Genomic DNA, 98554 nt, shown 5'->3' with positions numbered 1-98554 from the left:
ACATCCAGGCCTCAACATGGGGAAACATTTCGTTTGACTGTAAAACTGGTTTTTTCATATCATGATTTTTAATCAAAATTAACAGTCAAAACAAGTTAAGTCAAGATGGGTTGGTCGTAGGCTTACGGTTGCAAAGAGTTGTAAAGTTGCAGCGTAGAAAAGTTATAATGTGTTGCCATAAGTGATATCTTTTATGTGTTGTTATAAAAGTTAATAATCACTAGGGTCAATCACCTCTATATCCCAATTGATATCATCATCGATGGTTTGATCATCAAGGGAGTTGATAAAGCTATCAACGATTGCAGTGTGTTCGCCAGATTTTGCGATGCGGTTTAGTTCTTCTAAACTAATCTTGTTTAATTTGTTATTCGATATATTCATCTTTCTTGGTGTGTGAATTGTTCCACAACACTTCGAAGGTCTGAATACTAAATTGCACAGTGGGCAACAGAAAAATGCTAAAAAAAGAATTAAATATAGCCTTGATTATGAGGTGTATAGCTTAGCATGTTTTGAGAACATGGAATGCATATAGTCCTTTGGTTCAGATGTTATTTTATCCTTGTCAATGTATCCAATCATTTCTAAAATACAAAAGAAGAGGTTAGCTTCCTGGTCTGTAAGGAGAGTTCCTTCCTGAGCGGTAAGATGAGTTTGGTCGATAATGTATGGCTGAAGATAGCAGCATAGTTCAACGTAGAGCTTCCTTAATCTCACAGTGGGAACCTTGGGTGATTTGTTAGCTATTAACTTAAGCCTACCGATATCAATTGTCTTACTTGACTCTGGGTTGTTTCCGAAAAGATCAAACAGAAGCTTCTCTCCAAATAGACCTAAAGGAAAGTCTTTACGCTCAATCCTATCGTAAAGCACTTCACACATCCATTTGGCTATCGCAGTATCTTTTATTGCACTGGCTGATGATAATGTAGGTCTAGCTACAAGCTGAAAATGTTCAGTTGGTCTTGTTTCTTTAAAAGTTAACAAGAACTTTGCTACCTCCTTAGATGTTAGATCATCATTATAGTTCTCCCAGTATGCGTCGTAGCGACCCCTGATCTGTTCGTTCTTCAATAAGATTAAATATAAGAGTTCGTTATGATGCTCAGTGAGTTTATATTCTTCAAGCTTTTGCAGCAACTCGATATTAATTCGTTTGAAGTTCTCTTCGCCAATATATTCAAGAGAAATCGAAGTTGGTTGCACTGTTGAGGTTTCATCTAAGATTGGGAAGTATGATCTTAATCTACTTAAATCTAGAAGAAGGGTTATAGTGTACATCGAAGTAGTTTATAATGCAAATCAAAGATATGTATCTTCAGACAATAAAATAAAAACCTGCGTCAGTTAATGCGTCACTTAAGTAACAAATACCATGGTGATTGCTTGCAACGGTAGGGTAGAATGATTATATTAGTTCAATCAAATGCATGTAGCCATTACTGCCTTAACACCTACGCCAGCACCTCTTCAAACAAAAAAAGCCCATCTTTCGATGAGCTTTTAATCAAGTAGCGGGGAGCAGGATCGAACTGCCGACCTCAGGGTTATGAATCCTGCGCTCTAACCATCTGAGCTACCCCGCCGGGTAAAAATATTTGCTTATATTATCAAATATTTAGGTGGTTATTTTTTGGAGTTGCAAATATAGAATAAATTACCTTTCTTTAAAAAAATAAAATTAAAAAAATAGTCCGCGGTAGTATTCGGGCAATGAATTAACATGGCAGAAAAGAAAAAATTTACGCTTGAGTACGAGGTTAAATCGTCGCCACGAATTTTGTATAGCTTTATTAGTGAGCCAAATGGCTTATCACAATGGTTTGCAGATGATGTTAATTTTCGCGATCAGGTTTACACATTTACCTGGGATGATGAACAATTAAAAGCAAAGCTAATTTCGGTAAAAGAGAACAAATTAGTGAAGTTTAAGTGGCTTGATGATGAACCGCAATGCTATTTTGAAATGGAAATTGTGCAAGACGAACTAACCAACGATGTAGCACTAGCCATTACCGATTTTACAACAGACGATCTTCTTGCTGAAAAGAAATTGATTTGGGATAACCAGATTGATTACCTTATAAGTGTTTTGGGTGCATAAAATAAATATGCATTGTTTACCTTTGTAAGGTGAAAAAGATACATCTTCTAATTATAAAATCATTCATCAGGCCATTCTTTGCAACATTTTTCGTTGTGATGTTTATCTTGCTGATGTTTTTTCTGTTCAAATATGTAGATGATCTGATTGGCAAGGGTTTCGAATGGTACACCATTATCGAACTGATGTACTATCAATCGATGGTGCAAATCTCCATGGCCTTGCCGCTATCCGTGTTGCTCTCCTCTATCATGACTTTTGGTACTCTTGGCGAAAATTATGAGCTTGTAGCCATAAAATCAGCAGGTATTTCTTTACAAAAAGCCATGCAGCCATTGTTGGTGCTTATATTAATGTTAACAGCTGGGTCGTTTTTATTTTCCAACTACATTTTACCAAAAGCCAACCTCAAATTTTATTCTTTAATGTTCGATGTTAGGAATAAAAAACTGGCCTTCCTTATTAAACCTGGCGTTTTCAATAATAGTATTCCCGATTACTCCATTCGTGTAGATAGTAAAGATGAAGACGGGAAAATGTATGGCATTATGATTTACGATCATAAGGGTACCAATGGAATCCCAAAAGTTATTTTGGCTAAAGAAGGTGAGCTTAATAAATCTCCGGATGGTAAATACCTGATTTTTAATTTAAAAAACGGCGTAACCTACGAGGAGCAAGCAAGTTCAGGTGGTGTGTATAACCCGAGACAAATTATGTACAGAAGCCGTTTTAAGCAGACAGAACCAAAGTTTGATATGGCCTCTTTTGATATGCAGAAAACAGATCAAGGTAGTTTTGGCAACAATACGGTTATGTTAAATCTTGATGGCATTGATAGAAAAAGGGATTCATTAGTTAAAAAGATGGATACCATAAACTTGAATAGGGCTCGTAATTTAGGCAACAATTTTAAACAAAGTAATGTTGCTTTGGGTTACAGCAAAATAAAAATAGCACCCAAAAAAATTGATAAGGATATTCTTAAAAATATTCCAAATGGATTTAGGTTACAGAGCGTTCAAAATGCAGCAACTGTAGCATCGAATATGAAACAGGGGTTAGATTATGGTGCACCCGTTCAGGAAGATTTAAAAGGCGAAATTATTTTTACAAGTGTAGAATATCAACGGAAATTTACGCTTGCCGCATCCTGTATTTTGCTGTTTTTTATTGGTGCGCCACTTGGGGCAATTATCAGAAAAGGAGGAATGGGCTTACCAGTTGTAATTGCTGTTGTGTTTTTCTTGATATACCACATCATCACTACCGTTGCTGAGAAATCTGCCCGTGAGGGAAATATAAATCCAATATTTGGGATGTGGATTGCCTTCATTATTTTAACACCATTAGCCGTGTTTTTAACCTACAAAGCAACTGTAGATTCGGCTTTATTCGATGTAAATTATTATAAACAATTTTTTATCAAACTATTGAGGATAAAGCAAAAGTAGGTACATATCATTTACTTACAAATGATATATTCTGCATTATATTGCTCAATAAGGTTGTACCTTTGTATCAATCCAATCGAAGATGTAATTATCGGATGAAAGGCAATTTGTACTTTATATAAAATGCAAGCAAAATTAAATACTATACAAGAGGCTATTGAAGACATCAAAGCCGGTAAAGTAATCATCGTTGTAGATGATGAAGATAGAGAAAACGAAGGCGACTTCTTAACTGCTGCAGAAAATGCAACACCAGAGGTAATTAATTTTATGGCTACCTACGGTCGTGGCTTAATCTGTGCGCCTTTAACAGAGGAGCGTTGCGATGAGCTGAATCTTAATTTAATGGTGGGCAAAAATACTGCAGCCTATGAAACAAATTTTACGGTCTCCGTTGATTTAGTTGGTCATGGTTGCACAACGGGTATTTCAGCGAGCGACCGTTCTAAAACTATGCTTGCACTTGCAAATCCAAATACCAACCCGGATGAGCTTGGCCGACCAGGACATATTTTCCCGTTAAGAGCAAAAGAGGGCGGCGTTATCAGACGGGCAGGACATACAGAAGCTGCAGTTGATTTAGCCAGACTTGCTGGTTTTAAACCTGCAGGAGTTTTGGTAGAGATATTAAAAGAAGATGGAGAAATGGCTCGCTTGCCCGATTTATTTAAAATCGCTGAGCAGCACCAATTAAAAATTATTTCTATTGAAGATTTAATTGCTTACCGGTTAACGATTGATAGCCTGGTAAAACAAGAGGTTAGCATTGATTTGCCAACTGCATGGGGTGATTTTAAAATGACGGCCTACACTCAATTGGATAATAATGCAACACATTTGGCCATTTCAAAAGGAGAGTGGAACGAAGGAGAGCCAATTTTAGCTCGTGTACATAGTTCTTGCGTAACCGGCGATATTTTTGGTTCATGCCGTTGCGATTGCGGTCCGCAGTTACACAAGGCTTTAGAGATGATTGAGAAAGAAGGAAAAGGTGTGGTGGTATACATGAATCAGGAAGGTCGTGGTATCGGACTTATTAATAAACTACGTTCTTATAATTTGCAGGATGCTGGCTTTGATACCGTTGAAGCCAATATTAAATTAGGCTTTAAAGGCGATGAACGCGATTATGGCGTTGGTGCACAAATTTTAAGACTACATGGCGTAACTAAAATGCGATTAATGAGCAATAACCCAACAAAGCGTGCCGGCTTAATTGGCTATGGCTTAGAGGTTGTAGAAAATATTCCAATCGAAATTGAAAGTAATGTACACAACGAGCGCTACCTGAAAACCAAAAGAGATAAAATGGGTCATTCCATTATGAAAGGATAAGTTTTATTATCAGTTACAGTTTGCCGGTCTGGCTTCAATAATTATTATCTGTTAGGGAGTTGTAGGTTGTGTAGTCTTTATTCAACCGACAACTTTCTATTACGCACCCAAACAAACGGGCAACTCATAATAGGCAACCGGTAACAAACCTTACCTTCTTGGATTATTTTTATTCTGATTTATAATCGCTTCTTTATTTATACTGCGATTAGTTTTAACAGGCTGTTCAGCTGATTTTCTTTTCAAATTTCTTCTGTAAGCACCAGATAATTTCTGTAAAAATTCTTTAAATGTATCGAATTGTTGGGTATAAACGATTCCAACTGAAGTTACATTTGCAGTAGAACTGATACCGCTATTAAGGAATATACTTTGTTGCGTTGGTGGTTTATTCGCCAGTTTACCAATTAAACTTCCATCTTTTCTTATCAGGAATAAAGCCTCTACTTCGCTACCAACATTCTTAGAAAAATCGATTACCGTAAAATCATTTAAGCTATTTCTGTCAACAATACCAGCATTAATTACAAGCCTGTCGTTAAAGAATTTAAATGATGCGTTGGCTTCACTTAACGATTTAACGTTTAAATCGACAAAATTTAAGTTTAACGATGAAAGCACATTGTTAAACTGGTTAAAAACAAGTTCAGTTGCAGTACTAGATACACTCGAACCCAATTGTTTTCCAATTGATTCTCCACCATTTCCTGGCGCAAAACTCCTTCTTATAATTAAACTGAAAGCCTGTAAGTTTAAATTATTTTGGTCGCTAAAATAAGTTTGAAGCTCTTCTTTAATTGCCGGTTGGGCAGGGAAGTTAATGTCGAGCTTAATATCTGGTTGCAATAACAAACCAGTTAAACCCATTTCTACTTCAGTATTTACCCTTTGATTGGCATTGCTACTCGCATCGCGGTTAGCAGCCTTGTAAAGCTCATTCAGGTTCGCACGAAGTGCATAAACCGCCTTTAAATTAATTTGTGCCGCGGTCGGGTTACCTGTCCACCTAATCGTTCCACCTTGTCTGATTTCGAATTTCTTATTGATAACCTCTTGAGCTGTAAAGTCAAAACTTCCGGTTTCAATAATGTAATCACCCGACATTTCAAAATCGCCCAGGCTATTAATGTTTAGGTTTAATTCTGCGTTACCTTTACCGCTCAGATTACCAAGCGTTGTAAAAATGTTAGCCGTAGTGTTTGGGTCGATGGTTAATTTAAATGTTAAGGTTAAGCCATCAAATGTGGTAACCTTTTTAACAACTTTTGCTGAGTCTCGGCTAATGAAGTTGATAAAATCTTTATCAGATACGGTTTCTGAGCTATTAAGCGGAAGATTGAAAACAGTTCCCTTTTCTGTTTTCGCCTTAATATCGATTTTCATTTTACTCGTAGGGCCAGTAAATTTAAAAACGCCCGTTCCGTATGCTTTACCGAAGTAAACCGAATTATCTTTTGAGGTTGTATTTAACGCCATAAAACTTTGAGCGTCAACTTTAACATTAAGGGTTGGGTCGTCTATATTATTTAAATCTACGCTTCCATTGGCAACTGCTTCATGGCCTTCTAAATCCTGCAATCTAAAATTGTCAAGTGTTATAATGCTGTTTTCTACATTAACCTTATCGGTAATTACATAGGTAGTTTTTAAGTAATTTACCATTAATTGCCCTTTATCTAAAGAGAGCGTTCCATTAATTTTAGGGTCGTCAAGTTTACCTTTAATGGTCAAATCAGAAGAAACGTTGCCTTTTAAGTTCGATACAAGCTGTTTAACAAAGGGCTCAAAAATGGTAAGCTTACTTTCGTCCATCTTAACATTTAAATCCAATTCTTTTTGTTTCAAATCTATGCCGCCGGTTACTTTAAATGTTTCAGAATCATCTGCTATAATTCTGGTATAAACATTTATTTTATTACCCTCGTTAAATGAAGAAGTATCAGTAAGCGTTCCAATGTAAATATCATTAAAGTTTAAAGAGTCAATTTTAATATCATCATTAACTCTCGGAGATTTTAAAATTCCGTATAAATTGGTTTTACCATTTACATTTCCAGCGAGTTTAACCCCAAATCCCTTAGTAAAGAAATTAATAGTTTTTAGGTTGAAATCTTTAAAACCAACGGCTAATAAATCTTTCGGGTCTTCAGATATTAAACCATCAACCGTAATTTGTTGCTTATCATTAGTTAAGTCGAAGTTTTTAATTTCTGTTTTACCATTATTCAAAACAATACGAACCTTTTCCTGAATTCTCCATTCTTCACGGTTTATTTGTAGGATAGAGGGTAAAATGCTTAGCCGTGCTGTGGTATCTTGGTTTTTGGTAAACTCAACAAGTCCGTTTAAATCTAGTTTGTTGGCTTCATCAGCACTTGATGTTTTAATGTTAAAAGCCAAACTATCATTTCTCAGAATATTTGAAACGTTAAAGTCCTTAACAAATAAGCTATCATTAAGTTGAACCCTATCTGATGTTACATTGAGCTGAAGCTGTTCTGGTGTTGTGTTCTCATCAATAATAATATTGTTTACAACAACACCTTGATACTTCAAATTTTTGATAAAACCATTTAATGTTGCGGTATTATTGCGTGAATCGAAATTGCCAATAAAGTTTGCGCCTTCAGATAATTCTAAGCCGGGGGAAACGAGTTGTGCAAGTGGCTCAAAACGTTTAATCTTTAAATTAAACTGAAAAATTTGTTCCTTAAACTTTATAATTTGTGTTTGGAAGGATGGAACATAAGTTTTAGCAATCGCTTTGTAATAAGAACCGATAGAGTTTAAATCATATTTTCCATCAATACTTGCATCTAAAATATCCGATTTAATGGTTAAGTGGCGGTCTACACCACTGCCGTTTGCGGTAAGCTCAACTGAATCTATGCTGTAGGTTCCTTTAGGATTCTTCAGAACTATTTCCTGTATCCTTAATCGGCCTTCAATATTATTTAAATCTGTTCCCGAAAAATTGGTGTTGAATTTGGCATCTACCCGAAGAGAATCTTTTAATAAATGCAAAGCTTTTAACCTGGCACCAGTTATTGTGGCATTAAAATTAAATACAGGTAATTTTGGGTTTAAGTTAACTCCGCCATCAAAATCTAGTTTAATATTTTTATCGTTGATGGTTAGTTTCCCGTCGAAATATTTTTTATCAAAAGTGCCATTGATTTTTACGTTTCTGTATCTGTAATTATTAAAATCTATGTAGTCAATTTTACCATCAATTTTCTCAGTAAGTTCTTTAAGTTCCGTACCACGGCCTTTTACATATAATGATGATGAAATACGACCTAAACTTTTTTCATCCAGGAGGTTGCCTATATTAAAATCGTAGGTTTTAACATTACCGGTGTATGAAGGAACATCATTCTTGTCTATCTTCATATTAACATCCGAAACAATTCTACCCAATTTGGTTTTAAACTCACCATAAGCTATAAAATCGTTTTGAAAACCGGTAAAACTGCCGTTAAAGTTTATGTTGCCAAATTTGCTAACAATGCTTGGAACAAGTTTCTTTTTCTTACCGGTAATTCCTGCCAAAACTTCATCCAGGTCTGTCTTATTCGTTCCGGCCATCTCAATTTTCAAATCCATAAAGGTTTCTTCCCACTTCGGTAAACCTTTAATTACAAAATCGCCTTTTATGTACGTTGCCTTTCCCGATTTAATAGATAGCTTTCTTGCTTTCAGATTGTTTACCAAACCAGTAATCTGGCCATCAACATCCAATTCCATTTTCATCGTGTTTAGCTCGGGTGCAAAGTAGGCTACGTCTTTCGATGAAATGTGACTATCTTTAAAAATAGCCTTCATTCTAACATTATCAATGTAATGGTTAAAGTCTTTAAAACTTTTAAATTGCATTCTGAAGTAATCCGTAAGTCTACTTTGATTGGTTATTAACGATAAATTTTTTAGCTCAATCGCATTACTATCAACAGTTGTTTCTGCAGTTAAATTTTTCAAATAAAAACCACTACGCTCTCTTAATGTAAGGTTTTTAATATTTGTTTTTAGAAGATGATTTTTAGTGTCCAAGCCTTCTAAAATAACGCTCATGTTTTTCACATCAACGTTATCAAAGTTTACGCTACTTCCTTGAACGGTATCTTTAGCTTTGTAGTTTTTGTATTTAAAAGCTAAGTTGTTAACGATTATTCTGCCAAAGTCAATTTCGTAAGGCTTTTTCTTTTTCTTTACAGTAACCTTACCATCATCAAAATAATTAATAATGAAATCGAGGTTAGAAGAATTATCTTTGAAATCTTTTAAATAGAATTGCCCGTTATTGAGTTGTATGGTGTTAATATCAATTATTCTTTTCTCAAGTGATAATTGATTGATATCTACCATCAATGTTGGTGTACTTAATAGAGTGTCTTTTTGAAGGTCGAGTAGTAAAAAATCTTCAAGTACAATTGATTTAAATGGCTTGATATACAGGCTTTTAATAGAAACAGTTGTATTTAATTCTTTGGATAAGTAAGCTGCTGCTTTTTTTGCAAAAAACGTTTGAACAGGTTTAAACTGTAGCGAAAAAACAAGAAGCGCAAGCAGCAAAAGTATTGATGCGATTACCCAAAGGAGTATTTTAAATAGTTTTTTAATAATTTTGCAGCTTAAATAAAAATAATTTGTCTATTATACTTGCTATAGAGTCCTCTTGCGATGATACTTCGGTTGCTATTTGTAACAACGGCAAAATTACGGCCAATGTTATTGCAAACCAAACAATTCATGAAAATTATGGTGGCGTAATCCCTGAATTAGCTTCAAGGGTACATCAACAAAATATAGTGCCTGCTGTACAACAGGCATTATTGAATGCTAAGGTTACAAAACAGGACATAAGCGCCGTTGCTTTTACTCAAGGACCGGGCTTATTAGGCTCACTCCTTGTAGGTGTATCCTTTGCAAAATCATTTGCATTAGCGTTAAATATACCGCTAATTTCTGTCAATCACATGCATGCGCACATATTAGCGCATTTTATTGATGAGCCAAAACCAAATTTTCCGTTTTTGTGCTTAACTGTTTCCGGTGGTCATACACAAATCGTTTTAATAAGAGATTATTTCGATATGGAAATTGTTGGCGAAACTTTAGATGATGCAGCCGGTGAAGCATTCGATAAAACAGCTAAAATATTGCAGCTTCCTTATCCGGGTGGGCCGTTAATTGATAAACATGCCAAATTAGGGAATCCACAAGCCTATAAATTTGCCGAGCCGCAGATTGCAGATTTAAACTTTAGCTTTAGTGGTTTTAAAACATCCATATTGTATTTTATACGTAAGCAGGAAAAGGAAAACCCTAATTTTATTGCAGAAAATTTAAACGATATTTGTGCTTCAGTTCAACATAGTATTATTCAGATTTTGATGAATAAGCTAAAAAAAGCAGCAAAGCAATACAATATCAAAGAAGTGGCCATAGCTGGTGGAGTTTCGGCAAACTCTGGTTTAAGAAATACGTTGGAGCAAACAGCTGTTGATTTAGGCTGTAATGTTTACATACCTGCTTTCCAATATTGTACCGATAATGCAGGTATGATTGCAATTGCAGGCTACCATAAATTTTTAAAACAAGATTTCGTTGGCCAGGATGTTTCGCCTTTAGCAAGAATGGAGTTTTGATGGTTGGTTAATTGCTTAACTATGGAATTGATTAATTGTTACTTAAAAATTGAACTTTGGTTATTGTTATTTAACCAATAAAATCTCCCGATTTCAGGTTTTCTGACTTCGGACTAATAAAATTATATGACTGGAGCATCATTAGTATTTTGGATAGTTTGTGCAATTCCTTTGATGGGAATTTTATATTATCTAATTAGAAAAGACAAAAATAAGTTGAAGGGAAGTTGGGGCGTAATTATTTTAGGCGCTCTATTAATTGCAGCTATACTGGTTATTGTATATGTAACCAAAGATTTTAATGCCATTTTTAGTCAGAACTAAATTTTAAAAGAGGCTTTAACAAAAACAGTCCCGGTTAAATTAATAATCGGGACTGTTTTTTTGTTTAATTGATTTAACTATTTTTCTTCTAATTTATCCAAGCTCTTCGAGATGTTCTGAAAGGCATCTCGAAGCGTAAATAAATAGGATTTGAAATCCTCTATTTGCTCCCAATTCAGAATACGTTTATCCAAGCTCTTCGAGATGTTCTGAAAGGCATCTCGAAGCGTAAATAAATAGGATTTGAAATCCTCTGTTTGCTCCCAATTCAGAATACGTTTAGCCAAGCTCTTCGAGATGTTCTGAAAGGCATCTCGAAGCGTAAATAAAATAGGATTTGAAATCCTCTGTTTGCTCCCAATTCAGAATACGCTTAGTCAATATCATGAATAGTGAAATAACGAATTTAAAAAAAAGCCATAACAAAAACAGTCCCGGTTAAATTAATAATCGGGACTGTTTTTTTGTTTAATTGATTTAACTATTTTTCTTCTAATTTATCGCCGGTTACCTCGGCTTTAATTTTAGCTTCTAATTCATCAGCTAATTCTGGGTTATCACTTAAAAGCTGTTTAACGGCATCTCTACCCTGGCCAAGTTTTGTATCTCCGTAAGAAAACCAAGAGCCTGCTTTTTTAATGATTCCAAAATCTACACCTAAATCGATAATTTCCCCATTTTTAGAAATTCCTTCACCAAACATTACGTCAAATTCAGCAATACGGAAAGGTGGAGCAACTTTGTTTTTAACAATTTTAACTTTCACGCGGTTACCAGAAACCTCATCAGTATCTTTAATTTGCGAAATTCTACGAATATCTAAACGTACTGAAGCATAAAACTTTAAAGCGTTACCACCAGTTGTTGTTTCAGGATTACCAAACATTACACCAATTTTATCACGTAACTGGTTAATGAAAATACAGCAACATCCAGTTTTCGAAATTGTACCGGTTAATTTACGTAATGCCTGACTCATTAAACGGGCATGTAAACCCATTTTACTATCACCCATTTCACCTTCAATCTCGCTTTTTGGTACTAAGGCAGCAACCGAGTCAATTACAATCACATCAATCGCACCAGAGCGAATCAAGTTATCAGCAATTTCCAATGCCTGCTCACCATTATCTGGTTGAGAGATTAATAGATTATCTGTATCTACACCAAGCTTTTTAGCATAAAATTGGTCAAAGGCATGCTCCGCATCAATAAATGCAGCAATACCACCTTTTTTCTGCGCTTCGGCAATAATGTGAGTTGCTAAAGTTGTTTTGCCAGAAGATTCAGGTCCATAAATTTCTATAATACGGCCTTTTGGAATACCACCAATGCCTAAAGCAATATCTAAACTGATTGATCCAGTTGAAATATACTCAAGTGGCTCAATAGCAGTATCTCCAAGTTTCATTATCGTACCTTTACCGTACGATTTCTCTAGTTTATCTAAAGTAAGCTGTAACGCTTTTAATTTATCTGTGTTGGCAGTTGCACTCATTTTTTCTTTCATGTAAGGCGTAAATATAAAACTAATCTATCGGCTAAAAATCAAATGTTAAAAACTATTTTACTAAAATATTTAGCTAAGTTAATTGTTTTTTAGCTAATGTCAATAGTAAATTTATTTTTTTTTCTGTTCCCCGTCATCTATTATATATTGCATGTTTTGGCTTACATGATATTCAAACTTTAAAACCTTCATTATTTCCATATAAACTTACAATGTAAAACTTACAACATAAAACTTAAAAACCGTCAAAATTTCTGTTCTTTAGCCATTGTTTCAAAATATTTGCACATATAAGTTATTTCGCAAACTTCGCATTTGGGGCTTCGGGCAACGCATACATAACGGCCATGCAAAATTAACCAGTGGTGCGCAATATGAATATCGTGTTTAGGCAAATTTTTAACCAAATCTTTTTCTACAGCCAAAGGCGTTTTGCCTTTTGTTAATCCTAATCGGTTTGCTACACGAAATACGTGCGTATCAACCGCCATAGCAGGTGCATTATAAATAACTGAAGCAATAACATTTGCTGTTTTACGGCCAACTCCAGGCATTTTTTGTAAATCATCTATGCCCGAAGGTACAATATCGTTAAATTCATTTATTAAAATATTTGCCATCCCAACCAAATGTTTAGCCTTATTATTTGGGTAGCTAATACTGCGTATATAATCAAAAACAATATCGGGTGTTACTTCGGCAAGTGCTTTGGCGTTTGGGAAACGCTGAAAAAGAGCAGGAGTAACCATGTTAACCCGTTTATCGGTACACTGCGCTGATAAAATTACGGCAACTAAAAGCTGGTAGGGATTATTATAATGTAATTCTGTTTCGGCATCTGGCTGCTTAGCCGAAAAATGTTCTACAAAAAGTTTATATCGTTCTTTTTTAAGCATTGGCAAATATAGTTACCAATTTTTATAAGCATTTATAATATTAGAAAATTGAAGTTACGGTTTAATGGCAACTACAGCCCCGCTTTACACTACAATCTTTTTAATTAACTTCTGTAGTTCTGAGGCACGAAGAATTTTTTTCATCGGTTACAGATGCTTCGTGCCTCAGCATAGCAACTTATTTTAGTTTTCTACAATTAAAAAGTATTTACGTTTCAATCGGAGTTTATTGAACGTAGTTTGTGCACAGCAATTCGTTTTACTTACTACAAGCTACCCGGGTTCTGTGCAAAAGCCGTTCAAAATAAACCGGATAGCAACGAGCACGGAGTGTAACGGAGTAAAGTGTATAGCCGGACTAATAATTTTTAGTATTGCTACCGTTGCTTTTCTAATTAATGGAAAGATGTAGCAATGGCTTTTGCATCAATTTCTACTTCGTGGTTTTGCGTACTTCTGATAAGCCAAAATGCAAAAAAAGCACCTACCAAAGCCATTGCCGCACCCACATAAGCAGGGGCTGTGTAATCGAAGCCATAAACTAATGGTAAGCCGCCAAAAAATGCACCAAGTGCGTTGCCTATGTTAAAACTTGCCTGGCTAGCAGAGGCTGCAAGCATTTCAGAACCTTTTGCTGATTGTATCATAAGCATTTGGATTGGTGCCGCAAGGGAGAATGATACCGCTCCAGTAACGAATGTCATAACCAAAGCCAAAACCTGGTTGCCCGAAACGAAGTGGACAATGGTTAAAGTTATTACCATGGCAATTAACAAAAATGCAGAAGCTTTTGCTGGCGAATATTTGTCGGCCAGTATGCCGCCCAGGTAATTTCCCGTCATCATACCCAAACCTGCAAGCATTAATATATAGGTTACTGCATTTGGAGAAAAACCTGCAACATCTGTCATTAAAGGCGCTATGTAGCTATACCAGGTAAATAAACCACCGGTTCCTATTGATATCATTGCAATGATAATCCACGCTTCTCTCTTTTTAAAAAAGCTAAGTTCTGCCTTTAAATTACGATTCTTTGCAGCCTCTAGTGCTGGCAACCAAAGTTTTAAACTTAATAAAGTAACCAGGCCAACTATTACAACCACTGCAAATGATATGCGCCATGAAAAGTTATGCCCTATAAATGTACCTAAGGGAACGCCAACTATATTTGCAATTGTTAAACCCATAAACATTAAGGAAACGGCTTGTGCAGCTTTGCCTTCTTTTGCTATTCTGCTGGCTACTACCGAGCCAACACCAAAAAAAGCACCATGAGGTAAGCCTGATAATAATCTGGCAATAAATAAGGTATTAAAAGTTGGAGCAAATGCAGAAAATGCATTGAAGGTTGTAAACATAACCATTAATGCGATTAATATCTTTTTAGGTGGATATTTACCGGCAATCATTATTAAAAGCGGAGCCCCAATTACTACACCAAGTGCATAAGCAGAAATTAAATGACCAGCCTGTGGGATGGAAACTTTTAAGTCTTTAGCAATATCCGGTAAAAGACCCATCATTACAAATTCTGTAATGCCGATGCCTAAACCGCCAAGCGTTAATGGGATTAAGTTCTTATTCATAGCGATACTTAGTGTGAAAATTACACTAAGCAAATGTAGGGGTTTTATTGCACTATGAAAAACATAAAGTGTAAATATGTAACATAAATGACTGAATATGTGCTATGTGGAAATAGGGGAGAGATGCGAAGACACAAAATATCAATTTTATCATCGCATAAAAAAAGCTCCCTTAATTTTAAGGAAGCTTTTTGCTGGTAAATTACTTTGTTTTGCTGTAGTTCAAAATTCTGTTGATGCTATCATCAGAAGGGTTTTGAAGCAGTCCGTCTAACTTACTTTTAATTTGATCGTAAAATAAGTTAATCTCCGCATCAGATTCACTATCGTTATTGTAATGAAACATGTTTTGGGTTGGTAAGTTTACACTTTTTTTTGATGTAGAGGTTTTTGTCATAAGCAACTAAATGTTTTTGTTTTTATAAACTAAACGTTAGTTGAGATGCTTTATTTCAATCCCTAAAACATTTCGTGTAACTTTTTTATTACCCTTTGTAAGTCATTTCTTTACTCTTAAGCATCTTGCGCAAATTGCTTAAAGCATAACGCATTCTACCTAAAGCCGTGTTAATGCTTACGTCTGTTAAGTCGGCAATTTCTTTAAAACTTAAATCGGCGTAGTGGCGCATTAAAAGCACTTCTTTTTGCTCATCGGGCAATAAATGAATCATTGCTTTCAGGTCTTTGTGCGTTTGGTCGCGGAGCATTTTTTCTTCTGCACTTTCATCATAAAAATGCAGCATGTTAAACACATCCATTCCATCCGAACTGGTAATAATTGGCGTTCGTTTTTCTTTTCTGAAATAATCGATAACTAAGTTATGCGCAATACGCATTACCCAAGGTAAGAACTTGCCTTCCTCGTTATATCTGCCAGATCGCAAAGTGTTAATTACCTTAATAAAAGCATCCTGAAATATATCTTCTGCTAAATATTGGTCTTTTACCAATAAATAAATAGAAGTATAGATTTTGCTTTTATGTCTGCGTAAAAGTTCCTGCAATCCATTCTCGTTCCCGGCAACGTATAACTTTACCAGGTCCTGATCATTGTATGATTGTAAATTCATAGGTTTACCTACACTAAATCCCTTACTATTTGCTAAAAATTAATTTGTAGAAGTTTAATTTCTATAGCCTGTCTCCTATGTTTTTTGAATGTGTTAGTTTGGTTCTGAGTTCGTTAATACTCAAAGGACGGTAATTTTTTATCAATAAACAAAAAAATAAATGTTAAAAAATAAATTAACGGTCTCAGTACCCTATTTTTGTATCTTCTTAAAACCCAAATTACTTAATAGGGGTTTCATTATATATTCTTGATAAATACATGAGCAAAAAAGAAGCCGAAAAAGATCCGCATAAAAATATTATCATTAAAGGTGCACGAGTGCACAACCTTAAAAACATAGATGTTGCCATACCAAAAAATAAATTAGTAGTGGTAACCGGTATGTCTGGTTCGGGGAAATCTTCGCTTGCTTTTGACACACTTTATGCCGAAGGACAGCGTAGGTATGTAGAAAGTTTATCCTCTTACGCCCGCCAGTTTATGGGGCGTATGAATAAGCCCGATGTAGATTATATTAAAGGAATTGCGCCTGCAATAGCGATAGAACAAAAGGTTATCACCTCAAATCCACGTTCTACTGTAGGCACATCGACAGAAATTTACGATTATTTAAAATTACTCTTCTCCCGGATTGGAAAAACAATTTCGCCTATATCTGGCAAAGTTGTTCGAAAAGATTCTGTAAGCACCGTGGTAGATTATGTAAGTGCTCTGCCAGATGATACAACGGTTACCATTTTTTGTCCGCTTTACCCGCACAACAACAGAACAATTAAAGAGGAATTAGCCATTTTACTGCAGAAAGGTTTTCTTAGGGTTCTAATTAACAATAAAATTGAGAAAATTGAATCTGTTTTGGATGATGCTGATTTTAAGGATATTGAGCTAACTGATGATAAAACCGTACAGATTTTAATAGATAGAATTGTAACCAATCAGGAAGAAGAAACTTTAAGTCGTTTAGCCGACTCTGTGCAAACTGCTTTTTTTGAAGGCAAAGGCGATGCCTATGTTGAAGTGCAGGGTAAAACGAAGCATTTTACCGATAGGTTTGAATTAGATGGTATGCGCTTTGAAGAGCCAACACCGAATTTTTTCTCATTCAATAATCCTTACGGTGCTTGCAAACGTTGTGAAGGTTATGGAAATGTAATTGGTATTGATGAAGATTTAGTTATTCCGGATAAAAGCAAAAGTGTTTACGATAATGCAATTGCGCCTTGGAGAGGGGAGAAAATGGGCGTTTGGTTGCAGAATTTCATCAAAGCCTCTGCTAAATTCGATTTTCCAATTCATCGTGCTTTTAACCAGCTTACAGAAAAAGAGCAGGCTTTATTGTGGACAGGCAATAAATATTTCGAAGGCTTAAATGCTTTTTTTAAAGAGCTTGAGGAGCAAACCTATAAAATCCAATATCGTGTAATGTTATCCCGCTACCGCGGAAAAACAATTTGCCCGGATTGCAAAGGCTCACGTTTACGCAAGGATGCATCATACGTCAAAATCGCTGATAAATCAATAATCGATGTGGTTTTAATGCCATTGGCTAAAGCACTTACATTTTTTGATGATTTAAAACTTAGCGTTAACGATGCTAAAATCGCCAAACGTTTATTGGCCGAAATTAATAATCGTTTTCTTTACCTTAATAATGTTGGTTTAGGTTATTTAACTTTAAATAGATTATCAAATACGCTTTCTGGTGGCGAATCGCAGCGTATTAATTTAGCAACTTCGTTAGGTAGTAGTTTGGTTGGATCTATTTATGTTTTAGATGAGCCAAGTATTGGTTTACATCCACGCGATACAAACAAATTAATTGAGGTACTTATCTCTTTAAGAAATGTTGGCAATACCGTTTTGGTTGTAGAGCATGAAGAAGAAATGATGCGTGCTGCCGATTATATTATTGATATCGGTCCGGAGGCAGGTACACATGGCGGTAATTTAGTTTTTAGTGGCGATTATGAAGCCATTTTAAAAGATAAAAACAGCTTAACTGGAAGGTATTTATCAGGTATTGAAAAAATTGCTATCCCAGAGAAACGCCGAAAATGGAAAGACCATGTTTTAATTAAAGGTGCCAGAGAAAACAACCTTCAGAATATAGATGTAAAATTTCCATTGGGAGTATTTACTGCTGTGAGCGGTGTTTCTGGTTCAGGTAAAACGAGTTTAGTAAAAAAAATTCTTTATCCGGCGCTCCAAAAAGCTATTGGTAATTATGCTGGTGAACAAACCGGTTCTTACGATGGTATTTTTGGTAATTATGATTTAGTGAGTGGCGTGGAAATGGTCGATCAAAATCCAATTGGACGTTCCAGCCGCTCAAATCCGGTTACCTATGTAAAAGCCTGGGATGATATAAGAGCTTTATTTTCATCACAAGCAGCAGCCAAAGCTTCTGGCTTAAAACCAGCGGCCTTTTCATTTAATGTTGAAGGCGGACGATGTGATGTTTGCCAGGGTGAGGGTGAAGTGAAAATTGAAATGCAGTTTATGGCTGATATTTATCTGCCTTGCGAAACTTGCGGAGGTAAGCGATTTAAACAACAGGTTCTAGACATCACTTACAAGGAGAAAAACGTATCCGATATTTTGGATATGACCATTGATGAGGCCGTCGATTTCTTTAAGGATGAGCAAAAAATTCTAAATAAATTAAACCCTTTGGTTGATGTTGGTTTGGGCTACGTTCATTTAGGTCAATCATCCAATACTTTATCTGGTGGTGAGGCACAACGTATTAAACTTGCTTCGTTTTTGATAAAAGGAAACAATGCGAATAAAACCTTATTTATTTTTGATGAGCCTACCACGGGTTTACACTTCCACGATATTAAAAAGCTGTTAAAAGCTTTAAATACATTGATTGAGCAGGGAAATACGATTCTGGTAATCGAGCATAATATGGATATGATAAAATGTGCCGATTGGGTAATTGATATCGGCCCGGAAGGTGGCGACGGCGGCGGAAAATTGGTTTTTGAAGGTATTCCGGAAGATTTGGTAAAAGTGAAAAACTCTTACACTGGTAAATATTTAGCTGAGCATTTAAAATAAATTTATACTTTCGATAATGCTTTTTCTAACCTTTATCATAGGCATTCTTCTTAATGCTATGGGCTACATCCCGCCAGGTAATATTAACCTAACCGTTGCGCAATTAGCCATAAATAAAGGTATGCGTCAGGTTTGGTATTTCATTTTATCGTTCTCTGTTGTAGAAGTGTTTTTTACTTTCGGAATGATGCGTTTTGCCCGTTGGGCGATGAGCGATATCAATCCAAATGCAGCCGTTAGCGAAGTAAAGTTAGGTACTTTGGTAGATTGCTTCATGATTCTGATGTTTATTACCATGGGCACAATAACCTGGATAAACCGTAAGAAAGCACCTAAAACAAGCAGTAAAAAAGAAGATAAGCGTAGCGGGAGCGTGTTGTATGGTTTAATTTTAGGCGTCCTAAATCCCGTTCAAATTCCATTTTGGTTATTTTTTGGTAACTATGTTATCTTACACGAATGGATTAAAACCGATTATCTATCACTTATTACATTTAGTTTGGGTTCAGGTTTCGGCTCTGCCGGCGCACTGTACTTGTATGCGCATTTTGCTACATTTATTCAAGAAAAATTTGCGCTAAGCAGTTTAATCATCAATAAATCGATAGCTATATTTCTATATGTTTTAGCTGCGTATTTAATTGTAAAGCAGCTGATTATTATATTTTAGAATTTGTCTCGATCGGTCATCATTCACAACTTGTTTCAGAATCTTATTTGACTATAAGTTGTTTATTTGGAAATGAAAGCTCAGTTTTAATGGCGGCTTTCAGTCCCGCCAAACCTGCCTGCGGTAGGCAGGCACTTCATTCCGCTGCGCTCCATGCTCGTTTGTGTCGGGTTTAGGTACAAAGGTTGTGCATTTAAACCTTTAATTTTGGAACTGTTTTAAGTTTAATAGCCCCGACATAACGGAAATCCTTTTGGTTGCGGAAATGTTTAAATTGCACAAACTATAACCAAAAGATTGCAGTATTGGCGGGCTGTTTTAGCCTATGAAATACAGCCATTGCGCTCCAAATCATTTATAGATTTTCCCGTCATTGCGAGGCACGAAGCAATCTTAAAGCGTTTAATAAACCCAACGTTGTAAGATTGCTTCCAGAATAGTCGGTATAAACTGTGCCTCGCAATGACGTGGTGCAATGAGCAGTCGTTATTACAAACCTGTTTTTGAATCCTTAGTCAACTGCTACTTTAAAAATTCTACATTCCAGATTTTTTCGGCTTTTCTGCCTATCAGCCAAAAAGAAGCAGCCAAAACCGAAAAGAAAAGCGCTTTGTGCCAGCTATCCCAAAAATATTCGAAATAGCGGGTGTAAAGGTTTATGAACAGGAAAGTGATACCGAACTCACGGGCAATATGTTCTCTATATTTAAGGCCATAAAATGTACTTGCCAAACAAACGGCAGCAGAAATTAAAGCCCAATAAAACAAACTCAACTGGCGGACTTTATACCATTCTTCCAGGCTTGCGAAGTTCCCGAAAACAGATAATGCCCAAAGCGAAACAAAGAGATAAACCATGCCGGCGATGTATGTAACCTGAAAAAAGTGCTGGGTTTTAGCATTCGCTTTCATTATAAAAGAAGCAGCAGTTAAAACCGCACCGAAAACTACAAAGCGTAGTGGATAATTCATCCCGAAGAAATAATAATTCCAGCGGCTCAAATAACCTGTTTCTGTGCCAAACCATGCGCCGAGCGATATAAGTGCAAAAACCCAGATTAATCTTGATTTAAAAATATAACCCAAAGCACCATAAATAAATACAGAAATTAGAATTAAGACGGTAAAATTGCCAGAACCATTATCTAAAGCTTTGCCGAAATAAGCTATCGCATTTGCTGTAAACAATATGGCTGAAAATACGATTGCCTCATTGCTAAATTTTAAATTAGGTAAGTTCTTTTTTCTTCTAAAACCTAAAATATATAACCAAGCCGCTATGCCGCCTGAAATAATTGCAATAACAATATTTGGCGTATCATAAACCCTTTTAAGGTAATCAAGAATAGAATTATCGATAAGTAAAGAGCCAAGGGCAATAAAGCCGCAGGCTAGCGCTATCCAGAATGCATATTGAGCCAAACGTAACCAATCGAAATTTTTAGCTTCGTAACTTTTTCTAAGCTTTTTGCCAGTTTCCTCATTTATTAAACCATCAGTTTCCCATTGGTCTATCATATCATCCAGAAATTCACTTTTCTCTTTGTCTACTTTCATAAGTTAGGTTGTAAACGAAGATATAAAATTAGTACGAAGTCTAAAGTTTAAAGTCCAAAGTCCAAAGTCTAAAGTTCAAAGTTTGATGACTGATGTTTGAAGACTAGGTACCAATAAATGTGAACTTTCAACTTCCAACCTCTTAATCCTGATTAAAAACGCACTACATTCTTAAATCACTTCCTTTATCTTCTTATTATTACCTACAATCCAGATTACGTCGCCGGTATCAAAAACGAAATCAGAAGAAGGATTAAGGATTCTTTCTGCTCCACGCTCAATACCAACAATAAGTGCCTGCGCTTTTTCTCTTATGCCCGCATTGCGGATACTTAAACCATAAACCGGAGATTCGCTATTTACCACAACTTTTTGCAGCGTCATTTCCTTATCGGGGAAGCTATTTTCAGCTTCAATTTCTGGTGTATTTACTTCTAAAATAGCTTTTACCATGGCCAATTGGTCATCGGCACCAATAAGTAAAAGTTTATCATTTGGATAAAGTCGCTCATCACGCCCAGGCGTAGGAATTGTGTTTCTTCCACGCTCTATCATGGCAATGTTTACTCCAAACTTTTCTCTTATCATTAATTCGGTTAGGGTTTTGCCAACCACTTCCGATTCTGGCGAAACCTTTAATTCGGTTAAATGGGTATCCCAAGGTAATATATCTGGTTTTTGATTTTCTCTTGCGTTTAAATTTTTCATGAAACGACGCTCCAATTTATCGTAAAACGATTGTAGCCTTCTGGAAAAAATAACCATCCCCAAAACTATCAAAGCCAAAGCAATTAGCGCTGCAACCCAGGTATCAAAAAACTCGTACATTAAAAAGCCAACAAAGAATATCCCTAATGCAATTCTGAAAAATTCAATCGCGATTAATGGTCCTCGGGTATATTTTTTGTTCAACCAAAGGTGAGAATAAGCCGTTTTTTGAATCCTACGGATGGATAATGCCCATAAAAACGGCGACATTAATATGAAAGATAATACAACACTAATTACTATAGAGGTTAGCCCATTAGTTATGTTTTTAACCATAAAAGGCTGCAAATACCTAGCAGTAAGAAAAATAACCGCGATTATTATTACAGAGTGAATTATGGTATTGAAAATGTAAGAACGTAACAGGATTTTCCAATCGCTTAAGGCCGTAATTCCGGCGGTACTTGAACTGTACCTTTCAATTCCATCCAACCATTTTTTAGGTAGAACCCGATTTAAAAAGTTATAAAAACTTTCTGATGATTTTATCAAATATGGAGTTGTAAATGTTGTAATTGCCGATGCCGCTACAGCGATTGGGTAAAGAAATTCGCTCGTAACTTTTAGTGTTAAGCCTAATGTTGCGATGATAAAAGAAAACTCACCAATTTGAGCCAAACTCATTCCTGCCTGCACCGATGTTTTTAAAGGCTGGCCAGATAATAATGCACCCAAAGATGAACTGATTAATTTGCCTAATACTGTAGCCAATGTTACCACAATAATTGGTATGGCATAATCGACTAATACTTTCGGGTCAATTAACATCCCAACGGAAACAAAAAATATTGCTGCAAATAAATCTTTAACCGATTTTGTTAAATGCTCTATTTTTTCGGCTTGTGTAGTTTCTGCTAAAATTGAACCCATTATAAACGCCCCAAGTGCCGGTGAAAAACCAACCTTTACGGCAAGTAAAACCATTACTAAACATAATGCCAGAGAAACGATGAGCATGGTTTCATCATTCATCAATTTTCGGGTTGCCTTTAAAAATGTAGGGATAAGAAAAATGCCACCTAAAAACCATAGAATCAGGAAAAATGCAAGTTTTAATATAGAAATTAACATTTCTGTACCTGCAAATTGCTGGCTTACAGCCAATGTTGAAAGGAGTACCAATAATAAAATGGCTACTAAATCTTCTACGATAAGTACGCCAAAAACCAGGCCGGCAAACTTTTTATGTTTAACGCCAAGCTCTTCAAAAGCCCTGATGATGATTGTGGTAGAAGATACAGATAAAATACCTCCTAGAAATATGCTGTCCATTGTGCTCCAACCCATTAGCGAGCCTGCAGCATAGCCTATTAGGAGCATGAATATGACTTCGACTATTGCTGTAATAGACGAAGAACCACCAACTTTAACTAATTTTTTGAAACTGAATTCTAAACCTAAACTGAAAAGGAGAAATATTACACCAATCTCTGCCCAAATGGTAATGCTTTTTTGGTCGGTTACGGTTGGTAAGAAACTAAAATGTGGACCAACCAATAAGCCGGCTAATATGTAACCGAGAACGAGTGGTTGTTTTATTTTTTTAAATAACAAAGTTGTTATTCCTGCTGCAGCAAGTATTAATCCTAAATCGGCAATTAAATCTGGTAAATGAATCATTTTATTCTAAAATGTTTAAAAATTAAAAATTTTAAATTCGGCTGTAGGTTTTGCGATATGCAATTCTATTTGCCATTAAACGGAGCATGATAATTAATTTACCAGAAAACGTGTTTTGGATACAATATTTTAAATAAACATCGAAAATGTAGCTCTAATTTATTAAAGAATATTTTAATAATTTTTATTTTAAAAGTGAGCTGAAGAAATGCAATTAATAGTAATAAAGCCGATAATGGATTACTAACTTTATATGCTTGTGATGTAGTAATAAAGTCTTTTTGGAGTGTGCCGGTATCACTACTTTGATTATTTACAGTAGTGATTTTTTTAACTGTAAAAGAAGACGACTTAAACTTACGCTCAGTTTTTTTTTGCGATGCAAAACCTGCAATAGCACCAAAAATTAAAACGAATAAAAGGAAAGTAAAAAGCCTCATTGCCGCTAATATAACGAAAATGAGGCTTTTTTTGAAAGAAAAATGCTGTAACTAGCTAATTTGAGATTGATTTGAAAAAGGCTAAGGTAGCTTCTTTATCTTTTTGTAGCTGTATTGTTAGTGCTTCTAAACCGGTAAATTTTACATCGTGGCGTAAGAATTTTAAGAAATTCATTTTAATATCCTGACCATATATTTCGCGGTTAAAATCGAAGATGTTTACCTCAATATTTCTTGTCATGCCGTTTATGGTTGGGCGTTGCCCGATGTAAGCCATACCTTTAAAAGTTGAAGGTTGAGGGTTTAAAGTTGAAGGTGTTGGGTGCTCCTTTGAAGTTTGCTCTTTGAACTCTCTACTCTCCACTTTCAACTTTTCACTTTTATCTTTGAACTCTCTACTTTCCACTTTGAACTCATCACTTTCCACTTTTGACTTTTCACTTTCTGGATTCATTTCGACAGTTACAGCGTAAATACCATCGCCGGGAATAAGTTTGTAGGTTTCTTCTACGAAAATGTTAGCCGTTGGAAAACCTATTGTTCTGCCAATTTTATCGCCTTTAATTACACGTCCGAAAATAGAAAATGCATAACCTAAATAATCTTTAGCTAAACTTACATCGCCTGCTAAAAGTGCCTGACGAATTTTAGTAGAACTTACTGCAACATCATGTATATCTTGCTCTGCAATTTCTTCAACCGTAAAGCCAAAATGCAATCCTGCTGCCTTTAAATCGGTTAAATTTCCGTTTCTATCTTTTCCAAAACGATGATCGTAACCAATAATAATGTGCTTTGTGCCGATGTTATTAACCAAAGTATTTTGGATATAATCTTCTGGCGTTTGATTAGAAAAATCGCGGGTAAATGGCGTAATAATTAAATGATCGACGCCTAAACTTTTCAAAATCTCTGCCTTTTCATTTATGGTGTTAATCATCTTCAAATCCTGGTTTTCAGGATCGATAATCATTCTTGGATGAGGGAAAAAAGTAAGAATTACGCTCTCCCCGCCATCTGCTTTGGCTTTTGCCACCAGTTGTTTAATGATTTTTTGATGCCCGAAATGAACACCATCAAATGTACCAATGGTAACAATGGCGTTAGCTAGTTTAGTGAATTCTGAAAGGTTATTATATATTTTCAATGATGATTTTTTTATGGTTTGGGTTTTTGCATGAGGGATGGAAGCGGTATACTTTTTTGTTTCTCCTTCGATAAACTAAGGATGGCAGAAACAAAAAAGATTTAGCGTACAGCCCGACCCCTTGCGAAGCTTGGGGGCATGCCCAAAATTTTTAATTAATGTAAAGCATGGCGTTTAACTACACCGCCTTTAATATCTGCAATTTGGTGCTGAATTACAAATGCATCGGGGTCGATTTGCCTAACGGCTGTTTGTAATTTGCTCATTTCTAATTTTGTAACAACAGTAAAAATGATATCGATGTTATTGTTTTCGGCATAACCACCAGAGCCTTTATAAATGGTTACACCACGTTTCATATCGGCAATTATGTAAGCTTTAATGGCATCTTGCTTATCTGAAATGATGGTTACGCCTGTATATTGCTCAATTCCATTTACAATAAAATCAATTGTATTTGATGCAGAGAGATAAGTTAATATGGCGTATAGTGCGGTTTCGATATTTAAGAAATAGGCGGCAAATGCAAAAATGATAATGTTAAGGATGAGCACAATATTACCCACAGTTAAAATGCTGTTTTTGCTAATGGTAAGGGCTAAAACTTCGGTGCCATCAATAACACAGCCGCCACGCATAGCCAAACCAATACCGCCACCTAAAAATAATCCGCCGAAAAAGGCAATTAGTAATTTATCGTGTGTGATGGGTTGAAATGGTAGAACAATTAAAGAGATGGAAAGGGCTGTGATGGCAATTGCAGTTTTAATTGCAAAGGCTTTACCTATTTGTTTATAGCCTAAAATAACAAAAGGAATATTGATGATGACAATAAGGTAGGATAAATCCCAATCGGTAAGCGTTCTTAATAAAAGGGAAATACCGGTTACGCCGCCATCTATAAAATGACTAGGCATTAAAAAGCTTTTTAAGCCGAAACATGCCGATGTAACACCAGCGGCAATGAGTAGCACTTCTTTTATAAATCTGGCGTTTTTGTTTTTTAGATTATTCATGCTTCTTCTGTAGCGGGTTTTGCCTCTTCCTTTTTACTACGAATATAATTAACAAGCTCGTTAACCTCAAAAGAATTTGAAAGGAGGAAATTGCCACTGCGGGTTCTGGTTAATTTTGAAAGATACGCACCACTATTTAGTGCTTTTCCAAAATCAGAAACTAAAGAACGTATATAAGTGCCTTTGCTGCAAACGATTCTGAAATCTACTTCAGGAAGTTCGATTCGTGTAATTTCGAATGCAGGAACGGTTACAAAACGTTTACGTAATTCTACTTCTTCGCCCAGGCGAGCTTTAACGTATAAACGCTCTCCGTTTATTTTTACAGCCGAATGTGCAGGTGGATATTGTTCAATATCTCCGGTAAATTGTGTTGTAGCCGAATAGATTTGCTCGTTGGTTATCTGGCTGATGTCGAAAGTTTCATCAACTTCAGTTTCCATATCAAAAGATGGAGTAGTGGCGCCTAAAATTAACGTTCCGGTGTATTCCTTTTCTTCTGCCTGAAAGGTATCTATCTGTTTGGTAAGCTTACCCGTACAAATAATTAATAAGCCAGTTGCAAGCGGATCTAATGTGCCGGCATGACCAACTTTTAATTTTAATGGTTTTAAAGAATTACGAATTTTGCCAACTACATCAAAGGATGTCCACTTGTAAGGCTTATTAATTAGCAACAATTCGCCTTCGGCGAAGTTAAAATCTTTAAATTTTGAATTTTCTGTACTCACAAATCTTTTTTTCGCAAAGATACAGATTAAATTATTTGTAGTGTGCGGCCGCTAAGCAGTAGGGCGATAATTATTAATCCTGCAATAATTCTATACCATCCAAAAACCTTAAAGCCATGTTTATTAAGGAAACCGATAAAACTTTTGATAGCCAAAAGTGCTACAATAAAGGCCACTACGTTGCCAATAATCAACAGATTTGTTTGCTCGTGTGTGATGGTATTTCCTTCTTTATAAAAATCGTATAATTTTTTGGCAGTAGCCGCAAACATGGTAGGAACTGCTAAAAAGAAGGAAAATTCTGCTGCAACTTTTCGGCTTAATTTCTGACTCATACCGCCAACTATTGTAGCTCCGGAACGAGAAACGCCAGGAATCATTGCGATACATTGAAAGAAACCAATTTTTAGCGCCGTTAAATAAGTTACTTCTTCTTCCTCGTGGATAGTTGGATTGTTAAACCATTTATCGACAAATAATAATATAATACCGCCAATTAATAATGAAATGCCAACTGCTAAAGGGCTTTCCAATAGTTCATCAATTTTATCGCTTAATAATAAGCCAAAAATAGCCGCGGGTATAAATGCGACTAAAAGTTTAAAATAGAAGTTTATGGATTTAAAAAATCTTTTGAAGTATAAAACCACAACAGATAAAATAGCACCCAATTGAATGGCTACGGTAAATAGCTTTACAAATGGGTCGCTGGCTATTCCCATAAAAGATGAGCCAATAATCATGTGGCCAGTGCTCGAAACTGGTAAAAATTCAGTTAATCCTTCAATAATTGCAAGGATAATGGCTTCGAAAGAATTCATGTTCGTAATCGGGAAGTTTTGTATGAAAGAACACGCTTAATTGAATATTAAGCGTTTTCAAATTTATCCAAAGGGATGAAAATTATTTTTTTAAGATGGCATAAATACCAAAAGCGAAACCAAAAAGCACAACTAATGGCGCTAATAAAGTTCTGCGGAAATCATAAATATCGCCGGTTGTGCCCATCATTAAAATGAAACCTACAACTACAATTGCAATGCTGATTAATAATAACTGGTAATTTTTTTTAGTAAAAACCAATTCGCTTTTTGCTTCTTGTTGAGTAGATGCTGATTTTTTCTGTGCCATTATCTATATAAATTATAAGATTTTAAACGTAAATATTTGCTAACTGCAAACCAGGTGCTTATGCCTGTTATAAAGAAACCAATAATTATTAAACCAACGAATACAATTCCAAATTCTTTGTAATTGTTAAGGATTATAATTTCGGGCACCTCTTTGCGGGCATAAATTAAAGTTGCCAAAAGGATAATGATTGCAATAAACGCAGCGATTAATCCATGTAAAAAGGCAAATAATATAAAAGGACGTCTGATAAAATTTTTAGTTGCACCAACCAGCTGCATACTTTTAATTAAAAAGCGTTGCGAGTAAATTGCCAATCGGATAGTGTTGTTAATTAAGGCAATAGCAATTACCAGAAGAATTACCGCAAATGCTAAAATTACTAAGCCAATGGTATTAATGTTTTTATTTACCATATCAATTAAAGAACTTTGGTAAACAACTTCTTTTACTACCGGATTTTTAGAAATCTTGGCTTTTAAAGCTTCAATACTTTTATTGTTTGCAGATTCTGCTTTTAAGTAAACATCAAAAGTTGATGTTAAAGGGTTGTAGCCTAAAAAGTTAACAAAATCTTCTCCTAAATCCTGAGTTAAATTTCTGGCCGCTAATTCTTTGTTTACATATTGCGTTTGCTTAACGGCAGGGTCTGAATTTAAGTCTTTCTGAAAAGCTAAAACGTCCGCTTCTTTTGCACCTTCATCAACAATAATATTTAAAACAATGTTCTCTTTAACGTAGTTTGAAAGGTTTTTTGCATGTACAAGTACCAAGCCAAGAAGCCCAAGCATTAACAAAACCAACGCAATACTAAATATTGTAGAAATGTATATGGTTTTGGTTTTCTTAGATGCGTCGCTTACTTCGAATTCTTCCATGTATTTAAATTTGTTTTTTGCGAAAATATAAATTATACCTGATAAACTCCAATTAATCGGCCTTTAAATGAATAACAGCGTTCTGCCTAAAGCCATAATTTAGATAGTTTCATCATGCAGTTGTTAAGCCCTTTTTTTAAAAGCGGTACGAAATTTGGTAATTGGGCGTTATTAAATGGAACTAAAACTTAATCAAACCCAGATGAAAAAACAATTTACCATATTTTGCCTGTTTGTTTTAACAGCAACTACAATATTTTCTTGTAAAAAAGACGATAGTTCTTTAAAGGCCCGTATTATTGGAAAATGGACCGTTAATAAAATGGAAGTGAGTGGAAATACTAACACTGCACTCAACGGAACTTTCAATTATACAATTAATGATTACATGGATTTTAAATCGAATGATGATGACCAGGTTGAATTAAGTTTAAATAATCAGAGAACAATAGGTTCTTATACTGGTTCTCTGGGCAATGATTTTACAATGTCTTTTCCTGAGGGAATATCTTATTGCACAACATCTGTTATAACCACAAATCAATTGCAGTTTACCGCTAAAATTGATAAAACTAATATTGTTAAAGTATATTATTTATCACGATAGAAAATCTTAATCTCCCGATTATTTGCTTGCGCCATTGGTTAATTTAATCAGTGGCGCATTTTTTTTGTCCACTTTTCGTCATTGCTAGGTACGAAGCAATCTTTTGTAAAATAGATTGCTTCGTGCCTAGCAATGAGGGAGTGATATGGAAATTTGTTGTTATTTTCCACTAAAATCTGTGTTCCATGGCAAAATGGTAGCTAAAATTATGTTTCACTAAACCCCTTAATTTCCGTAATTTCGCCACTTCAAAAATTTAAAACTTGCAATGGATTACCAATTCAAAGAAATAGAACAGAAGTGGCAGAAATTTTGGGCCGATAATCAAACATTTAAAGCCGAAACTAATTCTGAAAAACCAAAATATTACGTGTTAGATATGTTTCCTTATCCATCTGGAGCAGGTTTACACGTTGGTCATCCGCTAGGTTACATTGCATCAGATATTTTTTCGAGATACAAACGCCTTAAAGGCTTTAATGTTTTGCACCCGATGGGTTACGATTCGTTTGGCTTACCAGCAGAACAATATGCTATTCAAACTGGTCAGCACCCGGCAATTACAACCGAAGCAAACATTGCAACTTATCGTCGACAGTTAGACCAAATTGGTTTTTCTTTTGATTGGAGCAGAGAAGTTCGCACCAGTGAACCATCGTATTATAAATGGACTCAGTGGATTTTTATGCAATTGTTTAATTCTTGGTATAACATCGAAACAGATAAGGCAGAAAATATTTCAACGCTCATAGAAAAATTTAATTCATCAGGCACAGCCGATGTAAAAGCAGTTTGCGATGAGGATGTAAAATCATTTTTGCCAAGCGATTGGGCAACTTTTACTGAAGAAGAAAAGCAAGTTGAATTGTTAAAATACCGCATGACTTACCTTAGAGAAAGTACCGTTAACTGGTGCCCGGCTTTGGGAACGGTTTTAGCAAATGACGAGGTGAAAGATGGTTTCTCTGAACGTGGTGGTTTTCCGGTTGAGCAAAAGAAAATGATGCAGTGGAGCATGAGGATTACAGCTTACTCTGATAGACTTTTGCAAGGTTTGGATACCATAGACTGGCCTGAACCAATAAAAGAAATGCAACGTAACTGGATTGGGAAAAGCGTAGGGGCATCTGTTAAGTTTAAAGTTGAAGGAAATGACAAACAAATTGAGGTTTTCACAACACGTGTTGATACAATTTTTGGTGTTTCATATTTAGTTTTAGCGCCAGAGCACGAATGGGTTGCTGAGCTAACTACGTCAGCGCAAAAACAAGATATCGAACATTATATTGCTCAAACTAAAAAGAAATCGGAATTAGACCGCATGGCGGATACAAAAACGGTTTCTGGAGCTTTTACCGGTACTTATGTAATTAACCCGGTTAACGATGAACGCGTGCCTTTGTGGATTGCAGATTACGTGCTTGCGGGTTATGGAACAGGTGCGGTTATGGGTGTGCCAAGTGGCGACCAACGCGATTGGTTATTTGCAACGCATTTTAATTTGCCAATTGTTCAAATTTTAGATGCTCAGCAAGATATTGAAATACAAGCCGACCCAACTAAAGAAGGGAAATATATAAACTCTGGTTTTATTAATGGATTAACTTATAAAGAAGCTGTTCCCTTTTTAAATAACTGGTTAGAAGAAAAAAATGCAGGCAAGGCTAAGGTTAATTTCCGCCAACGCGATGCAATTTTTGGCCGCCAACGTTATTGGGGTGAGCCAATTCCGGTTTACTTTAAAGATGGTTTGCCATATTTATTGCAAGAGGAAGAATTGCCTTTAATCTTGCCAGAAATTGATAAATATTTACCTACAGAAACTGGAGAACCACCTTTAGCGAGAGCAGAAGGATGGCGATATGGTGCCCCACCCCAACCCTCCCCAGAGGGGAGGGAGCTGAAAGACGCTTACCGTGCGAAAGCAGATCCAGCGATTTACACAAGTTTAAAAGAAAATGCAAAGTCGCATCGCTCAGAGCCAACTGAGGCTGAAAGTATTTTATGGCAACTTTTAAGAGATAACCAAACTGGAGTTAAATTCAGACGTCAACATCCTGTAGATAAATATATTGTTGATTTTATTTCGCTAAAAAAAGGATTAGTTGTCGAAGTTGATGGCGGTTATCATAATGTCGTTATTGAAGAAGATGCACAAAGAACTGAAGTGTTGGCTCTTTATAATTATGAGGTAATTAGATTTACAAATGAAGAAGTTATTGGAAACCCGGATGGGGTTGTTGCTCAAATTAAGCAGAAACTTGCCACAATGGATGATACAAAAGTCCTCCCTACCGGGGAGGATTTAGGTGGGGCTGGATATTCTTACGAGTTAAGCACCATGCCGGGTTGGGCAGGTAGTAGCTGGTATTGGTATCGCTATATGGATGCTAACAACAACAGTGATTTTGCTTCAAAAGAAGCTATTGAATATTGGAAAGATGTTGATTTATACATCGGTGGTTCGGAGCATGCAACCGGTCACTTATTGTACAGCCGTTTCTGGAACAAATTTTTGAAAGATTTAGGTTATACTAAAGAAGAAGAGCCTTTCAAAAAATTGATTAATCAGGGGATGATTCAGGGCAGAAGTAATTTTGTTTACAGAATTAATGACGAAGATGGCAGGCCAACAAATACTTATGTATCTGCCGGATTAAGAAAAGAATATAAAACTTCAGCACTACATGTTGATGTTAACATAGTTGAAAACGATAAATTAAACATTCAAAAATTCAGAGCTTGGAGACCAGAGTATAAAGATGCCATTCTTATTTTAGAGGACGGTTCAATCTCCTCCCCATCTGGGGGAGGCCGGGAGGGGGCTTCTGATTACGTTTGCGGTGTTGAAGTAGAAAAAATGTCTAAATCAAAATTCAATGTGGTTAATCCTGATGATTTGATTGAGCGTTACGGAGCCGATACTTTACGTATGTACGAGATGTTTTTAGGTCCGCTGGAGCAAAGTAAACCTTGGAATACAAATGGTATAGAAGGTGTGTTTAAATTCTTGCGTAAGTTCTGGAGATTATTCCACAATGAAGCATGGGAATTTACCGTTACAGATGCAGAGCCGACAAAAGCAGAGCTGAAATCATTGCATAAAATCATTAAAAAAGTTCAGGACGATATTGAGCGTTTCTCTTTCAATACTTCTGTATCAAGCTTTATGATTGCTGTAAACGAGCTAACAGATTTGAAATGCAACAAACGTTCTATTCTTCAAGATATGGTGGTAATTTTATCTCCATACGCACCTCACATCTGCGAAGAACTTTGGATACAACTAGGCAACGAAGCTGGAAGTTTGTCATACACAGCATTTCCAACTTTCAACCCTGAACATTTGGTTGAAGATGAATTTGCTTATCCGGTTTCCGTTAATGGTAAAATGAAAATGAATTTAAATTTAAGTTTGACATTGGCACAGCCAGAAGTGGAAACTATTTTACTGGCTAACGAGCAATTTCAGAAATTCTTAGATGGCAAAGCACCAAAGAAAATCATTTTTGTAAAAGGAAAGATTATTAATGTGGTTGTTTAAGTTTTTTAAGCTAAAAGGTTAAAGACTAAAGCGAAAAGCTTTCTAGCGATTTTTTTAAAAAGAAACCCCGAGTTGAATAAATCAATTCGGGGTTTTTCTGTTAAGGCTATCGTCATTGCGAGGCCCGAAGCAATCTTAAAACTATAGTTTTTCATAGCGATCGCATTAAGATTGCTTCGTGCCTTGCAATGACGACCGTTCGTGTTTGAGGAGCAGATATCTCTTTCATAATTCTTGGCATCTTGCAACATCCTTGCCATCAGGCTTTAGCCGACAGATAAAAAAACCGAGCTGTAATGTACAACTCGGGTTTTTAAGCAATTTGCAAAGAAGCTTTCCGTTTTGGTCCTTCAACTTTAAACTTTCCACTTTTTACTTTCCACTTTTTAATCTTTCTTTCTCCTATTCCCGCCAAACCTTCTGTTATTACTGGCATTACGAGGTTTGCCGCTCATGTTGCCATCGCCGCTGCCTTTTCTAGCGCCACCACCACCTTTCGATTGTGCTTGTGGTTTGCGTTTAACCTGGCTTTTTGCAATCATGTTTTGCCATGATAGGGGATAAGGATGGTCGTCAACAACTGGCAAAGTGATTTTTATCAGTTTCTGAATATCAATTAAATATTCGTTTTCTTCGGCATCGCAGAAAGAAATTGCAATTCCGTTTGCACCTGCACGACCAGTACGCCCAATCCTGTGTACATAAGATTCAGGAATATTTGGTAATTCGAAGTTAAACACGTGAGATAATTGGTCGATATCAATGCCACGGGCAGCAATATCGGTCGCCACCAAAACTCTAATTTTTCTATCCTTAAAATCAGTTAAAGCACGTTGACGGGCATTTTGCGATTTATTTCCATGAATGGCCGCCGCTTTAATTCCGGCATGCGCTAAATCCTTCACAATTCTATCTGCACCATGTTTAGTTCGTGTAAAAACTAAAGCCGTTTGGATGTTTTTATCTTCCAAAAGATGAATCAACAGCTTCTTTTTATCAGGTTTATCAACAAAATATACCGATTGAACAATGGTTTCGGCAGTTGAAGAAATTGGAGTAACCTCAACTTTAGTTGGGCTTGATAAAATAGTATTTGCTAACTTTTGAATTTCATCAGGCATGGTAGCCGAGAAAAATAAAGTCTGGCGTTTAGCAGGTAATTTAGCAACCACTCTTTTCACATCGTGGATAAAACCCATATCTAACATACGGTCGGCCTCATCTAAAACAAAAAGCTCGATAGTATTCAGGCTTATAAAACCCTGGTTCATTAAATCTAACAAACGTCCGGGTGTTGCCACTAAAATATCAACGCCTTTGCGTAAAGCTTCAACTTGCGAGTGTTGATTAACACCCCCAAAAATTACCAGACGGCGTAAGTTTAAATTATTTCCATAAGCTTTAAAACTTTCTTCAATTTGTATAGCAAGTTCGCGTGTTGGCGTTAAAACCAGGGCTTTAATGTTTTTGTTTGCTTTTGTGTTGATGTGTTTTTCGTGCAGTAATTGCAACATTGGAATGGCAAAAGCAGCAGTTTTACCTGTTCCTGTTTGTGCGCAACCTAATAAATCTTTTCCTTTTAAAATTGTTGGGATGGATTGCTCCTGTATTGGTGTTGGTTGTGTATAACCTTCTTTCTCAAGGGCCTTTAAAATGGGCTCAATGAGGTTTAATTCTTTGAATAACATGTATATATTTCTGTAATATTTATTGAAGAAGCTAGAACGATCAACTGTTGAAGGACTAACTTGCGGAGAGAATATGCCAATAGATTGGCAAGCCCTAATTCCTGCTTCGGTGGCAAATATACATTTTATAAATTGAATGCGAAAATAAGGGCTCTTGGCTTTGTAAACGAATGTTTATAAAACACATTTAACAAATTTTAACATTTATGTAGGATTTGAGCAGATTGTTTTGTAAGTTTAATTTGTCAAACGTATATCACTAACCAAATATACTATCTAATTATGAAAACTAATCTACCTATCCCTGTAGGATTATTTTCCTATGCTGTTAAAAACCAAATTTTATTTCTTCCTATCCACCCGATAAGATGTCATAGTGCGTGAGCCTTTGTTGTAGTTGATTTGACTCTAGTCTAGCAAAATAAACGATGATTTCTTTATTGCGATCGTCCTTTTACCTTAACTAAACAATTTAATCTTATGAAACAAAACCAATCTTTTGTTCAGAGGAGACTTCTCCTCTGGCTACTGGCCGTGCTGTTTGCGGTCGGGGCCAACGCCCAAACTAAAATTACGGGTAAAGTAATTGCCAGCGACGACCGACAGCCGGTTGTGGGTGCAAGTATTAAAATCAAAAATGGAGCAGGAGGAACCAGTACAGATGCAAATGGCGTTTTCACATTAAGTGCAAAGTCAACTGATGTACTGGTTGTTTCTTTTGTAGGTTACGCTCCGCAAGAAGTAACAGTTGGCAATCAAACCAATCTTAACATTACCTTAGCAATTGAAAACAATAACCTATCGGATGTTGTGGTTACGGGTTATTCATCACAGCGTAAAAAGGACTTAACAGGTGCTGTTGCGGTTGTAGATATGGGCTTATTAAAAGCGCAACCTGCAGCAAGTGCTGTTGAAGCATTGCAGGGTAAAGCTACAGGTGTTTCCATTATCAATGATGGTGCGCCAGGTTCTACACCTCAAATCAGGATTAGGGGTACAAGTACAATTAATAACAACGAACCACTCTATGTTATTGATGGTGTTCCTTTTGAAGGTAAACTTTCCTGGTTAAACCAAAACGACATAGAAAGTTTGCAGGTTTTAAAGGATGCTTCTTCTGCTTCAATTTATGGCTCTAGAGCTAATAACGGAGTTGTAATTATCACTACAAAAAAAGGTACAAGTGGTGCTCCAAAAATTACTGTAGATTCATATTATGGTACACAGGCGCCTCGCAAAGGCAGTTTCCCTGAAATGATGACACCTCAGCAATATGCTCAGTATGTTTTTGATAGTTACACCAATTCAGGTAAAGCAATTGCAGCTGGTCGTAATTATGGTTCTGGCCCAACACCTACATTGCCAGAATATTTAGTGGCGGGTTCTGTTTTAGGACAAGATGTTACGGCTGCAGATGCAGATCCATCGAAATATAATTACAGCCGCGACCCAAGTTTGTTCTATCAGATTACAAGGGCAAACAAAGCAGGTACAAACTGGTTTGATGAAATTACTAAAGCAGCTCCTATACAAAACTATCAGTTGGGTGCTACAGGTGGCTCTGAAAATGCTACATACGCTTTATCAGCTGGTTATTTAAATCAAAAAGGTACAATAGAATATACAGGATTTACACGGTATAACTTTAGATCAAATGCCACAGTAAATGCTTTCAATAAACGCGTACGTTTTGGCGAGAATGCACAATATAGTTATTCAGAAGGCTTTGGGTTCGGAGTAAATCCAAATACTCCAGGTGGCTATCAAGATCAGGGTAGTGCATTAGGTTGGGCTTATCGCATTCCTACAATTATTCCGGTTTACGATATAAACGGCAATTTTGCGGGTAGTCGTGGTAGTCAATTGGGTAATGCCGAAAATCCGCTAGCCTTTTTATATAGAGCTAAAGATAATGTGAATAAGAACAATTTCTTTTTCGGTAACATCTTCGCAGAAGGTGATATTGTTAAAGGTTTGGTACTAAAAACTAATTTTGGTATACGTTACGAAAACTATAATGGTTTATCAATGCGATATCCAAACCTTGAATTTTCAGAAGGAAATAATTCAAATAACCTTAACGAATATCAAGGCTACAATACCGAGTGGACATGGACCAATACCTTAAACTACACCGCCACATTTGCTGAAAAACACCGTTTAACCGCCTTGGTTGGAACTGAAGCCATACGCTCCAGATCGAGACAGTTAAATGCCGGAAGAAATGATTTCTTCTTATTGGGAGATTTAAATTATTACTACTTAAATACAGGCTCTTCTAATATCAGCAACTCAAGCACGGGTTCTATAGGCTCATTATTTTCACTATTTACAAAAATAGATTACTCATTTAACGATCGCTACCTGGCAAGTTTTACCCTTCGTAGAGATGGGTCATCAAACTTCGGACCTGCGAATAAATACGGGTTTTATCCTGCTGCAAGTGTAGCCTGGAGAATATCAGAAGAGTCATTCTTAAAAGATGCCAAATGGGTAAGTGATTTAAAACTTCGTGTAGGTTACGGACAAACCGGTAACCAGCGAATCCCGCCTTATCAATATATCAACAGATATCAAAGCTCCATCATTAACGCAGCGTATGCAGTAGGCGGTGGTAATACCCTAACTACTGGTGTATGGCAAAATGCATATCAAAATGCTGATGTTAAATGGGAATCTTTAAAGGCACTAAATGTAGGTATTGATTTTACCATATTTGATGGCAAGTTTGATGGTTCGATTGATGCATACAGTAAAAAAACTACTGATATGCTTTATAACCTTCCATTACCTGTTAGTGTTGTTGGCGGAGGAAGCGCACCTTTTGTTAACATTGGAGATATGAGCAACAAAGGGGTAGAATTTAATGTTGCTTACCATCATGGTCGCAAAGCTGATGACCCTTTCAAATTTGATGTAGGTTTAAATTTTTCTAAAAACGTAAATAAAATCGATAGACTTGCACCGGGTATTTTTAACCAGGTTTATGGAAACTACCGTAGTTTACAAACCAGCGTATTGCAACAAGATGCCGCTTTTGGTTCATTTTATGGCTATAAAACAAATGGAATTTACCAAAGCACGGCTGAGATTCAATCCGGACCATCATACGCAGGTGCACGTGTTGGCGGACTAAAATATATGGATATTAATGGCGATGGAATCATCGATCCAAAAGATAGAACCATTATTGGAGATCCGAATCCTGATTTTACTTATGGAGTTAACCTAAATGCATCTTATAAAAACTTTGATATTTCGGCTTTCTTATACGGTGTACAGGGAAATGATATTTTCGAGGCAACCCGTTACTTTACAGATTTTCCATCTTTCGATGGTGCTAAAAGTACACGTTTATTAAACGCCTGGAGTCCAACCAACAGATCGAGTAACATTCCTTCTGCTTATGCAGGTGCATCTGATGTAGAATTTGCTTCATCAAGCTACTATATTCAAAGTGGCAGCTTCTTGAGGCTTAAAAATATTCAGGTTGGCTACTCAATTCCGGTTAAAGTTTTCGGAACTAAATCTGGCGTTAGCCGCTTCAGGATTTATGCATCGGCAAGTAACTTATTTACCATTACAAAATATACCGGTTTAGATCCAGAGGTTACACAAATTACAGATACTTTTACTGCACCGGGTGTAGATCAGGGTGTATACCCTTCACCTCGCCAGTTTTTATTAGGTATTAACGTTGGATTTTAATTAAAAAGATAAAGATGAAACATATAAAAAATATATTCCTTTTCTTTCTGATACTAAGCTTTGTATCCTGCAAGAAAGACTTCCTTACGCTAAACCCTCAGGCTGAACTTACAGCAGAACAATTAACTTCTCAGGATGGAGTAGAGGGTTTATTAGTTGGTGCTTATGGTTTACTAAATGGTAATATTAATGGTACCTGGGGCAATTATGCGGCAGCACCAAGTCAATGGCTTATTGGCGAAGTAGCATCTGATAATGCACACAAAGGAAGTAGTGTTGGCGACCAGCCAAACATGAATGCAATTGAGCAACATGCTCCAACAAGTACTAATGATAACCTTTCTTTACTTTACAACAGGTGTTTTGAAGGTGTTCAACGTTGTAATAACACCCTTAAAATTCTGGCTGATTTACAAGCTGGAAAGGGAACTACAAAATTTGCTGATGCTAGAGCTAAGGAAATTCAAGGTGAAGCAAGGTTGCTTAGGGCACACTATTATTTCTTTTTAGTAAGGGTATTTAAGTTGGTGCCTTATGTTACCGAAGCTAATTCGGGCACTTTTGTTCCTAACGATAAGGATATCTATCCAAACATTATCGACGACCTGCAATTTGCTGTAGCAAACCTTAACACCACAAAACCAAAAAATCAAAAAGGAAGAATGGATAAATATGCAGCACAAGCTTATTTAGGTAAGGTTTTACTTTATCAAAAACGCTATGCTGAAGCATATACGCAACTAAATGCGGTAATTCTTGCCAAACCGGATTTAACCACTTTACCTTATAATGATAACTTCGATATTACGAAGGAAGATGGTCCTGAATCTATTGTTGTTGTGGAAAACTCAGTTGGTACTGATGGTACCGGAGGTGAAAATGGAAACGTTGGCGACATGTTAAACTTTCCTTATGGTGGTGCAACGCCAATAAACTGCTGCGGATTTTTCCAACCGACTTTAGATTTAGCAAATTCATTTAAAGTAAATGCAGCAGGAATTCCTTTGTTGGACGGAAGTTATCGTACCAATCCTTACCTATCTGATTTAGGTTTAACAGGTGCTGCGAAAACGAATTATCAGGTAGATAGAACCTTGGCGCTAGATCCACGTATTGAATCAACAATTGGTCGTCGTGGCGTTCCATATCGCGATTGGGGAATTATGGCTGGAGATAGCTGGATTAGAGATGCTAGTAACGGCGGACCATTCGTAGCGGTTAAAAATTCTATCGAAGCTTCTCAAATTGCATCTGGCACTGCACCAGGTTCTACCAACGTTACGGGTTTAAATGTTAACCTTATTCGTTTGGCTGATATTTATTTAATGGCAGCAGAATGTGCAGTTGAAACAAGCGATTTACCAAGGGCATTAGCTTTGGTTAATGCAGTTAGATTACGTGCTGCAAAGATTGTTCCGGCTACAATAAATGGATCTGCCGCTGCGGTTTACAGGGTAAATCCGTACCCGGCTTTTCCAAATGCTGATTATGCCCGCAACGCTGTTCGCTTTGAGAGAAGATTAGAGCTAGCCATGGAAGGTCACCGCTTTTTCGATTTAGTAAGATGGGGTATTGCAAAACAAACTTTAGAAAGTTATTTCACTTTTGAGGGTGGTTATTTCGATTATTTAAAAGGAATTACATTCGAAACGAGAGATGAGCATTTCCCGCTTCCACAAGATCAGATTGACAGAAGTAACGGTACTTTAAAGCAAAGTCCGGGTTATTAATAGGTAATTAACTTAATGTAGAAGGGCAGAAGTATTAATTCTGCCCTTTTTTCATTTAAGTACTTTTAAATACTACTACTTATCTTCCTTAAATTTACTGAAACAAATTAAGGCAATCAGGCACAACACGAAACCCACAATGCCATTAAGGCGTAAGCCATAATCATTACCAGGGTCTTTACCATAAATGGTTAGCATAGCAAAAATGGCTATTCCTAAGGTTTGGCCAAGTTTTACAAACAAATACTTCACCGCAAAAAACATCCCTTCATGGTTTTCTCCGGTTTCTAAAGTATCTTTTTGAGCAATATCTGCTAAAATTGCCGTTGGTAAGATGCCTAAAGCAGCCAATGGAAATGATGCAGAAAGCACCAACAGATAAATTTGAGTTTGTGGCGGTAATGGCAACTTCCCTAAAAAGAAAATCGTTATAAAAATGATGCAGAGTACTGCAAATGCCAGTAACACGAATGGCTTTTTGCCAAATTTCGCCGAACCAAAATTAACTATCGGATAAAATAAAAGCGAAAATAATACCATTGCACCCATAAACTTTCCGCCATCAGATTCTGGCAAACCGAGTAAAACTGTGCAAAAAAACAGCAACCCGCTCGATATTATGCTTAAAGCGGTATAAAAAGCAAAATCAGAGATTAAATAATATTTAAAATTGCCATTTTTAAATGTGCTTACAATAGCAGGCCACAGCGGTATGTGTGTAGGCTTTGCAGTTGAATATTCTTTTTCGTTAATAAAAATTATGGGCAGTAACATTACTATTCCTGATAAAATGCATAAGCCCCAAATAGCAATCTGTACAGCTTCACTTCTGTTGGCTACGCTAAAGTAACTTTCTACCAAATCGGCAAAATTATTTGTACAAGCCGATAAAATTATCCCTATAACGAACCCAACTTGTTGATAACTGGAGAGCTTAACTTTTTGGTTTGGGGTTTGTGTTACTTCTGCTAAAAGTGCGTTATAAGGTATAATATAGGTTGTTACAGAAACAAAGAATAGGCAGAGCATAATTGTTAACCACCACGCATTATGCAAACTTTCTCCTTTTTGTAATGGATAAAAAACTAAAGCGCAAAAAATCATAGCCGGGATAATTGCCCATTTCATAAAAGGCATCCTTCTGCCGTTCGGATTCTGGCTTGCATCACTTCTGGAAGCAATAAATGGGTCGAAAACGGCGTCAACTAATCTGCCAGATGCAGCTATAATGGAAAGAATATTAAAGGCCCCAAATAATACCAACTGTGGTACTAAGGTGGGTAATCCTGCATTACTTGGTGGTAGATAGAAATAGGGTAACATCACAATGATAATGTTTGTCATTGTGCTCCAACCTATCATCCCGGCAGCATAAGCGATTTGTTTACCAAAGGAAAGCGATTTTAGATGCATTTTTATCATTAGGTGCTTACTCCAATTAGCTATAATAAGTTATTGTTTATAACTTTGAGTTTAGCAAATATACAATTGAATTATCTCTTATTACCATGATGATGTTTAGGAAAATTGTAGTTTTCTTGTATTTAATTTCTTTGTCTGTAGATAGCTTTTGCCAAAAGGCTTTTCCGCAGATAGACCATATGATTGATTCGGCCAAAAAAGTTGTAAATGTTGATTCGAGTAATCTATTATTTACAAAAGCATTAGCACAATCGGAGGCCGCTAATTACCAAGATGGTGTTGCGCAAGCCATACTTTACCAGGCTGTAAACTTTTATAATTCTAACGATTTTGTTAAAACACTCAAGTGGCTTGATAAATGGGAAGCAGTAATCTATAAAACAGAAAACAGCTTTAGAATTTCGCATTATTTAGCCTTAAAGGGAAGTTGTTATGGAGGTTTATTTTATTTCGATAAAAGTAATCAATATCTAAAAGAAGCTTTAATTTATGCTGATAAAATAAAAGATAATGATGAGCATTATAGTAGTTTAGGGCGGATTTATATAATAATGGGTACCAATTTAGAATTAGATTCTAAAAGAAAAAATAATCCTGATTCGGTGCTGTTTTATAAAAAGAAGAGCTATTTAATGCAGCGTAAAATTATCGGCGGTGGCTCTAATAAAGTTGGTTTAATCATTCAGACCATTGCCGTTGGAAATCAATTTTTAGAGATGGGCAGAGAAGATTCTGCTAAACATTATCTTCAAATAGGATTAGGACTAGCAAAACAGTATAACTTCGAAAAGTTTGCTGCTGAGTCTTATATCTCTCTAGGTTCAATTCAATATAAAAGAAAAAATTACGACAGTGCTTTAGTTTACTTCAACAAATTACATGCGGTTGCCTCGGAAACAAAAAATGGCTTATTGGTTAAAGATAGTTATGAATTATTATCAAAAACTTACGAGCAGCTCGGCAGGCAAATTGAGTCCGTTTTATACCTTAAAAAGTATAAAGCCATTTCAGATAGTTTAGCCAGAAAAAATAAATTAGAATCAACAATTCCAGCTGATATGCTTTTGGATGAGCAAGATAAGCAGCATAATAGTAAAGAGCGGAATTATATTTTTATCATCGCATGCTCTATCTGTTTACTCATTTTAGCAATTGTTATCATCCGTTTATTAATTTACAGGCAAAGCCGGATGCTTAAAATCCATAACGGAAGGCTTGAGGAGATGCAAATTAAACTAGAATCTGCACAAAATCCTACTTTAAAAGAACCAATAGATGAAAATGCGCTAAATGCTGTAATCCTTTTGGCGATGAATAACGACCCTGCATTCTTGATAAAATTTAAAGAAATTGACGGCCATTTTATTGAAAAATTAATGACTATCCAGCCAGCTTTTGTAACTTCCGATTTAATAATGTGTGCACAATTACGTCTTGGTTTCTATACTAAAGAGATTGCAAGGTATATGAAAATTTCTGTAAGAGCCGTTGAAAATAGAAAGTATAGAATTAGGAAAAAGCTAGATATTTCATCGAACGAAGACATTAATGTTTGGATGTTAAATCTTTAGTTTGTAGAGATTTAATTGCTTGAGCGTATTTGAGTAGGGCGTGAGTAGATAGTAGTAGTTGATTTTCTTTAAAAGAATTGAACTTTGTGATGAAATCTAACCGTCACAGAAAATGTATTACATCACATCCCATCGATTATTATCGATAGCAATTCAAAGAATTTTCCTGTCAGTAATTTTTTGTTCGTTTATCTATGCTACCAAAGCGCAACCTTTACCTTTTTTCGGCGAAACATCTAATGGCAATTCTATCAGTTTAAGACGAATTTTAGATTGGGGAAAAGAAAACAAATTTAAATTTGATAAGGTCTTCGAAAATTATGGTTCAGAGTTTGATTTTCAGAGATTTCATCCTAACTACCCTTCTTTCCAATTAATTGCTTCTAATTCAAGCTTAGTTTACACTAGAACTAATACCGCGAAAATTAACTGCTTTGAAGATTTTTTTACCCTTGTATTAGATGATTCTGTTTTTCTTTTAATGATTCCCGTGGCCATTACAGCATTTTATTTTCTTCGGAAGAAAGTGTAGAAGCCTACTATTTTTTACGCCTTAAAAAATTGGTTATAAAGTAAATGCATAAAAAACCAACAAAAATATAAAGCCCGTTTAAGGCCGCGTTCGGGTCATCAGCATAAATACTAAAAGCCACAAAAGTATAGGCGGCAATAAAGATAATTGGTAAAACCGGGTATAAGGGTACAGTATAAATGGTCTTTTTATCAAGATGTGCAGTACGCTTTCTTAATATAAAAATTGTTGCCGCAGAACTAGCCATGCTAATGCTTTCCAAGAAAATTGTATAGTTTAAAATCTTATCGAAGGTTTTTGCATAAAAAATTATAATAACCGAAATAAGCGCAAAAACAGTTAAACTCACACTTATCACTTCTGTTCTTTTGTTCATTCGGCTAAACACTTTTGGTAAAGCCCCTTCTTCTCCCATAGCAAACATTGCCCTTGGGTTGCTTAATAAATTTACGTTTACGTAACCCATAACTGAAACAAAAATAATTACCGAAAGCATCTTAAAACCTGCCGGGCCAAATATTTTGGAAGCAAGAATTGCAGCAATACTCTCAGCAGTTTTTAATTGCTCAAAACCAATTACTTTAACGTAAACATAATTCAGCGCCATGTAAAGCGTAACAATTATGGTTAAACCGATGATTATTGAACGTGGTATAACCTTTTTTGCCTCAGTAACTTCGCCACCAAAATTTATAGTTTGGGCATAACCTGCATAAGAGAATGAAACCGCAATTAAACACAAGCCTAATGCTTTACCATAATCTGCCCAACTCGGTAAGCTGTTATTTGTAATTTTAAAAACGGGTGTAATGCTTTGTGTGGTTTCAGCAAAGAAAATGGCGCAGATTAAGATTAAAATTAAACCAATTTTAATAAGTGTTAATACATTTTGGGTTTTAGAGCTTGCTTTTAAGCCTAATAAGTTGATGAAATAAAAAACCAAAATCGTTGTTATTGCTATTGCTACCCGATAGGTTTCATTTTGCATATCGGCAGGCAGAATTATTTTACCCAAATATTCTGCACCTATTATAGAAATTGCCGCTACAGATGCAGCGCTTGAAATTAAAACTATACAATTTATAGCAAAGGCAATTGATGGATGGTATGCTTTTGAAAAGATTTTATAATAACCACCAGTAACAGGTAATCGTGAACCAATTTCGGCATAAGTTAAAGCACCGCAGAAAGCTACAAAACCTCCTATAAACCATGCTAAGTAAAATAATTCTGGAATTTGAGCTTTCGCTGCCACGTTTACGGGCGTACGAAAAATGCCCATACCTATAACCAAACTCACCACTATCATGGATAAATCAAAGAGCGAAAGTTGCTTTTTTTGTTGCATCAAAAAGGGAAATAAAATATGGGTTGAAGATATGAAAATATGGTGGATGTACGATGTACGATGTTTGGGGGATGATGTGAAATGTAGGATGGGGAATTGATTGTAGTTCGTTCATTATCCATTTTACTTTTTACATATCGATTGTTGAAATTACTTTCCTCTGCTTGGAAGATAAATTCTTCTAAAATGCCTATTTTAGCAAAGTTTTTTACCCCGATTGCAAACAACATAATTTATGGCAGAAGTAATTTATAACGACGATAGTATTCGCTCATTAGATTGGAAAGAACACATCAGATTGCGCCCCGGTATGTATATTGGTAAGCTTGGTGATGGTTCTGCACAAGACGATGGAATTTATGTTTTACTTAAGGAAATAGTAGATAACTCTATAGATGAGTTTGTTATGGGTACCGGAAAAACCATCGAAATCACAGTTTCTGAACAAAAGATTAATGTCCGGGATTATGGTCGGGGTATCCCTTTGGGTAAAGTTATCGATTGCGTAAGTAAAATTAATACCGGAGGTAAATACGATAGTAATGCTTTCCAAAAATCTGTTGGTTTAAATGGTGTGGGTACAAAAGCTGTTAATGCTTTATCTACCAGTTTTACAGTACAATCTTATCGTGATGGAAAAACTAAAAAGGTAGAGTTTTCGAAAGGAGAGATTGTAAGCGAACAGCCGGTTATTGATACCACTCAGCGAAATGGTACGGCGATTACTTTTTATCCAGATGAAACTATTTTTAGAAATTACCATTACATACCAGATTTTGTAGAAAGTATGGTTTGGAATTATGTATTTCTGAATACAGGTTTAACCATAAATTTTAATGGTCAGAAGTATTTTTCTGAAAGAGGTCTTTATGATTTGCTTTCTAAATTTAACAAACCTGAAGAGATACGTTATCCAATTATACACATGGTTGGTAACGATATCGAAATTGCAATGACTCATGGTCAGCAGTATGGCGAAGATTACCATTCTTTTGTAAACGGGCAACATACAACACAAGGAGGAACGCATCAGGCAGCTTTTAGGGCTGCAGTAGTTAAAACCGTACGTGAGTTTTTCAAAAAGGAATTTGAAGCATCTGATGTTCGTTCATCAATTATTGCAGCCATTTCAGTTCGTGTTCAAGAGCCCGTTTTCGAATCGCAAACAAAAACCAAGTTAGGTTCTCAAAATATGGGTCCTGATGGGCCATCGGTGGCTACATTTATCAACGATTTTGTTAAAAAAGAATTGGATGATTATCTGCACAAAAACCCTGATGTTGCTGATGCCTTGTTAAAACGCATTAACCAATCCGAAAGAGAACGTAAAGATATTGCCGGCATTAAAAAGCTGGCAAATGATAGAGCAAAAAAAGCATCATTACATAATAAAAAGCTTCGCGATTGTAAGGTACATTTTAACACAACACATGAGAAGCGATATGAAACAACTTTGTTCATTACCGAAGGTGATTCTGCATCTGGCTCAATTACAAAATCTCGAGATGTAGATTGTCAGGCTGTTTTCAGTTTAAAAGGAAAACCCCTAAACTGTTACGAATTAACGAAAAAGGTTGTTTACGAAAATGAAGAATTTAACCTTTTACAGCATGCTTTAAATATTGAAGATGGTTTAGAGGGCTTACATTACAACAATATCGTAATTGCTACTGATGCCGATGTTGATGGTATGCACATCAGATTATTAATGATGACTTTCTTTCTTCAGTTTTTTCCTGATTTGGTAAAAGCAGGACATGTTTACATATTACAAACACCGCTTTTCAGGGTTAGAAATAAAAAAGAAACCATTTACTGTTATAGTGATGAAGAGCGAAAAAATGCAATTCAGAAACTTGGCAATAAACCAGAAATTACTCGTTTTAAAGGTTTGGGTGAAATTTCTCCAGATGAATTTGGTTTGTTTATCGGTAAAGACATCAGGCTTGACCCTGTTATTTTAAAAGACCAAACCATTAAAAGTTTGCTTGAGTATTATATGGGAAAAAATACGCCGGATAGACAGCAACACATTATTAGAAACCTGCGTGTTGAAAAAGATGAAGTAACTGAGGAGCCGAAAATTATTGATGAAGTAGCTTAAATTAAAAACTTGCATTATTGAATTTGTTAGGGTATTTTTGTTAGTACCAAACCATTAAACACATCCCTGTTGTTTGATTGATTTTCCGTGATTTTGACAATTATGTTTCATAATTATTAAAATCAAACCGCTTGAAATCTACCCGAAATTCTGCCACAAAATATTTAATCATAGTGCTTTTAATTTTAGTTGTTTTTGCAATAAGTACAGGCTTGTTCATAAATTTTTCTAAAGTGCCACTATTAAAATCGGTTCATAAAATTGTTCGGGTACAGAATGATTTTACGAAGCTGGATAGCTGTATTTTTAAACTCTACAACGCAGAAAATAGCTGCAGAATGTATGTTGTTAGTGGAAATAAAAAATACTACGATTTATACGTAAGTCAGATAAAGGAAATTACCACAATACTGGATGGCATAGAGAGTGATAATGAAAATGAAAAAGCCAGTCAAACTGATAACTTTAACGCTTTAATTGTACAAAAGGAGTTAAGAACCAATCAATTTATCCACCTAAGGAAGCTTGCAGATAGTCTTATTAATTTCTCTGTTAAGGTGGATGATAGAGTTGATGTGGAAGATCCGAAAGAAAATTTATTTACAACCAGGCAATTTAAAAGCATAGTAACCATTGATACTATAAAGCCAGCAGCTGTAGCCCAAACAAGGAGAAAGCTATTAGGGAGAATCTTTGCTGCAATTGGAAACAAGAAAGCTAAAGCGGTTGATACCTCAAAATCCACCTTGGTTAAAACGGCTATCTCTGCTGATACCTCGTCTGTAAGCATTGCCTATAACAAACTTCAGCTCAAATTAATTAACGATTATTACAAAAAGCTTTATCGTTTAAATAGAAATTTGAAGTATAAGGAATGGGCGCTTCTGGATTTAAACCATCAAATAATTGAAACCATTGTTAAAAATCTGAATCAATATAAGGTTAACGAAAAAACCTATTACGATACTATACAGGAAGATTTAAATGTTAAAACCTTTAAAACCGTAGATAGACTGGATAAATTCACGAAGGTTTTACTCGGATTATCGTTTCTATTGCTAATCTGCATTCTGTATGCAATTTATAGATTATACCGTAAAGAAATTGCACTAATTACTTACAGCAATAAATCAAAACTATATGCCCTTTCTAAAAGTAGGTTTTTAGCAAACATGAGTCACGAAATACGTACGCCGCTTAATTCTATTGTGGGCTTTTCTGAGCAACTAACACAGGTAAACTTGCCTGCAGAGCAAAATGAGCAGGTTTCAGCTATTCGTAAATCATCCGTTATGCTGCTCGATGTTGTTAATGATATTTTAGACTTCTCGAAATATGAAACCGGAAAAGTTAATTTCGAGCAACTCCCATTTTCTCCATTGGTTGCCATTGTTGATGTTTTCGACAGCATGAGGATTCAGGCGGAAAAAAAGAAACTTAATTTTGTAATTGCTGCACCAGCGGATAAGGATATTTATGTGCTTGGCGATTCGCTCAGGTTAAAACAAATTGTAATGAACCTTTTAAGTAATGCAATTAAATTTACGCAAAATGGTAATGTTACATTAAAGGCGGAACTTAAGAAAAAAGATGAAAAAAATGTATTGCTACAAGTTAGCGTTAGCGATACTGGTTCTGGTATAAGTGATGTAGACCAAAAGATTATTTTTGATGAGTTTGCCCAGGCCTATTATTCTTCTACAAAAGAAAAACAGCAAGGAACTGGCTTAGGTTTAGCCATCTGTAAAAAAATTGTTGAGTTTCATGGTGGTCATATTACTTTATCAAGTGAAGAAGGAAAAGGCTCTGTTTTTAGTTTTGAGATTCCTTATCAGTTAACAGATAAATCACTCAACGTTGAAGAAAAATCAGAACTCTCTGCAGAAGAGCTTCAAAGACTTGTTGGGAAAAATATTCTTGTGGCTGATGATAATGTTTTGAACATCCTTTTGGCTACAACAATTCTTAAGAAATACAAGCTAAACTTTGATGCAGCTAAAAACGGCCTGCAGGCATTTGAGCTTTTTAGCGAAAACAATTACGATATTATTTTAACGGATATTCAAATGCCTGAACTTGGAGGCATAGAACTTACCAAACTTATACGTTCTTATAGTAATGAAAGTAAAAGGAGTATTCCTATTTTAGGTGTTACAGCTAATGTAATGCAAGAAGATAGAGCTAAATACCTTGAATCTGGTATGAATGAACTGGTTTTAAAACCATTCCTCGAAAAAGAACTATTAGAGAAAATTTTAAAGTTTGTTTAAAATCTAAATTTAACCTTTTGGTGCATTGATGGTATCTTCAGGATGTTGTGGTGGCAACACATCTACACTCTTCTCTACAATGGTTATTTTGGTAAAAACAGCGTACTTACTTGGGGCAATTCCGCCATCATATTTCTCGGCATAAGCCTGAGTAAATTCGGCACCGAAGTATAAAATTACGGATGTGTAGTAAATCCAGAGTAATATTACAATAATAGAACCTGCGGCACCAAATGCAGAAACAGTAGTTCCTTTTTCTATGTATATACCGATTAAATATTTACCCAGGCTAAAAAGCAAAGCAGTAAATAATGCACCAATAATTGCTGATTTCCATTTGATATTCACATCGGGCAGTACTTTAAATATGATCGTAAATACAGCGGTTACCGCAGCAAGCGTTAAAGCATTATTTAAAATATAGATCAGTAAAGCCATAGTATCGTTGGCTACAGGAATAACCTCATCTATTTCTGTTTGAGATATTAAGGACACTAATTTATCGCCTAGGCCAACAACCAGGCTATTTATAACCAATGATACCAATAGTAAAAAACCCATTGATACAATTAGGGAGAAGGATAATAGCCTATTTGTAAGCATTTTTAACCAGCCTTTTTTAGGCATGGCTTTAACTTTCCAAATCAGGTTTATGCTATCCTGAATTTCGATAAAAATAACAGTAGCTCCGATAATTAGCGTAGTAATACCAATAATTAAACCGATGGTAGATTGACCTGATTTATTGGCATTATCTACAAAGCCTTGTATTTGCGTTGCCGCATCAGGGCCAACTAAATCAGATATTTCATTAAAAAATTTATCTCTGGTTTTCATTGCTTCGCCAAAAAAAAGGGTTGCTGAAGCGAGTATAATTATGATTAAGGGCGTAAGCGAAAAAATGGTGTAATAGGCAAGGGCGGCACTCAATTTCATCACTCTATCTTCTGCAAAACCCTTTCCTGCGGCTACAAGCAAATGATATAATGCAATAAAGAAGCTTTTTATTTTATTGAGTAATTTCATAAATCGATTAAAACGGATATCCGATACCAATATTAAAAATTAAATTCTGTCTGCGCCAATCTTTGTTTCCGAAGGAGATATCATCAAATACCCATCTCTGTCCCTCGGGTAAGTATGGTTTGCGTATTGGAAAGGCAACATCTAAGCGAACTACAAATATAGTGGCATCTACACGTAAGCCTGCACCCGTACCTACAGCTAACTCATTTAATGTGTTTTTTAGTTTAAATTCTGAACCCGGTCTAAGCGGATCTTCTTTTCGCAACCAAACGTTACCAGCATCTACAAATAATGCGCCATATAAAACACTTACCAGTTTAAAACGTAATTCAGAATTAAGCATTAATTTAACATCACCACCTTGGTCTGCAAATAGGGCATTATCCGGAACTTTATATGTTCCCGGGCCTAAGGTTCTGGCTGGAAATGCCCGGATATCATTACTTCCGCCGGCAAAAAACTGTCTGACAAATGGGAGCGAGGTACTATTACCATAGGCATAGCCATAACCAATATTTAATCTGTTTGCCCAGGTTACATTTCTGTTAACTTTATAATAATCCCTTAAATCAGCTTCTAAACGAACAAATTGTGTAAGTGGTGTATTAAACAAAGTTTTCTGACCCAAATTATTTGTTGGTGTAAATAATCCCCAAACATTACCACCGGTTTCAATCCCACCAAAGAAATATGTATTATTTCTTCTGTTAGTTTCCATCTGGTTGGTATAGGTAAAATTGTAGTTGCTACCAATAATAAATTGATTTTCTAGAGTTGCTCTTAGTAATGGATTTTCTGTAAAAAGTCTGGTTCTCGTAGTATCAGATGGGAAACGTGTAGAAATATAACTAAGGGATATAGGATTAAAATTATGCTCTTTGTATAAGTTCTCCTTAAAATTATACCCAAACTCACCTTTAAATGCGTTTAAAGTGTACTCGCCACCTCTATTTAACATCTGATAAGAAAGAGAAGCAATTGTTTTTGGTATAAATGCAGTAGTACTATTTGGTTTGTAAAACGGAACAATAAACCTTGGGAAGGTTAATTTTCCTTCTGCTGTTAGCGATAATGAATTTCTACCTAAAGATGTTCCTCGTGTTTGCGTTTCAAAACCTCCGCTAACGCTTACATCCAATTGTTCTGCACCTCTAAAAAGGTTTCTGGTGGTTTGCGTAACCTTAACTTCAGAGCCTACAAAGTTGTTAGATTTACTGGTTCCGGTAACTGAAAAAGTTAAAGAGTTTTTCTTTAAAGGCGTTAGATAAATATTTAAATCTAATTGATTGTTTTTGAAACTATCCACAGGTAAAAACTCAGCTCTTACATCCTGAAAGGCATTTATATTAACCATTCTATTTAAAGATTGGTTATGATCTCTACGGTTGTATAATTCGCCTTTCTGAAAGAAAACTAAACGATCAAATAACCTTGGTTTAAAGGTGTTCCTATCATCATAAATATTAAAATCGTGGTATTGTAAGGGTTGCAATTTCCTTAAGGCAGAGTCTCTCCTTAAAGTATAATTTGGATATATGTTGATGTTTTTGATTGTATAAGGTTTTACACCTGCATCCGGTGCAATATCTTTAACCTTAACCGTTACATTCACCAGGTTTTTACCTATTGTACTATCAACCTGCATTATTAGGTAATCCGGGCTGAAATAAAAATAACCGTTTTCCTTTAAATCGTTATCAATTCTAATTCGCTCGTTTTTATAAACATCCAAGTCATAATAATCGCCAACTTTTAAAAGCGTTTTTTCTTTATTCTGGTTGATGATTCTGGTTAAAACTCCTGAATCTGGCGGGAAATTTACCTTATTTATTTTATATCTATTACCTGTAACTGCAGTGTAAATGGCTTTAGCTTTTTTATCTTTTACTACAGTATCTCCGGTAACCGAAGCTTGCAGATAACCTTCGCTAATCAAATAACTTGTTAAAACATCGTTGTTATATTTTAACTTAACCTCACTTAAAAGTACAGGTGGCTCACCTTGTTTTCGTAACCAGTTTTTAAAACCTTTTGGTTTTTTGGGTTCGCCTGCAAGATTATAAATGCCAAGTTTATATTTTATACCAAGTATAGATTTATTTGGACGAGGACGGGTTTTGCTCTCCAAATCTGCTTTAACCTGTTTTTCGTCTTCTATTTTTCCAGCAGAATCAGGATTAATTTTAACCTCGGCACCAGTATATAATGCTTGCCCGGGTTTTAAAGATTTTGTACTACTACAACCCGCATAAACTAAACAGGCCAATAAAAATAAAAGCGGTCTAGTTAGTTTTCTCATCTTGTGCTTTCTGTTCAATGTTTCTAGTTCTTCTTACTCGTTTCTTTTGAAATATCTCTTTAAATTTATTGTAGTCTACAACCAGGGTAAAACCTAAGCCGGTTTCAATAATCTGACCTTGTACAATAACATCGTTCTGGTTTCTTCTGTAAGCTCTTAAGCGGTATCTTCCATCAGCCGATAAAGCATATTCTACGTTAACGTTTCCTGCTATATCGGTCGATTTTTCTCCGGGGGCTTGTGGTCCTTCCAAAGCAAAAGAGCTTCCAACCGAAACAGTTAATCTATCATTCAATAATTTTTTTGATAAACCAACTTCTAAATCTGTTTTTTGCTGTAAAGAACCAGTTGAGTAATCTTCTGATGAATTCACACCAAAATTTAAATCAACACCTTGTATCAAATCAGATGTTAAGTTATTTAATTGCTCTGTTAACAACTTGCTTACACTTGAGCGTGCAAGTGTAGAAACACCGCCACCGCCGCCGGCTAAACTTTGGAACGGGTTACTGGCAATAAATCTGTTTAGAGCCAATAAAGCGAAAACTTGTTTGTTTAACTCACTCTCATTACGGTTAACGTTAATTAATTTGGTGTAAACCTGTCCACTCAGTGCATTACGTTCATTTTCTGGCAAATCTATTTTAAAAGAAATGGTAGGTTTCAATAATTCGCCTTTCATCATTAAATAAACCTGAAATGGCAATTTGGTTTTAGCTTCGTAAAGATCTGGCTGATTCAACAAATCGATTGGCGCTGCATTTACTTCGTATAACGCACTCAAATTAACGTTTGCAGTTGTTGGTTCACCAGTCCAGTTTATTGTACTACCTTTTACTAATCTAAATGCTTTTTTCCCTAACGGACCAACAGATAGGTTGTATGAACCATCTATAATTTCATAACGACCTGTTAAACTAACTTTGCCGCTTGGGTCTATGGTTGCATTCAGGTTAGCATCGCCTTTAACGTTTAAAGCATCACCATTTGATGGATCTACAACCACATTAAGTTCAGCCTCTGGGTCTACAATAATATTTGCGACCAGATTGATACCCTTAATTGGAGATTTACTTAGGCTATCTACTTTTAAAGCCCTTTGTCCGTTAAACGGTGGCGCATCTGCATCAATAAACTGAACAATACCTTCCTGATCTATTATGGCCGGGTCGTTTGCAGGCAATGCAAAAAAGAATTTAGTTCCTTTATTTACATTTACCTTCATATTTACATCTGGTTGGTTTAAATCGCCACGAACTTTTATGTTACTGGTTAAAAACACAGTTCCGTAAATCATTTCATTATCTGCAGAAGTAGAATTTAATGCCCTGAAATTATCAGTTCTAATATCTAAACCGAAACGGTAGCTTTTGTAGTCTTTTGTGTAAACCTTACCATTAATGGTTGCTTTTTGGTTTAAAGAATCTATCAATGTAAAGTTATTGAAACTGATGCCTTCATTCGTAAACGATATTTTCTCATTAGGCATTCTGAAATAAGAATTTACATAAGCAACATTTATTCCTGCATTGTTAAAAGTTAAATCACCCAAAATTCTTGGAGCAGTTAAAGCGCCTTTAACTGTAAGCGCACCAGTTAAGGTTCCGGTTCCATTTTTTAGCTGACCTTGAGATAAACTCTCAATGTTTTTCATCTCGATTTTATCGATATTAACTGTTAAATCTAATGCACTTTGCGGAGCAGTGTAATAAAAACCATTTACCCTTAAATCATGCACACCACTTAAAGCAACATTTACTTCAAATGCATTTTGAGTATTATTATTAACCGCAACACGTAAAGTACCAAGTTGATCTTTTTGATAGCGTAATTGATCAATAGTTAGGTTTGCTTCAAATTTTGGTGTACTTGCCAAATCTTTAACATTTGCAGTGCCATTTAATCTGCCTCCAACCAAAGTCGTGTCTGTTTCAGCAAACTTGGTCAAAGTTTCCAACTGAAAATCTTTAAACTCAACATTTAAAGGCGCATTAGGTTGCGTTGGGTTACTATTTATAGATAGCGATTGACCGCTGTTGCTAATTTGAAATTGGTTAACCACAATACCTGAAGCACCAAATTGGATATAATTATCTTGCGAAACCATCCATTTTTGGTAATCTAAAAGAAGCTTTTGCGGGTCTAAACTAAATTTAAAATCTTTATTTATCGATTGGAAATTTCCACCAATAACGTATTTGTTTTTTAACTGTCTGTCTCTAAGAAAAATATTTACACCTAAGATGTTATTAGCAGCATCGCCACTAACTTCTGTATTAAATAACGAAACAGAAGGGCTTTGAAGGCGCTTTACTGTTAAGCCATAATCCAGTTTATTATTTTGATTGTTGATGTTTAAAACCGTTGTATCAACTTTAAAATCGCCGTAAACTACTTGAGGAAAATTACCTTTTATTTGCAAACTATCCTTTTGAGTATCAATTAAGCCGTAAAACTGCGAGGTTTTGAAAACAGTTAGTTCTGGTACAAACTGTTTTAGTAATTTAGAATCGTAAACCTGCACAAAGAAACGCATGCGTTGATCTGGTATTTTGGTCACTTCTCCAAAAGCATAGTATTTGTTAATTTGGTTAATTATAGCGTTTCCAACTTTTGTAAGTTGATATTTTCCATCAATTTTAGCAGATAAGATTTCAGATTTTAAACTCAATGCATTTTCTGTAGCAGTTGATTTTGCAACAAGTGAAATGGTATCTACATTAATTTTTTGAGCTTCTTTAACCAATTGTAAGCTCGTAACATTAACAGTTCCGTTTAGGTAATCAGCATCCGCAGTTTGTAAATCAACTTTAACAATTCCGGCCGCACTAAGCAAAGTCGGACTGAAATTTAATGCCTGAAGATTAACTTGTTTAAGGTCTAAATTTGCTTTTATGGCTGGATATTTTCCTGCCATATTTACTTTAGCATCTAAGTTAAAATTGGCATTGCTATCGGGCATGTTACTTTTAATGTTGACGTTTTGGTTGGCGTAAGTTCCGGCTAAACTTAAATTGCGGTAGGTGTATTTATTGTAGTAGGCACTTAAAACTTTTGCATTAAACTTTGCATTTATTTTTTTAGGGTCTAGACCCGTTCCCGCAACATTTGCTTTAACTGTAACGCGGCCAAGCTTGGGTTGCATTTTCAGTAATCTGCCAACATTAAAATTGTTTAGACTAACATCTGCTTTGTAACTCTCTCGTCCTTTCGGGCCATTCATTCCGGCAATTACAACTGCAGCACCCATATCCGTTTGGATATTCATGTTGGTGTTAAAATCAGTCATCGAGCCTTTAAAATTGCCTTTTGCGTTAATAACGTTTGGCAATTCAATTGATGGTGGGAGTGATTTTTTCGGTACGGCAACTAAAATATCGCTTTTTGTAACGTAAAGTTTTTTAATATTTAAATCGAGGAAGGTTTTATTAATATCGGGTAAACCTTTAGCCGTTCCACTAATATCAATTTGAGTGTTTTTTAAGCCGCTAATTTGCAACCTCGGAATGTTAAGATTATTTAAATATCCGTTAACCTCAGCGTTCAGTTTAATCTTTTCGTTACGATAATTTGCCGGGATGGCATCACTAAAATATCCGGCATCTTTTAAACCAATTGTAGTGTTTTTAAATGCAAGGTTTAATTTAACCTTTTCAGGATGTTTCGTTAAATCATCCATTGAAGTGAAATTTAATTCAGTAGCATTTTCTATAGTAGTATTCGGCGTTTTTAAAACAAAATTGCTTAATTTAATTTGTTTGTCGTTATAAATTGCATCGCCTTTTAATTCGTTTAAAGCAAAACCGCTTTTCTCTTTTAGCGATCCATTTTTAACTTTAGCTGTAATCCCAGCTGCACTGTAATTTACATCGCTTGCGCCAAAATTTAACCCCGAAATTAGTAAATGGTTAAAATCCATGCCCTTTGCGGCAGGTTTTGCAGCCAGATTGTCAAATTGAATATTGTTCTCAGCAAGGCTGATGTTTTTTATAATCAATCCTAATGGAGATTTCTCCGGAACAACCGTGTCTTTTACCTTCTTCAAATCGTTACTTGGAGCAGGTTTAAATGCAAAAAGTATATTGGATTTGTTTAATCTAGCATCATCAACAGTATATTTGCTATCGGTTAAATCAACTTTTAGGTTCACTAAACCCAAATCATTTACATCAGCAACTGCTTTCGTTGTAGATATTTGGTCGTCATAACTCACTTTAACATTCGAGAATGCAAAATTTTCCACTTCAATTAACGGAAGTTTGCCTTTCTCCTTTTCAGCACTATCAACACTATTTGTAACATGCTGTACGAGTTTAACAAGTGGTTTTTGCTGCAGATATTTAAGTGAGGTATTATTAAGTGTTAAATCTTTAATTACATAATGCTGATTAGCTAAGTCGAAGGTTTTAAGCTTAGTTTTAAAAGCGCCTAAATATAATTTTACATCATTTCCGGCAACATCATCGCGGTAGGTTAAGCCAATATCTTCGAAAGAAACTTTATCAACAGAAAATTTGAGCGTTGAAGTGGTGTCTTTATCAACTTTCTCTTCGGGCTTTTTCTGGTCGCTCATAAAAGCATCTACCAAAAAAGAAAAGTTAAAAGTAGTATCCGGACTTATGCGTTTTACATTTGCCCGTATGTTTTTTAGTTCAATATTGTTAATCTCAACCGTATTATCCAAAAGCTTAAAAAGGCTAATGTCTACAGCTAATTTTTCTGCATAAAGTAAGGTGTCTTTGTTTCTATCTTCTATGTAAAACTTGTTTAAAACAACATCTTTAGGTAGTGCAATTTTTATGCTTTCTAAGCTAACTTCTGTTTTGGTTTTACCTTTAAGGTAGTTTATAGCCTTACCTTTTACAAAATTTTGTACTGCCGGAATGTTTAAAGAAAGGGCAATTGCAACAACAAGAATTATAATTGATGCAATAAACCATAATAATATTTTGAGTCCTTTACGTACGTATCTATTCAAAGCTGAGATTGTTTGGTGTTTGTGAATTGCTAAAAACGTGCCACCAAATTTAATTTCGGGGCACAATTTATAATTAATACAAAAAATAGCTTAAATTGTTCGCCCGTTGTAAAAATTTAACACAATGGTTTTGTAATCACTTTAAAATGAAATCAATTAATTTAAATATAACTTTTGAGCAATATGCTGGCGTAGAAGAATTAAGCAAAAGCGACCAAGAACTTTGTAGCTCATCTAAGCAAGCCCTCGATTCTTCTTATTCTCCATATTCTAAATTTAAAGTTGGCACAGCAATACGTTTAACAGGAGGTAAAATAGTTTTAGGCAGTAACCAGGAAAATTTGGCTTATCCTTCGGGTTTATGTGCCGAACGCGTGGCGCTTTTTTCTATAGGCTCAACATACCCTGATGCAGTAATTGAGAGTATGGCTATTACGGCTCAAACAGAAGCATTTGAAATTGTAAAACCGGTAACTTCCTGTGGCGGTTGCTTGCAGGTTATGGCAGAATTTGAGCGTAAACAGAACTCGCCAATTGCAGTAATTTTTTATTGCCTAAATGGCGAAGTGTTAAAAGTACATAGCGTTAAAGATTTACTGCCTTTTGGTTTCGTTGAAGATAGATTAGGCTCAAAAGCTTAATTTTTGGAAATGTACGGTTTCAGGTTTTTCGGTAACTGCAGTCCTGCTAACACTTCAAGTCCTCGCTCATGCTTCGCTGTGGGCTTTTCGCTTATATCAGGTTTATAAATTCAGGCAATTGCTTTTGGGTGGGGTTTAGCCATGAGCATTACCTTTTGTAATTAAACCCGATTGAAGTGAAAATCCTTTTTATTGCATTGTTCCATAATTAAACGCTCATTCTGAGGTACGAAGAATATGTTTCATCGTTTGCAGATTCTTCGTACCTCAGATTGACAGGAAGTTAAAAAGATTGCAATGGAAAGCGGGAGCAGAGCAGCCCACTAGCATAAAACCTGCTTTACAAATCTTTATTACCAAAATGTATCTCATAAATGTGAATAACCTATTTAGAGGTGTGCAATCATTTTTATTATATTTACGGCTGCCAATTTCTGTAAATAAATGAGTGAAGAATTAGAGCCTAAATTAAACGAAGAACATAAACATACGATTACGCCAATTAACGGTTTATACGAAAATTGGTTTCTTGATTACGCATCTTATGTAATTCTGGATAGGGCGGTTCCGCACATTAATGATGGTTTAAAGCCCGTACAGCGACGCATTATGCATTCACTTAAGGAAATGGATGATGGACGTTTTAATAAGGCTGCAAATGTAATCGGTAATACGATGAAGTACCATCCGCATGGCGATGCATCTATTGGCGATGCAATGGTGCAGATTGGTCAGAAAGATTTATTGATTGATATGCAAGGCAACTGGGGCGACCCGGTTACTGGAGATAGTGCTGCAGCACCCCGTTACATTGAAGCCCGTTTATCGAAATTTGCCAACGAGGTTGTTTTTAATCCGGATACTACAGCATGGCAGCTTAGTTATGATGGCCGTAACAATGAACCCATAACACTTCCTGTTAAATTTCCTTTATTACTGGCTCAAGGTGCCGAGGGCATTGCAGTGGGTTTGGCAACAAAGGTAATGCCGCATAATTTTATAGAATTAATTGATGCCTCGATTGAATCGTTAAAAGGTGTGCGTCCGAATATTTTTCCTGATTTTTTTACAGGAGGAATGGCCGACTTCTCAAATTATAACGAAGGGCAGCGAGGTGGCAGGATTCGTGTTCGGGCAAAAATTACCGAAAAGGATAAGAAAACTTTAGTAATTACTGAAGTGCCTTTTAGTACCACAACAGGTTCTGTAATTGATAGTATTTTATCTGCCAATGATAAGGGTAAAATAAAAATCAAAAAGATTGAAGATAACACGGCGGCCAATGTAGAAATTGTAGTGCATTTAGCGCCTGGTATTTCGCCGGATGTAACCATTGATGCACTTTATGCTTTTACGGCTTGTGAGGTTTCAATTTCTCCAAATACTTGTATAATTAATAACGATAAGCCACACTTTATGAGTGTGAACGATATCTTAATTGAAAATACAAAACACACCAAAAGCTTATTAAAACAAGAACTGGAAATTCGTTTGCACGAATTACAAGAGAAAATTTTCTTTAGTTCATTGTTAAAAATATTTATTCAGGAGGGAATGTATAAAAATCCTGAATATGAAAACGCTGCAAATTTTGATACCGTTGTTGAGGTTTTACAGTTATTGTTCGAGCCATTTAAGCCTTCACTTTACCGCGAAATTTTACCAGAGGATTTTAAGAAGCTAATCGATAAACCGATGAGTAGCATAACCCGTTTTGATGTGAAAAAGGCCGATGAGCAAATGAAAAACTTGGAAGATGAAATTAAGGTTGTAAAAAACCATTTGAAACATCTTACTGATTATGCTATTGCCTGGTTTCAAAAGTTAAAAGATAAATACGGAAAAGGCAGAGAACGTAAAACCGAAATTAGGTTATTTGATAGGGTTGAGGCAGCGAAAGTTGCACTTGCAAATATTAAATTATACATGAACCGGGAAGATGGTTTTATTGGTTCGGGTTTACGCAAGGATGAATTTGTTGCAGATTGTTCTGATATTGATGAAATTATAGTTTTCCGTGAGGATGGGAAATGTATAATTACTAAAGTTGCCGATAAAACTTTTGTGGGCAAAGGTATTATCCATGCCCAGGTTTTTAAGAAAAACGACGAGCGAACGGTTTACAACATGATTTATAAAGATGGTTCGAGTGGAACATCTTATATAAAACGTTTTGCGGTAGTTGGCGTAACACGCGATAAAGAATACGATTTAACTAAAGGCTCAAAAGGGTCGAAGGTTTTATATTTTACTGCCAATCCAAATGGCGAAGCTGAGGTTGTGAACGTTGCCTTAAAACCGCATTCAAAACTTCGTAAGCTACAATTCGATCAGGATTTTGCAGAAGTTGCCATAAAAGGTCGTGGTTCGCAAGGAAATATTATTTCTAAATATCCGGTTAAAAAAATCATACTTAAAAGTAAAGGTGTTTCTACCTTATCAGGATTAAAAATTTGGTATGATGATTTACTAAAGCGCTTGAATGTTGATGGAAGAGGCAAATATTTGGGTGAATTTGATGGTGATGATAAAATCCTTCAGGTACATAAAGAGGGATATTACGAGTTAAGTTCGTTTGAATTAAGCAACCATTTCGATGATGGCTTAATCTTGATAGAAAAATTTAATGCTGAAAAGGTTTTCGCTGCAGTACATTTTGATGGCAAAGCACAAAATTATTTTGTAAAGCGTTTTGTTTTTGAATCGCAGTCTGTAGGTAAAAAAGTACCTTTTATAAGCGAGGAGCCAAAATCAAGATTATTGTTTTTAACATCCAATCCGCTTTCTAAAATTATTGTTGAAGTTTTAAAAGGGAAAACCCAAATTCCTGAAACTTTAGATTTATTGCTGGCAGATTTGATTGATGTTAAAGGTTTAAAGGCAAACGGAAATCGTTTATCGCCACACGATGTTCAAAAAGTAGTTTTGGATGAACCAGCAACTGAAATTGAGCAGTCTGACGATGATCAGGAAGATGAAGGCAGTGAACAGACTGATGAGCAAACAGATGAAATTGAAAATGCTGAAGAAATAATAGTTGTGGATGCTAAAACCGAAGAATTAGGCGAATTTACTGAAGCAACACCAGCACCTGTGAAACCAAAGTTTGAGCGTAAAGCTGAGCCGGAGCTTAAGGAAGAAAAATCGCTAAAAGCAGAGCCGGTTATAGAAAAACCTGTCGAAACGATAAAACCTGAGCCGGTAAAACCTGAAATTTCTAAAGCTGAAGAGAAACCAAAACCAGTAGAAAAGCCTGCAAAGAAAGTAGATTTCGAAATCACTAACCCAAACGATATTGAGATTGATGATAAAGGACAATTGGGATTGTTTTAAATAATTAATTAGATATCGTTTTAAAACCTATATTTGCCATACTCAAAGGGGTGCTTTTTGAAAATGCATTGTCTGTTGCAATCAAAAGGCTGAGATTACACCCATTTAAGAGGTTTAAGGCATAGGAGTTAAGGTTTAGGGTTTTTATCCTTTACTTTATAACTCAAGCCTTTTACCTTTTAATGCACCTGATTCGGATAATGCCGACGTAGGGAAGAGGTTAAAGCTATTGCTGTTTCGCCCCTGAAAACAGTTTTCAATTATTTTATATTTTTTTGATTCATCAGCTTGGAGCTAGATTTCTGCTGTAAATCAAATTATTTAACATGTGTTGTAAATGAATTTTCAGGATTGGTTTAAACTTTTTGTTGAGCAAATTGCAAATACATCTATAGTGGAGTGGTTTGCGGTAGGTTTTGGGGTTTCAGAAGTATTATTGGCTAAAAAAAATAATATCTGGTTATACCCAACCGGCATAATTTCTATCTTGTTATCGATGTTTCTTTTGCTAAATGTAAAACTTTATGCAGAAATGTTGCTGAGCATTTATTATCTTATAATGAGTGTTTATGGATGGATAATCTGGAAAAAACGAAAAGAAGAAGGCGAAAATCAGGTATCCTGGAGCTCAAAAAAAGATTTAACGATAGCTGTATTAATTTCAACTGTTGGCTTTGCCGTCTTTTATTTCGCATTAAGAAATCACACTGATTCTGACGTGCCAATTTTAGATGCTTTTGTTTCGGCAACGGCTTGGGCAGGAATGTGGCTTTTGGCAAAACGAAAAATAGAAAATTGGATTTTTCTAAATATTTCCAATATCGTAGCTATCCCGCTTTTATTTCATAAAAAACTTCCTTTAATGGCTTGTTTAACTATCTTTTTGTTCGTGGTAGCCATATTTGGTTTTTTCGATTGGAAAAAAATTATCAATAAAAACAAATTAAAAGCTGCGGTATAATGAAAACTTTGACGAATACATACTGGCAAAAAACAGTTGCAGAATTTGCCGCTCAATCAGAAAAAATCGGTGAACTCCATCCCGAAATTTTAGCGATTGCTTATCAGGAAAATTGGTTTAAACTATTTGTACCGGAAGCTTACGGTGGTGCAGGTAAGAAACTTCCAGAAATTTTAAGGTTAGAAGAAGCGCTTGCTTATGCAGACGGTAGTTTAGGCTGGACCATCACACTTTGTGCAGGAGCGGCATGGTTTGCAGGTTTTTTAAATCCCGAACTGGCTCTAGAAGTTTTTGCTGATAAAGCAGTTTGCTTCGCCGGGAGTGGAGCAGTTGATGGCACAGCAGTTAAAATAGAAAATGGATATTTATTAAAAGGGCATTGGAAATATGCCAGTGGCGCTTTGCATGCTACCGTTTTTACAGCAAATTGTATCATTAAAAATCAAGATGGTACAGATGTTTTAGATGAAGATGGCAACCCAAAAATTATGTCTTTCATCTTAAAGAAAGATGAGGTTCAAATTTTATCAGGATGGTCTTACTTTGGCTTAGTTGCAACTGGTAGTCATGCTTTTGAGGTTAATAATTTAGAAGTTCCAGCAAACCGAACTTTTAAAATAAACAACGATATCAAATTTGATGAAGCTGGATTTGATTATCCATTTTTACAGTTAGCAGAAACTACACTTGTAGTAAATACTTTAGGCATGACAAATCATTTTATTGATTTGGTTGAGGAAGCTTTTCTTACAAGAAGCGGATTAAAAAGATATTCTGAGAAACAGCTTTTGTTCTTTAAATCAGAATTAAAAGCTTGTAAGGAGGATGTTGAAGAACTTCGATTTAACTTTTATAAAACTTTTGATGAATCGTGGGATGAATTACAGGTAAATCATTCTATTTCTAGCAATACTTTAGATAATTTGAGCTATGTAAGCCGTAAACTTGCCCACACCTGTTGGAGGGTTGTCGCCAAGTTATATCCATACGCTGGCTTGGAGGCTGCAAAAAAGGAAACTGAAATTAACAGAGTTTGGCGAGATATTCATACTGCCAGTCAGCATGCTTTATTAACTTTTATTGATTAATGCGATACCGTTTCTGGCTTAATATTATCCTTAAAATCTTTAAGTAGTTTGTCTAATTTTGGCTGGATAACAAAAGCACAGTATGGCTTACCTGCGTTTTTTGTAAAATAATTTTGATGATAATCTTCCGCCTCGTAAAAATCAGTTGCTAATGAGAGTTCAGTAATTATGGGCTTCTTAAATATATTTTCTTTGGTTAATTTATTTATAATTTCTTCAGCTTGTAGTTTTTGTTCATCACTGTTGTAAAAAATTATGGAGCGGTATTGAGCGCCGATGTCATTACCTTGCCTATTGAGCGATGTTGGCGTATGGGTTTTAAAAAACACCAGCAGTAATTCTTTAAAAGAAATGACATTTTCATCAAATTCAATTTGAATAACTTCGGCATGTCCGGTGTCACCATTAGAAATTTCCATATAAGTTGGGTGTTTTAAATTACCACCCATGTATCCAGAAACTATCCGTTCTACACCGTTTAATGTTTGAAATACAGCTTCAGTACACCAAAAGCACCCGCCGCCAAAAATTGCTGTTTGCATAGTTAATAAACGTAATCTTTTATAAAATGGTTTTACTATGCAAAGGAAAAGCGCCCATGCTTTGGCTATGGGGGCTCCGGTTATATCTTTCTGTCTTTCATCTTCTTTAACTCTTCCTGAAGATGTTTGCTATCTCGATTTTCTGCTTTAGATTTTTCTATTGCGAGTTTTTGATTTTTAATTGCTTCCTCATAAAATTCCAAACGGTATAAAATGTGAGCGAGTGTATCATAATATCCACTTATAGGATTTAATTCTATAGAACGCCTGCTCCAAATCATCGCTTTGCTTAAATGGTTAATGTTTTTGGTGCCAATCTCATAAAATTTGTAAGCTGCATTATTTAGTTCATTTGCATAGCTTGTAGATGTTGGGCCAACGGAGATTACAGATTGTGTATACGAAGTGGCGCCTTTAGCTTTCATTAAACTATCCATTTTCTCTTTTGATACGATGTTTTGGTTTAATATTGAAGGCAAGCCGCGTTTTTCCATCGCTTTACGCTCGTTAGCTTCCATTCTCTTTATACTATCGGCTCCGATTCTCATGTAGTAATTGTCGTAATGATATATAGCCGTTTGTAAGTATCTGGTCGTATCTTTCACAGCTAAATAGTAGCGCATCATCTGCGTGTCGAAACTTTTTTGCCCCCTCACATAATCATTAGTCCAGGTGCCTCTTGTAAAATTAGCTGCAGATTGTGCTTTCTGTAAATTTTTAGCTTTAATCGCATCATTCATGGTATTATTAATCATGAAATTATTGATTGCTGAGCGTTTGGCAAAAGGTTCTCTCTTGTAAATGCTATCAATTAATTTACGATTAGTATGAGCAAATTTAAAGGCATTTCCATCAATATGCGGTCCGGCTTCAAGGATGTATAATACAGTTTGATAATTGTTAAAGTCTTCAATTTTTAAATTTTGTACATAATCTTCTATCAACTCTGCATTATTGTTTATGCCAATTTTCTTTCTGGTATCAATCAATTTTTTGAGTAATTGTACATCATTTTTATCAGCAGCATATTCCTGTTCAAGTTCTGATAATGATTTTTCTTTCCATGCCTTTAAAGCATTATCAAGCATCAATATGTATCTGCTCTGCGATTTCGAATTGCCAAAATCTTTAAAAAATACTTCCTTATTAGAGCGTAGAAATATATAAGCAGGGAAAGTGCTAGTTGCCGATTTTGATAAAATACTTCTAATGGAAGTATCAGTCATGACTGTTTTGTAAGCGATAAAATTTTCATTTATTCTTTTTATTATTTCAGCATCATCAAAGGCAGAACTAAAATCTACTTTTGCACCTAAAGGCGTTACTGGTGCGGTTATACTTGGTGGCGAAACAATTAAAAGAACAGGTTTTACTTTTTTAACAGACTGTTCAACAGCTTTAGCCAATGTAGATTCTGTATTTAATTTTTGAGCTAAACAATTTACGCTAAGCAGAATTGCAAAGATTAAAGAGGTTAATTTGGTTTTCATAAGAGCTTAAAGATTTTGGTTAATATACAAAAAGCCCGCAGATGTATGCGGGCTTTCACTATTATTGGTATTGTATATAAATTGGTTTAGGCGTAAGCTTTAAAAGCTCCTCCGGCGTCATCAACCTGTTTGGCGCCTTTTTCAAATCGTTCTTGTAAAACAATTTAAATCCGGTAAACTGAACAGGTTCCGAAAAAATGAAATGCCTGTATGTTCCTTTTTTCAGTTCTGGTTCTCCCCATCCATCCATGTGTATTACCACCTGTACTTCCGGACGAAGTTTTATATTTTGAGAGTTTGTTACCATTTTTTTTGTAAAACGATGTAATACAAAAACTTTAGGAGGAAGGTTATGCTTTTTCACAATGTCAGCTAAATAACCGGTAACATAATTTATATCTGCAGCATCATAGGTTCCTATTTTTTTACCAGGTAAAGAACCATCTTTCATCGAAAACTCAGGGTCGATACCTAAATGAACATAAGGTAACTCTAAATATTTTTCGATGTGAGGTAATTCTGCTTTTATGGTGCTTAGTGCAACCTGCAAATCTAAAAACACAATGGTATTTGGTTGCATTTTGGCAATTTTTAAAACAGAATCAATCTGTTTGTTTCCCATGCGGTTGATGTATTTACCATCTCTACCAGGTGTACCACTTGCTACTGCTGCAATATAATGCAAACCAGGTTGCACCGGAGTAGTAGGATCTGCTTTTTCCCAACGTTTAACTTCTGTATTTAGGCGTTGCCACATCTCTTTTGGAGCGTACTCACCTAGAGCACCCATTTTTTTTGAATGTAAATTACCGTAATAAACAACAATTCTTTTAAAAGGTAAAATTGCGCCAGCCAGCGGATAAGGCTGGTTTTTGACTGGCCATTTGCCAGTAGTATCTGTTATAGATAGTTTTTTAACTAATGAATCATAAAGTTTAGGATCAACTGGTTTCATTACATTTACAGCTGAGTCCGTTTTTTTCTTTGTCGTATCAGTAGAAAAGATTTTACCAATGCCGCCACCGCTTTTGCCATCAGAATTGCAATTAGCAAACAAGCTTATTGCGGCAAAACCCAACACTACTGTGCCGGTTAATTTTGGAAATTTCATAGATATAGTTTAGGTTAAGTTTTAGACAGTTTTTCCGAATCTGTTTGGGATGAAATTATAACGGAAAATTGAGAGTTCAAAATAAAATAATTAACATTTACACATTACAGAATTTACCGAAAACACCAAGTGGAAGTTTTACACCTTCACTTGCCTGTAAATATAATTCGCCGGTTTCTAAATTTTTAACAGATGGATAAGATGTTCTGATTAAGTTTTCTACAATAACAGATGAGAAACCTAATGAATATGTATTTAGAATAAGAAAATGTTCTTTCTCATCGAGGAGATGAACAACATCCTGCATCATTTCCTGTATATGGTCTTCTAATTTCCACTTTTCTCCATTCGGACCATGGCCATAAGCAGGTGGATCTAAGATGATGCCGTTGTATTTTTTGCCTCTTTTAAGTTCTTTTTTAACAAATTTTAAAGCATCTTCAACCATCCAACGGGTATTTTTTAAACCAGAAAGTTCCTGATTTTCGTTAGCCCAGGTTACAACTTGTTTTATAGAATCTACATGGGTAGTTTCTGCGCCAGCAGCATTTGCAATTAAAGAAGCGGCACCAGTGTAAGCAAATAGGTTTAATACTTTTGGTTGGGGTGTTTTAAATTTCTTAATTGATGAAGAAATATAATCCCAGTTAACAGCCTGCTCGGGGAAAACGCCAACATGTTTAAATGAGGTTAAGCCCAGGCGTAATTTAATAGCAACTTCATTGTTTTTATATTCTACATGCCATCTATCCGGAATATTTTGATTTTTCTTAACCCACTCTCCAGATGTTGCAGAACGGCCTCTAAATGTAATATTTGCCCTTTTCTTCCATTCCTGTTCAGATAGTGTTTTTTTCCAAACTGCTTGTGGCTCCGGACGTATTAAAATTGCGGTTCCAAAACGTTCTAATTTTTCGAAATCCCCACAATCAATAAGTTCGTAATCTTTCCAATGGGTTGGGGCAAGTAATTGTATCATGTAATTAAAATAACTTTAAGCTTGGGTAATTTTTGATGTGTTGGTCATCAGTTATTAATGTTAAATCGTTTGCTAATGCCTGCGAAATAATCATTCTATCAAAAGGATCTTTGTGGATTAATGGTAACGTTAAATATTTGTCGAAATCTGATTTTTGAAAATTTAATATAGTAATACCAAAGCTGGTTATTACATCATACATTTCTTGAATGCTTCTTGTAACAATTAATTTGCCAATATTAATTTTCACTATAATTTCCCAAATACTAGCAACGCTGATGAAAATTTTATTTTCTTTATTTTCAACTGCTCTGATATATCGAATATTAAAATCTTCTTCATTGTTAATAAGAGAAATAAAGATATGCGTATCAATCAAATATCGCATTACATAAAGTCTGTAAGATCTTCTAATGGTTCATTAAAATCTTTAGGGATAATAAATAAACCCTTCGCAGCACCATATAAGCCTTTAGGTTCTTCAACTACATTATGAACATCAGAAATTTTTGCAGAATCCTTAGCATGCTTGGCTTTCAAAAAATCAATAAAATCTTCAACCTCATTTACCATATTTTTAGGTAAGGTTTCTAATTTATCCATGATGTTTTTTGTCGCCGTAGTCATATTCAAATATAATAATTTTATTAAAATTTATCTTTGGCTGCTTTCATAAAGCGGCTGGCGAAAACGAAGTCATTTAGTTCTTTAATATCTGTATGGGCGATTTCTTTATTACTGCCTTCCCAAAATTTCTTTCCTTCGTGTAAGAATAAAATGTAATCACCAATTCCCATTACAGAGTTCATATCGTGTGTAACAACAATGGTGGTGGTTTTAAATTCTTCTGTTAATTCCTGAATAAGTTCATCAATTACAATTGATGTTTTTGGGTCTAAACCAGAGTTGGGCTCATCACAGAACAAATATTTTGGATTCATCGAAATTGCACGGGCAATACCCACACGCTTTTTCATACCACCTGATAATTCAGCCGGGAACAATTTATTTTTACCAGCCAGATTAACCCGTTCGAGGCAGAAATTAACTCTATCTATCTTTTCACTACGGGTTTGGTCTGTAAACATATTCAACGGAAACATAATATTGTCTTCCACTGTCATACTATCAAAAAGTGCCGAACCCTGAAAAAGCATGCCTATTTCTTTACGAACATCTATACGTTGCTCGTAAGTCATTGGTGTAAAATCACGACCATCGTATAAAACAGAGCCAGAATCTGGCTGATGTAAACCAACCATACATTTAAGTAATGTTGTTTTACCCGAACCTGATCCACCGATGATAAGATTTGTAACGCCTTCTTCAAACTTACCAGAAATGCCTTTTAAAACTTCATTTCCGGAGAAGGACTTGTATATATCTTTAATTTCAATCATTACAATAATAATTGGGTAACTAAATAATCGCAAACTAGAATTGAAATACAGCTAATAACAACTGCTCTTGTACTTGCTTGTGAAACTTCTAATGCGCCACCGCGTACGTAAAAACCTTCGTAAGCCGGAACTGATGTAATGATAAATCCAAATACAAATGCTTTAACCAAGGCGACAACAATTGTGTATGGATTAAAATCAGTTGTAATACCTTGAATATATTCTGCAGGCGTTACTGCTCCAGAAATTGAACCGCCAATATAACCGCCAGAAATACTTAAGAACATAGAAATAATGACCAACATTGGAACCATTGTTATGCCTGAAATAATTTTTGGAAGAATTAAATAACCTGGTGCATTTATACCCATAATCTCGAGGGCATCAATTTGCTCGGTAACCCGCATGGAGCCAATTTCTGATGAAATTGCAGAACCAATTTTACCAGCTAAAACAATTGCACTGATGGTTGGGCTTAGTTCAAGTATGCTCGAATCTCGGTTTACAGAACCAATAATGGTTTTAGGAATAAAATCGCTAACTAACTGGAAGGCGATTTGCAAAGTCATTACTGCACCGATAAAAGTAGAAATGATTGCAATTAAACCCAGAGAACCAACTCCAACATAATCCATCTGTTTGGCTATTTCCTTTAAATATATCTTCAGTTTTTCCGGCTTCCTGAATACAGATTTGAGTAGCAGTATATACCTGCCGAAATTGGTAAAATTCATTCCGTATGTGTTGCTTAATTTAAATGTATGTTATAATACTACAAAGAAACGATAAAAAAGTTGTAGCAATTGTTAATTGCAAAAATATTCGTGGTTTTGATTATAAATATGGTTTTTTGCTTACAAAAACTAAACCGCGACACATGAAAGCTTTAATAACTGGCGCTACAAAAGGAATTGGAAAAGCAATTGCAATTAAGTTATGGCAAAATGGCTATGATTTGGCACTCATCGCCAGAAATCAAAAAGAACTCGAAAGTTTAAGAGAAGAACTGCTATCAACAGGGCGAACTGTTTTAATTTATGCTGCAGATTGTGCCGATAAGAATGAGGTTTATGGTTTTTTAAATCAACTGGATAAAGATTTTGGTTTTGTTGATGTTTTGGTTAACAATGTAGGTGCTTTTTTGCCGGGCAGCATGTTTGATGAGGATGACCAAGTTTTTGAAAAACAACAACAGTTGAATTTGAATTCATCTTATTACATCAGTAAATTTTTTGGTAAAAAGATGCGTTCAGCTAAACGAGGGCACATATTTAACATCTGTTCGGTAGCGAGTAAAATGCCTGTAAAAAATGGTGGGAGTTATAGTGTAACAAAAGCAGCGATGTTAAGTCTTAATCATGTATTGCGGCAAGAGTTAGCACCACACAACGTAAAAGTAACTGCCTTTTTGCCGGGTTCAACCAAAACATCATCCTGGGAAGGAACAACAATCCCGGATGAAAAATTTGTACAGCCCGAAGATATTGCAGAAACTTTGTTTACCATTTTAAACTTAAGTAAAGGTGTAAACGTTGATGAAGTTCTAATCACTCCGCTCGATTTTTAAACACAAAATGAAAAACGTTATGGAAAAGAAGCTTTTTAGAAACGAACACGATAAAATGATTGCCGGTGTAGCTTCGGGTCTTGCAGAATATATGCAGGTAGAAGTAACCATAGTTAGGTTGTTATTTGTATTGTCTGCAATATTTTTTGCAGGTGGCGGACTCATCGCCTATATAATTATGTGGATTATTGTTCCGGTAAATAATGATCCGGCTGCCAAATTCTCAAAGTTTAATGATTATTTTAAAAATAATCCGAGTGCACAACCCTTTGGTACTGGTGCACCTTTTACTGGTCCGGTTGGGTCAACTAATACAAATTGGAATCAACCATTAAATGATACTCAAAAAACGCCATTTGAAAGCCATGCCGATTTTAGTAAATACAGCAAACCTAACGATACCGGACGTACAATTGGTGGTTTGGTTTTACTTGTTATTGGCTGTTTCTTTTTAATGAGAGAGCTAGATTTTATTCCGGATTGGTTTCGCTTCAGAAATTTCTGGCCAGTAATCTTCATTGTATTAGGTATTAGCATTATCGCAAAAGCCAAAAGAAAAAATGATTGGGCTGCATTTCAAAATCAACAAGATCCGGCAACTGAGCCAACAACTGAAACGGTTACAGATGCAGTTATTGTTGAAGAAACTGTTGCTCCAAAAGATGAAAATAATTCAAATCCCGTTAACCCTCAGGTATAAATATTATGAAATTAGATAGATTAATTTGGGGTATTTTACTGCTTTTTATTGGTGGTGTACTCTTACTGGAAAACTTTAACGTAATTACTTTTTACTGGCGCAACGTTTGGCATTTTTGGCCGGTGTTTTTAATAATTGCTGGTTTAAACATACTTTTTAACAAAAACAATTCGCAAACTGGCAGCATTATTTCAATAGGTGTATTGGTTATAACACTATCTTTTCTATTTGTAAAAGGCCAGGAGCGACCAGAGCGTGGTAATTGGTTTGGAAATAAGTACAAAAATGATGTAGATATCACTATTGATGATGATAATGATAACGATACAGACAATGATGAAGATACGGTTCGCAATAATCTGAATTTCTCGGAAGCTTTTAAGGCAATAGACAGCACTAAAAAAACAATTTTAAATATATCCGGAGGCGGAATTTCTTTTAATCTTGATGGAGAAACCTCAGATTTGATAAATGCCGAGGTGAAGAAAAAGCGACACAGCAACTTTTCATTAGTTAAACAACTTACTGATTCTGCTACAGTTTTAAACTTTAAAATGGATGGCAAAAACAATAAATGGAACTTTGGTGATGGTGGAAATGACGTTGATTTTAAATTAAACAAAGCGCCAAACTGGGATATAAACATGAAGTTAGGTGCAGGCGAGGCCGATTTTGATTTTGAGCATTATAAAGTACGTTCATTCCGTTTTGACGGTGGGGCAGCTTCTTTAGAAATAAAAATGGGCGACTTATTGCCAATAGCTGATGTTGTTGTAAAATCTGGCGTAGCCGATGTAAAAATTAAAATCCCTACAAATTCTGGCTGTCGTATCAAAACTAAAACCGGTTTATCAGCAAAAGATTTTTCTGGTTTTGAGAAATTAAGTGATGGCGTTTATGAAACCTCGAATTACAAAACATCAACCAAAAAAATATTTATTAATTTGGATGGCGGTTTAAGTAACTTTGAAGTATCAAGGTATTAATTTATAAGTTTTACGTTATAAGTTCTACGTTGAATGCGTTAATTTTAAGCGCACTTAACGTTGCCGAAGTCTTGATTGAAGATTTAACTATGGTGTTGTTCTCGCAATACTTAAAACTTACTATTTAAAGCGTATAATTCAATGGAATACACAGTTGTAATAAATGGCAAACCACAAGGGCCATATAGTTTATCAGAACTTGCGCAACTAAATATTACACCTACTACATTTATCCGTAAACCAGGGATGGATGATTATAAAGAAGCTCATGCAATGCCAGAATTGCGTGAGCTTCTTGGTTTTACTCACCAAAAAACTGCTCCTCAGTACTTTGCTGGTTTCGATTTAAGATTACTGGCATCAGTTATAGATCATTTCCTTATTTTCATCATTTATTGCATTTGTATTCTAATCAGCTTTGCTTTTATAGAAGGTAAAGACCAACGCATTATGGCATTTGTAACGCCTTTACCACTAATTTTTATTTTTAAGTTGATTTATGGGATTTTCGCAGAATCATCTAAAAGGCAAGCCACATTAGGAAAAAGATTGGTGAATATTAAAGTAACCGATTTAGAAGGTTCAAGACTTTCTTTTGCTCGTTCTTTTGCTCGTAATTTCTCCAAAATTTTATCTGTAGTCCCTGTTTTTTTTGGATATTTCTATAGTTTCCTCAATAAAAAAAATCAATGCTGGCACGATATAGCTGCAAATAGCCTGGTGATAAAAGATAGGTTGATTTAATAATTATTTGGTGATTTTTTTCTGGTGATTACTTGTAATATTCACTAATTCAAAATTCAGTCATTCTACCCTTAAGTTCATTCATTCTCTCATTCAAAATTCTCTCGTTCAATATTCTATCTATATCTTTGCAATCGCATGGAAAATATATTGGCAAATCAAGCGCTAAAAGGTGGTTATTGCAACAGTTTAACGCAATATTCGAGGTTTTTAACCCGCGAAGTAAAAATTGGTGATATCGCTTTAGGCGGTCATAATCCAATTCGTATCCAATCGATGACAACTACTGATACCATGGACACCCTTGGTACCGTAGAACAAACCATCAGAATGGTAGAATCGGGTTGTGATTATGTTCGTATTACCGCACCAAGCATTAAAGAAGCCGAAAATTTAGCCAACATCAAAAAGGAACTTCGCTTTCGCGGATACGATGTTCCATTAATTGCTGATATACACTTTACACCAAATGCTGCTGAAATGGCAGCCAGGATTGTAGAAAAAGTCCGTGTAAATCCAGGTAACTACGCTGATAAAAAGAAATTTGAGAATTTAGAATATACACAAGACGCTTACAATGCTGAGCTTGAAAGAATTAATAAAAAATTTATTCCACTGATTAAAATTTGTAAGGAATACGGTACAGCTATGCGTATCGGTACAAACCATGGTTCACTTTCTGATAGGATTATGAGCCATTATGGCGATACGCCTCGTGGAATGGTAGAATCTGCAATGGAATTTATCCGCATGTGCGAAGCCGAAAACTATTACAATTTGGTTATCTCAATGAAGGCCAGCAACACGCAGGTGATGGTTCAGGCCTATCGCTTACTGGTTGAAACAATGGTTAAAGAGGGTATGAATTATCCTTTACACTTAGGCGTAACCGAAGCGGGTGATGGTGAAGATGGTCGTATTAAATCGGCAGTGGGGATTGGAACCTTGTTGGAAGATGGTTTGGGTGATACCATTCGGGTTTCGCTAACCGAAGACCCGGAATTTGAGGCGCCGGTTGCAAAAGCTTTGGCCGATAGATATGTGAATAGAACTGAAAGTCAAAAGCTTAAAGTTGAAAGTAGCAATGTTTTACATCATCCCGAGCTTGTTGAAGAACAATCACCAACTTACAATCCATACCAATATTCCCGAAGAATTACCGAATCTGTTCAACATATTGGAGGCCATTACCACCCGGTAGTGATGATTGATGTAACAAAAGAAAATCTTAAAGACCCATATTTTTTAAGTGCAATTGGTTATAACTATAGTGCGGGCTTAGATAAATATAACCTGGCAGACCAGGCTTGTGATTTAGCTTTTTTAGGCGATAATCTTCCCTCTTTTTCTTTTCCGGGGAATTTGAAACAAGTTTACAATTACCAGACTTGGCTAAAACTTCAGGATAAAAATAATTGCCATCCGCTTATTTCTATTGATGATTTTAATAGCACTGCTGTAAAGGATGAACATTTAAACTTTGTAGAAATTGATGCCACAGAATTTAATCATATTTCACTTCACCAATTACGTAATGTTGTGCTGGTACTAAAAACATCAGCCAGCCACGGTATGGCAGAACAAAGAGCGTTTTTTATCGCTTTACAAGAAAAAAACATTCAAATTCCGGTTATAATTAAAAGAAGTTACGAAAACTTGGATGCTGATAATCTTCAGCTTTATGCATCAACAGATTTAGGTGCTCTACTAACTGATGGTTTCGGCGATGGCGTTTGGATTGATGCCATGGGGCAGGATTTAGCTTTAATAAATTCTACAAGCTTTGGTATTTTACAGGCAACCAGAACCCGAATCAGTAAAACAGAATACATATCTTGTCCAAGTTGCGGTAGAACGCTTTTTGATTTACAAGAAACTACACAATTGATTCGTTCAAGAACGGATCATTTAAAAGGCCTGAAAATTGGAATTATGGGCTGCATTGTTAACGGACCAGGCGAAATGGCAGATGCCGATTATGGTTATGTAGGTACAGGCCCAGGTAAAATTACCTTATACCGAGGACAAGAAGTTGTAAAGAAAAATGTAAATACTGCTTTTGCTTTAGATGAGCTTATTGAAATTATTAAAGGTGATGGAAATTGGGTTGAGAAAGTTTAATTGTTTTTTATTTTCTATTCCAATCCATTTGTAGATTGTAAATAGAAAGTTTTACTATTTGTATTAGCCAGACGGTTTTTTTTCTTTTGACACCAAAAGAAAAAAAAGTGTCGGCTTAAAATTTTTGTATTAAAGTTTGTACTATGGCTTGGTCAGTGGATTCCCAAAAATTTGTTAGGCCGATTTTAGTAGAACGAAGAGATAATGCTTAGGCTCAGTAGGGTGTATAAGCAACGCGAAAATAATTGCTTATGCAATTTCTTTATTAACTGCACACAATTTAATAACTAGCCATTAAAAACTAAATTACCTCAATGAATATTCCAACCTTTCAAACCATATTTAGCGAATTCAGGAATTGGCTTATTGAAAAAGATTTCTCCGGAACAGAATTAATTTATTCATACTTTTTTATTGGATTAATTGGGGTAACACTTTTCCTTTTTATCACCATATTTCTAACCAGGCAAGTATTTATTTTTGTTATAAAAAGCGCAAAAACAAAACACGATTGGCAAAATGCATTGTTTGAGTTTAGGGTTTTTAGAGCCTTTGCATTAATATTTGGAGCATATATAATTTACAATGCAGTTCCTTTTGTGTTTGTGGATTTTAAAGACTGGCTTTTCTATGCTTTAATTATCTCAAAAATTTATGTGGTCTTAGCCACTATGTTTGCAATTAATGCGTTTTTAAATGCCATGGTTTCCATTATGGAGGCATCACGTAAGTATGCTGATAAACCCATAAGAAGTTATAAACAGGTCGCTAAAATCATCATTTATATTTTAGGTTTTGTTTTAATTCTATCTATAATTCTTGGTCAATCGCCGCTTTATGTTTTTGGTGGTTTTGGAGCCGTAACAGCAGTTTTAATTCTGGTATTTCGCGATCCGATTTTAGGCTTTGTGGCTTCTGTGCAAATGAGTGCAATTGATTTAGTTCGTGCTGGCGATTGGATTACCGTTGAAAAATATGGTGCGGATGGAGAAGTTACGGAAATCAATTTAACCACGATTAAAGTTAGAAACTGGGATAAAACAGTAACCATTGTACCGAGTTATGCCATTGTAAGTGAATCGTTTAAAAATTGGCGGGCAATGGAAGAAAGTGAAGGAAGAAGAATTAAAAGGCACATAAATATTAAAATTTCGAGTATAAAATTTTGTGATGAGGATTTAATTAATCGACTAAAAAGTATCGATTTTTTGAAAGATTATATTCGCGAAACACAAAAACAAATAGAAATTTTTAATGCTGAAAACACCGTAGATCCAAATAACCTGGTTAATGGTAGGCACATGACAAATATTGGAACTTTTAGGGTTTATGCAGAAAAATACCTTGAAAGTAACCCATACATTAACACAGATTTAACCTTTATGGTTCGCCAGTTGCAGGCTACAGAAAATGGCTTACCTATCGAAATTTATGTATTCTCAAAAGAAAAAGCCTTAAAAAGATTTGAAGAAGTAGCGGCAGATATTTTCGATCATTTATTGGCTGCTGTTCCTTATTTTGATTTAGAAATTTTCCAAAGCCCAAGCGGAAGCGATATGAGAGGCTTTGTTGGTAGAGGTTGATTAGCGTTCAACTTCCAAAAAAAGGTTTTAACATTTAACATTAAAGGTTATTTAAGCTCGCTTCTTCTTATATTTTTTTCAATTTCTCAGGTGGAAAAAATTAGTAATGTAGCTTATTCTCCCAAAAACATTAAAACCTTTTCGCAAACCTTAAACAAAAGCGGCGGCAAAGTTCCACTCTCAAACGGATGTGTTGCACCATAAACATGATTTGCGCCTTCAATTCTTACCAACCTGCTATTTGTATTTGCATCAGCTAATTTCTGTGCATTTTCAAAAGGTACGTTTACATCATCATCTCCTTGAATAATTAACCAAGGTATATTTACTCGTTTGGCTGCACTCAAAATATTTAGCGTTGCAGCATTTTCTTCAAAATCTTCTAAAAGAGAAACATTTAAAGGCATTTGCTCTTTCGTTCTGGCATTGGTTACATATATCTTTCCGTTGCTTTTCCATTCCGCTTCTTGGTCTTTTTTCCAAAGACTATTAAAACTTGATATGGCGCTCCAGGTAATTAATTTGCCAATGCGTAAGTCGTTAGCGGCTTCGATTATCGCCAAACCACCACCACGGCTGTGCCCAATAATATTTACTTTCGCTTCTTTGCCGAAAGATTTTTCTATAAAATCCAGCACAGCATTAACATCAAAAAGCTCTTTTGAAAAAGTGTTTTCTGCAAATGCATTTATGTCGCTAACATCTTTTGGGTTATCGGCCGGAACTCCGCTGTGCGATAAATTAAATTTAATATAGCGGTAGCCATTAGCTGCAAAATATCGGGCAACAAGATTGTGTGCACCCCAATCTTTAAAACCTTTAAATCCGTGAACGAAAAGTATAATTGGAGCATTTGGATTAATTTCATCAAATGTTATGTCGCCAATAATTAATTTTCCGTCTGCACCGCTAAGGCTAAAATTGCTTTGTGTTATCATAGTGTTTTAACAATATTTATTGGAATAGTGTTTGTCTTATCTTGTGAAAATAAAAGCTATGACAACAGAAAACCAAACACCAAATCCAGAACAAGAAAACGGATTTTTTGATAATTTAAAGGATAAATTTAACGAATTTAAAGAAAAAGCCGAAGATGTGATTGATGATGTGAAAGATAAAGCTGAAGACATTTGGGAAGATACCAAAGTTAAAGCCGAAGAATTAAAGAACGATGCTGAGGAAAAGTGGGGAGATTTGACATCAAAAGATAAAGAGTAATTGTCTTGTTTAATTTTGGAATAGGCAGGGTTTTATACCTTGTCTATTTTTTTTAAACCAGGTTATTTTACATCTCCTTTCATTAAAAAAGGCTTTGTCATTCTTTTGCATCTATTTAAAACCGTTCTAAATTGATGTAAATTACAGATTAATGACGGTGACATTCACCAAGCCTGTTACTTTTGTATCCCGATAATAGTTAATAACGGAAGCACTTGGAATATTTAAAAGTAATAGCTTTTACGCATCATCACATCGACTTACAATCCTTAGGAAAGTTGGTTATTTGTGATCAGAGTTTAGAGAGCAGATTGAAAAATCTTCAAGCGGAACTTCCCGTTAGCGAAATTTTCTACATTGGTACCTGTAACCGTGTAGAATTCGTTTTTCTTACCAAAGAAATCACCGATAAAGAATTTGTAACTAAATTTCTTACCGTTTTAGATATGGGTTTGCCTCCAGAATTTATGGAGCGTTTCCTTGATAACGTTACGGTTTATGAAAACGAAGAGGCTTTCAATCATTTATTAAGAACATCTTGTTCTTTAGAAAGCTTGGTTGTTGGCGAGAAGGAAATCCTTGCTCAAATACGTAAAGCTTACGAAAATTGCCGCGATGCAGGTTTTACCGGCGATTATATGCGTATGATAATGGATAGAGTAGTTAAAACTGCTAAAGAGGTTTATACGCATACCAATATTTCAAAAAATCCGGTTTCTGTTGTTTCATTGGCTTATCGCAAGCTTAAAGAATTAAATATGTGTGGTAACTCACGCGTATTAATTATTGGTGCCGGCGAAACCAACCAAAATATTGCAAAATACCTTAATAAGCATAAATACTCCAATTTTTCAATTTTTAACCGTACACTTTCTAAAGCAGAGACACTTGCCGAAGAACTAAACGGTAAAGCTTACGCCTTAACCGAGCTCGAGAATTTTACTGAAGGTTTTGATGTAATCATTACTTGTACTGGCTCTACCGAAGCAATTATTGATGAAAAACTTTATGCTAAATTGCTGAATGGCGATACAGGCAAAAAAGTAATTGTCGATTTAGCTATCCCAAATGATGTAGCACCAGCTGTGGTTCACAACAATCCAATTCATTATATTGAGGTAGAATCATTAAAAGAAGTTGCCCGTAAAAATATTCAAGAGCGTTATAACGAGTTGGTTCACGCCGAAGATATTATCACCGCAAATATTGCCGAGTTTTTTACCGTTTTAAAACAACGTCGTATAGAACTTGCCATGCAAGAAGTTCCACGTAAAATTAAGGAAATCAAAAACACAGCTATAAATGGTGTGTTTGCCGATGAAATTAGCCAGATGGATGAAGCATCTCGTGAAGTTTTAGAGCGTGTAATGAACTACATGGAAAAGAAATATATTTCCGTACCGATGATTATGGCCAAAGAAATTTTGGTCAAAGAATCTTAGGGTTTAACCGCAAAGAGCGCTAAGCTAAGCTTATATTTACTCACTCTTCTTAAATTGTAAAATAATTAGAAAAGGAAGTTTCTATACTTATCGGTTATTTCAGTCCTGCTCTTCCTGCCCTCCGGCAGGCAGGCGTTTCAATCCTTTTGTCAGTGTCAGTTTGAGCTTGTCGAAGACCTGCAACAAAAAGTATTTTCACTTCAATCTGGTTTAAGAATGTAAAGTTTGTACAAGAAAATAAAAAACCTTTCATAACGCTTAAGTGACACTCATGAGGCATTGTTTGGTCGCTCGTCATTTGCTTGGAACGAAGCAATCTCTTTAAATCAATATGTGATAAAAGAATTTGCTTCAATCGGTCGAAAATCGATTTCGCAATATCAGAAACCACCCCGCCCTGCGGGCACCCCTCCAAAGGAGGGGAATTGTAGTCCGCACAAAAATCCGCTCAATGTTTATAAAACTTTGTAGACTTTAAACTTTTTACTTTTAGCTTTCCACTAAGAACTGTAACCTCACTGTCTCATTTTTAAACAATTCATGGTATAAACCAAATTAACCTTAAATTTGCAGTTCATTTAATCTTTATAGTGAAGAAATTAACCATCGGAACACGCGGTAGCGAACTTGCTTTATGGCAAGCCAATCACATTCAAAGTGAATTAGCTGCACTCGGAATTGAAGCAGAAATTAAAATTATTAAAACGCAGGGCGATAAAATCTTGAACTTGCGTTTAGATAAATTAGAAGGAAAAGGTTTTTTTACCAAAGAATTGGAAGAAGAGCTTTTGGCTGGTACAATTGATTTAGCAGTTCACTGCTTAAAGGATTTGCCAACTAATCATCCGGCTGGTTTAACCATTGCTGCAATACCTACACGTGAAGAGGCGACCGAATATCTTTTAATTTTAAAAGATTGTGTAGATGTTTCGCAAAAGCTTTCTTTGAAAAAAGGTGCAATGGTGGGTACTTCATCTAACAGAAGAAAAGCACAGTTATTAGGTTTACGCTCTGATTTGGAAATTGAAGATTTACGAGGAAACGTCCCAACGCGTATACAAAAGCTTCGCGATGAAGATTATGATGCCATTATGCTTGCAAAAGCTGGTATTAAACGTTTAGGATTAGATGTTAGCGAATTTCATGTTGAAGAATTAGAGCCAACTGAATTTGTTCCGGCTCCTGCACAAGGTGCTTTGGCTATTCAAATCAGAGAAAATGATGCTGAACTTTTTGATGCTTTACAAAAACTGCACGATCCTGCCACAGCCGAAGAGGTTGGTGTAGAACGTAAAGTTTTGAACCTTTTTGAAGGTGGTTGCCACATGCCTTTAGGTTGTTATTGCAAAAAAGAAGATGGCGAATTTGAGGTATGGACTTCAAAAGCTGAAACTGCTGATGATTTTCCGGAGCGTTTATTTTTACGTTCTGAAACTACCACGGGCTTAGCAGAAAAGATTGTAGCTAAATTTGATAAAGAGCGTAAGAAACCTGCAAAGGTTTTCATCTCTCGCGAAATTGGCGAACACAGTTATTTCCGTAAAGCTTTAGAAAGTAAAAATATAGAAATTGAAGGTCGTTCGTTAATTCGCACCTTTCCAATTGTTACTGTTTTAGACCAGTTTATCTTAAAAAATATCGATTGGATTTTCTTTAGTAGCCGCAATAGTGTCGAATATTTCTTCAACCTAAAACCACAATTGCCAAAGAAAACACAATTTGGTGTTGTTGGCAGAGGCTCTGAAGATGCCTTGCGTAAGTTTGGGCATTTTGCAGATTTTGTAGGAACAAGTGGCGATATTAGTGAAGTTGCAGAAGATTTTGCAAAATTGGTTTCAGGTAAAAATGTTTTGTTTCCAAGAGCACAGGATTCATTACAATCGATTCAAAAATCGTTACCGGCTGATGCGAAAATTATTGATTTACCAATTTACGAAACGGTAATAGAAGAAAATATAGACCAAAGTTATGCTGATGTATTAATTTTTACCAGTCCATCAAACGTGGATGCGTATTTTGCAGATAATTTACTAGAGCCTGGTCAGCAAGTGATTGCGATTGGAAACTCTACAGGTAAGAAATTTGATGAAATGGGTGTGAAATATGCTTTACCGTACTCCCCAGATGAAATTGGATTATCAGAAGCTGTTTTTGGAATAGAGATTAGATAGAGGTTTAGGGTGTAGGGTTTGATGTTTAAGGTGTAGGGTTTGAGGGTTAGGGTTAAAGGTGTAGGATTTGGGAGCAGAAAGTTTAAAGCCCATAAGAGGGCATAAACACTAAAGTGAAAAGCAAGACCACATCGTCATTGCGAGGTATGAAGCAATCTCTTAGGCGTTAGATTGCTTCGTGCCTCGCAATGACAGACATAATTTAAACCCGATTGAAGTGGAAATACTTTTTTAGATGGATAACAAAAAAGATTGCCACGTCGTTCCTCCTCGCAATGAAGGAAATGGAGCAGCATGACAGAAGTTTAAAAAAGATTGAAACGGAAAGGCGGGACTGCATTAAACGAAGGATTACTGAAACTGCTTTTCAAAAAAAATATAATAATGCATCGTCAATTAATGAACCATAATGCTTTAATAAGATGATACTCAAGTCTTGATACCTGCATAAGCGGCAGGCAAGCTTGATACTAAATACTAATACACTCGCTTAATCCTCCCCTCTGGGGAGGGTTGGGTGGGGCTATAATACTAAAAAAATGTTACATCGTCCGCGAAGATTGAGGAAAAACCCGTTGGTTAGAGAGATGGTAGCCGAAACCCGACTATCGAAAGATATGTTTGTGTACCCTTATTTTGTGGTGCCTGGAACAAATGTTATCCATGCTATTGATGCAATGCCTGGCGTTAATCATTATTCGATTGATACTCTGGTTAAAGATGTTGAGGCTGGAATGAATAAAGGTTTGAACAAAATCATGCTTTTTGGTGTTGGAGACGAGAAATCGGCTGATGCCAGATCTGCTTATCACGACCATTCATTAGTGCCAACCGCAGTTCGTGAATTAAAAAAGCATTTTGGTGATAGTTTGTATGTGATTACTGATGTATGTGTATGCTCTTACACCACACACGGACATTGCGGAATTATGGAGAACGATTATGTTCAGAATGATAAAACCGTTGATGTAATTGCTAAAATGGCTTTAACACATGCGCAAGCTGGCGCCGATATGTTTGCACCATCTGATATGATGGATGGCAGAACTGAAGCGATGCGGAATCTCTTAGATGAAAATGGTTTCGTAAATGCCGCTATTATGAGTCACGCTACAAAGTTTGCATCTGCTTATTATGGCCCATTTAGAGAAGCCGCAGATTGCGCTCCAAGTAAAGGTGATAGAAAGGCCTATCAAATGGATTTTAGAAATCCTTTGGAAGCACTTCGTGAAGCACAATTGGATGAACAGGAAGGTGCCGATGTTTTGATGGTTAAACCAGGCTTGGCTTATTTAGACATCATTCAACGTTTAAAGCAAGATACTAATTTGCCTATTGCAGTTTATAATGTCTCTGGCGAATACTCGATGGTTAAAGCCGCCGCAGAACGTGGCTGGATTGATGAACAAAAAGTGGTTATGGAAACCATGCATGCCTTTGCCAGAGCCGGAGCAAGTATTATTACAACTTACCATATAAAAGATATTTTAAATAACGACTGGATTTAGGAAGTTGTAAGTTATAAGTTTTACGTTTTGGCGTTTGCTTAACTGGACCAGAACTTCTAATTTAATAAGAGAGTTGTATGTAGGTTTTAGTTTGGATACTTAAAACTTAGTACGTAGAACTTAAAACACAAAAAAATGTTAGATTCATTAAAAAAAATGTTTTCGGGTAACGAAGCCGATATTCCTGTAAATACCGGAAGTAAACCAGATATTTCTAGAGTAAAATCGGCTGAATTGTATGAGAAATCTAAAACGTATTTCCCGGGTGGTGTAAACTCTCCGGTAAGGGCCTTTAAATCTGTTTACGGCACGCCTCTTTTTATCGAAAAAGGCGATGGTTGTTACATTTGGGATGCTGATGGAAATCAGTTTATTGATTTCTGTGGAAGCTGGGGACCATTGATTTTAGGTCACAATAATCCTAAAATTCGGGAAAAAGTTACTGAGGTAATGCAAAACGGAATGAGTTTCGGTGCGCCAACGGCTTTGGAAAATGAATTGGCAGAATTGATTATCAAAAACAATCGTTTTGTAGAGAAAATTCGTTTCACAAGTTCCGGTACAGAAGCCGTAATGTCTGCCATTCGTTTGGCCAGAGGTTTTACCGGCAGAGATAAAATTATCAAGTTTGAAGGCTGCTACCATGGGCATAGCGATTCACTTTTAGTTAAAGCTGGTTCTGGTTTAGTTACATTTGGCGAAACTTCTTCTGCAGGTGTTCCAAAATCTTTTGCTGAAGAAACAATTGTGATTCCTTTGAATGATACAGCAGCTATTGAGGAGGCTTTTGCTCAGTTTAAAGATCAGGTTGCTGCGGTAATTATTGAGGGTATCCCGGCTAATAATGGATTAATTTTACAGGATGAAGAATACATCAAATTTCTGCGTAAAATTTGTACCGATAACAGGGTTTTATTGATTTTTGATGAGGTAATTACCGGTTTTCGTGTTGGTTTTGAAGGTGCAGCGGCACATTACGGCATAACGCCAGATATTGTTACCTACGGTAAAATAATTGGTGGCGGTTTGCCTGTGGGTATGTATGGTGCTAGCGCTGAAATTATGTCGCACATTTCGCCTGATGGTGGCGTTTACCAGGCGGGTACTTTATCCGGAAATCCGGTAGCTATGGCCGCGGGTATCGCAACTTTAATTGAATTGAACAAATCGGGGTTTTATAAAGATTTGAATAATAAAACACAAGATTTTGTTGCGAGTATTCAGCGTTTTGCTACCGCGAGAAATTATAAGTTTAAGGTTTTTACAGTTGGTTCTATTTTTTGGTTTGCTTTTACCGAGAAAGAAAAAATTCAAACAGCTGATGATATTGATGCGGGTAGCATGGAAAAATTTAAAATAATGCACCGCGAACTACTGAACCGTGGCATTTATTTAGGTCCATCAGGGTATGAAGTTGGTTTTGTATCTGCAGCGCACACAAAAATAGAATTGGAAAAAGCGAAGAGAGCAATTTTTGAAGCGCTTGATTTGGTGTTTAAAAAGTAGGTTCTTTTTAGCCACGGAGATTTTTTACCATAAAAGGCATTAGCCAAACATCATTAACAGGTACGAAGCAATCTTAAAGCTTCGGGTTGTAAAATAGCGATTGTTATGGAATTGCTTCGTGCCCCGCAATAGAGAGAGCGTAAATAGCTCTGAGGGGGTTGTCACCGTTTGGAGAGTGCAGGGGGAAATTTAAGTTTCTTTCTGAGGGCTAAATTCCCTAAACCAGATTCAAGTGGAAATGCTTTTTTGAGCAGTATTCCTGAATAAAGTGTCATGCTGAGGCACGAAGCATCTGCAACCGATGAAACACCTGCCTGCCGCAGGCAGGGATGCTCTGTACCTTAGCATGACAGAAGTTAAAAAAGATTGAAACGCCCGCCTGCCGGAGGGCAGGAAAGGCGGGGCTGAAATAACCAAAATGAACAGAAAATTGCTTTTCAAATAAATAGAATAAAATGGTTCGTGAGGACACAAACCATGGCAATAATAAAAAAATTAAAGCCCCATTAGGGGTTGGGGTATGAAGAAATCAATTATCATATTTTACGCGTTATTGCTTTACGCATTAATTCAGCTCATTTCCTGGGGCACTTTGGTGGTGCGCTTGCAACCAAGCCGCATGACAATGATTATGGGCGAGGGTTCTGTGTTTTTGTTTTTGCTTTGTATTGGCGGATATTTTCTGCATCAATCGTTAAAACGGGAAGATAAATTAAGAGAGCAACAGCAGAATTTTTTAATGTCGATAACACACGAATTGAAATCGCCTTTGGCTGCTATAAAACTTTCTATTCAAACTATTGTTAAAAGAGATTTGGATAAAGCCCGCCAGGTTTCTTTATTAAATAATTCGTTAAAAGATATCGAGCGTTTGGATGATTTGGTAGAAAATATGCTATTGGCTACCAAAATTGAAAACCGATCTTATACATTTCCGAAAGAAGAGTTTAACTTTTCGGAATTGGTTTATAGAATTACGGATAGATTGCAGGTGCATTCTTGCGGGAATGAGCAACTTATAAATGCTCAAATTCAGCCAAATTTGCAGTTAGTGGGTGACAAATTTGCCTTATCGTCAGTTGTTACCAATTTAATAGAAAATGCAGTTAAATATTCGAGTCCATGTGATGAGATAAATGTGCTTTTAAACCAGGTGGATGGGCATATTCAGCTGAGTGTAATTGATAAAGGACCAGGTATTTCAGATGCCGAAAAAATGTTGATATTTGATAAGTTTTACCGCGTTGGTAATGAGAATGTCAGAAAAGCGAAGGGAACAGGTTTAGGCTTGTTTATTGTGAAAGAGGTTTTACAATACCATGATGCAGATATTACAGTAAAAGACAATTTGCCTCAGGGAAGTATTTTTGAAGTAACATTTAGTTAATCTCAATTATGTCACAAAAATTAAGAATATTATTGGTAGAAGACGAGGATCACTTGTTAGATGCTATTAAATTAAACCTCGAACTTGAGGGTTATAAAGTTCACGCCGTTAAAGATGGCAAAACCGCTCTTAAAATATTTAAAGAAGAACGCTTTAATCTAATCATTTTAGATGTTATGTTGCCTGAAATGGATGGTTTCCAAGTTTGTGAAACAATCCGTTTAGAGAATGCAGAAGTTCCGATTATGTTTTTAACAGCTAAAAATACATCAGAAGACCGTGTTTTAGGTTTGAAAAAAGGAGCTGATGATTATTTGGTTAAACCTTTCAACTTGGAAGAATTAATTCTTCGCGTTGGAATTTTAGTTAAACGTAGTTTAAAATCAGACGATTTAAAGGAGTTAAATTCTTATAAAATCGGTGATAAAACTATCTATTTTAATTCTTTTGAGTTGAAACATGATGATGGCACCATTACGCCGCTAACTAAAAAAGAAACGATGTTATTGAAGCTTTTAATTGAGCGTAAAAATGATGCTGTTTCTCGTGAACAGATTTTAGAAACAGTTTGGAATTATGATGTTTATCCATCAACAAGAACGATTGATAACTTCATTTTAACATTCCGTAAGTATTTTGAACCAGACCAAAAAAATCCCGTATATTTTCATTCAATCCGTGGCGTCGGCTATAAATTTACCGATATTCATTAATGTATAATAGTCTTGGCAGGTATGTATTGATGGCCGTTTTTTTACTGGCGGCATTGGTATGTATGTTTGTGGTTCAGTACGAACTTGCCGCTGTTGCAGGCCTTTTATTTGTTTTTGTTATTTGGAGTCATTTCAGGCATGGTTCTGTTTTAATGGCTTCTAAATATTTCAAAAATAATGAATTTGAAAAAGCAAAGCTGATGCTTGCAGAAGTGCCAAACCCAGAGCGATTATCGAAAAACCGCAGAGGTTATTACGAGTTTATGCAGGGAAATATTGCCCTCAAAGAAGAAAATTACGAAAAGGCTGAATATCATTTTCAACTGGCTAGCCGTTTTCCGGTAGGAGGTAAAACCCAAAAAGGATATGTGCTTATACATTTGGCAAACCTGGCGCTAAGAAGAAAAGATAGAGAGAAGGCAGAAGCTTATACAAAAATTGCTAAAGAACTGGCAGAATCTGCACGGTCTAAAGATATAATTGTTAAACTTGAAAAAGAAATAAGCAAATTATAATATTAGTATTGTCATTTTGAGAAACGAAGCACCGGTTTAGGAATAAAAAGGTTCTTCGTTTTTTTTTTATTTATACCTTTGCGCAATTAAATTTTTTACACTTAAGTCATCCTGAATTTATTTCAGGATCTATTTATTAAAATGATGCTGAAATAAATTCAGCAAGGCGATAGAGTGGAACAGCAACAACAAATCATGGAGAATAATTTATTTTTAGACGCAGCATTTTCGAAACAAACAGAACGTCCGCCGGTGTGGATGATGCGCCAGGCTGGTCGTTTTATGCCGCAATATTGGGAGATAAAGAACAAATACTCGTTTTTAGAGATGTGTAAAACCCCTGAAATTGCAGCCGATGTAACCATGTTGCCTGTTGATTTGTTGGATATTGATGCAGCGATTTTATTCTGTGATATTTTAGTAACTGGAGAAGCAATGGGTGGCGATTTGAGTTTTACTCAAGGCGTAGGACCAAAATTTGCAAATCCGGTGCGTAACGCTCAAGATATTGAAAACTTAAATGTAGATTGTTTAGATGAATTGCAGTATGTTGCAGATGCAATTAAAGTGATTCAACAACGATTAAACGGTCGTATTCCATTAATTGGTTTTGCTGGTGCACCTTTTACTGTTATGAGCTATTTAATTGAAGGTGGCTCATCTAAAGATTTTAAGTTAACTAAGCTTTTTATTCATAATCAACCAGAATTAGCACATAAACTTTTAGCAAAGATTGCAAAGGTTACTGCCGATTATTTAAACCTTCAAATTGCTGCCGGCGTTAATGCGGTTCAGATTTTCGATAGCTGGGCATTAGCATTGTCGTGGAACGATTATCAGGAGTTTTCTCATCGTTACATTCAGGAAATTATTGCAAACCTAAACAGAAAAGATATTCCGGTAATTTCCTTCTGTAAAGGAAGTTCGGTTTTTGCACCAATTATGGCAGAAGCTAAGCCAGATGTAATTTCTGTTGATTGGAATGCAGATTTATTAAACATAAAAAATGCTTTACCAAATGGCATAGCTGTACAAGGGAATTTAGATCCACATATTTTATATGCTGATAAATCTGTAATTAAAGCGCAAATACACAAATTGTTTGAGCGTATGCGTGGCACAGAAGGTTTTATCTTCAATTTAGGACATGGTATTATGCCAGATATTCCTTTTGATAATGTGAAATATGCTATTGATGTGGTAAAGGAGTTTAGGTATTAAACCCCTAAGTCCCTTTAAATAAAGTTTGGACAGCTAGTGTAAATTCTAGAGAGATGATAGAAATCCTTTTGCCATATTATCAACATTTTAAAGCAGTACACATCGTATTCGTAATTAGCTGGATGGCGGGGTTATTTTATATTTTAAGCCTTTTTATTTACCATACTGAAGCAAATGAAAAGGCTGAGCCTGAAAAAAGCATACTTGTAAATCAGTTTGTTAAAATGGAAGCTACATTATGGAAAATTATCGCCACACCGGCCATGATTATTTCTGTTTTAGCTGGTGTTGGTATGCTTACTTTAAATCCTGGTTTGATGAAAGCAGATTGGATGCATGTTAAACTTGGCTTCGTTATTGGCTTGATTATTTATCATTTTATCTGCCAGAATATTGTAAAGCAATTAAAAAACAATCAATTTAAATTGACAAGTTTTCAGCTCCGTTTATGGCGAGAGTTGGCTACGATTTTTATGATTGCAATTGTTTTTGTGGTTATTTTAAAAAGTGCTATCAATTGGATTTATGGTTTGATTGGCATAATGGGTGTTGCCATAGTTATTATGATTGCAGTTAAATTGTATAAGAATTATCGTTTAAAGAAGTAAGCTTTGGGCTGAAAGATTAAAGCATACTATAGATAACCATTCTTTGTTTTCTTTGCGTAAACTTAGTGTTCTTTGCGGTTAAATAAACGAAAAACTATCCTAAATTTGGGCGATAAACCCAAACACATGTTTACAGCTTCAGTTTTGAAGAAAACTTCACTTTTAGTATCATTTCTTTTTTGCTCATATTTTGCTTCTGCACAGTTTAATCAATCAGCATTAGAAAATAGAATTCGTCCCGATAGTAGCTTAACCAACGAAGTTCATTTTAACTTCTACAACCTCAACTTTGTTCGTAATTACGAATATACCAACGATTTTCATGATGGTTATACTTTGTATGGAACGCAGTTGCAACCTCAAATTACGTATTTTGCCCATCCCAATTTGGCCATTACCGCCGGTGCTTTCATTCGTAAAGATTTTGGTAGAAACGGAATTACTGATGCTAAACCATTATTCAGTTTAAAATATCATAAAAGAAATTTAACCCTAATTTTCGGAAGTTTGGAAGGTGGAATACAGCACAAATATATCGAGCCACTTTATAATTTTGAAAGAACCTTAACCAATCCGATTGAATATGGTACGCAGTTATTGGTTGAGCGTAAGCGGTTTAATCTGGATGCCTGGATTGCATGGCAAAAGATGATTGAAAAGGGTGAAGCTGCTAAGGAAGAGATTGTTGGAGGTTTATCTACAGAAACCACGATTGCTGAAAATAATGGCTGGAAATTTACTTTCCCTGCACAATTTTTGGCTTTCCATCAGGGAGGACAAATTGATGTTTTAAAAGAAATTCCGATTAGTACAGTTTTTAATGGTGCCGCTGGTCTGAAACTCCATAAAGAAATTAATAGCAACATTAAACAAGTCTACACCGATAACTATATAGCGGTTTATAAAGATTTATCGCCAGATAAAAGAAGGGCTTTTCAGGGTGGTTTTGGCGTATGGCTAAATGCAGGAGTAGAAAGTAAATGGGGAAGTTTAGTTGCTTCTTACTGGAAAGGAAATAATTTTATTTCTATTAAAGGTATGCCGCTTTATGAATCTGTTTCGAGTAATTTATACACTAATGGTTTAAAGCAAAGTGGCAGAAATATTGTTTCATTGCGTTATGCTTATCAAAAAGAATTGATTCCTAATTTATACCTCGATGTGCGCTTTGAACCCCATGTCGATTTGGATCATACCGACAAGCAATTGCAGTTTAATCATTCGTTTTTCTTGATTTATAAGCAGGATTTTAGATTGTTTAAATTGAGAAAAACAGATTAATTCATTATTGCCCTTTTTTAAAAGTTATTATTTTATAAAACAGATTTACATCTTCCTAAATAAACTATCAAAAATTTATTGGTTAAGTTAATTAAAGGTAACATTAAACTAGATCATTTTATTTTCTCAGAAGAATGGGTTAAATAATATGATTTTAGGTTTGACTTTCCAAGCAATAATATTAGATTTGCACAAAAAAAATTGATACATGAGCGTTTTAGTAAATAAAGATTCTAAGGTTATCGTTCAGGGTTTTACCGGAAACGAAGGAACTTACCACGCCGAACAAATGTTGGCGTATGGTACAAACGTAGTTGGTGGTGTAACGCCTGGCAAAGGTGGGCAATTACATTTAGAAAAGCCTGTTTTTAATACTGTTAAAGATGCTGTTGATAAAACCGGAGCAAATGTATCTATCATTTTCGTTCCGCCGGCTTTTGCTGCTGATGCGATTATGGAAGCTGCCGAAGGTGGTATTAAAGTGATTGTTTGTATTACTGAAGGTATTCCAACTAAGGATATGATTCAGGTTAAAGAATATATTTCTGACCGCGATGTTACACTTATCGGCCCAAATTGCCCTGGTGTAATTACTGCTGATGAAGCTAAAATTGGTATTATGCCAGGATTTATCTTCAAGAAAGGTCACGTAGGTGTGGTTTCTAAATCAGGAACTTTAACTTACGAAGCTGTAGATCAAGTGGTTAAAGCTGGCTTAGGTATTACTACCGCTATCGGTATCGGTGGCGACCCAATCATTGGTACACCAACTGTTGAAGCAGTTAAATTATTAATGAACGACCCTGAAACTCACGGTATCATCATGATTGGTGAAATTGGTGGCGGTATGGAAGCTGAAGCTGCTCGTTGGATTAAAGAAAATGGTACTAAACCTGTTGTTGGTTTCATCGCTGGTCAAACTGCTCCTGCCGGACGTAGAATGGGTCACGCTGGTGCAATTGTAGGTGGCGCTGATGATACGGCTGCTGCAAAAATGAAAATCATGCGTGAGTGTGGTATTCGCGTTGTAGAAAGCCCGGCTGAGATTGGTGCTGCAATGGCAGAAGAATTAGCAAAATAAGATTTATAAAATCATATAAATGAAAGCGTTTCGATTAATTTCGAGACGCTTTTTTTTGTTTACTAAGTTAGTTGGTTATTAGTTTTGCCACGGAATACACTGAAAAAAAGGAAAGAATTTAGAATTTGATGATTTTTTTTGCCACGGAAGCACGGAATACACAGAAAAGAAATAGTGAGAAGGAGAAATTTGTTTAGATTAGTTAAAATTATCGTTCATGGATTATCAAATAAGACAAGATAATCTTCCCTATAAAAATGAAACTGATTTAATTATTAATGCGTCAATCGAAGTTCATAAAGCTTTGGGCTGCGGTTTTTTAGAAATTGTTTACAAAGATGCGCTTTGCATTGAGTTTGAACGAAGAGGTTATTTTTTAGAAAGAGAAAAGTATTATCCTGTATACTATAAAGATATTCTACTCCCACATAGTTTTTATGCAGATTTTATTGTTTTCGACACCGTAATTCTCGAAGTTAAATCGAAAAGCGGAATTGCGAATGAAGATTTAGCTCAAACCATAAACTATCTAAAATGCTCCGAATGCAAAGTTGGTTTGGTTTTAAACTTTGGCAAACCAACTTTAGAAATTAGACGTGTGATTTTATAAAATCCAAATTCCGTGTCTTCTGTGTTTCCGTGGCAACTTCAAGAGAAAAAATATCATCTCTTTGTAAACACTAAGTCAAACATTTCAACATACAAACCAAATTGAAATCTATAGCGTATATTGATGCATGAGAACGATGTTAAATAAACTATTTTTGATTTCTACTGTTGCAATAATTACAAGTTTATCTGCTTGTGCACAAAAGCAAGAGAAGAAAGAAGTTGAAAAGGTAGAACAAGTAAAAAATATAACAGCCAAAAAGAAAATGAATTGGAATGCATTAACACCCGAAGAAGAAAGAGTAATCGTAAATAAAGGCACAGAATATCCAGGTACAGGAAAGTATGAGCATACAACCGAAAAAGGCACCTACACATGTAAGCGTTGCGATGCAGCTCTATATCGTTCGGAAAGTAAGTTTGATGCTCGATGCGGATGGCCGGCTTTTGACGATGAAATCAAAGGTGCTGTTAAACGTATTCCAGATGCAGATGGCTCGCGTACAGAGATTGTTTGCGCAAACTGTGGCGCACATTTAGGTCACGTATTTATTGGTGAAGGATTTACCAACAAAGATACTCGTCATTGCGTAAATTCTATCTCGATGAATTTCGTTCCGGATAAGAAATAAAGGTGGGTATAGTAGGGTTAGGTTAAGGTGTACAGCGAATGTTGTACACCTTTTTTTGTGCTTGTAAATCAAGCTGTTTTTCCACAATTTATTGATTATAAACTAAATGCTTATATTTGCAGGCTCGATAAAGAAATTTTAGCCTATGAAGTATTTTCTGATATTAAGTTTTTGTTTCCTGTTTTTACAAGGTAAAGCACAAAATTCTGACTCATCAAATGAACCTGAAAGCATCAAGAAAACAGTCTTAGCAACTTATTACCACAGAAAATTCGAAGGTCGCAGAACAACAAGCGGCGCAAAATACAGAGCTAAAAAACACACCGCTGCGCATCGCACATTACCCTTCGGAACAATGATTACAGTAACCAATCCGGATAACGGAAAATCGGTTGTGGTTAAGGTTAATGATCGTGGTCCTTTCTCTAAAAGATTAGCTATAGATTTATCAGAAAGTGCTGCAAAAGAAATTGGTATCTATCATAAAGGTGTTGCTACGGTAGAACTTAGCTATACTGTTGAATAACATTCTATTTAGCTCTAATCTACACCTCAAATTGCCCTCAAATTTAAGTTATTAACACTCAAATTTGTTTGCTAACCCCTTGAAAAGAAACAATTAGCTTTTTTTTTGATTGAAAATGATATTTAGCTGATTGATTTCTCCACCGGTTTCACGGTAGTGTTAACAACTTTGGTTCACAAAAAAGGGCTCCTGTATATATATTTGTTTTAACAAAGTTCTTCAACTTCTGGCGCTAAAAAACAAATACAAAAGCTTAGTTTTTAGTAATTTATATGCGAATCTCTCTGATTACAAATTTAAATTTACCTAACTAAAAACTACGTTGTTTGCCTGGCGACGAGGTTGGTACTTTCACTCTAGAGTTTTAATAAAAACATTTCAATCATCATATAAAATTGATGAATGCGTGGTTTTGTCGGCTCTGTTTAAAATGAAGTTTAAAAAATATCAGCTTATGGAACAGGAATTATTACTACAAGAAAATAAAGACAGATTTGTGCTTTTGCCTATAAAATATCCGGCAATTTGGGAAATGTATAAAAAAACTGAAGCTAGTTTCTGGACAGCTGAAGAGATTGACCTTTCTGATGACCAAAAACACTGGGATAATTTAAATGATGGCGAAAGACATTTTATCTCACACATTCTTGCTTTCTTTTCTGCTAGTGATGGTATTGTTAACGAAAATTTAGCCGTTAACTTCATGAGTGAGGTTCAGTTACCAGAAGCTCGTTGTTTCTATGGTTTCCAGATTATGATGGAAAACATCCACGCCGAAACCTATGCCTTATTAATTGATACTTACATTAAAGATCCAGAAGAAAAAGATCGTTTATTCCACGCTATCGATACTGTTCCGGCAGTAAAAAGAAAAGCAGAATGGGCACTTCGATGGATAGAAAACGGAACTTTTGCAGAACGTTTAGTTGCTTTTGCCGCAGTTGAAGGTATTTTCTTCAGCGGAAGTTTCTGTTCTATTTTCTGGTTAAAGAAACGTGGCTTAATGCCAGGTTTAACTTTCAGTAACGAGTTAATCTCTAGAGATGAAGGCTCACATTGCGAATTCGCCTGCTTACTGTACAGCATGTTAAGCAATAAACTAAGCGAAGAGCAAGTTCATGGAATCATCAGCGATGCTGTAGAAATTGAAAAAGAATTTATTACAGATGCTTTGCCAGTTGCTTTAATTGGTATGAACGCAAAATTAATGAGCCAGTACATCGAGTTTGTTGCCGATAGATGGTTACAAGAATTAGGCTACAAAAAAATCTATAACGCAACCAATCCTTTCGATTTTATGGAGATGATTTCATTGCAGGGAAAAACAAATTTCTTTGAAAAGCGTGTTGGCGATTATCAGAAAAGTGGCGTATTAACCTCTGCTGATAATAAAGCTCAGGCCTTTTCTTTAGATGAAGACTTTTAAGGTTGGGGGTTAAAATTAAAAAGTTTAAAGTTGAAAGCTCGCCCTTGCCTTCATTGCAAGGAACGAAGCAATTTTAATGCAAGAGAAAATAAACAAGAATTATAAACGTGATTAACAAGTCTTGATACTTGATACGCACTACTAAATAAAAAAACATGCCTTAAAAGTCCTCCCTTCTGGGGAGGGTTGGGAGGGGCGCTAAATCTCATAAATTATGTTCGTACTAAAAAGAGATGGCCGGAAAGAGCCGGTACAATTTGACAAAATCACAGCTCGTATTCAAAAGTTGTGTTATAGTTTAAATGCAGACCTTGTAGATCCAATTGATGTTGCCAAGAAGGTAATTGAAGGTCTATATGATGGTGTAACTACATCAGAGTTAGATAACCTTGCCGCAGAAACCGCTGCTTCGTTAACTACAAAACACCCTGATTATGCTTTACTGGCATCGCGTATAGCGGTTTCTAACTTGCATAAAAACACTACAAAATCATTCTCGGGTACGATGAAAATGTTGTACGAATACTTCGACCCGAAAGCGCAAAAAGCCGCACCGCTTATCGCTGATGATGTTTATGAGATTATTGAGAAAAACGCTGATATTTTAGATAGCTCTATTATTTACGATCGTGATTTTGGTTTCGACTATTTCGGTTTTAAAACTTTAGAAAAATCTTATCTGTTAAAAGTAAACGGTAAAATTGTTGAGCGTCCTCAGCATTTATTTATGCGTGTTTCTGTTGGTATCCACAAAGAAGATATCGAGAGCGCAATCAAAACGTATAATTTAATGAGCGAGCGTTGGTTTACACACGCTACACCAACATTATTTAATGCGGCTACGCCGAAACCTCAAATGTCGTCATGTTTCTTATTAACTATGCAAGATGATAGTATTGAAGGTATTTATGATACATTAAAACAAACTGCTAAAATTTCTCAAAGTGCTGGTGGTATTGGTTTAAGCATCCATAACATTCGTGCTACGGGTTCATATATTGGTGGTACAAACGGTACAAGTAACGGTATTATTCCGATGTTACGTGTATTTAATGATACAGCCCGTTATGTAGACCAAGGCGGTGGTAAACGTAAAGGTGCTTTTGCAATTTATTTAGAGCCTTGGCATGCAGATGTTTTCGAATTCTTAGACTTGCGTAAAAATCATGGTAAAGAAGAAATGCGTGCCCGTGATTTATTTTATGCCCTTTGGATAAACGATTTGTTTATGCAACGTGTTAAAGATAACGGCGATTGGACATTATTCTGCCCACACGAAGCACCGGGTTTAGCAGATTGTTTCGGTAAGGAGTTTGAAGATTTATATACTAAATACGAAGCTGAAGGTCGCGGACGTAAAACCATTAAAGCACAAGAGCTTTGGTTTGCCATTTTAGATTCGCAAATTGAAACAGGTACACCGTATATGTTGTTTAAAGATGCAGCGAACAGCAAATCTAACCAACAGAATTTAGGTACAATCAAGTCTTCTAACTTATGTACGGAGATTATTGAGTACACCTCTAAAGATGAAGTGGCGGTTTGTAACTTAGCATCATTAGCATTACCCCGTTTTGTTATCAATGGCACTTTCGACCACCAAAAATTATACGATGTAACTTATCAGGCTACTTTAAACCTGAATAAAATTATCGATCATAACTATTACCCGGTTCAAGAAGCTGAAAACTCAAACATGCGCCACCGTCCGGTTGGTTTAGGTGTGCAAGGTTTAGCTGATGCATTTATTTTATTGCGTTTACCATTCGAAAGTGATGAAGCAAAACGTTTAAACAAAGATATTTTCGAAACGATTTATTTCGCATCGATGACAGCTTCTAACGATTTGGCCGTAAAACATGGTCCTTACCAAACATTTAAAGGTTCTCCGTTATCAAAAGGTCAGTTCCAGTTTGATTTATGGAATGTAACACCAGATAGCGGCAGATGGGATTGGAGTGCTCTACGTAAAAAAGTAGTTAAAGATGGTGTATACAACTCTTTATTGGTTGCGCCAATGCCAACGGCTTCTACTTCTCAAATTTTGGGTAACAACGAATGTTTCGAGCCATATACTTCAAACATTTACACTCGCCGAGTATTAAGTGGAGAATTTGTTGTGGTAAACAAACACTTATTGAAAGATTTAGTAGCATTGGGTTTATGGAACAACGATATGAAAAACCAAATCATATTGGCTAATGGTTCAATCCAGGCAATTCCATCTATCCCAGATTACATTAAAGAATTATACAAAACAGTTTGGGAGATCAAGATGCGTAACATCATCGATATGGCTGCCGACCGTGGTGCATATATCTGCCAGTCTCAATCTTTAAACTTGTTTGTAAATGCGCCAAATACTTCAAAATTAACTTCAATGCACTTCTACGCATGGGAAAAAGGTTTGAAAACCGGAATGTATTATTTACGTACTCAGGCTGCATCACAAGCGGTTAAATTTACAGTAGAAAACCAGGGTGGTAAAGCAATTGAAGCTGTAATTCCTGCAAACATTCCTCAAGATCAGGTTGCAGAGGAAATTGTAGACGGGCCAGTTTGTTCAATGGAAGAAGGCTGTATTAGTTGTTCAGGTTAAGCTGAGAGCTTAAAGCAGAAAGATTAAAGCGAAAAGCTGACCACTTCGCCGTCATTGCGAGGTACGAAGCAATCTTAAAGCAATAATATCATAAGGTTTTGGGCAAACGCTCAAAACCTTATTTTTTGTTTATATTTTTGTAATGCAATTGGGCTAACCTTACGCCTTAAACCTTATGCCTTCAACCGTAAAACATAGCAAACACGAAATCATTCCCTGCGAACGGTGCGGAACGGCTATAGAGTGCAAGGCAAATTCTTACACCAAATGCCAATGTAGCGTGGTTCAATTGAGCATTAACGAAGTGCAATATATCTCAGAATTGTACGATGGTTGTTTATGTGCGAAATGTTTATTCGAACTGCAACAGGAGTATAGAGAAGAAATAGGGGTTTAAAAAACTAATTATCCGTCGGCTGAAGCCAACGGCAATGAAATGCAATGAGGTTATAGGTGGGTTATTCATTGCAGGCTGCTTCAGCAGCCTGAGCATATAAGGGTTGTATGTAGGCTTTAGCCAAAGTAAATGTAGTTGTTGTCTTGAGTATATCGAAGAATCATCATCATTTCCTTGATTAAAAACTTGAAAAGCAGGTTTCTGCTCTTTTCGGTTGCTACAATCCCGCCATTCCTGTCCGTCTGGCAGGCGGGCGCTTCAATCTTTTATGTTCCTTCGACAAGCTCATTATTACAAATAAAAAGTATTTCCGCTGCTGCCGGGTTTAAGTAACAAAAGATTGTTTTCCTGAAAATTTGCAGTTTTTATAATTTCAAATTTTTTATCCGTCGGCTGAAGCCAGACGGAAATGAAATGCAATGAGGTTATAAGGTGGATTATTTATTGCAGTCGGCTTTAGCCGCCTGTGTTTAGAAAAAATTTGCAATGGCTTTAGCCAAATTTTTAAACTTTGCAGCCTTACATAGTAACAAAAACTTCTCAACCTAAACGGGATAGGAGCCTACCGTGTACCCACATCTTTTTGGATTTCGAATCCTAAATAGATATTATAGAATTTTTGGAGACCGAGTATTAGGGTTGTTGCACCAGGCTTCCTCTGTGATGAATAACCTTTCCAACCACCTAA

General features: G+C 35.7%; 75 protein-coding genes, 1 tRNA gene and 1 riboswitch. Of the genes, 43 read left to right on the top strand and 33 right to left on the bottom strand.

Annotation, left to right across the window (positions count from 1 at the left end):
- Positions 1 to 210: 210 nt before the first annotated feature.
- The 3 genes from LUA90_RS18770 to LUA90_RS18760 form a co-directional block, all read right to left on the bottom strand.
- Complete coding sequence (locus tag LUA90_RS18770; protein WP_231492135.1) at positions 211 to 384, bottom strand: hypothetical protein; 174 nt, start codon at positions 382 to 384, stop codon at positions 211 to 213.
- 105 nt (positions 385 to 489) lie between these two features.
- A complete protein-coding gene (locus LUA90_RS18765; protein WP_231492133.1) occupies positions 490 to 1284 on the bottom strand; it encodes a hypothetical protein in 795 nt (264 codons plus the stop codon).
- Between the two features lie 231 nt (positions 1285 to 1515).
- A tRNA-Met gene (locus LUA90_RS18760) sits at positions 1516 to 1589 on the bottom strand.
- 137 nt (positions 1590 to 1726) lie between these two features.
- Between LUA90_RS18760 and LUA90_RS18755 the strand changes: the two genes are divergently transcribed.
- The 3 genes from LUA90_RS18755 (at position 1727) to LUA90_RS18745 (ending at position 4896) form a co-directional block, all read left to right on the top strand.
- Positions 1727 to 2107 carry an START-like domain-containing protein gene (locus LUA90_RS18755; RefSeq protein WP_231463499.1) on the top strand — a complete coding sequence of 127 codons (381 nt, stop codon included), beginning with the start codon at positions 1727 to 1729 and terminating at the stop codon, positions 2105 to 2107.
- 29 nt (positions 2108 to 2136) lie between these two features.
- Positions 2137 to 3561 carry an LptF/LptG family permease gene (locus LUA90_RS18750; protein WP_231463498.1) on the top strand — a complete coding sequence of 475 codons (1425 nt, stop codon included), beginning with the start codon at positions 2137 to 2139 and terminating at the stop codon, positions 3559 to 3561.
- A 123-nt stretch (positions 3562 to 3684) separates the two neighbouring features.
- Positions 3685 to 4896, top strand: a complete 1212-nt coding sequence (locus LUA90_RS18745) for a bifunctional 3,4-dihydroxy-2-butanone-4-phosphate synthase/GTP cyclohydrolase II (protein WP_231463497.1) — start codon at positions 3685 to 3687, stop codon at positions 4894 to 4896.
- A 150-nt stretch (positions 4897 to 5046) separates the two neighbouring features.
- Here LUA90_RS18745 and LUA90_RS18740 read toward each other — a convergent pair whose 3' ends face one another.
- Positions 5047 to 9468 (bottom strand): translocation/assembly module TamB domain-containing protein, encoded by a 4422-nt coding sequence (locus LUA90_RS18740; RefSeq protein ID WP_231492131.1) that lies wholly within the window; start codon positions 9466 to 9468, stop codon positions 5047 to 5049.
- 74 nt (positions 9469 to 9542) lie between these two features.
- Here LUA90_RS18740 and tsaD point away from each other — a divergent pair, with 74 nt between their 5' ends.
- The gene (tsaD, locus tag LUA90_RS18735; protein ID WP_231492130.1) at positions 9543 to 10544 is read left to right on the top strand and encodes a tRNA (adenosine(37)-N6)-threonylcarbamoyltransferase complex transferase subunit TsaD; all 1002 of its coding nucleotides are present in this window, start codon (positions 9543 to 9545) and stop codon (positions 10542 to 10544) included.
- Between the two features lie 126 nt (positions 10545 to 10670).
- Positions 10671 to 10868, top strand: coding sequence for a hypothetical protein (locus LUA90_RS18730; RefSeq protein ID WP_231463494.1), 198 nt, complete (start codon positions 10671 to 10673; stop codon positions 10866 to 10868).
- Positions 10869 to 11349: 481 nt separating this feature from the next.
- On the opposite strand, the gene recA is transcribed toward LUA90_RS18730, so the two are convergent.
- The 5 genes from recA to LUA90_RS18705 all read right to left on the bottom strand — a co-directional run bounded on the left by recA (position 11350) and on the right by LUA90_RS18705 (position 15930).
- On the bottom strand, positions 11350 to 12378 hold the full coding sequence (gene recA / locus LUA90_RS18725; RefSeq protein ID WP_304622663.1) for a recombinase RecA: 1029 nt from the start codon (positions 12376 to 12378) through the stop codon (positions 11350 to 11352).
- 245 nt (positions 12379 to 12623) lie between these two features.
- Positions 12624 to 13274, bottom strand: a complete 651-nt coding sequence (gene nth, locus LUA90_RS18720; protein ID WP_231463493.1) for an endonuclease III — start codon at positions 13272 to 13274, stop codon at positions 12624 to 12626.
- A 395-nt stretch (positions 13275 to 13669) separates the two neighbouring features.
- Complete coding sequence (locus LUA90_RS18715; protein ID WP_231492128.1) at positions 13670 to 14860, bottom strand: MFS transporter; 1191 nt, start codon at positions 14858 to 14860, stop codon at positions 13670 to 13672.
- 202 nt (positions 14861 to 15062) lie between these two features.
- Positions 15063 to 15257 (bottom strand): hypothetical protein, encoded by a 195-nt coding sequence (locus tag LUA90_RS18710; protein ID WP_231463491.1) that lies wholly within the window; start codon positions 15255 to 15257, stop codon positions 15063 to 15065.
- An 88-nt stretch (positions 15258 to 15345) separates the two neighbouring features.
- Positions 15346 to 15930 carry an RNA polymerase sigma factor gene (locus LUA90_RS18705; protein ID WP_231463490.1) on the bottom strand — a complete coding sequence of 195 codons (585 nt, stop codon included), beginning with the start codon at positions 15928 to 15930 and terminating at the stop codon, positions 15346 to 15348.
- A gap of 260 nt (positions 15931 to 16190) precedes the next feature.
- On the opposite strand from LUA90_RS18705, the gene uvrA reads away from it, so the two are divergent.
- On the top strand, positions 16191 to 18995 hold the full coding sequence (gene uvrA / locus LUA90_RS18700) for an excinuclease ABC subunit UvrA (protein WP_231492127.1): 2805 nt from the start codon (positions 16191 to 16193) through the stop codon (positions 18993 to 18995).
- Positions 18996 to 19011: 16 nt separating this feature from the next.
- Positions 19012 to 19665, top strand: a complete 654-nt coding sequence (locus LUA90_RS18695) for a LysE family transporter (protein ID WP_231492126.1) — start codon at positions 19012 to 19014, stop codon at positions 19663 to 19665.
- A gap of 522 nt (positions 19666 to 20187) precedes the next feature.
- On the opposite strand, the gene LUA90_RS18690 is transcribed toward LUA90_RS18695, so the two are convergent.
- The 9 genes from LUA90_RS18690 to LUA90_RS18650 form a co-directional block, all read right to left on the bottom strand.
- Positions 20188 to 21222, bottom strand: a complete 1035-nt coding sequence (locus LUA90_RS18690; protein WP_231492124.1) for a DUF2157 domain-containing protein — start codon at positions 21220 to 21222, stop codon at positions 20188 to 20190.
- Positions 21223 to 21393: 171 nt separating this feature from the next.
- Positions 21394 to 23610 (bottom strand): cation:proton antiporter, encoded by a 2217-nt coding sequence (locus tag LUA90_RS18685; RefSeq protein WP_231463486.1) that lies wholly within the window; start codon positions 23608 to 23610, stop codon positions 21394 to 21396.
- Positions 23611 to 23708: 98 nt separating this feature from the next.
- Positions 23709 to 24050: a hypothetical protein gene (locus tag LUA90_RS18680; protein WP_231492121.1), complete on the bottom strand. Its 342-nt coding sequence runs from the start codon at positions 24048 to 24050 to the stop codon at positions 23709 to 23711.
- Between the two features lie 55 nt (positions 24051 to 24105).
- On the bottom strand, positions 24106 to 25197 hold the full coding sequence (locus LUA90_RS18675; RefSeq protein ID WP_231492119.1) for a bifunctional riboflavin kinase/FMN adenylyltransferase: 1092 nt from the start codon (positions 25195 to 25197) through the stop codon (positions 24106 to 24108).
- A gap of 155 nt (positions 25198 to 25352) precedes the next feature.
- A complete protein-coding gene (locus tag LUA90_RS18670; protein ID WP_231463481.1) occupies positions 25353 to 26213 on the bottom strand; it encodes a YitT family protein in 861 nt (286 codons plus the stop codon).
- Positions 26210 to 26944: a tRNA pseudouridine(55) synthase TruB gene (truB, locus tag LUA90_RS18665; protein WP_231492116.1), complete on the bottom strand. Its 735-nt coding sequence runs from the start codon at positions 26942 to 26944 to the stop codon at positions 26210 to 26212. The genes LUA90_RS18670 and truB overlap by 4 nt, the downstream gene beginning before the upstream one ends.
- A 26-nt stretch (positions 26945 to 26970) precedes the next feature.
- Entirely contained in the window at positions 26971 to 27765 is a 795-nt protein-coding gene (locus LUA90_RS18660; RefSeq protein ID WP_231492114.1) for an undecaprenyl-diphosphate phosphatase, read from the bottom strand.
- An 82-nt stretch (positions 27766 to 27847) separates the two neighbouring features.
- Positions 27848 to 28075, bottom strand: a complete 228-nt coding sequence (locus tag LUA90_RS18655) for a DUF3098 domain-containing protein (protein WP_231492112.1) — start codon at positions 28073 to 28075, stop codon at positions 27848 to 27850.
- Positions 28075 to 28953 carry an ABC transporter permease gene (locus LUA90_RS18650; protein ID WP_231463473.1) on the bottom strand — a complete coding sequence of 293 codons (879 nt, stop codon included), beginning with the start codon at positions 28951 to 28953 and terminating at the stop codon, positions 28075 to 28077. Before LUA90_RS18650 ends, LUA90_RS18655 begins: the two co-directional genes overlap by 1 nt.
- Positions 28954 to 29155: 202 nt before the next feature.
- Here LUA90_RS18650 and LUA90_RS18645 point away from each other — a divergent pair, with 202 nt between their 5' ends.
- On the top strand, positions 29156 to 29560 hold the full coding sequence (locus LUA90_RS18645; protein ID WP_231492109.1) for a hypothetical protein: 405 nt from the start codon (positions 29156 to 29158) through the stop codon (positions 29558 to 29560).
- A gap of 268 nt (positions 29561 to 29828) precedes the next feature.
- Positions 29829 to 33104: a DUF559 domain-containing protein gene (locus LUA90_RS18640; RefSeq protein ID WP_231492108.1), complete on the top strand. Its 3276-nt coding sequence runs from the start codon at positions 29829 to 29831 to the stop codon at positions 33102 to 33104.
- A gap of 386 nt (positions 33105 to 33490) precedes the next feature.
- On the opposite strand, the gene LUA90_RS18635 is transcribed toward LUA90_RS18640, so the two are convergent.
- Positions 33491 to 34792 (bottom strand): DEAD/DEAH box helicase, encoded by a 1302-nt coding sequence (locus LUA90_RS18635; RefSeq protein ID WP_231463468.1) that lies wholly within the window; start codon positions 34790 to 34792, stop codon positions 33491 to 33493.
- Positions 34793 to 35272: 480 nt separating this feature from the next.
- On the opposite strand from LUA90_RS18635, the gene LUA90_RS18630 reads away from it, so the two are divergent.
- Complete coding sequence (locus tag LUA90_RS18630) at positions 35273 to 38500, top strand: TonB-dependent receptor (protein WP_231463465.1); 3228 nt, start codon at positions 35273 to 35275, stop codon at positions 38498 to 38500.
- A gap of 14 nt (positions 38501 to 38514) precedes the next feature.
- Complete coding sequence (locus LUA90_RS18625) at positions 38515 to 40230, top strand: RagB/SusD family nutrient uptake outer membrane protein (RefSeq protein WP_231492105.1); 1716 nt, start codon at positions 38515 to 38517, stop codon at positions 40228 to 40230.
- Between the two features lie 75 nt (positions 40231 to 40305).
- Here LUA90_RS18625 and LUA90_RS18620 read toward each other — a convergent pair whose 3' ends face one another.
- A complete protein-coding gene (locus tag LUA90_RS18620) occupies positions 40306 to 41652 on the bottom strand; it encodes an MFS transporter (RefSeq protein WP_231492090.1) in 1347 nt (448 codons plus the stop codon).
- 116 nt (positions 41653 to 41768) lie between these two features.
- On the opposite strand from LUA90_RS18620, the gene LUA90_RS18615 reads away from it, so the two are divergent.
- Together LUA90_RS18615 and LUA90_RS18610 are read left to right on the top strand one after the other, a co-directional pair.
- Positions 41769 to 43223 (top strand): tetratricopeptide repeat protein, encoded by a 1455-nt coding sequence (locus tag LUA90_RS18615; protein WP_231492089.1) that lies wholly within the window; start codon positions 41769 to 41771, stop codon positions 43221 to 43223.
- Positions 43224 to 43335: 112 nt separating this feature from the next.
- Positions 43336 to 43755 (top strand): hypothetical protein, encoded by a 420-nt coding sequence (locus LUA90_RS18610; protein ID WP_231463457.1) that lies wholly within the window; start codon positions 43336 to 43338, stop codon positions 43753 to 43755.
- Positions 43756 to 43762: 7 nt separating this feature from the next.
- On the opposite strand, the gene LUA90_RS18605 is transcribed toward LUA90_RS18610, so the two are convergent.
- Positions 43763 to 45103, bottom strand: coding sequence for an APC family permease (locus LUA90_RS18605; RefSeq protein WP_231463455.1), 1341 nt, complete (start codon positions 45101 to 45103; stop codon positions 43763 to 43765).
- Between the two features lie 235 nt (positions 45104 to 45338).
- Here LUA90_RS18605 and LUA90_RS18600 point away from each other — a divergent pair, with 235 nt between their 5' ends.
- Together LUA90_RS18600 and LUA90_RS18595 are read left to right on the top strand one after the other, a co-directional pair.
- Complete coding sequence (locus LUA90_RS18600) at positions 45339 to 47207, top strand: DNA topoisomerase IV subunit B (RefSeq protein ID WP_231463453.1); 1869 nt, start codon at positions 45339 to 45341, stop codon at positions 47205 to 47207.
- Between the two features lie 131 nt (positions 47208 to 47338).
- Positions 47339 to 49477, top strand: a complete 2139-nt coding sequence (locus tag LUA90_RS18595; protein WP_231463451.1) for an ATP-binding protein — start codon at positions 47339 to 47341, stop codon at positions 49475 to 49477.
- 9 nt (positions 49478 to 49486) lie between these two features.
- Here LUA90_RS18595 and LUA90_RS18590 read toward each other — a convergent pair whose 3' ends face one another.
- Genes LUA90_RS18590 through LUA90_RS18580 form a run of 3 tightly spaced genes read right to left on the bottom strand, consistent with a single transcriptional unit; the run spans position 49487 to position 57780 of the window.
- Entirely contained in the window at positions 49487 to 50503 is a 1017-nt protein-coding gene (locus tag LUA90_RS18590; protein ID WP_231463449.1) for a YihY/virulence factor BrkB family protein, read from the bottom strand.
- 7 nt (positions 50504 to 50510) lie between these two features.
- On the bottom strand, positions 50511 to 52802 hold the full coding sequence (locus LUA90_RS18585; RefSeq protein ID WP_231463447.1) for a BamA/TamA family outer membrane protein: 2292 nt from the start codon (positions 52800 to 52802) through the stop codon (positions 50511 to 50513).
- Complete coding sequence (locus tag LUA90_RS18580; protein ID WP_231492086.1) at positions 52786 to 57780, bottom strand: translocation/assembly module TamB; 4995 nt, start codon at positions 57778 to 57780, stop codon at positions 52786 to 52788. Before LUA90_RS18580 ends, LUA90_RS18585 begins: the two co-directional genes overlap by 17 nt.
- A 146-nt stretch (positions 57781 to 57926) precedes the next feature.
- Here LUA90_RS18580 and LUA90_RS18575 point away from each other — a divergent pair, with 146 nt between their 5' ends.
- The 4 genes from LUA90_RS18575 to LUA90_RS18560 all read left to right on the top strand — a co-directional run bounded on the left by LUA90_RS18575 (position 57927) and on the right by LUA90_RS18560 (position 63803).
- Positions 57927 to 58421, top strand: a complete 495-nt coding sequence (locus LUA90_RS18575) for a cytidine deaminase (protein ID WP_231492084.1) — start codon at positions 57927 to 57929, stop codon at positions 58419 to 58421.
- Between the two features lie 444 nt (positions 58422 to 58865).
- Positions 58866 to 61754, top strand: coding sequence for a DNA gyrase/topoisomerase IV subunit A (locus LUA90_RS18570; protein WP_231492083.1), 2889 nt, complete (start codon positions 58866 to 58868; stop codon positions 61752 to 61754).
- Positions 61755 to 61790: 36 nt separating this feature from the next.
- Positions 61791 to 61986: riboswitch (TPP riboswitch) on the top strand.
- Between the two features lie 105 nt (positions 61987 to 62091).
- A complete protein-coding gene (pnuC, locus tag LUA90_RS18565; RefSeq protein WP_231492082.1) occupies positions 62092 to 62715 on the top strand; it encodes a nicotinamide riboside transporter PnuC in 624 nt (207 codons plus the stop codon).
- The gene (locus tag LUA90_RS18560) at positions 62715 to 63803 is read left to right on the top strand and encodes an acyl-CoA dehydrogenase family protein (RefSeq protein ID WP_231492080.1); all 1089 of its coding nucleotides are present in this window, start codon (positions 62715 to 62717) and stop codon (positions 63801 to 63803) included. The genes pnuC and LUA90_RS18560 overlap by 1 nt, the downstream gene beginning before the upstream one ends.
- On the opposite strand, the gene msrA is transcribed toward LUA90_RS18560, so the two are convergent.
- The 8 genes from msrA to LUA90_RS18520 all read right to left on the bottom strand — a co-directional run bounded on the left by msrA (position 63800) and on the right by LUA90_RS18520 (position 70059).
- Positions 63800 to 64345 (bottom strand): peptide-methionine (S)-S-oxide reductase MsrA, encoded by a 546-nt coding sequence (gene msrA, locus LUA90_RS18555; RefSeq protein WP_231463434.1) that lies wholly within the window; start codon positions 64343 to 64345, stop codon positions 63800 to 63802. The genes LUA90_RS18560 and msrA overlap by 4 nt on opposite strands.
- 80 nt (positions 64346 to 64425) lie before the next feature.
- A complete protein-coding gene (locus LUA90_RS18550) occupies positions 64426 to 65835 on the bottom strand; it encodes a hypothetical protein (protein ID WP_231463433.1) in 1410 nt (469 codons plus the stop codon).
- A gap of 61 nt (positions 65836 to 65896) precedes the next feature.
- Positions 65897 to 66946, bottom strand: a complete 1050-nt coding sequence (locus LUA90_RS18545; RefSeq protein WP_231463431.1) for a hypothetical protein — start codon at positions 66944 to 66946, stop codon at positions 65897 to 65899.
- Between the two features lie 97 nt (positions 66947 to 67043).
- On the bottom strand, positions 67044 to 67925 hold the full coding sequence (locus tag LUA90_RS18540; protein ID WP_231463429.1) for a class I SAM-dependent methyltransferase: 882 nt from the start codon (positions 67923 to 67925) through the stop codon (positions 67044 to 67046).
- 4 nt (positions 67926 to 67929) lie between these two features.
- Complete coding sequence (locus tag LUA90_RS18535) at positions 67930 to 68313, bottom strand: type II toxin-antitoxin system VapC family toxin (RefSeq protein WP_231492078.1); 384 nt, start codon at positions 68311 to 68313, stop codon at positions 67930 to 67932.
- A complete protein-coding gene (locus LUA90_RS18530) occupies positions 68313 to 68528 on the bottom strand; it encodes a DUF2281 domain-containing protein (protein WP_231463427.1) in 216 nt (71 codons plus the stop codon). Before LUA90_RS18530 ends, LUA90_RS18535 begins: the two co-directional genes overlap by 1 nt.
- Before the next feature lie 44 nt (positions 68529 to 68572).
- Positions 68573 to 69325, bottom strand: a complete 753-nt coding sequence (locus LUA90_RS18525) for an ABC transporter ATP-binding protein (protein ID WP_231463425.1) — start codon at positions 69323 to 69325, stop codon at positions 68573 to 68575.
- Positions 69325 to 70059: an ABC transporter permease gene (locus LUA90_RS18520; protein ID WP_132403625.1), complete on the bottom strand. Its 735-nt coding sequence runs from the start codon at positions 70057 to 70059 to the stop codon at positions 69325 to 69327. Before LUA90_RS18520 ends, LUA90_RS18525 begins: the two co-directional genes overlap by 1 nt.
- A gap of 143 nt (positions 70060 to 70202) precedes the next feature.
- Here LUA90_RS18520 and LUA90_RS18515 point away from each other — a divergent pair, with 143 nt between their 5' ends.
- The 6 genes from LUA90_RS18515 (at position 70203) to LUA90_RS18490 (ending at position 77026) form a co-directional block, all read left to right on the top strand.
- Positions 70203 to 70892: an SDR family oxidoreductase gene (locus LUA90_RS18515; protein WP_231492075.1), complete on the top strand. Its 690-nt coding sequence runs from the start codon at positions 70203 to 70205 to the stop codon at positions 70890 to 70892.
- A 19-nt stretch (positions 70893 to 70911) separates the two neighbouring features.
- Positions 70912 to 71592: a PspC domain-containing protein gene (locus tag LUA90_RS18510; RefSeq protein ID WP_231492072.1), complete on the top strand. Its 681-nt coding sequence runs from the start codon at positions 70912 to 70914 to the stop codon at positions 71590 to 71592.
- Between the two features lie 5 nt (positions 71593 to 71597).
- Positions 71598 to 72578, top strand: a complete 981-nt coding sequence (locus LUA90_RS18505; protein WP_231492069.1) for a LiaI-LiaF-like domain-containing protein — start codon at positions 71598 to 71600, stop codon at positions 72576 to 72578.
- Positions 72579 to 72719: 141 nt separating this feature from the next.
- Positions 72720 to 73322, top strand: a complete 603-nt coding sequence (locus tag LUA90_RS18500) for an RDD family protein (RefSeq protein WP_231492067.1) — start codon at positions 72720 to 72722, stop codon at positions 73320 to 73322.
- 138 nt (positions 73323 to 73460) lie between these two features.
- A complete protein-coding gene (gene ispG, locus LUA90_RS18495) occupies positions 73461 to 75443 on the top strand; it encodes a (E)-4-hydroxy-3-methylbut-2-enyl-diphosphate synthase (protein ID WP_231492065.1) in 1983 nt (660 codons plus the stop codon).
- Positions 75444 to 75757: 314 nt separating this feature from the next.
- Positions 75758 to 77026 carry a mechanosensitive ion channel family protein gene (locus tag LUA90_RS18490; protein WP_231492063.1) on the top strand — a complete coding sequence of 423 codons (1269 nt, stop codon included), beginning with the start codon at positions 75758 to 75760 and terminating at the stop codon, positions 77024 to 77026.
- A 113-nt stretch (positions 77027 to 77139) separates the two neighbouring features.
- Here LUA90_RS18490 and LUA90_RS18485 read toward each other — a convergent pair whose 3' ends face one another.
- Positions 77140 to 77964, bottom strand: coding sequence for a S9 family peptidase (locus LUA90_RS18485; protein WP_231492061.1), 825 nt, complete (start codon positions 77962 to 77964; stop codon positions 77140 to 77142).
- 58 nt (positions 77965 to 78022) lie between these two features.
- Here LUA90_RS18485 and LUA90_RS18480 point away from each other — a divergent pair, with 58 nt between their 5' ends.
- From LUA90_RS18480 to LUA90_RS18395, 18 genes are all read left to right on the top strand, one after another.
- A complete protein-coding gene (locus LUA90_RS18480; RefSeq protein ID WP_231463409.1) occupies positions 78023 to 78244 on the top strand; it encodes a YtxH domain-containing protein in 222 nt (73 codons plus the stop codon).
- 215 nt (positions 78245 to 78459) lie between these two features.
- The gene (hemA, locus tag LUA90_RS18475) at positions 78460 to 79686 is read left to right on the top strand and encodes a glutamyl-tRNA reductase (RefSeq protein WP_231463407.1); all 1227 of its coding nucleotides are present in this window, start codon (positions 78460 to 78462) and stop codon (positions 79684 to 79686) included.
- Between the two features lie 590 nt (positions 79687 to 80276).
- Positions 80277 to 81857, top strand: a complete 1581-nt coding sequence (gene hemC / locus LUA90_RS18470) for a hydroxymethylbilane synthase (protein WP_231463405.1) — start codon at positions 80277 to 80279, stop codon at positions 81855 to 81857.
- Between the two features lie 539 nt (positions 81858 to 82396).
- Positions 82397 to 83365, top strand: a complete 969-nt coding sequence (hemB, locus tag LUA90_RS18465; protein ID WP_231463403.1) for a porphobilinogen synthase — start codon at positions 82397 to 82399, stop codon at positions 83363 to 83365.
- Positions 83366 to 83500: 135 nt separating this feature from the next.
- The gene (gene hemL / locus LUA90_RS18460) at positions 83501 to 84871 is read left to right on the top strand and encodes a glutamate-1-semialdehyde 2,1-aminomutase (protein WP_231492060.1); all 1371 of its coding nucleotides are present in this window, start codon (positions 83501 to 83503) and stop codon (positions 84869 to 84871) included.
- A gap of 520 nt (positions 84872 to 85391) precedes the next feature.
- Positions 85392 to 86258 carry a sensor histidine kinase KdpD gene (locus tag LUA90_RS18455; RefSeq protein WP_231463400.1) on the top strand — a complete coding sequence of 289 codons (867 nt, stop codon included), beginning with the start codon at positions 85392 to 85394 and terminating at the stop codon, positions 86256 to 86258.
- An 8-nt stretch (positions 86259 to 86266) separates the two neighbouring features.
- Positions 86267 to 86971 carry a response regulator transcription factor gene (locus tag LUA90_RS18450; RefSeq protein WP_109926856.1) on the top strand — a complete coding sequence of 235 codons (705 nt, stop codon included), beginning with the start codon at positions 86267 to 86269 and terminating at the stop codon, positions 86969 to 86971.
- On the top strand, positions 86971 to 87486 hold the full coding sequence (locus tag LUA90_RS18445) for a hypothetical protein (RefSeq protein WP_231463398.1): 516 nt from the start codon (positions 86971 to 86973) through the stop codon (positions 87484 to 87486). The genes LUA90_RS18450 and LUA90_RS18445 overlap by 1 nt, the downstream gene beginning before the upstream one ends.
- A gap of 195 nt (positions 87487 to 87681) precedes the next feature.
- A complete protein-coding gene (gene hemE, locus LUA90_RS18440; RefSeq protein ID WP_231463396.1) occupies positions 87682 to 88707 on the top strand; it encodes a uroporphyrinogen decarboxylase in 1026 nt (341 codons plus the stop codon).
- 53 nt (positions 88708 to 88760) lie between these two features.
- Positions 88761 to 89315 (top strand): CopD family protein, encoded by a 555-nt coding sequence (locus tag LUA90_RS18435; protein ID WP_231492059.1) that lies wholly within the window; start codon positions 88761 to 88763, stop codon positions 89313 to 89315.
- A gap of 126 nt (positions 89316 to 89441) precedes the next feature.
- Positions 89442 to 90596, top strand: a complete 1155-nt coding sequence (locus tag LUA90_RS18430; RefSeq protein ID WP_231463392.1) for a hypothetical protein — start codon at positions 89442 to 89444, stop codon at positions 90594 to 90596.
- A 208-nt stretch (positions 90597 to 90804) separates the two neighbouring features.
- A complete protein-coding gene (gene sucD, locus LUA90_RS18425) occupies positions 90805 to 91677 on the top strand; it encodes a succinate--CoA ligase subunit alpha (RefSeq protein WP_231463390.1) in 873 nt (290 codons plus the stop codon).
- Positions 91678 to 91894: 217 nt separating this feature from the next.
- A complete protein-coding gene (locus LUA90_RS18420; RefSeq protein WP_231463388.1) occupies positions 91895 to 92287 on the top strand; it encodes a GxxExxY protein in 393 nt (130 codons plus the stop codon).
- A 127-nt stretch (positions 92288 to 92414) separates the two neighbouring features.
- Positions 92415 to 92918 carry a methionine-R-sulfoxide reductase gene (locus LUA90_RS18415; protein WP_231463386.1) on the top strand — a complete coding sequence of 168 codons (504 nt, stop codon included), beginning with the start codon at positions 92415 to 92417 and terminating at the stop codon, positions 92916 to 92918.
- A 145-nt stretch (positions 92919 to 93063) separates the two neighbouring features.
- On the top strand, positions 93064 to 93444 hold the full coding sequence (locus LUA90_RS18410; protein ID WP_231463384.1) for a septal ring lytic transglycosylase RlpA family protein: 381 nt from the start codon (positions 93064 to 93066) through the stop codon (positions 93442 to 93444).
- A 430-nt stretch (positions 93445 to 93874) separates the two neighbouring features.
- A complete protein-coding gene (locus tag LUA90_RS18405) occupies positions 93875 to 94870 on the top strand; it encodes a ribonucleoside-diphosphate reductase small subunit (protein WP_231463382.1) in 996 nt (331 codons plus the stop codon).
- Positions 94871 to 95084: 214 nt separating this feature from the next.
- A complete protein-coding gene (locus LUA90_RS18400; RefSeq protein WP_231463380.1) occupies positions 95085 to 97469 on the top strand; it encodes a ribonucleoside-diphosphate reductase subunit alpha in 2385 nt (794 codons plus the stop codon).
- Positions 97470 to 97644: 175 nt separating this feature from the next.
- Positions 97645 to 97866, top strand: coding sequence for a cysteine-rich CWC family protein (locus LUA90_RS18395; protein WP_231463378.1), 222 nt, complete (start codon positions 97645 to 97647; stop codon positions 97864 to 97866).
- Positions 97867 to 98554: the final 688 nt, after the last annotated feature.

It is taken from the genome of Pedobacter sp. Leaf170, assembly GCF_920984665.1.
In the GTDB taxonomy this organism is placed as follows: Bacteria; Bacteroidota; Bacteroidia; order Sphingobacteriales; family Sphingobacteriaceae; genus Pedobacter.
The sequence above is the reverse complement of the archived record's forward strand: the minus strand, read 5'-3'. Positions and strand labels throughout refer to the sequence as shown.

What these genes read in the sequence shown, in the direction of transcription:
- LUA90_RS18510 (WP_231492072.1), top strand. Translation starts at nt 70,912, where the DNA reads ATGGAAAAGAAGCTTTTTAGAAACGAACACGATAAAATGATTGCCGGT.
- LUA90_RS18710 (WP_231463491.1), bottom strand. Translation starts at nt 15,257, where the DNA reads ATGACAAAAACCTCTACATCAAAAAAAAGTGTAAACTTACCAACCCAA.
- LUA90_RS18405 (WP_231463382.1), top strand. Translation starts at nt 93,875, where the DNA reads ATGAAGTTTAAAAAATATCAGCTTATGGAACAGGAATTATTACTACAA.
- LUA90_RS18585 (WP_231463447.1), bottom strand. Translation starts at nt 52,802, where the DNA reads ATGAGAAAACTAACTAGACCGCTTTTATTTTTATTGGCCTGTTTAGTT.
- LUA90_RS18745 (WP_231463497.1), top strand. Translation starts at nt 3,685, where the DNA reads ATGCAAGCAAAATTAAATACTATACAAGAGGCTATTGAAGACATCAAA.
- LUA90_RS18685 (WP_231463486.1), bottom strand. Translation starts at nt 23,610, where the DNA reads ATGATTCATTTACCAGATTTAATTGCCGATTTAGGATTAATACTTGCT.
- LUA90_RS18420 (WP_231463388.1), top strand. Translation starts at nt 91,895, where the DNA reads ATGGATTATCAAATAAGACAAGATAATCTTCCCTATAAAAATGAAACT.
- hemL (WP_231492060.1), top strand. Translation starts at nt 83,501, where the DNA reads ATGTTAGATTCATTAAAAAAAATGTTTTCGGGTAACGAAGCCGATATT.
- LUA90_RS18650 (WP_231463473.1), bottom strand. Translation starts at nt 28,953, where the DNA reads ATGGAAGAATTCGAAGTAAGCGACGCATCTAAGAAAACCAAAACCATA.
- LUA90_RS18500 (WP_231492067.1), top strand. Translation starts at nt 72,720, where the DNA reads ATGGAATACACAGTTGTAATAAATGGCAAACCACAAGGGCCATATAGT.
- hemB (WP_231463403.1), top strand. Translation starts at nt 82,397, where the DNA reads ATGTTACATCGTCCGCGAAGATTGAGGAAAAACCCGTTGGTTAGAGAG.
- LUA90_RS18490 (WP_231492063.1), top strand. Translation starts at nt 75,758, where the DNA reads ATGAATATTCCAACCTTTCAAACCATATTTAGCGAATTCAGGAATTGG.
- LUA90_RS18515 (WP_231492075.1), top strand. Translation starts at nt 70,203, where the DNA reads ATGAAAGCTTTAATAACTGGCGCTACAAAAGGAATTGGAAAAGCAATT.
- LUA90_RS18645 (WP_231492109.1), top strand. Translation starts at nt 29,156, where the DNA reads ATGAAAAAACAATTTACCATATTTTGCCTGTTTGTTTTAACAGCAACT.
- LUA90_RS18655 (WP_231492112.1), bottom strand. Translation starts at nt 28,075, where the DNA reads ATGGCACAGAAAAAATCAGCATCTACTCAACAAGAAGCAAAAAGCGAA.
- LUA90_RS18755 (WP_231463499.1), top strand. Translation starts at nt 1,727, where the DNA reads ATGGCAGAAAAGAAAAAATTTACGCTTGAGTACGAGGTTAAATCGTCG.
- LUA90_RS18395 (WP_231463378.1), top strand. Translation starts at nt 97,645, where the DNA reads ATGCCTTCAACCGTAAAACATAGCAAACACGAAATCATTCCCTGCGAA.
- LUA90_RS18715 (WP_231492128.1), bottom strand. Translation starts at nt 14,860, where the DNA reads ATGAATAAGAACTTAATCCCATTAACGCTTGGCGGTTTAGGCATCGGC.
- LUA90_RS18575 (WP_231492084.1), top strand. Translation starts at nt 57,927, where the DNA reads ATGAAATCAATTAATTTAAATATAACTTTTGAGCAATATGCTGGCGTA.
- uvrA (WP_231492127.1), top strand. Translation starts at nt 16,191, where the DNA reads ATGAGCAAAAAAGAAGCCGAAAAAGATCCGCATAAAAATATTATCATT.
- LUA90_RS18605 (WP_231463455.1), bottom strand. Translation starts at nt 45,103, where the DNA reads ATGCAACAAAAAAAGCAACTTTCGCTCTTTGATTTATCCATGATAGTG.
- LUA90_RS18540 (WP_231463429.1), bottom strand. Translation starts at nt 67,925, where the DNA reads ATGATACAATTACTTGCCCCAACCCATTGGAAAGATTACGAACTTATT.
- LUA90_RS18415 (WP_231463386.1), top strand. Translation starts at nt 92,415, where the DNA reads ATGAGAACGATGTTAAATAAACTATTTTTGATTTCTACTGTTGCAATA.
- LUA90_RS18400 (WP_231463380.1), top strand. Translation starts at nt 95,085, where the DNA reads ATGTTCGTACTAAAAAGAGATGGCCGGAAAGAGCCGGTACAATTTGAC.
- LUA90_RS18445 (WP_231463398.1), top strand. Translation starts at nt 86,971, where the DNA reads ATGTATAATAGTCTTGGCAGGTATGTATTGATGGCCGTTTTTTTACTG.
- LUA90_RS18660 (WP_231492114.1), bottom strand. Translation starts at nt 27,765, where the DNA reads ATGAATTCTTTCGAAGCCATTATCCTTGCAATTATTGAAGGATTAACT.
- LUA90_RS18545 (WP_231463431.1), bottom strand. Translation starts at nt 66,946, where the DNA reads ATGAAATTTCCAAAATTAACCGGCACAGTAGTGTTGGGTTTTGCCGCA.
- LUA90_RS18505 (WP_231492069.1), top strand. Translation starts at nt 71,598, where the DNA reads ATGAAATTAGATAGATTAATTTGGGGTATTTTACTGCTTTTTATTGGT.
- LUA90_RS18625 (WP_231492105.1), top strand. Translation starts at nt 38,515, where the DNA reads ATGAAACATATAAAAAATATATTCCTTTTCTTTCTGATACTAAGCTTT.
- LUA90_RS18770 (WP_231492135.1), bottom strand. Translation starts at nt 384, where the DNA reads ATGAATATATCGAATAACAAATTAAACAAGATTAGTTTAGAAGAACTA.
- LUA90_RS18695 (WP_231492126.1), top strand. Translation starts at nt 19,012, where the DNA reads ATGCTTTTTCTAACCTTTATCATAGGCATTCTTCTTAATGCTATGGGC.
- recA (WP_304622663.1), bottom strand. Translation starts at nt 12,378, where the DNA reads ATGAAAGAAAAAATGAGTGCAACTGCCAACACAGATAAATTAAAAGCG.
- LUA90_RS18525 (WP_231463425.1), bottom strand. Translation starts at nt 69,325, where the DNA reads ATGATTGAAATTAAAGATATATACAAGTCCTTCTCCGGAAATGAAGTT.
- LUA90_RS18630 (WP_231463465.1), top strand. Translation starts at nt 35,273, where the DNA reads ATGAAACAAAACCAATCTTTTGTTCAGAGGAGACTTCTCCTCTGGCTA.
- nth (WP_231463493.1), bottom strand. Translation starts at nt 13,274, where the DNA reads ATGCTTAAAAAAGAACGATATAAACTTTTTGTAGAACATTTTTCGGCT.
- LUA90_RS18640 (WP_231492108.1), top strand. Translation starts at nt 29,829, where the DNA reads ATGGATTACCAATTCAAAGAAATAGAACAGAAGTGGCAGAAATTTTGG.
- LUA90_RS18670 (WP_231463481.1), bottom strand. Translation starts at nt 26,213, where the DNA reads ATGAATAATCTAAAAAACAAAAACGCCAGATTTATAAAAGAAGTGCTA.
- LUA90_RS18550 (WP_231463433.1), bottom strand. Translation starts at nt 65,835, where the DNA reads ATGAAAACCAAATTAACCTCTTTAATCTTTGCAATTCTGCTTAGCGTA.
- ispG (WP_231492065.1), top strand. Translation starts at nt 73,461, where the DNA reads ATGGAAAATATATTGGCAAATCAAGCGCTAAAAGGTGGTTATTGCAAC.
- LUA90_RS18430 (WP_231463392.1), top strand. Translation starts at nt 89,442, where the DNA reads ATGTTTACAGCTTCAGTTTTGAAGAAAACTTCACTTTTAGTATCATTT.
- LUA90_RS18435 (WP_231492059.1), top strand. Translation starts at nt 88,761, where the DNA reads ATGATAGAAATCCTTTTGCCATATTATCAACATTTTAAAGCAGTACAC.
- LUA90_RS18730 (WP_231463494.1), top strand. Translation starts at nt 10,671, where the DNA reads ATGACTGGAGCATCATTAGTATTTTGGATAGTTTGTGCAATTCCTTTG.
- LUA90_RS18600 (WP_231463453.1), top strand. Translation starts at nt 45,339, where the DNA reads ATGGCAGAAGTAATTTATAACGACGATAGTATTCGCTCATTAGATTGG.
- LUA90_RS18705 (WP_231463490.1), bottom strand. Translation starts at nt 15,930, where the DNA reads ATGAATTTACAATCATACAATGATCAGGACCTGGTAAAGTTATACGTT.
- LUA90_RS18570 (WP_231492083.1), top strand. Translation starts at nt 58,866, where the DNA reads ATGAGTGAAGAATTAGAGCCTAAATTAAACGAAGAACATAAACATACG.
- LUA90_RS18635 (WP_231463468.1), bottom strand. Translation starts at nt 34,792, where the DNA reads ATGTTATTCAAAGAATTAAACCTCATTGAGCCCATTTTAAAGGCCCTT.
- LUA90_RS18455 (WP_231463400.1), top strand. Translation starts at nt 85,392, where the DNA reads ATGAAGAAATCAATTATCATATTTTACGCGTTATTGCTTTACGCATTA.
- LUA90_RS18560 (WP_231492080.1), top strand. Translation starts at nt 62,715, where the DNA reads ATGAAAACTTTGACGAATACATACTGGCAAAAAACAGTTGCAGAATTT.
- LUA90_RS18450 (WP_109926856.1), top strand. Translation starts at nt 86,267, where the DNA reads ATGTCACAAAAATTAAGAATATTATTGGTAGAAGACGAGGATCACTTG.
- LUA90_RS18765 (WP_231492133.1), bottom strand. Translation starts at nt 1,284, where the DNA reads ATGTACACTATAACCCTTCTTCTAGATTTAAGTAGATTAAGATCATAC.
- LUA90_RS18410 (WP_231463384.1), top strand. Translation starts at nt 93,064, where the DNA reads ATGAAGTATTTTCTGATATTAAGTTTTTGTTTCCTGTTTTTACAAGGT.
- LUA90_RS18680 (WP_231492121.1), bottom strand. Translation starts at nt 24,050, where the DNA reads ATGAGGCTTTTTACTTTCCTTTTATTCGTTTTAATTTTTGGTGCTATT.
- LUA90_RS18590 (WP_231463449.1), bottom strand. Translation starts at nt 50,503, where the DNA reads ATGAAATTACTCAATAAAATAAAAAGCTTCTTTATTGCATTATATCAT.
- LUA90_RS18610 (WP_231463457.1), top strand. Translation starts at nt 43,336, where the DNA reads ATGTATTACATCACATCCCATCGATTATTATCGATAGCAATTCAAAGA.
- LUA90_RS18690 (WP_231492124.1), bottom strand. Translation starts at nt 21,222, where the DNA reads ATGAAAGTAGACAAAGAGAAAAGTGAATTTCTGGATGATATGATAGAC.
- LUA90_RS18485 (WP_231492061.1), bottom strand. Translation starts at nt 77,964, where the DNA reads ATGATAACACAAAGCAATTTTAGCCTTAGCGGTGCAGACGGAAAATTA.
- LUA90_RS18535 (WP_231492078.1), bottom strand. Translation starts at nt 68,313, where the DNA reads ATGCGATATTTGATTGATACGCATATCTTTATTTCTCTTATTAACAAT.
- LUA90_RS18480 (WP_231463409.1), top strand. Translation starts at nt 78,023, where the DNA reads ATGACAACAGAAAACCAAACACCAAATCCAGAACAAGAAAACGGATTT.
- hemE (WP_231463396.1), top strand. Translation starts at nt 87,682, where the DNA reads ATGGAGAATAATTTATTTTTAGACGCAGCATTTTCGAAACAAACAGAA.
- msrA (WP_231463434.1), bottom strand. Translation starts at nt 64,345, where the DNA reads ATGCAAACAGCAATTTTTGGCGGCGGGTGCTTTTGGTGTACTGAAGCT.
- sucD (WP_231463390.1), top strand. Translation starts at nt 90,805, where the DNA reads ATGAGCGTTTTAGTAAATAAAGATTCTAAGGTTATCGTTCAGGGTTTT.
- LUA90_RS18520 (WP_132403625.1), bottom strand. Translation starts at nt 70,059, where the DNA reads ATGAATTTTACCAATTTCGGCAGGTATATACTGCTACTCAAATCTGTA.
- pnuC (WP_231492082.1), top strand. Translation starts at nt 62,092, where the DNA reads ATGAATTTTCAGGATTGGTTTAAACTTTTTGTTGAGCAAATTGCAAAT.
- LUA90_RS18530 (WP_231463427.1), bottom strand. Translation starts at nt 68,528, where the DNA reads ATGGATAAATTAGAAACCTTACCTAAAAATATGGTAAATGAGGTTGAA.
- LUA90_RS18620 (WP_231492090.1), bottom strand. Translation starts at nt 41,652, where the DNA reads ATGATAAAAATGCATCTAAAATCGCTTTCCTTTGGTAAACAAATCGCT.